Origin of the sequence: uncultured Methanobrevibacter sp. (genome assembly GCF_902784195.1) — an archaeon.
In the GTDB taxonomy this organism is placed as follows: domain Archaea; phylum Methanobacteriota; class Methanobacteria; order Methanobacteriales; family Methanobacteriaceae; genus Methanobrevibacter.
Window position 1 is genome coordinate 173,015 of sequence record NZ_CACZTX010000002.1, and the last position, 105,535, is coordinate 278,549.

114 protein-coding genes, 2 tRNA genes and 1 other RNA gene (1 of these 117 only partly in view) are annotated in these 105,535 nt (G+C 31.7%); 99 read left to right on the plus strand and 18 right to left on the minus strand.

The annotated features are described in order from the left end of the window. From QZU90_RS03130 to xseB, 3 genes are all read left to right on the plus strand, one after another. A protein-coding gene (locus QZU90_RS03130) for a glutamate synthase-related protein (RefSeq protein WP_295604827.1) crosses the window boundary here: on the plus strand, positions 1-198 show its end. It extends 1,284 nt beyond the left edge of the window; the window shows 198 of its 1,482 coding nt (coding positions 1,285-1,482); the start codon falls outside the window, past its left edge; it ends in the stop codon at positions 196-198. Between the two features lie 143 nt (positions 199-341). After that, the gene (gene xseA / locus QZU90_RS03135; protein WP_296855506.1) at positions 342-1,598 is read left to right on the plus strand and encodes an exodeoxyribonuclease VII large subunit; all 1,257 of its coding nucleotides are present in this window, start codon (positions 342-344) and stop codon (positions 1,596-1,598) included. A gap of 40 nt (positions 1,599-1,638) precedes the next feature. After that, positions 1,639-1,872 (plus strand): exodeoxyribonuclease VII small subunit, encoded by a 234-nt coding sequence (gene xseB, locus QZU90_RS03140; RefSeq protein ID WP_296855508.1) that lies wholly within the window; start codon positions 1,639-1,641, stop codon positions 1,870-1,872. A gap of 103 nt (positions 1,873-1,975) precedes the next feature. Here the strand turns inward: xseB and QZU90_RS03145 are convergent, their stop codons facing one another. Then, entirely contained in the window at positions 1,976-2,710 is a 735-nt protein-coding gene (locus QZU90_RS03145) for an archaeosine tRNA-ribosyltransferase (protein WP_296855510.1), read from the minus strand. Between the two features lie 318 nt (positions 2,711-3,028). On the opposite strand from QZU90_RS03145, the gene QZU90_RS03150 reads away from it, so the two are divergent. The 10 genes from QZU90_RS03150 (at position 3,029) to QZU90_RS03195 (ending at position 10,234) form a co-directional block, all read left to right on the plus strand. Continuing rightward, positions 3,029-3,481 (plus strand): MarR family winged helix-turn-helix transcriptional regulator, encoded by a 453-nt coding sequence (locus tag QZU90_RS03150; RefSeq protein ID WP_295604819.1) that lies wholly within the window; start codon positions 3,029-3,031, stop codon positions 3,479-3,481. A gap of 307 nt (positions 3,482-3,788) precedes the next feature. Beyond that, positions 3,789-4,778 (plus strand): CoB--CoM heterodisulfide reductase subunit C, encoded by a 990-nt coding sequence (hdrC, locus tag QZU90_RS03155; RefSeq protein ID WP_295604817.1) that lies wholly within the window; start codon positions 3,789-3,791, stop codon positions 4,776-4,778. A 22-nt stretch (positions 4,779-4,800) separates the two neighbouring features. Beyond that, complete coding sequence (gene hdrB, locus QZU90_RS03160) at positions 4,801-5,685, plus strand: CoB--CoM heterodisulfide reductase subunit B (protein ID WP_295604815.1); 885 nt, start codon at positions 4,801-4,803, stop codon at positions 5,683-5,685. A 363-nt stretch (positions 5,686-6,048) separates the two neighbouring features. Further along, entirely contained in the window at positions 6,049-6,318 is a 270-nt protein-coding gene (locus tag QZU90_RS03165; protein WP_295604813.1) for a DUF749 domain-containing protein, read from the plus strand. Beyond that, on the plus strand, positions 6,315-6,842 hold the full coding sequence (locus QZU90_RS03170) for a DUF2096 domain-containing protein (RefSeq protein ID WP_295604811.1): 528 nt from the start codon (positions 6,315-6,317) through the stop codon (positions 6,840-6,842). Before QZU90_RS03165 ends, QZU90_RS03170 begins: the two co-directional genes overlap by 4 nt. A gap of 117 nt (positions 6,843-6,959) precedes the next feature. Further along, positions 6,960-7,679, plus strand: a complete 720-nt coding sequence (locus tag QZU90_RS03175) for a metallophosphoesterase (RefSeq protein ID WP_296855513.1) — start codon at positions 6,960-6,962, stop codon at positions 7,677-7,679. 399 nt (positions 7,680-8,078) lie between these two features. Continuing rightward, positions 8,079-8,996 carry a 2-phosphoglycerate kinase gene (locus QZU90_RS03180; protein ID WP_296855515.1) on the plus strand — a complete coding sequence of 306 codons (918 nt, stop codon included), beginning with the start codon at positions 8,079-8,081 and terminating at the stop codon, positions 8,994-8,996. After that, on the plus strand, positions 8,974-9,375 hold the full coding sequence (locus QZU90_RS03185; RefSeq protein ID WP_394349919.1) for a CBS domain-containing protein: 402 nt from the start codon (positions 8,974-8,976) through the stop codon (positions 9,373-9,375). Before QZU90_RS03180 ends, QZU90_RS03185 begins: the two co-directional genes overlap by 23 nt. A gap of 317 nt (positions 9,376-9,692) precedes the next feature. Further along, positions 9,693-10,006, plus strand: an RNA gene (ffs, locus tag QZU90_RS03190) — signal recognition particle sRNA. Between the two features lie 144 nt (positions 10,007-10,150). After that, positions 10,151-10,234: transfer RNA gene (locus tag QZU90_RS03195), tRNA-Ser, on the plus strand. 159 nt (positions 10,235-10,393) lie between these two features. Here the strand turns inward: QZU90_RS03195 and QZU90_RS03200 are convergent. After that, complete coding sequence (locus QZU90_RS03200) at positions 10,394-11,998, minus strand: transglutaminase domain-containing protein (RefSeq protein ID WP_296855518.1); 1,605 nt, start codon at positions 11,996-11,998, stop codon at positions 10,394-10,396. Positions 11,999-12,401: 403 nt separating this feature from the next. On the opposite strand from QZU90_RS03200, the gene QZU90_RS03205 reads away from it, so the two are divergent. From QZU90_RS03205 to fwdF, 6 genes are all read left to right on the plus strand, one after another. Continuing rightward, positions 12,402-14,210: a radical SAM protein gene (locus QZU90_RS03205; RefSeq protein ID WP_296855520.1), complete on the plus strand. Its 1,809-nt coding sequence runs from the start codon at positions 12,402-12,404 to the stop codon at positions 14,208-14,210. Positions 14,211-14,392: 182 nt separating this feature from the next. Continuing rightward, positions 14,393-15,508, plus strand: coding sequence for a pyridoxal phosphate-dependent aminotransferase (locus QZU90_RS03210; protein ID WP_296855522.1), 1,116 nt, complete (start codon positions 14,393-14,395; stop codon positions 15,506-15,508). Between the two features lie 228 nt (positions 15,509-15,736). After that, a complete protein-coding gene (locus QZU90_RS03215) occupies positions 15,737-16,645 on the plus strand; it encodes a cation diffusion facilitator family transporter (RefSeq protein WP_296855524.1) in 909 nt (302 codons plus the stop codon). Between the two features lie 956 nt (positions 16,646-17,601). After that, the gene (locus QZU90_RS03220; protein ID WP_296855526.1) at positions 17,602-19,941 is read left to right on the plus strand and encodes a transglutaminase domain-containing protein; all 2,340 of its coding nucleotides are present in this window, start codon (positions 17,602-17,604) and stop codon (positions 19,939-19,941) included. A 277-nt stretch (positions 19,942-20,218) separates the two neighbouring features. Then, positions 20,219-20,674: a phosphopantetheine adenylyltransferase gene (locus tag QZU90_RS03225; protein WP_394350198.1), complete on the plus strand. Its 456-nt coding sequence runs from the start codon at positions 20,219-20,221 to the stop codon at positions 20,672-20,674. Between the two features lie 361 nt (positions 20,675-21,035). After that, positions 21,036-22,004, plus strand: coding sequence for a tungsten-dependent formylmethanofuran dehydrogenase subunit FwdF (fwdF, locus tag QZU90_RS03230; protein WP_296855527.1), 969 nt, complete (start codon positions 21,036-21,038; stop codon positions 22,002-22,004). A gap of 275 nt (positions 22,005-22,279) precedes the next feature. On the opposite strand, the gene QZU90_RS03235 is transcribed toward fwdF, so the two are convergent. Both QZU90_RS03235 and QZU90_RS03240 read right to left on the minus strand, forming a co-directional pair. After that, positions 22,280-22,474 (minus strand): class III signal peptide-containing protein, encoded by a 195-nt coding sequence (locus QZU90_RS03235; protein ID WP_295604791.1) that lies wholly within the window; start codon positions 22,472-22,474, stop codon positions 22,280-22,282. A 43-nt stretch (positions 22,475-22,517) separates the two neighbouring features. After that, a complete protein-coding gene (locus tag QZU90_RS03240; RefSeq protein ID WP_394350199.1) occupies positions 22,518-22,772 on the minus strand; it encodes a class III signal peptide-containing protein in 255 nt (84 codons plus the stop codon). 543 nt (positions 22,773-23,315) lie between these two features. On the opposite strand from QZU90_RS03240, the gene QZU90_RS03245 reads away from it, so the two are divergent. Further along, positions 23,316-25,103, plus strand: a complete 1,788-nt coding sequence (locus tag QZU90_RS03245; protein WP_295604790.1) for a hypothetical protein — start codon at positions 23,316-23,318, stop codon at positions 25,101-25,103. 61 nt (positions 25,104-25,164) lie between these two features. After that, complete coding sequence (locus QZU90_RS03250) at positions 25,165-25,881, plus strand: metal-dependent hydrolase (protein ID WP_295604787.1); 717 nt, start codon at positions 25,165-25,167, stop codon at positions 25,879-25,881. Between the two features lie 180 nt (positions 25,882-26,061). On the opposite strand, the gene rqcH is transcribed toward QZU90_RS03250, so the two are convergent. After that, positions 26,062-28,074, minus strand: a complete 2,013-nt coding sequence (gene rqcH / locus QZU90_RS03255) for a ribosome rescue protein RqcH (RefSeq protein ID WP_296855529.1) — start codon at positions 28,072-28,074, stop codon at positions 26,062-26,064. 261 nt (positions 28,075-28,335) lie between these two features. On the opposite strand from rqcH, the gene QZU90_RS03260 reads away from it, so the two are divergent. Next, positions 28,336-28,608 (plus strand): hypothetical protein, encoded by a 273-nt coding sequence (locus tag QZU90_RS03260; RefSeq protein ID WP_292788054.1) that lies wholly within the window; start codon positions 28,336-28,338, stop codon positions 28,606-28,608. 204 nt (positions 28,609-28,812) lie between these two features. Here QZU90_RS03260 and QZU90_RS03265 read toward each other — a convergent pair whose 3' ends face one another. Next, positions 28,813-28,935: a hypothetical protein gene (locus QZU90_RS03265; protein ID WP_296855531.1), complete on the minus strand. Its 123-nt coding sequence runs from the start codon at positions 28,933-28,935 to the stop codon at positions 28,813-28,815. Between the two features lie 68 nt (positions 28,936-29,003). After that, positions 29,004-30,821: a DUF2070 family protein gene (locus tag QZU90_RS03270; RefSeq protein WP_296855533.1), complete on the minus strand. Its 1,818-nt coding sequence runs from the start codon at positions 30,819-30,821 to the stop codon at positions 29,004-29,006. Positions 30,822-31,142: 321 nt separating this feature from the next. Here QZU90_RS03270 and QZU90_RS03275 point away from each other — a divergent pair, with 321 nt between their 5' ends. The 3 genes from QZU90_RS03275 (at position 31,143) to QZU90_RS03285 (ending at position 33,821) form a co-directional block, all read left to right on the plus strand. Then, a complete protein-coding gene (locus QZU90_RS03275) occupies positions 31,143-31,673 on the plus strand; it encodes a FumA C-terminus/TtdB family hydratase beta subunit (protein WP_296855535.1) in 531 nt (176 codons plus the stop codon). 215 nt (positions 31,674-31,888) lie between these two features. Continuing rightward, a complete protein-coding gene (locus QZU90_RS03280) occupies positions 31,889-32,440 on the plus strand; it encodes a hypothetical protein (protein WP_295604778.1) in 552 nt (183 codons plus the stop codon). Between the two features lie 220 nt (positions 32,441-32,660). Next, the gene (locus tag QZU90_RS03285; RefSeq protein ID WP_296855537.1) at positions 32,661-33,821 is read left to right on the plus strand and encodes a TIGR03576 family pyridoxal phosphate-dependent enzyme; all 1,161 of its coding nucleotides are present in this window, start codon (positions 32,661-32,663) and stop codon (positions 33,819-33,821) included. 167 nt (positions 33,822-33,988) lie between these two features. On the opposite strand, the gene QZU90_RS03290 is transcribed toward QZU90_RS03285, so the two are convergent. Together QZU90_RS03290 and QZU90_RS03295 are read right to left on the minus strand one after the other, a co-directional pair. After that, positions 33,989-34,903 carry a biotin--[acetyl-CoA-carboxylase] ligase gene (locus QZU90_RS03290; protein ID WP_296855539.1) on the minus strand — a complete coding sequence of 305 codons (915 nt, stop codon included), beginning with the start codon at positions 34,901-34,903 and terminating at the stop codon, positions 33,989-33,991. Between the two features lie 102 nt (positions 34,904-35,005). Continuing rightward, a complete protein-coding gene (locus QZU90_RS03295; protein WP_296855541.1) occupies positions 35,006-36,502 on the minus strand; it encodes an acetyl-CoA carboxylase biotin carboxylase subunit in 1,497 nt (498 codons plus the stop codon). Positions 36,503-36,763: 261 nt separating this feature from the next. Here QZU90_RS03295 and QZU90_RS03300 point away from each other — a divergent pair, with 261 nt between their 5' ends. After that, positions 36,764-37,459 (plus strand): hypothetical protein, encoded by a 696-nt coding sequence (locus QZU90_RS03300; protein WP_296855543.1) that lies wholly within the window; start codon positions 36,764-36,766, stop codon positions 37,457-37,459. Between the two features lie 291 nt (positions 37,460-37,750). Here QZU90_RS03300 and QZU90_RS03305 read toward each other — a convergent pair whose 3' ends face one another. Further along, a complete protein-coding gene (locus QZU90_RS03305; RefSeq protein ID WP_296855544.1) occupies positions 37,751-38,383 on the minus strand; it encodes a hypothetical protein in 633 nt (210 codons plus the stop codon). A 142-nt stretch (positions 38,384-38,525) separates the two neighbouring features. Between QZU90_RS03305 and QZU90_RS03310 the strand changes: the two genes are divergently transcribed. The 33 genes from QZU90_RS03310 to QZU90_RS03470 all read left to right on the plus strand — a co-directional run bounded on the left by QZU90_RS03310 (position 38,526) and on the right by QZU90_RS03470 (position 59,644). Continuing rightward, a complete protein-coding gene (locus QZU90_RS03310; protein WP_296855546.1) occupies positions 38,526-39,233 on the plus strand; it encodes an METTL5 family protein in 708 nt (235 codons plus the stop codon). A 441-nt stretch (positions 39,234-39,674) separates the two neighbouring features. Further along, positions 39,675-40,490: a putative RNA uridine N3 methyltransferase gene (locus QZU90_RS03315; protein ID WP_295604764.1), complete on the plus strand. Its 816-nt coding sequence runs from the start codon at positions 39,675-39,677 to the stop codon at positions 40,488-40,490. Positions 40,491-41,129: 639 nt separating this feature from the next. After that, on the plus strand, positions 41,130-42,140 hold the full coding sequence (rpl3p, locus tag QZU90_RS03320) for a 50S ribosomal protein L3 (RefSeq protein WP_295604762.1): 1,011 nt from the start codon (positions 41,130-41,132) through the stop codon (positions 42,138-42,140). A 14-nt stretch (positions 42,141-42,154) separates the two neighbouring features. Further along, the gene (gene rpl4p / locus QZU90_RS03325) at positions 42,155-42,919 is read left to right on the plus strand and encodes a 50S ribosomal protein L4 (RefSeq protein WP_292788489.1); all 765 of its coding nucleotides are present in this window, start codon (positions 42,155-42,157) and stop codon (positions 42,917-42,919) included. A 46-nt stretch (positions 42,920-42,965) separates the two neighbouring features. Then, positions 42,966-43,226, plus strand: coding sequence for a 50S ribosomal protein L23 (locus QZU90_RS03330; protein WP_295604758.1), 261 nt, complete (start codon positions 42,966-42,968; stop codon positions 43,224-43,226). 12 nt (positions 43,227-43,238) lie between these two features. Then, positions 43,239-43,964 (plus strand): 50S ribosomal protein L2, encoded by a 726-nt coding sequence (locus QZU90_RS03335; protein ID WP_295604757.1) that lies wholly within the window; start codon positions 43,239-43,241, stop codon positions 43,962-43,964. A 17-nt stretch (positions 43,965-43,981) separates the two neighbouring features. Next, the gene (gene rpsS / locus QZU90_RS03340; RefSeq protein ID WP_295604755.1) at positions 43,982-44,392 is read left to right on the plus strand and encodes a 30S ribosomal protein S19; all 411 of its coding nucleotides are present in this window, start codon (positions 43,982-43,984) and stop codon (positions 44,390-44,392) included. A 12-nt stretch (positions 44,393-44,404) separates the two neighbouring features. Then, positions 44,405-44,872, plus strand: a complete 468-nt coding sequence (locus QZU90_RS03345) for a 50S ribosomal protein L22 (RefSeq protein ID WP_295604753.1) — start codon at positions 44,405-44,407, stop codon at positions 44,870-44,872. 3 nt (positions 44,873-44,875) lie between these two features. Then, positions 44,876-45,640: a 30S ribosomal protein S3 gene (locus QZU90_RS03350; protein WP_295604751.1), complete on the plus strand. Its 765-nt coding sequence runs from the start codon at positions 44,876-44,878 to the stop codon at positions 45,638-45,640. Positions 45,641-45,659: 19 nt separating this feature from the next. Further along, positions 45,660-45,866, plus strand: coding sequence for a 50S ribosomal protein L29 (gene rpmC / locus QZU90_RS03355; RefSeq protein WP_012955660.1), 207 nt, complete (start codon positions 45,660-45,662; stop codon positions 45,864-45,866). Then, positions 45,867-46,211, plus strand: a complete 345-nt coding sequence (gene yciH / locus QZU90_RS03360) for a stress response translation initiation inhibitor YciH (RefSeq protein ID WP_012955661.1) — start codon at positions 45,867-45,869, stop codon at positions 46,209-46,211. It begins immediately after the preceding gene. Positions 46,212-46,252: 41 nt separating this feature from the next. Next, entirely contained in the window at positions 46,253-46,585 is a 333-nt protein-coding gene (locus QZU90_RS03365) for a ribonuclease P protein component 1 (RefSeq protein WP_296855550.1), read from the plus strand. Between the two features lie 10 nt (positions 46,586-46,595). After that, the gene (locus tag QZU90_RS03370) at positions 46,596-46,916 is read left to right on the plus strand and encodes a 30S ribosomal protein S17 (protein ID WP_295604746.1); all 321 of its coding nucleotides are present in this window, start codon (positions 46,596-46,598) and stop codon (positions 46,914-46,916) included. A 1-nt stretch (position 46,917) separates the two neighbouring features. Beyond that, positions 46,918-47,316 (plus strand): 50S ribosomal protein L14, encoded by a 399-nt coding sequence (locus tag QZU90_RS03375; RefSeq protein ID WP_012955664.1) that lies wholly within the window; start codon positions 46,918-46,920, stop codon positions 47,314-47,316. 15 nt (positions 47,317-47,331) lie between these two features. Continuing rightward, positions 47,332-47,676 (plus strand): 50S ribosomal protein L24, encoded by a 345-nt coding sequence (gene rplX / locus QZU90_RS03380; RefSeq protein ID WP_295604744.1) that lies wholly within the window; start codon positions 47,332-47,334, stop codon positions 47,674-47,676. 1 nt (position 47,677) lies between these two features. Further along, complete coding sequence (locus QZU90_RS03385; protein ID WP_296855553.1) at positions 47,678-48,412, plus strand: 30S ribosomal protein S4e; 735 nt, start codon at positions 47,678-47,680, stop codon at positions 48,410-48,412. Beyond that, the gene (locus QZU90_RS03390; RefSeq protein WP_296855555.1) at positions 48,409-48,933 is read left to right on the plus strand and encodes a 50S ribosomal protein L5; all 525 of its coding nucleotides are present in this window, start codon (positions 48,409-48,411) and stop codon (positions 48,931-48,933) included. The genes QZU90_RS03385 and QZU90_RS03390 overlap by 4 nt, the downstream gene beginning before the upstream one ends. 40 nt (positions 48,934-48,973) lie before the next feature. Further along, positions 48,974-49,126, plus strand: a complete 153-nt coding sequence (locus QZU90_RS03395) for a 30S ribosomal protein S14 (protein WP_295604739.1) — start codon at positions 48,974-48,976, stop codon at positions 49,124-49,126. A gap of 14 nt (positions 49,127-49,140) precedes the next feature. Further along, positions 49,141-49,533 (plus strand): 30S ribosomal protein S8, encoded by a 393-nt coding sequence (locus QZU90_RS03400; protein WP_012955669.1) that lies wholly within the window; start codon positions 49,141-49,143, stop codon positions 49,531-49,533. Between the two features lie 10 nt (positions 49,534-49,543). Then, positions 49,544-50,083 (plus strand): 50S ribosomal protein L6, encoded by a 540-nt coding sequence (locus QZU90_RS03405; protein WP_296855557.1) that lies wholly within the window; start codon positions 49,544-49,546, stop codon positions 50,081-50,083. 17 nt (positions 50,084-50,100) lie between these two features. Beyond that, a complete protein-coding gene (locus QZU90_RS03410) occupies positions 50,101-50,427 on the plus strand; it encodes a 50S ribosomal protein L32e (protein WP_296855559.1) in 327 nt (108 codons plus the stop codon). Positions 50,428-50,913: 486 nt separating this feature from the next. Further along, positions 50,914-51,360, plus strand: coding sequence for a 50S ribosomal protein L19e (locus QZU90_RS03415; protein WP_296855561.1), 447 nt, complete (start codon positions 50,914-50,916; stop codon positions 51,358-51,360). Positions 51,361-51,371: 11 nt separating this feature from the next. After that, the gene (locus QZU90_RS03420) at positions 51,372-51,953 is read left to right on the plus strand and encodes a 50S ribosomal protein L18 (RefSeq protein WP_296855563.1); all 582 of its coding nucleotides are present in this window, start codon (positions 51,372-51,374) and stop codon (positions 51,951-51,953) included. Further along, a complete protein-coding gene (gene rpsE / locus QZU90_RS03425) occupies positions 51,950-52,591 on the plus strand; it encodes a 30S ribosomal protein S5 (protein ID WP_292778384.1) in 642 nt (213 codons plus the stop codon). The genes QZU90_RS03420 and rpsE overlap by 4 nt, the downstream gene beginning before the upstream one ends. A gap of 11 nt (positions 52,592-52,602) precedes the next feature. Continuing rightward, positions 52,603-53,061 (plus strand): 50S ribosomal protein L30, encoded by a 459-nt coding sequence (locus QZU90_RS03430; protein WP_295604727.1) that lies wholly within the window; start codon positions 52,603-52,605, stop codon positions 53,059-53,061. Positions 53,062-53,073: 12 nt separating this feature from the next. Then, entirely contained in the window at positions 53,074-53,511 is a 438-nt protein-coding gene (locus QZU90_RS03435; protein ID WP_295604724.1) for an uL15m family ribosomal protein, read from the plus strand. Positions 53,512-54,033: 522 nt separating this feature from the next. Further along, the gene (gene secY / locus QZU90_RS03440) at positions 54,034-55,398 is read left to right on the plus strand and encodes a preprotein translocase subunit SecY (protein WP_295604722.1); all 1,365 of its coding nucleotides are present in this window, start codon (positions 54,034-54,036) and stop codon (positions 55,396-55,398) included. Between the two features lie 176 nt (positions 55,399-55,574). Beyond that, positions 55,575-56,132, plus strand: a complete 558-nt coding sequence (locus QZU90_RS03445) for an adenylate kinase (RefSeq protein WP_295604720.1) — start codon at positions 55,575-55,577, stop codon at positions 56,130-56,132. A gap of 290 nt (positions 56,133-56,422) precedes the next feature. Next, positions 56,423-57,031 carry a DUF106 domain-containing protein gene (locus QZU90_RS03450; protein ID WP_295604718.1) on the plus strand — a complete coding sequence of 203 codons (609 nt, stop codon included), beginning with the start codon at positions 56,423-56,425 and terminating at the stop codon, positions 57,029-57,031. Positions 57,032-57,855: 824 nt separating this feature from the next. Beyond that, the gene (locus QZU90_RS03455) at positions 57,856-58,122 is read left to right on the plus strand and encodes a 50S ribosomal protein L34e (RefSeq protein ID WP_295604715.1); all 267 of its coding nucleotides are present in this window, start codon (positions 57,856-57,858) and stop codon (positions 58,120-58,122) included. After that, positions 58,122-58,640 (plus strand): (d)CMP kinase, encoded by a 519-nt coding sequence (gene cmk, locus QZU90_RS03460; RefSeq protein WP_295604713.1) that lies wholly within the window; start codon positions 58,122-58,124, stop codon positions 58,638-58,640. Before QZU90_RS03455 ends, cmk begins: the two co-directional genes overlap by 1 nt. Next, the gene (locus tag QZU90_RS03465; protein ID WP_012955682.1) at positions 58,640-58,807 is read left to right on the plus strand and encodes a 50S ribosomal protein L14e; all 168 of its coding nucleotides are present in this window, start codon (positions 58,640-58,642) and stop codon (positions 58,805-58,807) included. Before cmk ends, QZU90_RS03465 begins: the two co-directional genes overlap by 1 nt. A 354-nt stretch (positions 58,808-59,161) precedes the next feature. After that, complete coding sequence (locus QZU90_RS03470) at positions 59,162-59,644, plus strand: hypothetical protein (RefSeq protein ID WP_295604710.1); 483 nt, start codon at positions 59,162-59,164, stop codon at positions 59,642-59,644. 196 nt (positions 59,645-59,840) lie between these two features. Here the strand turns inward: QZU90_RS03470 and QZU90_RS03475 are convergent, their stop codons facing one another. Further along, positions 59,841-60,317, minus strand: a complete 477-nt coding sequence (locus tag QZU90_RS03475; RefSeq protein ID WP_295604708.1) for a dCMP deaminase family protein — start codon at positions 60,315-60,317, stop codon at positions 59,841-59,843. Positions 60,318-60,600: 283 nt separating this feature from the next. Here QZU90_RS03475 and QZU90_RS03480 point away from each other — a divergent pair, with 283 nt between their 5' ends. The 8 genes from QZU90_RS03480 (at position 60,601) to QZU90_RS03515 (ending at position 70,876) form a co-directional block, all read left to right on the plus strand. Continuing rightward, complete coding sequence (locus tag QZU90_RS03480; protein ID WP_295604706.1) at positions 60,601-61,563, plus strand: RNA-guided pseudouridylation complex pseudouridine synthase subunit Cbf5; 963 nt, start codon at positions 60,601-60,603, stop codon at positions 61,561-61,563. Between the two features lie 81 nt (positions 61,564-61,644). Further along, positions 61,645-61,827, plus strand: a complete 183-nt coding sequence (locus tag QZU90_RS03485; RefSeq protein WP_295604705.1) for a MarR family transcriptional regulator — start codon at positions 61,645-61,647, stop codon at positions 61,825-61,827. Positions 61,828-62,298: 471 nt separating this feature from the next. Then, positions 62,299-63,636: a type I glutamate--ammonia ligase gene (gene glnA, locus QZU90_RS03490; RefSeq protein ID WP_295604703.1), complete on the plus strand. Its 1,338-nt coding sequence runs from the start codon at positions 62,299-62,301 to the stop codon at positions 63,634-63,636. Between the two features lie 399 nt (positions 63,637-64,035). Next, positions 64,036-64,953, plus strand: a complete 918-nt coding sequence (locus QZU90_RS03495; protein ID WP_295604701.1) for a glutamine amidotransferase — start codon at positions 64,036-64,038, stop codon at positions 64,951-64,953. A gap of 15 nt (positions 64,954-64,968) precedes the next feature. Next, on the plus strand, positions 64,969-65,622 hold the full coding sequence (locus tag QZU90_RS03500; protein WP_295604699.1) for a tributyrin esterase: 654 nt from the start codon (positions 64,969-64,971) through the stop codon (positions 65,620-65,622). 11 nt (positions 65,623-65,633) lie between these two features. Then, positions 65,634-66,731 (plus strand): Coenzyme F420 hydrogenase/dehydrogenase, beta subunit C-terminal domain, encoded by a 1,098-nt coding sequence (locus tag QZU90_RS03505; protein WP_295604697.1) that lies wholly within the window; start codon positions 65,634-65,636, stop codon positions 66,729-66,731. Then, positions 66,731-68,212: a glutamate synthase-related protein gene (locus QZU90_RS03510; protein WP_295604694.1), complete on the plus strand. Its 1,482-nt coding sequence runs from the start codon at positions 66,731-66,733 to the stop codon at positions 68,210-68,212. Before QZU90_RS03505 ends, QZU90_RS03510 begins: the two co-directional genes overlap by 1 nt. A gap of 21 nt (positions 68,213-68,233) precedes the next feature. Further along, the gene (locus tag QZU90_RS03515; protein WP_295604692.1) at positions 68,234-70,876 is read left to right on the plus strand and encodes a PEP/pyruvate-binding domain-containing protein; all 2,643 of its coding nucleotides are present in this window, start codon (positions 68,234-68,236) and stop codon (positions 70,874-70,876) included. 296 nt (positions 70,877-71,172) lie between these two features. On the opposite strand, the gene QZU90_RS03520 is transcribed toward QZU90_RS03515, so the two are convergent. Beyond that, on the minus strand, positions 71,173-71,730 hold the full coding sequence (locus QZU90_RS03520) for a PsbP-related protein (protein WP_295604690.1): 558 nt from the start codon (positions 71,728-71,730) through the stop codon (positions 71,173-71,175). Positions 71,731-72,052: 322 nt separating this feature from the next. Here QZU90_RS03520 and QZU90_RS03525 point away from each other — a divergent pair, with 322 nt between their 5' ends. The 17 genes from QZU90_RS03525 (at position 72,053) to QZU90_RS03605 (ending at position 83,119) form a co-directional block, all read left to right on the plus strand. Beyond that, positions 72,053-72,565, plus strand: coding sequence for an SHOCT domain-containing protein (locus QZU90_RS03525; protein ID WP_296855570.1), 513 nt, complete (start codon positions 72,053-72,055; stop codon positions 72,563-72,565). A gap of 57 nt (positions 72,566-72,622) precedes the next feature. Continuing rightward, positions 72,623-73,465: a hypothetical protein gene (locus QZU90_RS03530; protein WP_296855572.1), complete on the plus strand. Its 843-nt coding sequence runs from the start codon at positions 72,623-72,625 to the stop codon at positions 73,463-73,465. Positions 73,466-73,792: 327 nt separating this feature from the next. Further along, positions 73,793-73,877: transfer RNA gene (locus tag QZU90_RS03535), tRNA-Ser, on the plus strand. 462 nt (positions 73,878-74,339) lie between these two features. After that, positions 74,340-74,789, plus strand: coding sequence for a 30S ribosomal protein S13 (locus QZU90_RS03540; protein ID WP_295604684.1), 450 nt, complete (start codon positions 74,340-74,342; stop codon positions 74,787-74,789). 95 nt (positions 74,790-74,884) lie between these two features. Next, positions 74,885-75,421, plus strand: a complete 537-nt coding sequence (locus tag QZU90_RS03545) for a 30S ribosomal protein S4 (RefSeq protein ID WP_292778352.1) — start codon at positions 74,885-74,887, stop codon at positions 75,419-75,421. An 11-nt stretch (positions 75,422-75,432) separates the two neighbouring features. Then, positions 75,433-75,825: a 30S ribosomal protein S11 gene (locus tag QZU90_RS03550; protein WP_067145940.1), complete on the plus strand. Its 393-nt coding sequence runs from the start codon at positions 75,433-75,435 to the stop codon at positions 75,823-75,825. 12 nt (positions 75,826-75,837) lie between these two features. Further along, entirely contained in the window at positions 75,838-76,671 is an 834-nt protein-coding gene (locus QZU90_RS03555; protein WP_296855575.1) for a DNA-directed RNA polymerase subunit D, read from the plus strand. A gap of 2 nt (positions 76,672-76,673) precedes the next feature. Beyond that, complete coding sequence (locus tag QZU90_RS03560) at positions 76,674-77,039, plus strand: 50S ribosomal protein L18e (protein WP_295604679.1); 366 nt, start codon at positions 76,674-76,676, stop codon at positions 77,037-77,039. A gap of 23 nt (positions 77,040-77,062) precedes the next feature. Continuing rightward, entirely contained in the window at positions 77,063-77,488 is a 426-nt protein-coding gene (locus QZU90_RS03565) for a 50S ribosomal protein L13 (RefSeq protein WP_295604854.1), read from the plus strand. Between the two features lie 72 nt (positions 77,489-77,560). Next, on the plus strand, positions 77,561-77,959 hold the full coding sequence (locus QZU90_RS03570) for a 30S ribosomal protein S9 (RefSeq protein WP_295604677.1): 399 nt from the start codon (positions 77,561-77,563) through the stop codon (positions 77,957-77,959). A gap of 239 nt (positions 77,960-78,198) precedes the next feature. After that, complete coding sequence (locus QZU90_RS03575) at positions 78,199-78,369, plus strand: DNA-directed RNA polymerase subunit N (protein WP_067145950.1); 171 nt, start codon at positions 78,199-78,201, stop codon at positions 78,367-78,369. Positions 78,370-78,486: 117 nt separating this feature from the next. Next, positions 78,487-78,705, plus strand: a complete 219-nt coding sequence (locus QZU90_RS03580) for a DNA-directed RNA polymerase subunit K (RefSeq protein ID WP_295604674.1) — start codon at positions 78,487-78,489, stop codon at positions 78,703-78,705. 548 nt (positions 78,706-79,253) lie between these two features. Beyond that, entirely contained in the window at positions 79,254-80,501 is a 1,248-nt protein-coding gene (gene eno / locus QZU90_RS03585) for a phosphopyruvate hydratase (protein ID WP_295604672.1), read from the plus strand. Positions 80,502-80,613: 112 nt separating this feature from the next. Continuing rightward, complete coding sequence (locus tag QZU90_RS03590; protein WP_012955717.1) at positions 80,614-80,805, plus strand: 4Fe-4S dicluster domain-containing protein; 192 nt, start codon at positions 80,614-80,616, stop codon at positions 80,803-80,805. Between the two features lie 147 nt (positions 80,806-80,952). Next, positions 80,953-81,549, plus strand: coding sequence for a 30S ribosomal protein S2 (rpsB, locus tag QZU90_RS03595; RefSeq protein WP_292778329.1), 597 nt, complete (start codon positions 80,953-80,955; stop codon positions 81,547-81,549). A 303-nt stretch (positions 81,550-81,852) separates the two neighbouring features. Continuing rightward, the gene (gene amrB, locus QZU90_RS03600) at positions 81,853-82,701 is read left to right on the plus strand and encodes an AmmeMemoRadiSam system protein B (RefSeq protein WP_295604667.1); all 849 of its coding nucleotides are present in this window, start codon (positions 81,853-81,855) and stop codon (positions 82,699-82,701) included. Between the two features lie 100 nt (positions 82,702-82,801). Further along, the gene (locus QZU90_RS03605; protein WP_295604665.1) at positions 82,802-83,119 is read left to right on the plus strand and encodes a TfoX/Sxy family protein; all 318 of its coding nucleotides are present in this window, start codon (positions 82,802-82,804) and stop codon (positions 83,117-83,119) included. A gap of 121 nt (positions 83,120-83,240) precedes the next feature. Here the strand turns inward: QZU90_RS03605 and QZU90_RS03610 are convergent, their stop codons facing one another. Together QZU90_RS03610 and QZU90_RS03615 are read right to left on the minus strand one after the other, a co-directional pair. Beyond that, positions 83,241-83,444, minus strand: coding sequence for a hypothetical protein (locus QZU90_RS03610; protein WP_296855579.1), 204 nt, complete (start codon positions 83,442-83,444; stop codon positions 83,241-83,243). Then, positions 83,441-83,668: a hypothetical protein gene (locus QZU90_RS03615; RefSeq protein WP_296855581.1), complete on the minus strand. Its 228-nt coding sequence runs from the start codon at positions 83,666-83,668 to the stop codon at positions 83,441-83,443. Before QZU90_RS03615 ends, QZU90_RS03610 begins: the two co-directional genes overlap by 4 nt. 177 nt (positions 83,669-83,845) lie before the next feature. Here QZU90_RS03615 and QZU90_RS03620 point away from each other — a divergent pair, with 177 nt between their 5' ends. The 13 genes from QZU90_RS03620 (at position 83,846) to QZU90_RS03680 (ending at position 99,105) form a co-directional block, all read left to right on the plus strand. Continuing rightward, complete coding sequence (locus QZU90_RS03620) at positions 83,846-84,487, plus strand: stage II sporulation protein M (protein WP_296855583.1); 642 nt, start codon at positions 83,846-83,848, stop codon at positions 84,485-84,487. Positions 84,488-84,857: 370 nt separating this feature from the next. After that, positions 84,858-85,841: a mevalonate kinase gene (gene mvk / locus QZU90_RS03625; RefSeq protein ID WP_296855585.1), complete on the plus strand. Its 984-nt coding sequence runs from the start codon at positions 84,858-84,860 to the stop codon at positions 85,839-85,841. A 136-nt stretch (positions 85,842-85,977) separates the two neighbouring features. Beyond that, the gene (locus tag QZU90_RS03630; protein WP_295604653.1) at positions 85,978-86,793 is read left to right on the plus strand and encodes an isopentenyl phosphate kinase; all 816 of its coding nucleotides are present in this window, start codon (positions 85,978-85,980) and stop codon (positions 86,791-86,793) included. Positions 86,794-87,288: 495 nt separating this feature from the next. Then, complete coding sequence (gene fni, locus QZU90_RS03635) at positions 87,289-88,338, plus strand: type 2 isopentenyl-diphosphate Delta-isomerase (protein WP_295604651.1); 1,050 nt, start codon at positions 87,289-87,291, stop codon at positions 88,336-88,338. 152 nt (positions 88,339-88,490) lie between these two features. Further along, positions 88,491-89,837 carry an RNase J family beta-CASP ribonuclease gene (locus QZU90_RS03640; protein ID WP_295604649.1) on the plus strand — a complete coding sequence of 449 codons (1,347 nt, stop codon included), beginning with the start codon at positions 88,491-88,493 and terminating at the stop codon, positions 89,835-89,837. Between the two features lie 111 nt (positions 89,838-89,948). Further along, on the plus strand, positions 89,949-90,944 hold the full coding sequence (idsA, locus tag QZU90_RS03645) for a short chain isoprenyl diphosphate synthase IdsA (RefSeq protein WP_296855588.1): 996 nt from the start codon (positions 89,949-89,951) through the stop codon (positions 90,942-90,944). 303 nt (positions 90,945-91,247) lie between these two features. Next, on the plus strand, positions 91,248-92,006 hold the full coding sequence (locus QZU90_RS03650; protein WP_296855590.1) for a hypothetical protein: 759 nt from the start codon (positions 91,248-91,250) through the stop codon (positions 92,004-92,006). 824 nt (positions 92,007-92,830) lie between these two features. Beyond that, positions 92,831-93,394 carry a restriction endonuclease subunit S gene (locus QZU90_RS03655; RefSeq protein WP_295604643.1) on the plus strand — a complete coding sequence of 188 codons (564 nt, stop codon included), beginning with the start codon at positions 92,831-92,833 and terminating at the stop codon, positions 93,392-93,394. A 44-nt stretch (positions 93,395-93,438) separates the two neighbouring features. Then, on the plus strand, positions 93,439-95,259 hold the full coding sequence (locus QZU90_RS03660; protein WP_296855592.1) for a type I restriction-modification system subunit M: 1,821 nt from the start codon (positions 93,439-93,441) through the stop codon (positions 95,257-95,259). Positions 95,260-96,070: 811 nt separating this feature from the next. Then, a complete protein-coding gene (locus QZU90_RS03665) occupies positions 96,071-96,988 on the plus strand; it encodes a manganese-dependent inorganic pyrophosphatase (RefSeq protein ID WP_296855594.1) in 918 nt (305 codons plus the stop codon). Between the two features lie 110 nt (positions 96,989-97,098). Next, a complete protein-coding gene (locus QZU90_RS03670; RefSeq protein WP_296855596.1) occupies positions 97,099-97,368 on the plus strand; it encodes a zinc-ribbon domain-containing protein in 270 nt (89 codons plus the stop codon). Between the two features lie 12 nt (positions 97,369-97,380). Continuing rightward, a complete protein-coding gene (locus tag QZU90_RS03675; RefSeq protein ID WP_295604635.1) occupies positions 97,381-97,791 on the plus strand; it encodes a hypothetical protein in 411 nt (136 codons plus the stop codon). Between the two features lie 144 nt (positions 97,792-97,935). Next, complete coding sequence (locus QZU90_RS03680; RefSeq protein WP_296855598.1) at positions 97,936-99,105, plus strand: aldo/keto reductase; 1,170 nt, start codon at positions 97,936-97,938, stop codon at positions 99,103-99,105. A gap of 77 nt (positions 99,106-99,182) precedes the next feature. On the opposite strand, the gene QZU90_RS03685 is transcribed toward QZU90_RS03680, so the two are convergent. From QZU90_RS03685 to QZU90_RS03700, 4 genes are read right to left on the minus strand one after another with little or no spacing between them, the layout of a single operon-like run. Further along, on the minus strand, positions 99,183-100,013 hold the full coding sequence (locus QZU90_RS03685) for a class I SAM-dependent methyltransferase (RefSeq protein ID WP_296855601.1): 831 nt from the start codon (positions 100,011-100,013) through the stop codon (positions 99,183-99,185). A 22-nt stretch (positions 100,014-100,035) separates the two neighbouring features. Next, positions 100,036-100,857 carry a class I SAM-dependent methyltransferase gene (locus tag QZU90_RS03690; protein ID WP_296855603.1) on the minus strand — a complete coding sequence of 274 codons (822 nt, stop codon included), beginning with the start codon at positions 100,855-100,857 and terminating at the stop codon, positions 100,036-100,038. Then, on the minus strand, positions 100,854-101,669 hold the full coding sequence (locus tag QZU90_RS03695; RefSeq protein ID WP_296855605.1) for a class I SAM-dependent methyltransferase: 816 nt from the start codon (positions 101,667-101,669) through the stop codon (positions 100,854-100,856). Before QZU90_RS03695 ends, QZU90_RS03690 begins: the two co-directional genes overlap by 4 nt. Before the next feature lie 49 nt (positions 101,670-101,718). Then, the gene (locus QZU90_RS03700) at positions 101,719-102,219 is read right to left on the minus strand and encodes a hypothetical protein (protein ID WP_296855607.1); all 501 of its coding nucleotides are present in this window, start codon (positions 102,217-102,219) and stop codon (positions 101,719-101,721) included. A 578-nt stretch (positions 102,220-102,797) separates the two neighbouring features. Here QZU90_RS03700 and QZU90_RS03705 point away from each other — a divergent pair. After that, the gene (locus tag QZU90_RS03705) at positions 102,798-103,118 is read left to right on the plus strand and encodes a TIGR04076 family protein (RefSeq protein WP_296855609.1); all 321 of its coding nucleotides are present in this window, start codon (positions 102,798-102,800) and stop codon (positions 103,116-103,118) included. Positions 103,119-103,692: 574 nt separating this feature from the next. Beyond that, the coding region (locus QZU90_RS03710) for a Cna B-type domain-containing protein (protein ID WP_296855611.1) at positions 103,693-105,535 on the plus strand (1,843 nt) is incomplete at its 3' end.

The following is a 105,535-nucleotide window of genomic DNA, read 5'->3' on the forward strand; positions in this document are numbered from 1 at the left end:
CAAAATAAGGACTTAAGAAAGAGGCTGGACATTGATTTGGCTTCTAAAAGAGTATATAACTATTTGAATGTTTCATTGGAGGAAATTAAGACATTTGCAAGAATTACTGGGCATGATGATATTCATGATTTGTCCTTGGATAATTTAGCAACATTTAATAGTGAAATATCAAATTTCACTGATATTTCCCATGTTTAATTGCTTTTATTTTTTTATTTTTTTTTTTTTAATCATATTTTGATTTTATAATGATGTGCCATGATTAGGAAAATCTTATAAAATGGCAAAGATTTATAAATGAGCAAATGTATAAATTCTGTATTAAAATATGGGGTTATGTAATGGAAGAGGAATATATTTCAGTGTCTCAGCTTACAGACTATATAAAGAAACTGATCAATTCAGACTCTAGATTGAAGCAAGTCTATGTAAGAGGAGAAATATCTAATTTTAAGCGTTATTCGTCTGGGCATTGCTATTTCAGCCTAAAGGATGAAGGTAGTGTTATTCCGGGGGTCATGTTTTACGGATTTGCCTCTAAACTTAAATTTGAACCTAAAAATGGAATGAAGGTTTTGGTTAGAGGATATGTGGATGTTTATAAATCACGTGGAAACTATCAATTGTACGCTCAAAGGATTACTGAAGATGGATTAGGCGAATTGCATATTGCATTTGAGCAATTAAAGAAGGAACTGGAAAGCAAAGGCTATTTTGATGATGATTTGAAAAAGCCAATACCTAAGTTTCCTAAAAAGGTAGGGGTTGTCACTGCTGCTACTGGAGCAGCCATTAGGGATATTGTAACAACAATAAAGAGAAGATGGCCTTTATGCGAAATCATTTTATTCCCATCTCTTGTTCAAGGAAATTTGGCAGCAAACAATATTGTAAGGCAAATATTTGTTGCTGACAATGAATTTGAGCTGGACACTCTTATTGTAGGGAGAGGTGGAGGAAGCATAGAGGATTTATGGGCATTTAATGAAAGGATTGTTGCAAAGGCAATACTTGTATGTAAAACTCCTGTAATAAGTGCTGTAGGACATGAAATCGATTGGACCATTGCAGACTATGTTGCAGATAAGAGGGCAGCAACTCCAACTGCAGCTGCAGAAATTGCTGTTCCGGACATTAGAGAGATAAGTTCAAAAGTGGATGATTTTAATTCAAGAGCAAACAATGTGATGGCCAAGCAACTAAATGATAATCTTGATAAATTCGAAAGGATAAAAAATAGGCCTTTATTCAAGAATCCATATATGATTCATGAAAGGAAAGTGATGGATTTGGATTTTATTAAAGGTAGATTAGTCTCTTCTTCAAGAGAAATGATTCATTCAAATCAAATGAGATTATCTAAAGTCAAGAATTCTAATGTTTTTAGAGATCCCCAATCAATTTTAGATGAGAAAACCAATACCTTATCCAGGAATATTGATAAATTAAAGGTTTTAAATCCTTTATTGACCATACAAAGAGGATATGCAGTGGCAAGATCTAAAGGAAGGGTAGTGTCACATGCAAAAGACTTAAATAAAGATGATGAAGTGGAATTGCGATTCAAGGATGGCAAAGTGAATACAAGAGTTTTATAATTTTAGAATTGATATTAAAAAAGATTAAATCAAAGGTGATATGATGGTAGAAGAAAAGGAAAATTTTAGCTTTGAGGAAAAATTGGCAGAATTGGAAAAAATCGTGAACAACTTGGAAACAGGTGAAGTTTCTTTAGATGATGCAATAGAGGAGTTTAAGAAAGCAATGGTTTTAGTCAAGGAATGTGACGAAAAACTAAACAGTGCGCAGGAAGCTATTGCAAAAATAGTGAATAATAATAAAGAAGTAGTTGATTTTGAAATAAAAGAATAATTTTTAAAAATAGAAATAAGAAGATATTAATCTTCTTTTTTTAATTTATTTTAACTTTTTTTAATAAACTTAAACGACACCTAATAATATATTTTATAGATTTTTAATAGACTTGAGTATACTCCAATAAATACTCTGAGTAATTCTTATCAAGTATCCTTAATGCAGAGGCATACTGTGGGCTTGTAGCAGACCTTTCCTCTACAAGGTTTCTCAAGCTGCTGTTTTTCATGTGTTCCCTAACTTCCCTTAAGACGAAGTCAATTGTATTCTTGTTGTATGCTTCAAGCTCTTCCCTACTCATTTCATAAAGATTGTAGCTTTCTAAATCATAGTTCTTGGTTGGGCTCATAAGCACATTGATATAACTGTAATACTCTCCTATGTCATCGAAGAAAGCATCCACTCCCATATATGCAAGAAGGGGAATGAATTGGGCTTCAGCAAATGGGAATATCAGATAACTGGATGGTTTCATGTTTTGCCTTAGTGCAACAATCAAGTCAACCAAATCCCTCGGATGGAGAAGGAGATCATCTGCATTGGCTATAATGAATCCATTGTATCCAAGTTCCTCAAGTTCCTTTAGACATTTGATTCTCAAGTCAATGTATTTGCTTCCTTGAATGACAGCTATTTCCTTATCTTCAACTAGCTTTGCTTTTTCAATGGTTTGATTAACGCTCCACTGTGCTATTTCCTTTTCAACATCATAAGCTGAGGATTCATCATCAGCTATGGAAAAGTCATTCTTGTTGATTATTGCTGGAGTTTCCAAATCTCCAAGTTTCCCATATCTTCCAGGTCCGTCATGGCTTTTGATTTCAAATTGTTTCATTTTATCCTTGATTCCTTAATTTATAATGATTCAATTAATTATCTATATCTTTTTATAATTAATGTTTTTGTAAGTTTTTTTTATTCGGATTTTCTGTTTACTATATGTATGATTGAATAATTTTTAATATTTTTATAATATATTTATAAATTGGTTAATAATAATTAAAATTAATTTACATAGTTCATATTCAGTTAACTAAATTTATACTTAATTCAATTAATTTAGTAAACTTTTTATATAGTGAAGAATATATTATCTATAATACATATTATTAATACTAACTACAAATGATTCCCTTAATTAGGGGGGATTTTTATGAATGAAAATGAAACAATTGTTCCAGAACACGTAAATTACTTAATGAGCCTATTGAAAAGCTATGAATTCTTTTTTAAAAAAAACATGGAAAATATTGATATAAACATTGGGGAAATACCAATTCTATTGGAAATTTATGCAAACGAAGGTCTCAATCAAATAGATCTTGTAAGAAGATTCCATGTGACTGAAGCTAACATAAGTAAAACCACTAAAAACCTATTGATTAAAGGTTTAATCACTAAAACTATTGATGCTGAAAACAACACTAAAAAAATATTATTGTTGACAGAAGATGGAAAAGAAGCTTGTCAAATTTTACTTTACATATTTGATCAATGGAAAGAAGCAATAAGGGGAGACCTTACTAGTGATGAGATGATTGCATTTTCCAAAACTTTGAAAAAGCTTTCTGATAATTCAGTTGATTTATTATCTAAAGACAATTAATTTTTTTAATTTTTTCTATTTTTATTTTCTTATTTTTATCTATTTTTTAATTAAACTCTATTATTTAAATTCATTAGTTTCATCTCTTTCATTTTATGAAAATCTATTTTTTTTTAAAATTTTCCTGATTTTTTATCTCTATTTTAATCGATTATTTTTTTAATTTAAGGCTAACCTAAACTTTATCAAATAGTGTAACCTTTTAGGTTACACTTTCAAAATTTTTCAAAACCTTTATATACTATTCTAATATAATTATAATTAAGGACGTGAGGTAAACCTATGATTGTCCTAGGTGTGTTTTTCAATGTCTGTGTTAGATACTCTTAAATCCCTCATCGGTAGGGCAAATAAAGATATAGAAGAGAATTTATCTAAAGAAGCAGAGTCTGTTGAAGAAGCTGCTGACGCTATACAGACATCTTCAGAAGAGGAAATTGAAACCAAATCTGATTCTGAAACTATTTCTGAAGAAGAAGTTGCTGAAGAAGTAGCTGAAACTGAAGAAGAAGTTGCTGAAGAAGTAGCTGAAGCTGAAGAAGTAGCTGAAGCTGAAGAGGCTCCTGTTGAAGAAGAAGCTGTTGAAGAAGCAGTTGAAGAGGTTCCTGAAGAGGAAGTTTCTTTAGATAATGCGGAAGAATCAATTGATGATAAACTTTCAGAAGATGAAGAGTCTTTAGAAGTAGCTATTGAAGAAGTTGCGGAAGAAGAAGCTTCAGAAGAAAATGAAGAGAGCGATAATATGACTTTATTAAAAGAAAATGATATATATTCAATGGATGATATTGATAAAGAATTTACTCAAAAATTCGTTGATGCTGGAATTGAAACTGTAGACCACTGTTTCCAATGTGGTACCTGTGGTGGAGGATGTCCTTCTGGTAGAAGAACTCCTTACAGAGTAAGACAAATTGTAAGAAAATGTTTATTAGGACTCAGAGAAGAAGTAGTATCTGATCCTGCATTATGGATGTGTACCACCTGTTACACCTGTCAAGAAAGATGTCCTAGAAGTGTAAAAATCGTAGACATCATCAAAATGGCACGTAACGAAGCAGCTAAAGCTGGATACATGGCAGATGCACACAAAGCAACTGGTTCATTCGTAATTAAATTTGGTCACGGTGTACCAATCAACGACAAAACCAAAGAGTTAAGAAAAGCTATTGGACTTGACGAATTACCTCCAACAGTACATTCTTTCCCTGAAGCTTTAGAAGAAGTCCAAAAAATCTGTGCAGCATGTGAATTTGATAAATTAATCGGTTTCAACATGGAAACTGGAGAATTAGAATAAACATATTGAAGGAGTTATTATTATGGAGATTGCATATTTCTTAGGTTGTATTATGAACAACCGTTACCCTGGTATCGAAAAAGCAACCAGAATCTTATTCGATAAATTAGACATTGAATTAAAAGACATGGAAGGAGCTTCCTGTTGTCCTGCACCTGGTGTATTCGGATCCTTTGACCAAACCACTTGGGCAACTATTGCAGCACGTAACCTCGCTATTGCAGAAGAAATGGGTGCAGACATCATGACCGAATGTAACGGATGTTTCGGTTCCTTACGTGAATGTGACCACTTATTAAAAGAAAACCCAGCTAAAAAAGACGAAATTAACGCTATCTTAGCTGAAACCACTGACAAACAATACAAAGGTGAAACTAGAGTAAGACACTTTGCAGAAATTTTATACAACGACGTAGGTCTTGACAAATTATCTGAAATGTTCACCAAAGACTTAGGCATTAATGTTGCAGTACACTACGGATGTCACTTCTTAAAACCTACCGCAGAAGTAGGTATTGAAGAATCTGCAGAAAACCCAACTATCTTAGATGAATTAGTAGAAATCACCGGTGCTAAATCTGTACCTTACAAAAACAAAATGATGTGCTGTGGTGCAGGTGGAGGTTTAAGAGCTAGAGATATTGACGTAACCTTAAGTTACACCAAAGAAAAACTCGATGCTATGGCTGAAGCTGGTGTAGATGCTATTGTAGAAGTTTGTCCATTCTGTCACTTACAATTCGATGTAGGTCAAACTGAAGTTAACGCAAAATACGGAACTGACTTCGCATTCCCTGTAATGCACTTAGCTCAATTATACGGATTAGCTATGGGATTAAGCGCAGACGAATTAACTTTCGACGCACAATTAATCGACGCAACTCCAGTTCTCGAAAAATTAGAATAAGTAGTTTAATTACTACTTATCATTTTCTTTTTTTTTAAACAATTTTTTTAGTTCGTATATTTACTAATTATTTTAATTATTTTACTAATTATTCAAACTACTATTTTTTAAATTTTATTTGCACATGTGATCAAAAATAATTAGTATATTACTAAACTGATTTAATAAAATTGAATTATTACATTGTATAAAAATTATTAGTATAATAATAAACTATATTAATTACAATAACTAAAAATATATTCATATAATTTAATAATATAAAAATTATATGAGATTTGGATAATAATTAAACTAGTTTTGCTGGTATGATTACTGGTCTTGCTAGATGATTTTAATAAATTAAGAATTTGGAGAAATAATATGTTTATTGCAATTTTAGGCGGAATATTTAAATTTAAAGACCTTCCTGAAGAATATGGTCCTTATGTACAATTTAAAGCGGCTATTGAAGGTAGAGATGAAATTGATGATAATGATGAAATCGCTATTTTAGACATTACCGGCACTGGTAGTCATCATGTTCTCTTTTTAGACAAATACACTAATCTTAATGAAATCAAAAGAGAGTTAAGAGAAGCAGACGCAAAAGTTAATGTTACTACCTTAAAAATATTGGAAGGACATTTATGAGTACATTGCCTATAGAACAATCCTGGTTAGTTATCGCTAACCTTTCTTCTGAGTTACACAAGAAAGGCATTCCAATTCCAAAGGAATTGAATAAGGACTTAGGTTTGGTAAAATCTCAAATCGGGTTTTATAAGAAAGACCCTTCTCATCCAGATATGATTAATGAGATGGCTAAAGCTGATATGTCCTTAAATGAAATTCAAGGAGTATTGCTCTCTCTTGCAGAAAGTTATGACAAGGACTTTTATGAGGAATGGTTAGATAAGCTTCAAAGAGCAAATAGGGGAGAAGAGATCTTTAAGATTTCAGATACCCAATCTAGATTCATTCAAAATGTTCCTCCAGGATTATCATATGCAAAGATTACTTTAAGAAATCCAATTGCAGAAGATAGAGTACAGGAAATAGCCGAATATTATGGGCTTATAATGGAATTTGACACTGATTCAACAATTGCATTGTATGGTGAAAAGTCAAATATCCAATTGGCTTTAAAGGAAATGGCTCCGTTTTTCGCTGAATAAACATAATGATAAACTGAAAAAATAATAAAAGTTAATCTTTTTTTATAATTATCTTTTTAAAATTATAATTTTTAGTCAATTTTACGTTGAATTTTAAAGTTTTAAGGTCGTTTTAAAATGAAAATTTTAGCAATTAGTGATGTACACGGTAAAAAGAGTGAAAGCTTAATCAATTACTTAAAACAAAATGATGATATTTCTTTAGTATTGATTGCTGGAGATATTACAGATTTCAGCATTACTGAATTTGAACCTTTAAGTTTTGTAAAACCATTCATTGATGAACTCGTTGAAGAATGTGACGTGGATGTATTTGCAATTCCTGGTAATTGTGACCCTGCAGGAATCTGTAATGCAATTAAGGAAAGTGGTCCTGATGAAAAACCTGCTTTCTGTTTGCATAATCAATTGATAGCATATGAGAATGTGGTTATCATGGGTTATGGGGGATCAAATCCAACTCCTTTCAACACTCCTGGAGAAATTGATGATGATAAGATTTATCTCCATGTATATGAGCTTTTAGCTGAGTATGACTATATTGGAAACGATGCAGTTCCTAGAGTAACCATTTTACTTACTCATGCACCTCCTTATGACACTAAAGCAGATACCATTGAAAGTGGTGCTCATGTAGGAAGTCAAGGTGTTAAGAAACCTATTCATGAATTCCAGCCTAACATAAACATCTGTGGTCATGTGCACGAAGCATGCTCCATTGACATGGTGGGAAATACCACAGTTGCAAACCCTGGAAGACTTGAAGATGGACATGCAGTTTTAATCGAAGTGGATGAAAATGCTATGTACACTATAGGAATTGTTTCCTTGGAGTAAATTTACTCCTTTTTCTTTTTTTATTATTTTAAACTTTTTTACTATTTTTTACTATTTTTAAATTATCTTTAATTATTTTTAGACTATTTTTCACTATTTTCACTATTTTTAGATTATATTTAATTTTTGATTATTTTTCACTATTTTTTACTATTTTTAAAATTCAAATTTTTCATACAAAAATCAAATATAAAAATTTATAAAATGTTAATAGTAAATATTATTAATAATTAAAGACATATCTATATTTTCAAAATTTAACTATTTTTGCTTTTATTTAGTATGGGCTTTAAATTAAATGATTTATGGCTTATTTTTCAATTTATTAGTTAATTAATAGTTAAATGGAGAAAAGACAATCTATAATTCTTTGCATTATGTCAATTAAGGTGTGATTTTATGATTCTAGTTCGCAGAGAACTCAAAGGGAAAGTCTATACGGAACCTTTTTCAAAAGGGATTCTATCACGAACACTTATTCGTGCAGAATTAAATCCCAGCAAAGCTTATGAAATAGCTAATAAGATAGAATCAGATTTGATAGAAAATGATATTTCTTCAATTTTCACCGAAGATATAGTTAAAAGAATTGTAGATTTATTGGAGGAAGAAGATCCTTTAATTGCTGAGAATTATCTGAATTGGAGAAAGATACGGAAGACAGATGCTCCACTAATCATTTTAATTGGCGGTGTTTCTGGTGTCGGAACTTCATCCATATCATATGAGATATCCAGGAAACTGGGTATTGAAAGTATGATGAATACTGATATGATTAGGGAAGTAATGCGTAAGATTGTATCTAAGGAATTAAGCCCTGTAATCCATCAATCCTCATTCATTGCTCATGAAGCCTTAAGGGTGGCTCCTCCACCTGAATTCGATTATGTTTTGGCAGGTTTTAAAGATCATGTTGGAACAGTAAGCGTTGGTGTTGAAGCCGTTATTGAAAGGGCATTGACTGAAGGAATAAGCATTATCATTGAGGGAGTGCATATAGTTCCGGGATTTATCCGTAAGGACTTGATGGAAAAGGATAATGTTTTGATGTTTGTATTGTCTCTTGAAGATGAGGAAATGCATAAAAGCAGACTTTATTCACGTTGCAGTGATGGCTGGGCCCATAGGTCCCTTCAGAAGTATTTGGATAACTTCGATGCAATTAGAAAAATCCAAATGTATATTAAAGACCAAGGAAATAAGGAAGGAGTTCCCGTAATTGAAAATATAGACAGAATAACAACTATAGATTTTATAATTAATTCAATCGCTGAAACTTATGGAGGTTTGAATAATGTTAGAAAAGACAAAAGTTAAAGATTTAATGACAAAAGATGTTTTAACAGTTGAATGTGAAGAAGCAACTGTTTTCGCTTTTGAAAAGTTAATGAAGCATAAGATAAGTGCAATGCCTGTTGTTGACAATGGAAAAATGGTTGGTATCGTAACCGCTACAGACTTAGGCCATAACTTGATTTTAGACCATTATCAATATGGTACCAAAGTGAAATCCGCTATGGTTAAGGATGTTGCATGTGTGTCTTCTGAAGATACCATTAAAGATGCAGTTTCTGTAATGTTTGATAAGGCTCCTGGAGATAGCATTATTAACCAATTGCCTGTTGTTGATGATGGTGAGCTTGTAGGTATCATATCTGATGGAGATATTATTAAGATATTAAAAGAATACTTATAAATTTCTTTTTTGTTTATTTCCTTATTTTAATTATATTTCCATTTCTTCTTATCTTTAATTAATTCTATTTTTATAAATTCTATTTTATCAATCCTATTTTATTAATTCTATTTTATCAATCCTATTTTATTAATCATATTTTTATCAATTTCATTATTCTAATTCAATTTTTTTAATCTATTTTTCGCTGTTTTAGTGTCAATTTTATTTTAATTTTTATAAGACTCCCATTATGCTACTGTTTTTTTAAATAAAGCCATTTTAATTGAAATATTTTTTAATTAATAAACTTTATATAAGATTAATATAATATATTATAATTGGCTAGACTGGAGGGTTAGGAGTCCTCTGTAAGCACAAATCTCCTTTGGTGCAGTCGAAATGAAGGAGGCGGCATTTGGAGCCAATCATGGCCTGTGAAGCTGATGTCGAAGCCTCGTCCTGCAGGATCAATGGTGTCAGGGATATTACTGGAGGGTAATATTTAATTGGCTTTATTGTGGGAACGTGTCAGGCCTGGAAAGGAGCAGCTCTACCGCTTACAGCTGATGCTTGTAGAACCGCGGGGTGGAGTTAGTTTTTCAGATAACTATGCTTGATGAAGGATGTCCACTCCTTTATGTGCCACTTAAATGACTTTTTTTAATATTTTTAATCAATTCGACTAAAGATAAAAATATCTAATTCTTAAAAAGAAAAAGTTTATATAATAAGTAAATATAAAATAGTAATGTTGTATTTTATACACAAGTTTATAACTTTTTTTTAATTTATAGTCGGGATGGCCCAGCCTGGTACGGCGTCGGACTGCTAATCCGATGATCAATAGATCGCCGGGGTTCAAATCCCCGTCCCGGCGCTTTTTTAAACTTTTTTTATTTCTATTATTTTAAAAAAACTTTCAATTATTTTAACAGAACTATTTTAAATAAATTTTTATTAAAAAAATAAGAGTTTTAATCAATTATTATGCTTAATAATCAATTAAAACTTAAGATTAATATTTTTAACAGGAGATCTAAAAGTTTATGGAACTGAACTGCCCATATAACTTATAGTTTTTTGTATTCCAATTTTTTATTTTTCCCAAACTGTTCCTATGGCTTGTTGTATCTGCAACCACCCATTTATTGTTTATATACATTTGAGTCCATATGTGGCCGGAAACATAGCCATTGCTAAACTTGCAATTGCCTCCCTTGACATATCTTGCAGGAATTCCTGACGCTCTTGATAATGCAATCAATAAATGGCTTTGGTCAACACAATTGCCTTTTTTTGTTTGTAGAGTCTTTACAGCACCTCTTCGAGTGTTTCGATATTTTTTGTATTGGATGTTGTCACGGACCCAATTGAATAGCTTTTTGCCCTTTTCATAATCTGATTTGAGTTTGGATGTAAGTGTTTTGGCCAAATCCTGAATAGATTTATTCTTCACTTGGCAGTTTTTACTGCTTGAAAGATATTTCATTAAGGATTCAGTAATTGAAGCCTTATTCGAATTCACTGTCTTAGTTTTAGCCTTTGAAACGCTAGATTTTGTTTTATTTGTTTTAGCTTTGCTTGCAGTGGATTTCTTACTTGTTGCCTTTGTTGCATTTTTAGCAGAAACCTTGACATTGACTGTTGATTTTCCATTTATGTCAACATTGATTTTGCTGGTATTTAACTTAAGGTTAGCCTCATCAGATTTGGTCAGATCCAATTGGTATTTGCTGGGATCCAGTCTATAGAGAATATTATTTAAAATATTATTGATGCTATTTAGAGTCCTTTCAACTAAACTGGAATTTTTTGAAGACTTATCATCTTTATTGGGTGCTGTATTTGTTGTTGTGTTCCTTGTTTTATTTGTATTGGTCTTTACAATATTACTTGTGGTTTTATTCACTGTTTTGTTTGCTGTTTGTTTTTTTATTTTTACACTAGCATTTGAGGGGTTTTTGGTTTTATTCCTATTTAATTTAGAATTTATTTTATCCAAATCCAGATCATCAAGCCTTATTGAGTTAGGCAATCTATTGTTCTTATTGAAATAATCTAGACATTTGCTGTATGAAAGAATCAATTGATTGTAAGGAATGTTTCCCTTTGATGATGAAACCCAATTTGGGGCTCTTTTGTTTTTATCGATAAATTTTCTGGTTTTGCTGGCTATCTTGACATACTCTGTCTTGTTCAAAGTTCCTTTTACAGATTTTGAATTTGTATTATTGTATCTTTTAACTAAATTCCTCTTTATTTCAATCTTTGAATTTGAGTTGTTTTCAACAGCCTTCGTCATCAGATACAAGTATTCTGTATTTGAATAATTCTTATTGCTGATTTTCACTTTAGGGAATTTTCCATTCTTTTCCACATGGTTCATAAAGCTTGTAGATGTTTTTGCCAATGTTTTCCTATTAATTGTTGTTGTATTCGCTTTTGTTTTGCTTGTGCTTATTTTATTATTGCTTGTTTTCTTTGTAGAATTTGCTTTGGCTTTTATGCTAATATTCTTATCAGTTGCATTTTTGCTTAAAGAGCATGATTTAAGAATCTTCTCATCCAAATCATCAGAATCATTTACACTTTGAGCGCTGATGCTGCTTATGCTAAAAAATAGCACTACAAGTAAAGCCAAAATAATCATTTTGCTTCTAATGTTAACACCTCATTTTTCTTTATTCTCCTCCTTTTATTCTCTAAACTATCTTTAAAATAACTGTTTTTTATTTTAAGGATTAGTTAATTCTTATTTAACTTTTTTAATTTAAATATATTTTCTAAATGTGATTTTGTGCAATATCACAGTTTTATTTCCATAAAAAAGCTTATATATTACTTATATTCTGATATAAATATGAAAATGAGATTTAAATTTACCTTATGGTTATTAAATTGATTTTATTTCGTAAATTTGATTTAAAAAAAGATAGAAGTTAGATTTTATTCAATGTTCAAAGCCATAGTAAAATTTATTATATTTGTATAAACAAACTTTATATTGATTTTAATAAAAACAAGTATTTTACAAGGATTAAAGCATGTTTAAAGAAAGAAATATAATTATAAAAAATCCACTTAGGGCAGATATACGTTTTGGGTTAGTCTATCCCAATGTCTATAAAACTGCAATGAGTTCCTTAGGCTATCAGATTATTTATAATTATATCAATGAAAGGGAGGATACATACTCTGAAAGAATAATCTATCCTTCTACAAGAAGTTTGGAGACAAACAGTCCATTGGCTGACTTTGACATTGTCTCATTTTCCCTTCAATATGAACAGGACTATTTCCATGTATTGGAAATCTTGAGGGAAGCGGGAATTCCATTCAGAAGGGAAGACAGGACATCTGATGATCCTTTAATCATTGCTGGTGGTCCTTGCGCTAGTGCTAACCCATTGCCATTATCTGACTTTATTGATATTTTTGTTGTTGGAGAGGCTGAAGCTGTTCTGTACGACTTTTTGGATTTGTATTCCTCATTGAACCTGTCTAAAAAGAGTAAAAAGGATAAAAGCAATAAAAGTAATTGGAGCAATAGAACCAATATAAGCAATAAAATCAATAAAAATGATGAATTCATAGATTATGAAAAAATTGATTTGTCTCCCTTTTTAGACATTGAAGGTTTATACATTCCTGAATTCAACAATCAAACAAATATAGTGCTATCAGAGAATATGGAAAGCATATATCATTTAACTTGTCCAATCGTTACAGAAACCGATGATAAGGATTTCATTCCGGCATTTTCAAATTCCATTCTATTGAATGTTTCAAGGGCATGTACAAGGGGATGCAGATTCTGCATGTCCAGCTATTTATACAGGCCTCTTAGGGAAACTGATTTGAATGATCTTTTTTCAATTGCTGAAGAAGCTAGAGAAAATACCGGATTGAATAAGATATCATTGATTGGTGCAGCTGTATCTGATTACTCCAGAATAAATGAATTGACAGAAGGATTGGAGGAAAGGGGCTTTCAGGTATCAACCCCTTCCATGAGAATTGAATCAATCACACATGAGACCTTGACTGCACTTAAGTCAAGTGGGTTGAAGACATTGACAATAGCTCCTGAATCAATTTATTCACTAAGGTGCAGAATCAATAAGGACATCAAGGATGAAGAAGTCCTAAGGGTAATAAGTGATGCTGTTGAACTAGGTTTTAATATTAAATTGTATTTTTTAATCGGTTTGCCCTATGAGTCTGAAGACGATATTAAAGAACTTGCAAACATGATGAAGCAAATTGATTCTATGAAGTATGGAATTGATTCAAATTTATCATCTTCAATTAAATTAAACGACAATTCAATTAAATCAATGTCTAATTCATTATCAGAAAATGATAGTCTTTCAAGCGGATCAAAATCCAAAAAATCCAAGAAAAATGATAAAAGAATCAAGTCTAGAAGAAAACCTAAAGTTTCAATCAGCTTCAGTGTCAATCCTGTCATTCCAAAGCCACATACCCCTCTTCAATGGGAAAGTTATGACATGAAGGAAATCAAGTCAAAGATAAAGTATCTCAAAAAGAATCTAAAGGGATTGGACATTAAGTTTGACAGTGTTAAGATGGGACTCATACAATATGTTCTATCCTGTGGAGACAAGGATATTGGAAACCTGATTGAAAGGTCCTTAAATGAGAAGATAAGTATTCGTGAGTGGGCTCAAAATGCTCCAAGTTATGATTTGGATGATGAATTGCCATGGGATTCAATAGATGTAAGTGTAAGCAAGGAGTTTCTAAAATCAGAATATGAAAAGATAAAGACAAGTGAGCAAACTCCATGGTGTGAAGATGGCCCATGCTACAATTGTGGAGCTTGCAATTAAATTTAAGTAAATTAAATATATAAAATATTAATTCCAATATAATAATGTAAATATAGAATTTATAGTTAATGTAATTATAGAATTTATTTTTCAATTGTTTATTTCATAACAATTCAATATTTGATTCAAAAATTATTTTATATTGCTTATTATCAATTATTTTTATTTTAAAAGGTGTTATTATGTTAAATTCTGCAAAAAGAGTTGAAACTATAGAATTGTCTCTAATTAGAAAAATGTTTGAAGTCACTAATCCTGATGCAGTCAATTTAGGAATTGGGGAACCTGACTTTGATGTTCCTCAAAATATCAAGGATGCAATGAAAGTAGCTATTGATGAAGGATACACTAAGTACACTTCCAATAAGGGCTTGATTGAACTTAGGGAAGCTATTGTAGAAAAGCTTGCTAAAGATAACAATATAAAGACTGATGCCGAAAACGTCATAGTCACTTGTGGTGCAAGTGAATCCTTATACGCTGCTGCACAAGCTTTGTTTGAAAAAGGAGACAATGTGCTTGTTCCAAATCCAGGATTTTTATCATATTACACCTGTGTGCAATTAGCTGAAGCCAATGTTGTTGAAGTTACCACCCCTATGGAAAACGAGTTTAAGATGAAAGTGGAAGATGTTCAGGAAAGGATTGACAAGAACACCAAAGGTCTGATTATTAACTCCCCTTCAAATCCAACTGGTGCAGTGATGGATAAGGAGGATATCAAGGGAATTGCTGACTTGGCAACAGATCATGATTTCTATATCATTTCAGATGAAATCTATGAGAAGATTACCTATGGAACTAAAAACCACTCTCCTGCTGAGTACTGTGACAATTTAGTTACAATCAACGGTTTTTCAAAAACTTATGCTATGACTGGCCTAAGAGTTGGGTATATGGTTGCAAATGATGATGTGACTGAGAATTTGCTTAAAGTGCACCAGTACTGTACTGCAAATGCACCTTCTGTTTCTCAAGTTGGAGCTATTGAAGCTCTTACAGGCCCACAGGATTCAGTTAAAAAAATGGTGGCGGAATTCTCTAGAAGAAGAGATTTAATAGTTTCAAGCTTAAACGATATGGGATATGAAACTGTAGACTGCAAAGGTGCATTTTATGTTTTCCCTAAAGTTGATAGGCCTATGGAATTCGTTAAGGCGGCTGCAGAAGCAGGGGTAATTTCAGTTCCAGGATCTCCATTTGGAAGCTTAGGGCAAGAGCATGTTAGAATGTCCTATGCTAACTCATATGAAAACATTGAAAAGGCAATGGATATCCTAAAGGATTTGGATTATTAAATTTTTTAATGGCTTAGTTTATTTTAAGGATTCTATAATCAAAATCTTTAATTTTTTCATTCTTTTTACTTTTTTTAATAAAAAATATATATTAAAACTGACAGAATAGTATATAGTAATAAGAATATTTATTTTTGTATTACTGATGTTGTATTTTTTAAAAGATTAGTATTATTTTTATGAATAATCAATTATACGTCAAAAACCAATTATTTAACGCATGATAATATGAAAAAGGAAGATAGGGAAAGATTAGGAAAACGAGCTGCTACTGTAGCGATTGCAGGAAACATTTTTCTAACTGTTTTCAACATTGCTGTAGGGATAATGGCTGGAAGTTATGCGCTCATATCTGAAGGGGCTCATACAATCTCTGATATAGTGACTTCAGTTATAGCTTATGTCGGATTTAGGATAGGCAGCAAGCCGGCAGATGAGGAGCACCCATTAGGTCATGGAAGAGCTGAAGCCATTGCAGGTTTAGTGATTGTGGTGTTTTTAGCAATTATTGCTTATGAAATCATTACAGGAGCTATTGAAAGATTGTTCTTTGGAGGCACACCTGCAATTCCAGAACCTATAGCTATTGTTATGGCAATCATTGGTGTTATCGTTAACTTTGCAATGAGCCAGTATATTATAAACTTAGGTGAAAGGGCAAACAGTCCAGCTATTGTTGCTGATGGAAAGCATCAAAGAGTTGACATTCTATCTTCACTTGCAATATTGTTTGGTATTCTGATTGCACAATACGGCTATCCCCGTTTGGACCCATTGATTGCATTGGTAATCGGTTTATTGATTGTTAAAACAGCCTTTGATGTTGCCCGTGAAAATTTAGACAATATTATGGGTAAGGTTCCATCTCCTGAATTGGTTGATAAGATTATAGATGTTTCAAATTCTGTTGACAAGGTTTGCGGCACTCATGATGTAAGGGTGAACTATTTGGGATCTTATGCCACAGTTACTTTGCACATTGAACTTCCTCCCGAAATGAGCTTGGATGAGTCTCATAAGGTTGTTCATCTAGTTCAAAATAAGATTATTGATGAGGTTGATGTTATTCATGGAGTAACTGCACATGCATGTCCATTCGGTTTGGAATATGACCATGATCAACAGCTTGATGAGTGATTAAAAATCTTTTAATCTTTGCATAATGATGGTGCATAATAATGGATTAAAAATTTTTCACATTTTCTTTTTTATTTTTAAAATTTTTCTTGAAAATTTCAACTTTTTTACTTAATTATTAATTATTTCAATTATTTTTCTTTTTTTCGTTAAATAAGGTTTATTTTTCAAATAAACTCAAATAAATTGAGTATAAATAATATAAAGGATTAATATTATTAGTTTTTTTCATTATTTAAATGATTTTAATTGATTTTTATTATAAGTTTATAATATTTGGATTAATTTACTTTTTAAGTATAATAATTGTTCTTTTTAAAGTTAAATAATAAATATTTGTTTATATTTTAATTATTCAATTATTATCCTATTAAATTTTAATAAAATAATTAATTTTAGCCATTTATTTATCTAAATTAGAATTATTAGGCAGTTTTTATTGTTATTTGTTGAGAATCTTTATTTTCAACTCTTTCAATTAATTTTACTTTAAAAACTTTATTATCTGTGTGTAATATCTTTTAAGAGAAAAATAATGCTATTCAGTAAAGTATAAATGATTTAAAGATTAAAAAATCCTTATTTTTTAAAATTTTTATGGGAAAGATTTATAAGGTATTATACCTTAATTATACATAACATTAAAAAAATATTATCTAAAATTAGTTGAATTATCTTTATTTTTAGTATTTCATTGAATAAATTTTCAATAAAATACTATGAGTTTTTATTTCATATAATAAAGATTTTTTAATAAGATTTTTATATTTTAGAAATTTCTAAAATATTGAATTTTTTAGATTTTTATTAAGGAACTCATATTTTTTATTGCATTAGTAAAATAAAAAATAATTTTAAAGATATTTTGATTTTAAGAGTATTTTTTAAACTTTTAAATTTGTATTTTTTTAGTGTATTGAGGTGAAAAAATTTCGTTAGAGAAAAGAGCATTGCTTTTGGCAATATTCTGCTTATTCTTCATTGCAATAGGTGGAGTATCCGCTAGTGATGCCGTCGATATGTCGAATAATCCAGATAACAATAATCTTCTAAGTGATTCTATTGATTCAGAATCTGAAGAGTCAATTGGTAATTATGATGCAAATCAATTATCTAATGAAGCAGATTCCAGTGTAAATCCAAGTACTGGGGATAATAGCCATGAAGCTATTTTTGAGGATACTCAAAATAGCAAAAATGCTAGCAGTAGCCCAACTACTAAAACTACCACTAGCTTAAAGGTATCCGGCACTAAGATATATTCTGGAAATATCATTACCATTACATTAAAAGATAATAATGGTAAACCCTTAAAGGGTAAGAAGATTTCACTTAAAGTACCTAGCAAGGGAAAAGTTTTTACTAAGACAACAGACTCAAATGGGAAAGTAAAATACACTTTCTATGATGTTGGCTCTTTCAAATCCTATGCTAGCTTTAATGGAGATGATTCATTTAAGTCATCAAAATTAAATTTCACATTTAAAGTTTTAAAAAGTGGAACTAGTCTAAAGATTTCAAATAAAACTGTACCTAGATCCACTGCTGTAATTGTGACTTTAAAAAATACAAGGAGTAATAAAACTTTAAGTGATAAAAAAGTTAGATTTATAGTCCCTTATTTGAAAAAAACTTATGTTAAATACACTAATTCTAAAGGTCAAGCTAAAATTTGGTTAAACCCTAAGCATAGTTATCGTATTGTCATTAAGTATGATGGAAACAAGAATTTATATAAATCCAACACTAGTGGCACTATAAAACCTATAGATTGTAAAACAAAATTTGTATATTCAACTAAGAATTTACAATATAACCAAAATTTTGTTGTTACCTTAAGGAAACAATGCAATAATTGGTATGTTGCAAACCAAACTGTTAAAGTGAATATAACCAATAAGAATAAAGTGTATACTAAGAAAACTAATTCAAAAGGTCAAATTAGCATCCCTATGAATTATCTTGGGACCGTAAATATGAAAATTAAATTTGCAGGCAGTGACAAATTTGTAAAATCCTCTGCAAATCCAAAAATAATAGTTACCAAGGCCAAAACTTCATTAAAAGATTCTGGCAGTTCTGTAGGTAAAGGATTTGATTATGTTGTTACCTTAAAGAATTCTGCAGGTAAAGTTTTAGCGAATAAAAAGGTTGTTATTAACTTTAATAATAAAACTTACACTAAAACCACTAATTCAAAAGGTAAAGTTAGTTTACCAATGAACTTTAAAAAAGGATCTTATTCCATTGAAGTTAGTTATGCTGGAAATAAGTATTATAATTCATCCAAATTGAGTAAAACCATTAAAATCGTTGATCCTTCAATTAGCATTTCCAAGATTATTACTGCAGCTAAGGATTTGAAAGTCCGTGTAGAATACATCAATATTCTAAATAATGCTTATAGTGTCAACATTGATGGCAGGAAATATACTGTGGATGAATTTGCATATCTTATGGCTGGTGCTTTAACCAACATAAACAGCGGTTCAAAAGCAAATGTAATAATTAAGGATCTATCAAATAAATACAATTCCTCTGGAAGTAAAATTAGTGGTAAGTTAACTAAAGCGGAATACCTTAAATTAGCGAAAAATGTGACAAGTTATGTCAATTCCTATAATCGTATTCCTAATAACCAGCCTACTAGTTTAGGTAAAATGGAAGCAAACCTTTATATTTATGCGTTTACTTCTGCATTGAATTATTATAGCAATTATAGAAAATTACCTTCTTCTGTTACCGTTAAAACCAGTACTGTTAGAGGAGGATACTCCATTGCACTTAGTCAAAATGGTAAAATCCTGAACTACAGACAGATATTTGATTCAGACGCATTTGCAAAATACTTGAAAACAGGAGGTAAGTCAGCACTTAATGATGCTATTAAAAAGAAAGCTAAAGAATTAACTGCTGGTTTATCTAGTCCAAAGGCTAAAGCGAATGCTATCTTTGAATTTGTAAGAGATGATATTAAATACAGTTTCTATACAAATTCCTTAAAAGGAGCAAAAGGTACTTTAAGTTCCAAAAGCGGTAACTGTTGTGATAAGGCTAACTTGATTGTAGCAATGTGCCGTTCTGTAGGTATTTATGCAAGATATTCCCATGCAAAGAACTGTCACTTCGCTAGTGGATTAAACACTGGACATGTATGGGCTCAAGTTTATGATCCAATATCACAAACTTGGTATACTGCTGATGCAACAAGTCGCAGAAATGAATTAGGTAACATTAAGAATTGGAATACCAAATCTTATAGTGAACCTAAGAACTATGCTCTCATACCATTCTAGATTGATTATTTGATTGGAAAATAGAATAATTCTTTTAAAGTTTTATTCTATAATTTTATTTTTTTTAAATATTTTTTAATTCTATTTTTATTTATTTTAGTTTTTTTAATTCTATTTTTATTTATCTTAATTTATTTTCAATATTGTTCATATGTGGTTATTCTTTAGATTTTTAAATTATTTTCATTAAGTTTATATAACTTTAAATTTAAATTTAAATTGTAGATTAATTGATTTTTTTATTAAAACTGTTTTTAACGAATATTTGTTGATTATTATGGCAAAATATAAACGAGTAGCTGTCGGAGGAACATTTGATAAATTTCATTATGGCCATAGGAGCTTGATTGCCAAGGCTTTTGAAATTGGTGAAAATGTTGAGATAGGTGTCACTTCCAATGTTTTTGCATGTAAAAAGGAGGGGGATGTAGACTCTTGTGATGTCCGTATGGCCAATTTAAACAAATTTTTAGGTACTAAATATAAAAATTTCCACATTTCCCGTTTGGATGATCCCTATGGGCCAACCATTCATGATGAAGATTACGATGCCATTGTTGTCAGTGAAGAAACAGAGCCTAATGCAGTAAAAATCAATGAAATCAGAGTTAGTAAAGGTATGAAGCCTCTTGATATTGTTGTCGTAAGCTTTGTTTTGGCAGATGATGGAATACCTATTTCTTCCACTCGTATACGTCAGGGAAAAATCAATCAAAAAGGGGAATTAATTTAAAAATTCTATTTTTTTATTACTAAACATTTTTTATTTCTTTTATTTTTCAATATCTTTTATTTTTTAGTTTTTTATTACTTTTATGGGTTAAGTAAGCTATTTTTTATTACTAATTTTTTTCGAGTTTTGGCTTTTATTTCTAATTTAACCTATTATTTATTTTTATTTCTTTATTTAAATTGTTTTAATCGAATATTTTTAAAAAATTAAGAGAAATTTCAAAAATTTTTAAGAAGACCTTAAAATTAAATCGTTATGTTTATATATTCATGTCGACATATATGTTATTAAATATATCAAAATTTTTTAGTATAATTTATATTATATAACAATTAGATATTTATTTAAGTGTGGGATTGTTATGATTTTTATTCAAAGAGATGGAAGCGAAACAAGAAAATTATCTTATGATAATAATGTATGCTTAGCATGTGGAATATGTGCTGACTCTTGTCCAACCAGCTCCTTAGCTTTAGGGGATGTTTTAGGTATTGCAAGAGGTCAGATAGAAGGAAACAAGCTTGCAATTGATGAGGATACCTGTGTAATCTGTGGTTTATGTGCATCTGCTTGTCCATTTGGAGCATTAGACTTTGAAATTGATGGAGAAAGTTCCAAAGACTTGGCTAATTACCCAACTTGGACTCATGAATCTGCAATTGATGATGAAGCATGTGAATTCTGTGGAAGATGTACTGTAGCATGTCCTCAAGATGCAATATTGTTTAAAAGAGAATTGCCTGATAGAAATGACTTGTTGAAAGGTGAAATTTCAATAAACGATGAGGAATGTATCTATTGTAGTGCTTGTGCTGAATTATGTCCTGCGGATGCAATCACTGTTGTAAATGATGCTGATGCTTGTTCCATTGAAGTGGATGAGGATAAATGTGTTTACTGTGGAGTATGTAAGAGAGTATGCCCTCAAGAAGCGATCAGAACTGTATGTGTCACTTGTATGCACAGTGATGAAATTGAAAAACCTGAAATCACTGGTGACATATTTATTGGATCCGATTGTATTAACTGTGGATGGTGTAAGGAAATCTGTCCTGTAGACGCAGCAGAAGTCACCAAACCATTTGATGGTGAAATAAAAACTACTGAAGAAGAATGTGTAGGTTGCGGGTCCTGTGTAGACCTTTGTGCATGTAATGCGGTAGTACTTGAAGATAATGTTGCTAAATTCAATCAAGAATACTGTGTTTTATGTGGTGCATGTACTAAAGTATGTCCTCAAGAAAGAATTGTTGTTGAAAGAACTGACATGAAATTAACTAATGTTTCTTCAGCTTCTTGGAAAGCAACTTTAGAAAGATTACTTGATTAGATTTAAAAATTATTTTATTCATTATCTTAAATTTTTTAATTTAATCAATATTTTTTTTAATTTTTTTCAGTATTCATATATATAAAATAATAAATCTCCATTTAACAATTAGTTTGCGGGGGTTTTCTATTTAGTTAGAAAGATTTATTATTTTTACTTTTTTACTTATTAATTCTTTTTTTACTTATTTTATTCTTTAAAACTTTTTTTATTTATTCAAATTTACTATTTTTTTCTATAATAAATTGTTTTTAGGATTTTTACCAGGATGTTATTTAATCTAATTTATTAAATAAAAAAAGTCTTCCTTTAGCAAGCGTTTGATTGAACATGTCATTGATTTCTAAATTGATTTTATAGATATAAGTTCCGCAAATGATTGAAATCACTAAAATTGAACCTATCAACAATATAACTTCAACACTTGTTTGTCCTCGATTGTCCCATTTAAGATATCCCAGTTCTTTCATGATCATTTACCATTTAAAGACTTTTACGAATATTTTCTCCAATTTAGTAAATGCTAGTGACATTGCTTCTAATGGAGCTTATGTCTTGGGTTGCATTCAATCCACTTGCATTATTGCTAAAGTAAGATCTGTAAATCAATAGTCCTGCTAAAGCTATCACTATCACTCCTCCAAATAATAAGATATATTCTGCAGCGCCTTGACCTGAATTATCATTTGAAATGGATTTAAGCTTGTTTTTTATATTTTCTCTAATGTTTAAACTGTTATTTTCATTTTTATGTTTTTCAAAAATCATAATTTCACCTCATTGTTTCTAATTCTTTAATGTTTATTATTTAAATTTTGTCTTTTTTTCTAATTTAAATAATTATTTAAGGTTAATATTCTAAATAAAGTGTAATTTGATGGTTGAATTTAAATTTACTATAAATTTTTAATTTTTTATTCTTTTTAGAATATTAAAATCATTTTGAATTTTTATTTATCGATGATTCATTCAATTGAAATTTTAGAATTTAACGGCATTGAATTCTTGAGGTTTATTATGAAATTTCATCTCTAAAAATATTTCATTAAAATTGCTTATTCTTTCAAATTTTATAGTATTTCGTTTTTATTTATTTTAGACTAAAAAATTATCATATATTTTTTAATTTAATAGATTTTTTATTATAATTTAGTTTTTTTACTAATTTTTAGGCCTTTTTTCATTCATTAAAAACAAAATTATATAAATGATTAATATTATATATAAATATTAATAATGGTTAATTTTTTAATAATAGGCTTAATTAACCAATTAATTGATTTATTTACTTGATATTTAAGGTGGGTATTTGTGGCAGATTCGTTAGATATATTTACTGGTATTTTATTAACAGTCATTGGTTTAGTTCTTGTTTATGGAAGTATCGTTTATCGTCTAATAGATTTAATTCTAATTATAGGCGTTTTAATTACCATTTTTGGTTTATACAAATTGCTTCCAGCATTTATTTTAAGAATTTTGGATTCAAGAAGCTTGAATAGGAATTCAAGACGCAATAGATTGAATCAAAAATCTAAAAATGACACTTTTTCCCGTGTGGTGGAAAGTGCTAAAGAGGTAGAGGATTTAGTTAATTCTAAATTGGATGGCAGTTCCAATTCAAAATCCAAATCAATTCTAAATCGTCATGATGATTCCACTTCCATGACTCTTGATGAATACTTAAATAGCACCCAACAAAAGGAAACTAAATCAAGATTCAGTGAACCAGTCGACCAATCCAAACAGGTTCTCAAAACTAAACCAGCAAATGAAGAAAAGCCTAAGTTCAAACTCCCATCTATAAGAAAGTCTAACAAGCCAGAAAAGAGAAGTTTTGGTTATTTGGAAGATCAAGAGGAATCAAATCCAGATACTGTTTACTTCACACCGAATTATGAGAAACCTATGAAAGTAACTAGAAGGCCAAAAAGAAAATCTAAAGAGACAATTAATTTGGCTAATGCTCCTAAGAGGTCTAGTGAAATTTCAAAGGCTTTAGCTAGTGTAGGTGATGCTGAAACAGTTTATGATAATGAAGTGTCTGATGAAAGCTACAGCCTAATGCCAAAAACCATGGATGAAGAAATCATCATGCCTATTGATGAGATAGATTTAGACCCTCAAGATGTGCCGGTTTACAATTTATCACAATCTGAAAATACCCATTATAATAATGTAATTTATGATGAATTCACTGAAGATGATTTCATTACTCCTATCTATGCAGATGACGGTTATAGGGAGGAACATGGCATAGTTTATGGTGATTATGAAGATGAGACAGTTGATGATAATTTAACAGCGGATGTTGAAGGTGGCGTTGATGATTTAGGATATATCACTCCTGATTTAGCTCTTGATGTTGAAAACTTGCCAAGACCAACATCCATTGCTTCTACTAATCCAATAACTTCTAAAAAGGATACTAACGCTAACTTGTCAAGACCTCATAAGAAATCTTCTAGTCTTGATGCTCCAAAACCTAAAGTTAATCTTGATGAAATTCCAAGGCCTGCTCCAAAAGTTCACACTCCAGATGTGTCTGAAGAGCTTGCTGTGGCACCGGTTTCTTCTATTGCAGGAGGTCATGAAGATACCATTACAATAGATCCTAATAATCCGGAATCCATTCCTATTCCAAAACTATTGAATAGTTATGTCATTTGTGAAAAAGGTATCTTAACTTCTCAAGAGGCGTTTGAAGAAGTTGCAAGTCATTCAAAAGAAGAGATACTATTGGAAGCTCCAACAATTAAGGATATGGGAGATAGGTTCTTGTCAAGTCTTTCAAAAATCAAATCAAGGGTAATAATTGAAGAATTTGATTTGGAAGACATTTCATATGTTCTATTATTAAGTTCTCTTATTAAAAAAGGAGTTGAAATAAAGACTTTGGCTTCTGTAGACTCATTTAACTTAATTGGAGATACATCTCATGCATTATTGATATCCAATAGTTTGGATGAGGAAGATTTCGAATATGGTGCAGTTTATGATGATGAGGATTCTGTTAAAAACATTAAGGTCCTGTTTGAATCTTCTTGGAAATTAGCTAATGATTTGGATATTAATGCACTTCTTGAAAAAAATAATTAAAAAAACTATTAAACTTACTTTTTAACTTTTATGAAATAAGAAATTGAAAAAGGTGAAATTTATGGAAATTAGATGGTTAGGTCATTCTGCATTTGAATTAATCAGTGATGAGGGCGTAAAGATATTGGTTGATCCATTCATTAGCAATAATCCTGCTTGTCCTCTTCCTGTTGAGGAATTGGAAGCAAATATTATTTGCATAACTCATGGACATTCTGACCATTTTGGAGATGCAATGGAAATAGCTAACAATACAAATGCGACTCTTGTTGCAAACCATGAAATTTCTTTATTCCTAGGTGAACAAGGTTTTGACTGTGTCAGCATGAACACTGGTGGTTCTGTTTCCATTCAAGGAGTTAAAATCACTATGTTAGATGCAAAACACTCTTCTTCTATTGATTTCACTGAAGAAATCCGTCCTGCTGGAGACCCTGGAAGTTTCCTATTCACTTTTGAAGATGGAACAAAAGTCTTCCATGCTGGAGACACTGGATTGTTCTCTGATATGGAAAATGTCATAGGAAAAATCTATAAGCCAGATATTGCAATGGTTCCAATCGGAGATAAGTTTACCATGGGTCCATTTGAAGGGGCACTTGCAGCTATGTGGTTAGCTCCAAAGGTTGTAATTCCAATGCATTACAACACTTTCCCTGTAATAGAACAGGATCCTGCTATATTTTCCAATTTTGTAAATCAGCTTCATCCTAATGTTGAAGTTGTCATCATGAATCCATTGGAATATTACAAGCCGGATTTTGTAAAAGAAGAATAATTCAAACTTTTAAAAGTTTGAATATTTTTTGATTTATTTTTATATCTTATTTTTTTATATTTTTTTAATATTCCTATTTTTATATTTTTTTTAATATTTTTTTTATATTTTTATTTAAATATTTTTATTTTTAAGCTATTTTTAGAGTTCTATTTTATAAAAAAAGTATAGAAAATGGATTTAAACAAAATCACATTTTCCACTAGGCAATACTCTTACAACATCATCTAAACTTAATATCTCATCTTCATTAATTCTAGACAATATTTCCTTAGCTATTTTTTCCTTTTTGGTATAACCTGGTTTTATGGTTACAAATTTACTTGCATGATGTTTCATAGCATCAGTTGGACCTGCCATAATACGCTTTTCACCATCATAGTCTACCAGTCCAATTGAGATTTCAAGTTTTGCTCCCCTAATATAGTTTCTATGTCCACGAATGATAAATGCACCCTTAGGCACAAACTCTCCTGAAACCGGGGTTTTTGAAACTTGGTCTGGCTCTACCCAATAGACGTCTTGAGATGTGAAGTTTTTCGACCAAGCACTTGAAAAGGAAGCTGAAAACTCACCTAATTCTTTAAGCAAATTGTCATTTAATGAATCGGATGGAACTTTTGCTACAACTGAAGGAGCACCATGTATATCCGCATGCAAATAAATATCATTTTGTTCCAAATATTTCTTCACAACTGATTCATTGGTACCTGCATCTCTACCGCAGACCACTAAAATTCCATCACTGGATACAAACCATCTCAATTTTTCATACCACTTGAGATTCTTCTTGACTCTTTTCTGTGGAACCATGATATTTGACATTGCCTTTTCCTTTTTGGCTTCCATATCAGCAAGTTGTCTTTTGGTGTTTTCAATTGCTATCAAAGCACCTTTGATCTTTCGCTTAGCTTTTTTTGCCTTTTCATAGTATACTTCAGCATTATCTGGTATGGATTTCTTGGAGTCAAGGGCAATGCTCACATCATCTATTCTCAATGTAATGTTTCCTAATGGGTCCATGGATTCAAATATCTGCGCATCAGCCATTCCGGATTTCTTGGCATCCTTCAATGTCTTGCCTATTTCCTTCCATCCATAGTCCTTTTCCCTTGCACCTTTGATTACATTTAATATGTTATCGACTTGAACGTAATTTGTAAAGAGGAGTTCCCCTTTCCTTTGGGAATCTTCAATGGTTTTTTCAAAGTTATGCAATGTCTCTTCCTGCTTTTCAAGCCTTTTGGAAAATTTGGAAACCTTTTTGTTCCATGCAGCTTCCTGAATGCCTGTTATTTCATTTTTCACTTTGGAAGAGTAGAACTCATCGCATGCTTCATTGAAGCTTTCAAAGCTTTCAACTTCAAATCCTTCATATTGGCTTAAATTGATTGAAAGGACATCCTCTTTTGATTTGTATTTCTTGTCAGGATTTTCCATCTTCAATTTTTCTACTTCTTTTTCATTGTTTACAATCATCGGATTGAACTGCCTTTTTTCCAAAGGTTCAAAAACTGATTTCAATGCATTAAAAATGGTGCTTATCTCTTCAGCACTTAAAGATGAACATGACGCTTTCTTGCTTATTTCAGTATTTGCCATTATCTCTTCAGCATATAGGCTTCCAAGACCGTTTGTAGCGAGAACCCTCACTATCTCCTCATCTTCTCCACCAGTCACAATATCTTTAAATTCTTCGATAGTCAATGTGATTGGATTGATTCCATTTTCAATAGGGAATACATATTCCTTTTTGGAGCTAATGTCCCTATCGCTCCAATGCTTTCTCTTTAGAGGCAATATGATTTCATTGGATTCATTCAAGAGAATTATGTTTCCTTGTGAAAATAGTTCAACAATAAGGGTGTAGGTTTGCTCTTTTTTCATTTTAATTTCCACAACCCTGTCAAAATTATGTTGCTCTACGCTAACTACATTTGCTCCCTTCACTATTTTTCTAAGAAGCATTGGAAAACTTGGTGGGTTTTGAGGATTTGTTAAAGGATATTGGCTTAAATGGATTCTTTTTCCAGCTTGTATAACAAGATCCAATCTTCCTGTTCCTGCCTTATGGAATCTCATTACCACAGTATCCTTAGTAGGCTGGAATGATTTGTCCACTCTTGCTCCAACCAGCAAATCATTTAATTCCTGACATATTGTGTAAATGTCAACATTTGTCATTGATTTCATATTTTATCACTTGAATAATTATTACTAATTTAATTATTTTTTAAAATTATTTTTTAAGCACATTAAAAGATTTTTTTTAATGGATTTTTAATGATTTTTTATATTTTTTATGCAATATTTTATATATTATATCAACTTATATAATTATAGTTATAGTTTTTATATGATTTAATTATATTTAAAACTTTAAAAAACTTTTATTTAAATCAAAATAAAAAATCAAAATTATTATATTTATTTTTATTATTGGAGGAAAAATTAATGGATGTCACTGTTAAAACTGTATCAATTCATATTGTTGCAGCAATTGTTGCAGCTCTCATATCCACCGCATTCACAACTGGAATGTTGGGATTTACAAATCATGTATTTGCATTTGTAGTAGGTTTGGTAATTCTTTATTTCATAGGCCAATTTTGTGAAAAGATGTTTGGTGAAGAAGTTAAAGGGTTTTCAACTTGGTTATGGGATGGAATCCTTCCATTCGGATTCTGTTGGTTCATTTTATGGACTATCTTAACTAATTATCTATAAATAATTAGTTTCTTTTTTTATTTTTTACTATTTTTCAACATGATTTAATTCTATTTTTTTACTATTTTCCCTAATTTTCAAATTCTTGTTCTATGTAATGTCTATTTTTAAAAAGAGCTATTTTTTCTTATTTTGGGAAAAAAGTATTTAATAATCATTTAAAAAGTTTAAAAAAAGAAAAAAAGTTTTTTAAATTAAAAAACTTTAATAATATTCATCGTCATCGAATCCACCTAAATCTGGACTGTCAGAAAGGTCAGATCCGCAGTTTTCACATATTAATGCACCAATGGGATTCAAGTGTCCACATACATTGCAAGTAATCATATTTTCACCTCAATAATATAATGAGAATTGTATTGCTTATTAGTCAATACTATTCTAATAATATTTAATTATAATACAAATATCCAAATGATTACAAAGATAATCGCTACAATAAATGTCAATGGAGCAATGATCTTACTGACTGCTACGATGGAACTGATTGTGGAAATAAGTTCAGTGGAATTATTTGGACCAAATGTTTTAAGATTTAGGATTCTTTCAGTATTTGTTCCAGCTTCTACAGGCTCTAGGTCTTTAATTGCCTCATTGATTGAAAGTTTCACAAACTCTATGATTTTTTCTTTCTCTACAGTTCCAACTGGATTGTATCCTGCAGATAATGTATTTACAGTATGTGTGTCTGTGGTCATAACTTCAATCTCATCAATATCCAAGTCTTTCATAGCATTGAAAATGGTTTCCCTATATCCTAATTCCATATTGTTTGAATCGAACAGTACATAAGCAGTTCTTTGCCCATTCACTTCAACAACCATGGTTTTCAAACCGCTTTCACCAATTCCTTGATGCTTATCGAATCCTCCAAGGTCGGTATAATAACAGCCAACTTTAATGTCATGTTCCAAGTCCTTTGGATTAATTAATTTGATTGTATCGAGTAATTGGAACAATTCAGGGTTTCCTGGTAGAACCCCACCTTTTTCCTCGTTGAATGAATTGTGGCAATCAACTAGGATATTGTTTTCTGTTCCTAACAGCTTTTGGCTTTCTATCATTGCTGCAAGTCCTACAGCATATTCTATGTCATCACTTCCGGATGGAGCAAATGTAGAAAGCATAACGGTTCCATTCTTAAAGAATTGAACTCCAACATTTGCCTTTTCATGTGAATATCTTATGAATTCACTTGCCTTTGGAGAGTATTCCATATTGTCTAAAGCTTTTCTAACTGCATCTTCTATCTTAACGATTTCATCACTTGAAACCGGGTTGAAGTCATGGGTTGATGGACCATGTACAACCATAGTGAATGCATCAAAGCTATTTGCCAATATGGTAGGCATATTGGAACCTCCAATGTCTCCGAGAGGTCCTGGATGGACACAAGGGCTAATGAATAATGCTTTAATACTGCCGTCAAACCTTCTAAAGCTTGCAACACCTACAAGGGTATCAATAGCTTCTCCAGCATTATCAAACAATTGTTCAATTGTATTGGTTCCCTCATTCATATGCAAGATGAAATAACTTAGGATTTCCATTGCACCGAATCCTAAATTCTTTTTCATCGGAGACTCTACAACACTGATGAATGCGTAAATTGCAATTAGGAAGATTACACTTGCTATAATCACTTTAAAGAATGTACTGATATATCCTAATGCAAATATGTCTTCAATATTGTTTAGGAAACTTGTGATAATGAGCATTCCAATCATAAGCAATGGCTGGATAATTGCAATTAAAAATGAATTGAAGAGTTTTATTCTAGTTGTAGCTAAGATAACAAGAATATTGAATCCAAATGCAATAACACAACCGAATAAGATGGAGTTAAAGAATAGATCCATATTGAAAATAAGTCCTACTGCTGTTCCAATTATACTTACAATTCCTGCAAGGGACATTGAGACCAATGCTAAAAACATGGAGTGCTTTGCCTTAAGGTTGATTCCATTAAGGGATTCCACCCATAATTGATCTGTAGATCCGACTATGATTGCAGGCAATCCGAATACAACAAAACCGAATGCCCCTCCGTAGAAGAAGTCTTCCAATCCGTTTCCTACACTAACCGGCTGTAATAAAAATAGGAGAACTCCTGTTATAAAACTTAGTATAATTATCATTAGCACTGAACTTTTAGCATTAGGCAATGTTCTAATCCATTTAGATAATCCTGCTACATTACTCATACTGGACATTAATAATCAACCTTACTCCAATAATTAAAACAAATTAACTTTAATTTAAATTTTTTCATGATTTAAATTATTTTTTTATAATTTTTTATAGATTATTCTATTAAATAATTTTATTAGATTATTTAATTAGATTATTATTATATATCTAAAACTTATTATATTATTTAATTAGATTATTTTTATATATCTAAATAAATAAATTAAATAATATAATATATAATATATGAAATTTTTTATATAAAACTTATTCTATTTGTTTTTGAAATTTTTAAAAATAATGTTTTTATGTTTCAAAATTGATAAAATTTATTTGGTGAATTCATGATCGAATTAAAAACCCCAATTACTGATGAGGATATTAACAAATTAAAAGCTGGAGATGTTATTTCAATCTCCGGTCAAATATTGACTGCAAGAGATCAAGCTCATAAAAGAATCTTGGAAGAAGGGGCTCCAATGGATATTGAAGGAGCGGTTTTATTCCATGCGGGACCTATTATTCAAGAGAAAGATGATTCCAACGGCCCTAAATACAAAATGGTTGCTGTAGGTCCGACAACTTCCATGAGAATGAATCCATATGAAGCGGATGTTTTGGATATGGGTGCTAAGATTATCATTGGTAAAGGTGGAATGGATGATTCTGTAAGGGAAGCCCTCAAGAGAAATAATGCAGTTTATGTTGTAGCGACTGGTGGTTGTGCAGCATTGTATGTTGATAAGGTAAATGAAATAAAAGGAGTAAATTGGCTAGACCTTGGAATGCCTGAAGCCATTTGGGATTTGGATGTAGATTCATTTGGCCCATTGATTGTGGCTATGGACAGTGAAGGAAACAGTCTTTATGATTGATTCTGTTTTATTAAAAGAAATGAATTGTAGTAAATATTTATATACTAATGATTTTAAATATGATAATAATCTAAATTAATCTTAGAAATTAATCTTAGAATTATTGTAAAAAATTATGTTAAAATTATGTTAAATTTGTATTTATAAAATTTAGTATTATAAATTTAGTATTATAAAATTATTTGATTAAAAATCATGATTATTTTGGTGATATCATGGCGGATATTGCAGAAGCATCACAGAAGAAACTCAAAACCAGAATAAGTAAATTTAGAAAATGTAATAAAGATGAGCAAGAAAAAGAAAAGTTCTTTAATAAATTAGGTATTTCTTTCACTATAAACGTCCCTGATGAAGAAACTGAAAAGGAAAAGATGATTAATATTTATTCTAATCCTGATGGAAATATCACATACTCAGAATACATTTATCCTGATGAAGAAAACTTCAGTCAAGAAGGCATTTCAAATGAAGAGTTAGAATCAATCGTTGATGATTTTTCAGATTTCAAATTGAAACTTGATAATGATGGGGAAATAGATGAGGATTCTTTAGATTCCTTCTGTTCTTTCACCATAAATCTATTTAACAAAAATCCTGAGAAGAAGGACGATTTAATCACAATATACACCACTCCTGATGGAAGTGTATTGTTTGCTGAATATGTTTATACTGAAGAGGAAAACTTTAGCCAAATTGACATTACAGAAAAAGATTTAAAAGTAATTGTTGAAGCTTTCTCAGATTATAAATTGAATATGGAATAATTTGATTATTCCTAATTTTTCTTTTTTATTATTTTTATCAGATTTATTTTTCATAAATTTTTTAATTTTTTGTTTGATTTTATTTTTATATTTTAAATAATTTTTAAATAATTCTAAATAATTTTTAAAAATTTATAAATAATATTTTTAATAATATTTAAAAAGATATTTAAATTATATTTTAAATTATTATATATTTTAATCAATTTAAGGTTATACTATGATTGTAAACAATTCATTAGATGAAGTTAAGAAAAGGGAATCCTCCTTGAAGATTATTAAATCCATTATTGAAAATGAGGGAAGAGACTCATTGTATGATGTCACTGGACTTTCCGGTGGATTTATAGCAAGTGATGAGGAATTGAATCTATTGGAAACCTATGTAGGTCCAGCTATTTTTGAAGATGAGCTCCAAATTGTAGGCCACAAGCATCTTGGAGGGGAAAAGGTCTTGGCAGTTAATAGGACAAGTTCCGGAATCTTGGCAAGTATTTTGGCATTGGTTGAAGAAGGTTCTCATGTCAGTCATTTTTTAGCTGAATTTCCAGCCCATCCATCAATTCCAAGGTCATGTGCAATTGTAGGTGCAAGTTATGATGAGTTTATTGACATTGACAAGTTCACTATTCCTGAAAACACTTCACTGGTTGTTGTAACCGGTTCAACAATGGATCATAAGGTCATTGATGAAGAATTGTTTAAGAAAGTCATAGATATGGCTCATGAAAAGGACATTCCAGTGCTTGTTGATGATGCTTCAGGTGCAAGGCTTAGGACTGCTGTCTTCAATCAAGCGAAAGCAACAGAGCTTGGAGCGGATTTGGTTGTTACAAGCACTGATAAATTAATGCCAGGCCCAAGAGGCGGATTGATGGCTGGCAGAAAGGATTTAATTGATGAAATAAAGGTTAAGGCAAATCAATTTGGTCTTGAAGCCCAACCTCCATTGATTTTAGCTATGGTAAATGGTATTAGGAATTACACTGAAGAGAACTTGGTTAAAGCTATGTCTAGAAAAGAGGAATTCTTTGATTTGCTCAGTGAAAAGTATGAAATGTTTGAAAAGACACCAACTGGTGTTATGGTAAGTGAAGATTCCTTAAAAGATCAATGGGATAAACTTAATATTGAAACAGAGCTTTCAAAAAAGGATTGCTGTTTCTTATGGGCTATGGTTTTATTGAAGGACTTTGGCATAATCACAATCCCTGCAGTTGGAATGCCTGGGGCATCCGCTACAATCCGTATTGACTTGTCTACAAAGGATGTGATTGATATGGATTTAAATGAGTTATATGAAAAAGTAGATCAGTCCTTTGAGAAATTCTTGGTTTTATCTCAAGATGTTGAAAAATCAAAAGAATTGATTTTCTATTAAAATTAGTTAAAAAAAGAGTTTTTTTATTTAGATCTTTTTATTTTTTATTTTATTTTTAAAAAAAGAGGTAATAAAATGAAAAATTAATTTCATTTTATTTATTTTTATTAAAGTACTATTTTTGTTTTATTCCAATTAAAATAAATTTGAAATAATGATTTTTAATTTTATTCAACGGTTCTAAGTTCACCAGAGATGATTTTCTCTAAGGTGCCGTCTTGTCTTTCAATGATTAAGCTACCTTCGTTGTTGATTCCAACAACATAACCTTGGGTAATCTTTCCACCGGTTTGGGTAATGTTTACGTATTTTCCAATGGTATCTGCAAGATCTCTCCAATCTTTAAGAATGGTTTCAATCTCACCATCTTTATATAATTCGTAAACCTTTTCAAATTCATTTAGGAAAATTGCAATAAGCTCGTTCTCATTGACTTTAGCAGGCAATTCTTCAGTTAAAGTGGTTGTGCCTATTCTAATGTCTTCAGAGAAGTCCTCTAATTTGAGGTTGCTGTCAATTCCAATACCCACTACAATCCAGTCGATTTCATTGAAAGTTGCATTGACTTCAGTGAGAACTCCGGATATTTTCTTGCCGTGAATCAAGACGTCATTAGGCCATTTGATTCTAGCGTCAACACCTAAAGATCTGATGGATTTAGCTATTGCCACACCTGTTGCCAATGTGATTAAACCAATTCTTGCAGGAGGAACTTGAGGTCTTAAGATTAGAGACATCCATATTCCACCTTCTGGAGCTTCCCATTTCTTGCCTAATCTTCCTCTTGCATTTGTTTGAATTTCAGAAATCAATACAGTGCCTTCTTTAGCATCATGATTAGCTAAAAACTTAGCTATTGAATTAGTGGAGAACACTTTTCTGAAACAAAGGATTTCATTACCTATTTTTTCAGTTTCAAGAGTTTCGCAAATTTTATCTTTTGTAATGTGTTCAGTTTTTCCGAATCCTAATTCCTTGATGGATTCTTCAATAGCTTCATCATTTATTAAGTCTAAACGTTTAGCTTCTTCTTCTGAAATTACATTTTGGCTTAGTAAAAGCTTTATCATTTCTTTTTTCATAATAATCACTTAGATATGAGTTAAATTATAAGTTTAGTTTATGAGTTTAGTTTTTTATTTTTAAATTTTATTTTATTAAAATTTATTTTATTTTTCGCTGTTTTATTTCTGTTTTTTAAGTTGTTTCGCTTGAGCAGCATTGAAGTAAGTTCCCACTGCACCAGATATTGCAGCTATTTTCTTTCCAGGCATAAATGTGGATTTCATACGGTTTACCCTTTCCAAATCTTCTGCAATAACTTTTTCCATTTCAGCGTCAATCCATTTCTTATGCTCATCTACAAAGTGAGTGTGCAAGTCACCTTCAAGGAAGGATTCATTTCTGAGAATTGCCTTATGGAATGGAATGGTTGTTTTTACACCTAAGATAATGTATTCGCTTAATGCTCTTTTCATTCTATTGACTGCATCATTTCTTGTACGGCCGCTTGTGACCAATTTGGAAATCATTGAGTCGTAGAAAGTTGGAATGGTATAATTCATGTACACTCCACTGTCTAAACGTACACCCGGTCCACCAGGGGATCTGTAACCTGTAATCTTACCAGGGTTTGGTGCAAAGTCAGCAAGTGGGTTTTCTGCATTGATACGACATTCAATAGCATGTCCACTTATCTGAATGTCATTTTGCTCGTATTCCAATTCTTCACCGCAAGCGATTTTAATTTGCTCTTTGATTAGATCAGTATTAGTTACAATTTCAGTGATTGGGTGTTCCACTTGAATACGTGTGTTCATTTCAAGGAAGTAGTATTCTCCATTTTCATACAAGAATTCTACAGTCCCTGCGCTGTTGTATCCAATGGATTCAGCAGCTTTAACTGCACTTTCCCCCATTCTTTCTCTCAATTCTTCAGTCATGATTGGGGAAGGAGCCTCTTCCAATAGTTTTTGATGTCTTCTTTGGATGGAACATTCCCTGTCTCCTACATGGATGGTGTTTCCATGCTCATCAGCTAAAACCTGGAATTCAATGTGTCTTGGTTTTTCAAGGTATTTTTCAATGAATACTGTTGCATCTCCAAAGTTTTTCAAAGCTACTGATTGGGTTGCTTCAAGTGCACGTACAAGTTCATCCTCTTCATAAACTGCACGCATACCGATTCCCCCACCACCAGCTGATGCCTTGATGATTACAGGGTATCCGATTGCTTCAGCAATTTCCTTTGCTTCCTCAACATCAGTGATTCCATCAGGAGTACCTTCAATTACAGGAACGCCCGCATCTTTCATTAATTGTTTGGAAGTGATCTTGTCTCCCATTTTTTCAATATGCTCTCCTTTAGGACCAATAAGTTTGATTCCATTCTTTTCACATTGTCTTCCAAGTTCCGGATTTTCCGCTAGGAATCCGTATCCTGGGTGAATTGCATCTGCTCCAGTTTCAATTGCAGCATTAATGATCTTTTCAATGTTTAAATAAGACTGGCTTGGAGAAGGGTTTCCTAAAGGAACGCTTTCATCTGCGTAATTAGTATAAAGAGAAGTTTTATCAGCATCTGAGTATACTGCTACACTTTTCATGTCCAATTCACGGCATGCTCTCATAACACGTATAGCAATTTCTCCTCTATTTGCAATAAGTACTTTTTCAAACATGTTATACCTCTTTTTTTTAATTTAAATTATCTTAAATTTATGATAAAAAATATATGAGTATTATTTATCAATCATTATATTATTATATATGAATAATATTAATATTAAATTTTATCATTATTTTTAAATGTTTTTTGAATCTATAAAAATTATTTATTTTGTATTTTTTATTACTCTCTTAAACAAAATTTTTGAGTAATGAAAAATTGTTTATATGAATAATTCAAAAATATAAATATAAACATATTTTAAGGGGTTAATATGGATAAAACAGAACAAACTATTTTTGATGAAGAATTACGGGAAAAAGAAATTAAAAGATTAACATCTCCTTTAATTTATAAAGAAAGTAGATTATCTAGAAAAGTTTATGATATTGAAGGAAATGAAATTCCTGTGAGCCAAAGATATGACGGTGAGTATATTCTAGAACCTAAACAAGGCATTTTAACTGATGATGAAATTTTGAAATATGCTTACAAATCTAAAGTTGCTGCTGAAATTAGATTAAAAAGAGGAAAAAATGATTTTAACGATAAAAAATTTCTCTATTCTAATGAAATATTTATGTATTGGTTTGGGGTAATTTTATTTGCAGGACCTCTTTTAATTGCATGGGGATTTATTTTCCATTACATATTTATAATAATTTGTATAATTCTTGTAGCTATTTTAATTTTTTACACTGCATATGTTTTTGTCTTAAAAGATTACACTTCAGAAGAATATAAAACTAAACTTCCAATTAGTAATGAAGATTTAAAACCGAAAGTTAGTATTGAAAAAGAAGAGGAAATAGAATTAACTCCAATAACAAATAGTCCAACACTTAAAAGATACGAAAGTCAAGTGAATGATCTAAAGCAATTATATGAGGTTAAAGAAAAAGTAGCTATTGACATGATTGAAAAGCGCTTTTCACCAATCTATTTTATGAACAAGCAGAATCCACATTAAACATCATCAACTTCTCAACAGATAATTCTCCAAAAGTGGAATATGAAATAAAAAATAGAATAGATGTCTTAAAATTGATTATTGAAAAAGTAGATGAATTAACTAATGAATTAGTACTCAATATGAGTTCTTTAGATAGTGATTCTGATGAAATAAGATATCTGGTTGAAGATATGGAAAAACTTATAAAATCAGTTAAAGACTATAAGTAAATGAATAGTTAAAAAAGAAGAGAATAGTCATAAATTTATGACTATATAAATATTTTCAAAAATTTTTTAGTGTATATATTTAGTAATTATTGCTATAATATCCGAATAAATACCAATACATATTGTCATTTTGTGCTTGTCGTTCAAGATTTTTCTGATTTTCAAATTGCTGAAGATCATTTGAAACCCATTCGATGTCATCTAAATATTTAGCATATCTCATTTGTAACTTATAGAATTCTGCATAAAATTCTTGAGAAGTCAGATTTTGTTTGGGGCTTGTTCTAATAATTTCTTTTACATTTTCATTTAGTTCATCTCCCTCTTGGGAAATGTAATATGTGGAATTTCCACACATAAAATAAATATCTAATGAATATTTGCCTTCAAAACAACTTAAAAACATAAGTACGTCATGACTTTCAATCTTATCCATTTTGACATCCTCTAAATATTTTGATGTGTAATCTTCTCCAAACCTATATAATAAATGATAGTCTGTTTTATAAGAGCGGATATATAATTTTGAATTTTTATCATAATAACTATCATTATCTAACTCGCCCCCTTCATATTCAGGAGGTATTTTAAAATTTTCTCCTTCAATAGATACTATTTTCCATTTTGAACTATCAACTGCACTAACATTAGTCAATCCAACGAATAAAATTAGAATAATAAAAATTGCAAATAATAAATGAATTCTTTTCATAAAATTAGTTTATATCTAATATATTATAACTCTTTTCAAATTATAATTTTCATTGCAGATATAAAAATAACATTTTTTTGGTAATCTATAAAAAATAATAAAATTATAATATATATTATATATTTTTTATTCTTGTGATTTTATGAAAATTTCAAAAAAGAAACATCTTGAAATGATTTTGGAAAAAGTTCCGAATCATCCAAATCCAAAAGTTGGACTTGAACAGTATTCCACTCCTGCAACAATAGCTGCAGATTTAGTGTGGAATGCATATGGTTTAGGTGACATATACAACATGAGTGTTTTGGATCTTGGAAGTGGAACTGGAATCTTTGCAATTGCATCTTCACTTATGGGTGCAAGCTGTTCATTAGGTGTTGACATTGACGGCGAATCAATAGCTTTAGCAAAAATCACTCAAAATAGCATATCTGAACAATATGATGTAGATGTCAGTAATACAAATTTCATAGTTGGAGACATTAATTCATTTAATTCAATAAGTGATTTATTAAATGAAAGCAATCTTAGCAAAATTGATAATGGTGAAAGTTTATTAAATAGATTTGACACTTTGATTCAAAACCCACCTTTTGGATCTCAAGAGAAGGGAAAAAGGCATGCTGATAGAAAATTTATGGAATTTGCAGTTGGCAGTGCTGATGTCATTTACTCATTTCATATGAAAAATACTGAAGAGTTTGTAATTGACTACTATAGGGATCTTGGTGCAGAAGTCACTCACAAATTGGTTTACAAATTTCCAATTCCAAAGATTTATGATTTTCATAATGAAGAATCTCGTGAAGTAAAAGTTATTGTATTGAGAGTTGAGAATTTTGAATCTTAAGACAATAAAAATAATCCATAAATTTGAAATAATAAAATAATTATATAATTATAATGTATATGATTTTAATTAATTTCCAAAAATACTTTTTTTAGCAAAACCTTTATATACTATAAATAACTTAAATATTACTAATCTATATGTCTACATTATGTAATTTATAAGAAATTTTTAAATTTTTTATTTAATTTTCATGATTTATTGGTATTAAACATCTGTCTAATGTTAAATATCAGTGTAAAGAATCAATTTTCATAGGTTTTTTGATGGTTTAGCTTGGGCTATGTTTTGTAGCTATTTAAATCGTGTTAATCATGAATATTTATTTTTTCTTATTTTTACGGATTTTAGATTTAATCGGTATTTTAGCTCTTTTTGACTAAATGCTTTATTAAATGTTCAATCATGTTGCATATGGATTAAAAATTAAAATTTGATAATATGCAAAACAATAAAGTATCAGTCTTTATACCGAATTCATTCTTGGCAGAAACTAAAGACTTGAAATTAAAAACATCAAAAGTGGGTTTAATTGGTAGGGCTTTAGCTTTGTTTGAAGTTGATGAAGTCGTTGTTTATAAAGATCTTTCAATTCCAGACAGTGAACAGACAGAGGATGGAGATTTCATAGCTGAAATTCTCAATTATATGGATACTCCACAATACCTTAGAAAAAAGGCAATTCCTATAAAGCCTGAATTAAGGCATGTTGGTATTTTGCCTCCTTTAAGAGTGCCTCATCATCCTGTAGGTCAGCCTGAATTAGGCGATTACAGACAAGGATACACTGTAAAAAGGAACAAGAAGGGTACCTTTGTAGATATAGGTATGGATAAGTTGGCGTTTTGCAAAGAGCAACTTACTGTGAATAAAATATTTTCATTTAAAATCACTAAGTTTGCTAAAGAGGTAATAGTCACACCTGATGAACCAGATGACATTTACTGGGGATTTAAGACATTATCTACTAATAAAGGTCTTAAAAATAGCTTAAAATTAGTTAATCCCGACTTTGTGGTGGAAACTACAAAGTATGCAGATACAATCGATACTATTTTTGACGAATTGAAATCTAAAGTAGAAAGTTCAAATCATATAGCTATCGTGTTCGGAGGACCATATTCTTCTATTTCAGAAAATGTGGAAAGTTCCAAGTGGGAAACTATAAAGTTAAATACAATTCCAAATCAAGGAACCGAGACCGTAAGAACCGAAGAAGCTGTAATTTCAACTTTAGCTATTTTCAACATACTTTAAGTTAATAGTTCATTATTAACTTCCGCATTTACGTAGCGTTAATACGTAATATTATAAATACATTAAAAAAACATATAGATCGAAGCTTTAGCTATTGTCAGCTTTAGCTTTCAAGGATTTGCTTTATAATTAGACACTATAAAGTTTGCTCCGCAATGGAGATATTCCATAAAGACATGGGATAAGTTATGAAGTCTAGACAACTTTATAATAAATCTTTGAGAAGTACATAAACAAGTTTGAGCTTGTTTTTCACGTTTATCTAGCTTTATTTAGCTTATATGCTGTTTAATTTTTGCCTCTACAGTCTTAATCTAGATATTTTTATTTAAAGGTAGACTGTATGCCCTATCTAGATATGATTTAGGAGACTGTATGCTAAATTATTAACTATAAACTGAATAATCAAGTTTAAACAGTGTAGAATTTTAGCGATTTGACTAAAAGAGCAAATATGGCTATTTATTCTGAGATTTATTGATTAAGAATTTAATTAAGATTAGACAACTTAAAGCGATGATTGGATCAATGAATCAAAATTTGTAAAAAATCTATTTTAATAGATTAATAGAAATTAAAATATTTTAATAGATTAGACTGATTAATTATAGGAAAAAATTATAGAAACGGAGGAAAAGAATGGTAAGACATCACCAACCAAGAAAAGGTTCTGTGGCATTTAGCCCTCGTAAAAGAGTAGCTAAAGAAACTCCAAGAATCAAAGCTTGGCCAAGTAATGAAGAACCAAAACTTTTAGGTCTTGCAGGTTACAAAGCAGGTATGACTCATGCTATGGTTGTAGACAATGATAAGAACTCTCCATCTCACGGCATGACTGTTTTCACTCCTGTAACTGTTTTGGAAGTACCACCCCTTGTAATTATGGGGATAAGATCATACGAAAAAACTGCTCATGGACTTAAAGCTATCACCGAAGTTATTGCAGATAATTTGGATGAAGAGCTCTCTAGGAAAATTACCCTTCCTAAAGACTATGATAAATCTGAAGCTATTGCAAAAATACAAGACGCTTTAGACAAAACTGAAGATGTTAGAGTTTTAGTACACACTAACCCTAAGATGGCTAGCGTACCTAAGAAAAAACCTGAAATCTTTGAATGTGCATTAGGTGGAAATTCCGCTGAAGAAAAATTAAACTATGCACTTAACTTATTAGGCGAAGAAGTCAGAGCAAGCGATATCTTTAATGAAGGACAATATGTAGACGCTATTGCAACCACCAAAGGAAAAGGAGTCCAAGGGGTTGTAAAGAGATGGAATATTAGAATTCAATACGGTAAAGCTATGAGAAGTGGAAAAGGAAGACACGTAGGTTCCATTGGTCCTTGGTCTCCTGAAAGAACTATGTGGACTGTTGCACAAGCAGGTCAAATGGGATACCACAAAAGAACTGAATTTAACAAGAAAGTCTTAAAAATCGGAGATGTATCCGAAGTGGATGCAGTCAACCCTGATGGTGGATTTATTAGATACGGTTTAGTTAAAAACGACTATGTATTAGTTAAAGGTTCAGTCCCTGGCCCTACTAAAAGATTAGTAATTCTTAGACAAGCTATCAGACCTAAGAAAGCTGATGAAGCAGCTCCTCAAATTGAATTTATTAGTACTGCTTCCAAGCAAGGTGTATAAGAGGGGAGAGTCAAATGAAAGTTAATGTTTATTCAATTCAAGGGGAAGTAAAAGAGGAAATCGAACTTCCTGCTATTTTTAGTGAAGAATACAGACCTGACCTTATTAAAAGAGCAGTTCTTTCTGCTCAATCTGCTAGAATCCAACCTTGGGGTAATGACCCTATGGCAGGTAAGAGAACTTCTGCAGAATCCTGGGGATCCGGTAGAGGTGCAGCTATGGTACCTAGAATCAAAAGCGGTGCTAGAGCAGCATTCGTTCCACAAGCTAAAGGTGGAAGAAAAGCTCACCCTGTAAGAGCTGAAAAGAATCATCACGAAAAAGTAAACAATAAGGAAAGAAGATTTGCAATCAGATCTGCTGTTGCAGCTACTACCAATGAAGAGTTAGTCGCTGGCAGAGGTCACAAAATTGAAAATCTTGAACAAGTTCCTATTATTGTTGAAGATGATTTGGAAACTGTTAAGACTGCTAGTGAAACTCGTGAAATCTTCAAAGCATTAGGAGTTTACGATGATATCATTAAAGCTAAAAACAGTAAACATATAAGAGCAGGTAGAGGAAAAACAAGAGGACGTAAATACAAATCCAGCAAAGGGCCTTTAGTGGTTGTAGCTGAAGACAAAGGCATTGGCTTAGGTGCAAGAAACCACGCTGGTGTCGAAGTTGTCACCGCAGAAAACTTAAATGCTGAATTATTAGCACCTGGTACTCATGCTGGTAGGTTAACTGTTTATACTAAGTCCGCTGTTGAAAAATTAGGAGGATTATTCCAATAAATTCGTTTTAGAATTTATTAGGTATAGTTTAAGAAGGTGGATATTTATGGATCCTTATAAAATTATTGTTAAACCTCATGTGACTGAGAAAACTATGAATTTAATTGATCAAAACAACGAACTTGCTTTTGTTGTTAGAAGAACATCTACAAAAGCCCAAATCAAAAAGGCTTTTGAACAGCTATATGACCAAGAAGTAGCAAGAGTCAACACTCACATTACTCCAAAAGGTATTAAATTAGCTTATGTCAAACTCACTGAAGAAGGCGAAGCTGAAGATGTAGCTGTTAAAATGGGAGTATTCTAAGGAGGACTGATTATGGGAAAACGATTAATACACCAACGTAGAGGAAGAGGAACTCCTGCTCATCGTGTTGCTTCTCACAGATTCAAAGATAAAATCCAATACAGAGCATACGATGATTTAGAAAAAGAAGGTAGTTTAAAAGGTAAAGTTGTAGAAATCATTCACGACCCTGCAAGAACTGCTCCTATTGCTTTAGTTAAATTCGAAAATGGTGAAAAAAGACATATTTTAGCTCCTGAAACCATTCAAGTTGATGATGATATCGAATGCGGTATTTCAGCACCAATCAGTTTCGGTAACACTTTACCATTAGCTGAAATCCCTGAAGGTACTCCAATTTACAATATTGAAAACACTCCAGGAGACGGAGGTCGTTTTGTAAGATCTTCTGGAACTTATGCTTCTTTAATTACCCATGATGCAACTCAAGCTGTTGTAGAATTACCATCTGGTGAATTAAAATCTTTCCATCCTCAATGCCGTGCAAGTATCGGTGTTGTAGCTGGTGGAGGAAGAAAAGAAAAACCTTTCTTAAAAGCAGGTGTCAGATGGCATGCTTATAAAGCTAAAGGTAAGAAGTTTATGACTGTTAGAGGAGTAGCAATGAACGCTGTTGACCACCCTCACGGAGGAGGTAACAGACAACACCCAGGTCGTCCAACTACTATTTCAAGACACGCACCACCTGGAAGAAAAGTTGGTTCAATTGCAGCTAAACGTACTGGAAAAAGAAGATAATTTAAGGAGATGTGTCATTGGCTAGAAAAATATTTAAATACAGAGGATATACTATTGAAGAATTAAAAGAAATGTCCTTGGAAGAATTTATTGAACTTTTACCAGCAAGACAAAGAAGATCCTTAAAAAGAGGATTCTTACCAAGACAACAGTCTGTGTTGGATAAAATGAGAAAATTACAAAAACAAGATAAGAAAGGTGGAAAACCTGTAGTAGTTAGAACCCACTGTAGAGATATGATTGTTATTCCTGAAATGGTAGGAACCACTTTCGGTATCTACAATGGTAGAGACTTTGTTGAAGTAACTTTCACCCCTGAAATGTTAGGATGCTTCTTTGGTGAATTTGCACCAACTAGAGCTAGAGTTCAACATGGTGACCCAGGTATGGGAGCTACTAGATCATCTATGTTTGTACCACTTAAATAAGGAGATTAAAACATGGCTAAAAATAAATACGCTTATAACAATAAAGATGCTGATGAATCCAAAACAGCACGTGCTATGGCAAGATCCCTTAAAGTTTCCCCTAAACATTGTGTGGAAATTTGTAGTGCAATTAGAGGCATGGATGTTGCTAAAGCAAAAGCATACTTAAATGATGTAATTGAAATGAAAAAAGCTGTTCCTTTCAAAAGACACAACAGAGATGTTGGTCACAGAAAAGGTATGAAAGGTTGGGCTGCTGGAAGATACCCTGTAAAAGCTTCTAAAGCAATTTTAAATGTTATTGAAAATGCAGAAGCAAATGCAGAATACAAAGGTATGGATGTAGAAAACCTTAAGATTGAACATATCTCTTCCCACAGAGGTATGGTCATTAGAGGAGCTAGACCAAGAGCATTTGGTAGAGTAACTCCATTCAACACTCCAACTACCCATATTCAAATAGTTTTAGTGGAGGCTTAAATAATGATAGAAAAAGATTTCGTTACAGAAGGTCTCAGAAGAACCAAAATTGATGAATATTTAGAAAAAGAACTCGAAAGAGCAGGTTACGGAGGAATGGAAATCCAAGTTACTCCTTTAGGAACTATGGTTATCGTTTATGCTGAAAGACCTGGTATGGTAATTGGTAGAGGTGGAAAAACCGTAAGAGCTATTACCCAAAGTCTTAAAACCAAATTTGACTTGGACAACCCACAAGTGGAAGTTAAAGAAGTTGATGTTCCTGAATTAAATGCTAGAATCATGGCTTCTAAAATAGCAAATATGCTCCAAAGAGGTATGCACTTCAGAAGAGTAGCATATTCCACTATCCGCAGAATCATGGGTGCTGGAGCTCAAGGTGTAGAAGTAACTATATCCGGTAAGATTAGAGGTTCCAGATCTGCTGTAGCTAAATTCACTGAAGGTTACATTAAGAAATGTGGTGAACCTGCAACTAGATTTGTAGAAGAAGGTTTTGCTACCGCACCTTTAAAACCTGGTGTTTTAGGTATTGTTGTTAGAATCATGCCTCCTGAAGCAGTTTTGCCTGATAAAGTTGATATTCTTGCTCCTATTGCAGAACCTGTAGAAGAAATTGTTGAAGAAGAAGTGGCTGAAGAGGAAGTTGAAGAAGTAGTCGAAGCTGAAGAAGACCTTGAAAACTTAGAAGAAATTGAAGAAGTAGTCGAAGCTGAAGAAGACCTCGAAGAACTTGAAGCAGCTACCGAAGATTCCGAAGAGGAATAATCTTTAAGGAGTTGAGAAAATGGCAATTTTAAGAAGTAAAGAAATTTGGGAAATGGAAATTGAGGACATCGAAGAAAAATTGGTGGAACTCAAAGCAGAACTCGCTAAAAACGTTTCCAAAAGTGCTGCTGCAGGTGTTAATGAAAACCCTGGTAAAATTAGAGAACTCAAAAGGACTATTGCTCGTGTTCTTACAATTATGAACCAAAAACAGAAGGAGAATTAAATGTCAAAAATCTGTGATGTATGTGGTCTTCCTGAAGAACTTTGTGTTTGTGAGGAAATTGCAAGAGAAGTTCAATCTGTAAAAGTGTTTACAGTCAGAAGAAGATTTGGAAAACTTATGACTATTGTCGAAGGTATAGATGAACATGATATAGATATTAAGGAACTTACTAAAACTCTTAAAGCTAAATGCGCTTGTGGAGGGACTGCTAAAAAAGGTCAAATTGAACTCCAAGGAGATCATAAGGCAAGAGTTAAAGAGGTTTTATCTGAAATGGGATTCTCTTCCGATACTATTGAAATCAGAGATTCTGATAAGAAATACAATAAGAGAAGAAGACATTAATGTCATAAATCATATCCTAAATTCACATACTGAGGCTTAGAATGATAAGCTCAAAAAATATATTCTATCATGAATTAATTGGGTTAGAACTTAAAGTTGTTGACAGTTCCAATCCCTCTTTGATAGGGCTTCAGGGAACAGTCATTGATGAAACCAAAAAGACCTTAAGGATTGAAGTGAAGGAAAAGGTTCAAGATGAAGACTTAAGTTCTAATCAGAATGATTTTAATTTTATTTATAAAGAGAAATTAATTCAGAAAGATGTTTCTGTATTTCAATTTAAGGTTCCGGATGGAACCATAGTTGAAATTGATGGTAAAATATTGTTGAATCGTCCTGAAGATAGGATAAAAAGAAGATATAAAAAAATTTAATGGTGATAAAATGGTTGGTCTTAATGTTAAGGAACCAGAAACTAAATGTGATGATCCTAACTGCCCTTTCCATGGTAATTTATCTGTTAGAGGACAAGTCCTTGAAGGAGTTGTTACTACAAATAAAGCAGAAAGGACTATTACTGTAGAACGCAGTTTCTACAAGTTCATTAGAAAATACGAAAGATACGAAAAAAGAAAATCAAGAATTAACGTTCACAAACCTGATTGTCTTGATGTAAAAATTGGTGACGCTGTAAAAATTGCAGAATGTAGACCATTAAGTAAAACTAAACACTTTGTATTAGTTGAAGTAAAAGGTGATGATTAGAATGAAACCTACTACATCCAGTGTAACTAAAGCTTTACCAATTGGTGCAAGACTTCAATGTGTTGACAATACTGGTGCTCGTGAAATCGAAATTATTTCCGTAAAAGGATTTAAAGGTGTTCGTAGAAGACTCGACGTAGCTGGTGTCGGTGATATGGTAGTTGCTTCTGTTAAAAAAGGAACTGCTGATATGAGAAGAGAAGTTGTCAACGCAGTTGTTGTAAGACAGAAAAAAGAATACAGACGTGCTGACGGTCTTCGTGTAAAATTCGAAGACAATGCTGCAGTAATCATTACTCCTGAAGGAGTATTGAAAGGTTCTGAAATCAGAGGACCTGTTGCTAAAGAAGCAGCTGACAAATGGCCTAGTGTAGGCAGTGCAGCAAGCATATTAATTTAAGTTTATGGTGATTAAATGTCAATTCAACCTAGAAAACAAAGAAAAGCTCTCTACACTGCTCCTTTACACATTCGTCGTAAAATCATGAGTGCTAATTTAAGCAAAGATTTAAGAGCAGACATTGGTAAAAGATCTTTACCAATAAGAGTTGGAGACAAAGTTCAAGTTGTTCGTGGTGACTTTAAAGGTCATGAAGGAAAAGTTGAATCTATTGATGCAAAAAGATACAAAGTTACCGTTGAAGGAGTTACCTTAAGTAAACCTGACGGAAATGCTGTATTACTTCCAATTCACCCATCCAACTTGATGATTATTGAAGCTGATTTAAAAGATGAAAGAAGATTAAATATGGAGGAATAAGATGGCAAAAATGGGATCTAGAAAGCATCTTAAAAGGTATAAAGCACCTAAAAGCTGGCCTATCCATCCAAAAGAAGACACCTGGACTGTAAAACCTGCTCCTGGTTCACACGCTATTGACGATTCTTTACCTTTACTCGTTATTATCAGAGACATTTTAGGTCTTGCTGATAACTCCAGAGAAGCAAAAAGAATTATCAATACAGGTAATGTTTTAATTGATGGAAGAGCTGTAAAAGATTATAAATTCCCTGTCGGTTTTATGGATGTCTTAACTATTCCTAAAACTGAAGAAAATTACAGAATCCTTTTAGATACTAAAGGAAGATTAACTTTACACCCAATTTCTGCAGAAGATGCAAGTTACAAATTAGCTAAAGTCGTTAACAAATCTACTATTAAAGGCGGAAAAACCCAATTGAACCTTCACGATGGTAGAAACGTTTTAGTTGATGAAGATGTATATGCAGGTCAAGATGTTATTTGCATCGGTATACCTGAACAGGAAATCAAGGAAAACTTCAAATTTGAAGATGGTGTAGTTGTACTTGTTACTGGTGGTAAACACACTGGTGAACTCGGTAAAATCCAAGAAGTTATTGTAGACGAATCTTCCAAACCAAATACTGCAATTATCGAAAAGGCAAATGGTGATTCTTTCTTAACCTTAAAAGAATATGCATTTGTAATCGGTAAAGATGAACCAGCTATTGACTTATTGGAGGTTAATCAATGAACCCAATGAATGAAGTTATCATTTCCAAAGCTACCATCAACATTGGTGTTGGTGAAGCTGGTGAAAAATTATCAAGAGCTATGACTCTTATTGAAAACATGACTGGTCAAACCCCTGTTAAAACCTATTCAAAAGTAACTAACCCAGAATGGGGTATCAGAAAAAGACAACCTATTGCATGTAAAGTAACTCTCCGTGGAGAAAGAGCTGAAGATGCAATCAAAATGGTTTTAGAAGGTATTAACAATAAATTAAGACCAAGTCAATTTGATGCACAAGGTAATGTTTCTTTCGGTATTAGAGAACATATTGATATTCCTGGAATGAGATATGATCCAGATATTGGTATTTTTGGTATGAATCTTTCTATCACCTTTGAAAAACCAGGTTATAGAATTAAAAGAAGAAAAATCCAACAGAAATCTATTCCAAAAAGACATAGAATCACTCCTGAAGAAACTATGAAATTTATGGAAGAAAAATTCAATGTTACCATTGCAGAGGAAGAAGATTACGAATAATCCTGCAAACAGGTAATTTGATATTAAATGATATGTTAAGGTGATTATATTGCCAAGAAAATACGGAAAAGCAGCAAAAAAATGTAGCCGTTGTGGAGACCACTCTGCTATTGTAAGTAGATACGGACTCAACTTATGCAGGCAATGTTTTAGAGAAATTGCTCCTAAAATAGGATTTAAAAAATATAATTAAGAAAGGTGTTTATTATGACTCTTATGGACCCTCTTGCTGATGCTTTAACAAACATTAGAAATAACGAACGTCAAGTAAATGACCACTGTACTATTTCTCCAGCATCCAAATTAATTGGACGCGTGTTAAGCACTATGCAAAAAGAGAATTATATAGGTGAATTTGAATTTATAGATGACAACAAAGCTGGAAAATTCGAAGTAGAATTGGAAGGTAACATCAACCAATGTGGTGTAATTAAACCTCGTCATGCTGTAAAGAAAGATGAATTTGAGAAATTCGAAAAAAGATATTTACCAGCAAAGAACTTCGGTATCTTAATAGTAACTACTCCTGAAGGTATTATGACTCACAGAGAAGCTAAAGAAAGAGGTATCGGCGGACGTTTGTTGGCTTACATGTATTAGGTGATTAAATATGGTATTAGCTGCAGCTATAAGGGAAGAAATTGAAATTCCTGAAGGCGTTGAAGTTATAATTGAAGATGAAGTTACTGTAAAAGGACCAAATGGTGAAACTTCCAGAAAATTTTCTTATCCTAATGTAACTATTGCAAAAGAAGATAATCTTGTTGTTCTTGAAACCGCTTTCCCTAAAAAGAAAGACAAATCAATGATTGGAACTACTAGAGCTCACATCAACAATATGATTACTGGTGTAACTGACGGTTTCACTTATCATATGAAAATTGTATTTGCTCACTTTCCAATGGCTGTGAAAGTTCAAGACAAAGAAAAAACTGTTACTATCGAGAACTTTATTGGAGAAAGACATCCTAGATCTTCAAAAATCGTTGGAGATGCTAAAGTTCAAGTTAAAGGTGATGAAGTAATCATTACTGGTGTTAACAAGGAAGATGTCGGTCAAACTATGGCTAACTTAGAACAAGCTACTAAAATTAGAGGTAAAGATCCTAGAGTATTCCAGGATGGTATCTATTTAACTAGTAGAGAATAGTTATAATGGTGATTTGAATGAGTAAAGATTTTAAAAGACAAGAATATGCTCGTTATAAAAAATTAGGAACCAAATGGAGACGTCCTAGAGGAAAAACTAGTAAAATGAGAAGATACGAAGCAGGTAAACCTGCAATGCCATCTATTGGTTATCGTACTCCTAGAGCTACTAGAGGATTACATCCTTCTGGTTACAAAGATGTTCTTGTTAATAACATGAAAGAATTAGAAGCAATTGACGGCGAAACTGAAGCTGCAAGAATCAGTGCTACTATTGGTAAACGTAAAAAAGAATTGATGTTAGAAAAAGCATCAGAATTAGGTATAAAAGTTTTAAATAAATAAATGCAAAGAAAGAAAAATTTAAATTTTTCTCATGATAGATGATAAAATTAAGTTTTTTCATTTCCTAAAATTGTTAAGCGATTTAATTAAAGTAAATTTTTAAAATTATAAATTTATAAAGCTTACTTATAAGAAAAATAGGGGCGTTGTATAAGGTTGGTAAGGGATTATTGAATACGTCTTTAACCTCATACCACAACATATATGACAATGATTCTAATCAATTAATTGATTCGGGGATTTAATATACTAAATTTCTGGATAAAGGTGAAATAATTAATTGTGTGTAATTTAATGAGTAAATTTATGGAAAATTTATTTTTTAAATATATTGGCCAAAAGTCAAGCAAAAGAATCTTTTTTCTTATTAAAAGCTAACAATTAAATTAAAACAACTAAATTAAATGAATTTTAATTTATTTGAATAAAGGGAAACTTGAAGAAATTTTATTCAAGTTTATCAGCTAACTATATGGAGGATTATTAATGAATCTTACTACACAAAAAAGATTAGCTGCTAGTATACTTAAAGTTGGAGTAAACCGTGTATGGATAGATCCTGATAAAATTGAAGAAGTTTCTAGAGCTATTACAAGAGACGGTATCAAACAACTTATAGATCAAGGTATTATCAAAGCTAAACCAAAAACTGGTATTAGTAGCTACAGATCTAAAAAAATCAAAGAGCAAAAGAAAAAAGGTAAACGTAAAGGAAGAGGTAGTATCAAAGGAGCTAAAAACGCTCGTACTCCTAAAAAACAAGTTTGGATGAAAACCATCCGTGCTTTAAGAACTGACTTAAAAGACATGAGAGACGCTGGTGAAATTGACCGTACTACCTACCGTAAATTATACAAAATGGCAAAAGGTGGAGCTTTCAGAAGTAAATCTTACATGAAAACTTACGCTAGAGACCATGATTTAATCAAATAGGAGGAATGGACTTGGCAAGCGGATCAAATTATAAAGTAGCTTTCAGAAGAAGAAGAGAAGGTAAAACTGATTATGCTACTAGAGCGAAATTAGTTGGTGTAGATAAATCCAGATTAGTTGTAAGAATTTCCAATGCTAACTGTATTGTTCAAGTGATCAATGTTGGTAAAGACGGTGATGAAACTGTTGTATCAGCTCACAGTAAAGAATTAAACAAATTAGGATGGTTAGCAGGAAACAAAAACACTAGTGCTGTTTATTTAACTGCATACTTATGTGGTAAAAAAGCTGTTGCAGCAGGTATTGAATATGCTGTTGCTGATATTGGTTTAAAATCTCCTATTAGAGGATCAAAAGTATTTGCTGCTGTTAAAGGTGCTGCAGATGCTGGTTTAAATGTACCATACGGTGAATCTATTATCCCTACTGAAGACAGAATTAATGGTGAACACATTGCAGAATATGCAGAAAGCTTAGATGAAGAAGAATTAAACAAAAAATTCTCCCAATACTTAGCTAAAGGTCTTCAACCTACTGATTTACCTGAACACTTTGAAGAAATTAAAGATAAAATTGACGAGGCTGAATTATGAGCTTTAATATGGATGACTGGGAACCTAAAACCAATTTAGGTAAAGAAGTAAAAGCAGGAAATATCACCGATATTGACGAAATCTTCGAAAAAGGTCTCCCTATAATGGAATTAGAAATTGTAGATGCATTACTTCCTGATTTAGAAGAAGAAGTAATGGATGTAAATTTAGTTCAAAGAATGCACAAATCTGGTAGAAAAGTAAACTTTAGAGTAATCGTTGCAGTAGGTAACAAAAATGGTTATGTAGGTTTAGGACAAGGTAAAGCTAGAGAAGTAGGTCCTGCTATCAGAAAAGCTGTAGATAATGCTAAATATAACATTATCAAAGTAAGAAGAGGTTGTGGAGACTGGGGTTGTGTTTGTGGAAGACAACACACTGTACCTTTCAAAGTAACCGGTAAAGCAAGTAGTGTAAACGTAACCTTAAGACCTGCTCCTGCAGGTGTAGGTTTAGCTATTGGTGATGTTGGTAAAACCATCCTCTCCCTTGCTGGTATCAAAGACGTATGGTCTCAAGCAAGTGGACAAACCCAAACTACTGTAAACTTTGCTAATGCTGTATTCGAAGCTTTAAAAGAAGCAAGCAGAATGAAAGCTTCAGAACAAGACCTTAAAAATATGGGAGTAATCCAATAAACGGTGGTATCATGTATTTAGTAATTAGAATTAGAGGTACTACTGGTGTTAAACAAGGCATTGCTAGTACTTTAGAAATGTTAAGACTTAACAGAATTAGTCATGCTGTATTAGTTGATGAAAACCCAAGTTACAAAGGTATGCTCCAAAAAGCAAAAGACTACATCACTTGGGGAGAAGTTGATTTAGAAACTCTCACTGAACTTGTTGAAAAAAGAGGAAGATTAGTTGGTGGAGCTCGTCTCTCTGAAGAATACTTAAGCGAAAACACTGATTACTCTACCTTTGAAGAATTAGCTAATGCATTACTCAATGGAGAACTCAAAGCTCAAGATATTGATATGAAACCTGTATTCCGTTTACATCCTCCAAGAAAAGGATACAAAGGAATTAGACATTCTGTAAACGAAGGAGGATCCTTAGGTTACAGAGGCGAAGATATTAATAATCTTGCAAAAAGAATGGCTTAAGGGTGGATTATTATGATTAGAAAAGGTAAAAAGATTAATAAGATGAGAGGTTCCAGATCTAACGGTGGAGGCTCTGTCAAAAGGAGAAGAGGAGCAGGTAACAAAGGTGGTAAAGGTAAAGCTGGAGCTGGAAAACACCACTGGTCCACTACCGTAATTGAAAACAGATATTACTTCGGTAAACACGGTTTCAAAAGACCTCAAAAAACTATCCACAAATCTTATCCTGTCAACTTAAACTTCTTGAATGACAAAGCTGAAGAGTTTGTAGAACAAGGAATTGCAACTAAAGAAGACGATGTTATTGTAATTGATGTAACTGAATTAGGTTACAACAAAGTTTTAGCAACCGGATCTCTTGACATTCCTTTAGTAGTTAAATCTCCTGCATTCTCTGAAAGCGCAATCGAAAAAATAGAAGAAGCTGGCGGAGAAGCTGTAGAACTTTAGACCCACCTTTTACTGGCCTTCGGCCAGCAAAAGCTGGACCAAAATTCTTTTCACTAGTTTGGGAGTGTCATGCTCTTTAACTAGTTTTAATTTTTTATTTTTTTTTAAATTATTCTAAATATTTTTTCTGTACTTTTTTAATATTTTTTTTAAATTTTTTAAATCATTTTTTAATTATTATTCTTTATTCTTATTTTAAAATTTTTATAAATTCATTAAAATTCAATATTAATTTAGTTAATTTTTGTATTATTTATCGAATAGTTTATATTATATAAAAATTATATTTATTATTAATCTAAAATATTATAATATTATATATAATATATAAGGCAAATTTAGATGATTTTTAATCGCTAATCTTGATCACTTTTTGTGATTTATTTCTAATATTTTGGATTTACATTAAAAGAATATTAAAAATTTATAAATTAATAAATTCAAAGTTGGAATTTAATTTATTCTTATTGTAAATAATTAAAATCTGATTTGAATTAATAGATAATAATTAACGGGGAAAAAATGATTTTAGAGAATTTTAAGCCTATATTTAAGTTACTTCCTGAGGTCAAGACTCCTATTCATAGGCAAGACTTTAGTGAAAAGCTTAAATGGACCGCTATAGTTTTAGTTATATATTATTTCTTAGCTCAAATTCCGTTATATGGTTTGAGTCCAGCTGCAGTTGACCAATTTGCCCAATTAAGAGCTGTTATGGCAGGTAGTTTTGGGTCAATACTTACTTTAGGTATAGGGCCTATTGTAACTGCATCCATTGTATTGCAACTATTGGTCGGTGCAAAAATATTAAATCTAGACTTATCTCAACATGAACATAAGGCTATGTTTCAAAGTACTCAAAAATTATTAGCTATTTTATTCACAATATTCGAAGCGGCAGTTTTAGTGCTTACTGGAAGTTTAGTGCCTATTGATAATTCTTTTTATGGTATAATGATTCTCCAATTGGTTATTGGAGCAATTTTAATCTTATATCTTGATGAAGTAGTATCCAAATGGGGATTCGGTAGTGGTGTAGGATTGTTCATTGCTGCTGGTGTAGCACAAACCATTATCACTGGAACATTTAACTTCTTGCCAGCTACTGCGGCATCTACAACTGCTTCAGGTATTCTTCCTGGATTTATCCAATCCATTATCGGAGGAGCTCCTAACTTCGCTATATTGATTCCATTGATTGCAACTATCATTGTATTCCTTATGGCTGTATACGGTGAAAGTATGAGAATAGAAATTCCTATTTCTCACGGTCAAGTAAGAGGACATGGTAGAATTAGAGGAGCTGTAGGTAAATATCCTTTAAAATTCATTTATGCAAGTAACATGCCGGTTATTTTAACAAGTGCACTTCTTGTAAACATTTCACTTTTCGCGAGTGTGTTCCAAAAACTTGGTTTCCCTATATTAGGTCAAGTTTCCGGTGGTAGGCCAATCAGTGGTCTTGCATTATGGTTAACCACTCCAAATAGTTTAAGTGTATTGTTTACAAATCCATTGAGAGTAATATTCTATGGTATTTTCTTCTTAGCTTGTTGTGTGCTTTTCTCCTGGCTATGGGTGGAAATCAGTGGTTCCTTAAATGCGAAGGAAGTTTCCAAGCAACTTTATAATTCAGGTATACAAATTCCTGGTTTCAGAAGCAGTAAAAGACAACTTTATATGATTATGAAAAAGTATATTCCAGCTCTTACAATTCTCGGTGGTTTGTTTGTAGGTATATTGGCATTTATTGCTGATTTGACTGGTGCTCTTGGTGGAGGTACTGGTGTATTGCTTACTGTAGGTATTGTATACAAGCTTTACGAAGAAATTGCTCAAGAGCAACTTATGGAAATGCACCCAATGTTAAGAAAAGTATTTGAATAATTTTGATTGAAAATTGATAATTGATTTTATCAATGGCATTGATCAATTATTCAGATGCATATAATTAGAAGAATTTTGGAAATGATTAATCAATCATTCCTTTATTTTTTTTCTTTTGTGATTATTATTAGTTAATTAAAATTAAAATTTTAATGTTTAATGTGAGAGGGATTTAAATGAAATTAGTAGTTTTAACTGGAATTCCAGGTTCTGGAAGTACAACTATACTTAAAAAGACATTAGAAGAAGTGGATTATCTTCATTTAAACTATGGAGATATCATGACTGAAATCGCTGTAGAAAAAGGTCTTGTTGAAAATAGGGATGAGTTAAGAAAATTACCTGCAGACACTCAAAAGGAGATTCAAAAAGAAGCAGGTCTCAGAATTAAGGAAAAATCTGAATCTGAAAATGTTATTGTTGACACTCATTGTACTATTAGCACACCTGCTGGTTTCTTGCCAGGCCTTCCTAAATGGGTTTTAGAAGGATTAAATCCAGACACTTTCATTTTAGTCGAAGCTCATCCTGATGAGATCATGGTTAGAAGAATGAGTGATGAAACCAGACAAAGAGATGCTGAAAAGGCAAAGGATATCCAGTTACATCAAGAAATGAACAGAGCTGCAGCTATGGCTTATGCTACTTTAACTGGTGCAACTGTAAAAATTATTAATAATCATGATAATCATTTGCCATCAACCGTTAGAAAAATGGTTGAACTTTTAAAATAATCATGCATATGATTGACTTGTAATGAAAATTTTATAATAATTAGATTTTTTCTAATTATTTTAAATTTTTATCATGTTATTAATCATTTTGATATTAAATTAGCTTATGCTTTAAATTATTAATTTATAAATTTGTAAAAAATTTATAAATTAATAGTTTATTGTATTTTTAAAGAATTTATGAAATTATGAATCGCGCATAATTATTTAAATTATGCAATGTTTAAAATTTGTAAAGAAAATAAAATTATAATTTACTATTAAAAATTATTAAACATGTGAGGAATGAAATGGCGTATCAAGGTAGTTTTTTATTAGGTATTTCCTGGCTTCAACCAGTGTTTGATGCTATGAATGCTGTTCTTAATCCATTAGTTCAAATGGATCCTACCCCTAATAATCCAGTGCTTACTGTATTTGTGATATCATTTATCATATCCCTTTTGACAGTAACTGCTCAAAAATTATTAGTGGACCAGGATAAGATGAATGAAATGCAAGCTAAATCAAAAGCTTTGCAAAAAGAGTTGAGAGAAGCTCAAGCTAGTGGAGACTCTAAACAAATGGCAAAGGTTCAAGCTAAACAAATGGATATGATGTCAGACCAATCTGAAATTATGAAAATGTCATTTAGACCAATGATTGTTACTATGATTCCAATATTGTTAATCTTTGCTTGGATGTGGCAATCTTCAATAAAAGATATTATTGTTGTATTTCCTCCAGCTGTTTATTATTGTACTTTAACTCCGATTTTCCACTCATTAGGGCAAATGCTTTATGGTGGTAACATAACTACCATTCCTTATGGAGTTGGATGGTTATGGTGGTACTTCATTTGTACATTTGGAATGTCACAAATCATTAGGAAATTTATGGGATTCAAAAACGGTTTCTAAATTTTGAAAAATTTATGAAATTTGATTTTGAAATTTTTCTGCATGAAAAATTCATTAAAATTTCATTTTTTGGAGTGAAAATTTAGCAAATCTTTTTCTTATTATTTAATAAGAATAAAATTCTATTAAATTGAAAGTTTTCTATAACTATTCAATTTAATTAATCGTAAAATTAATTTAATTATACTTAGTTGCTACTATTTATTTAATGATTTGTTGATGATATATAACTTTCTGAATATTCATCAATCTAAGTTATTTTTAGATATTTTATCTAAAATTATTTTCTAGTTTCAATTAAAAAATTAAAATTTTAATAAAATTTGAATTAAAATCATAATCCCAAAAAGTACGATATATGTAATACTGAATTTTGGTGAATTTTTAATGATTGGCATGTTAAGTGGGATAGCCTACTTAATTTGGGTTGTTGGAAATTGCCAGGATTTTAAAATTTAATTTCTGTAATTTTTCTTACTTGGGATTAAGCTTTGAAAGATTGATCTTTTGAGAAGTTTAATTCTAAAGAAAAAGTATAGAAAACAGTAAAGTATATATTAGTTAAATATCATATTAAATAGTGTTAATCATTTAACTAAATGAATTTTAATTATTTTTTAAATTCATTCTAATTTTATGATACTTTTTTCATGATATTTTCAAAATATCTTTTATTCAAAATTTTAGATTTTAAGATATTAAGATATTTTAATATTATTATGTATTTTACTTCAAATCTACAGATTAAGACAATTTGATATTATTTGGCTTATTAAAAAGTAATATTTGTAGATATTTTTAAAAAAAACAAATTAGGTGAGAACATGCCTGCAAATAGATTTAGATCAAGATCATATAAAAGAGTAAACACAAAAACTCCTGGTGGAGTTAATGTTTTAAGATATAAAAAGAAAAAACCATCTAAGCATGTATGTGCTGAATGTGGTGCTGTATTACATGGTGTTCCAAGAGGACGTCCTTATGAGATTGGCAAATTAGCAAAATCTCAAAAAAGACCTAACCGTCCATTTGGTGGATACTTATGTCCAAAATGTGCTCGTAAACATTTCAAAGATGAGGCAAGAAAATAATGATAATAACAATCGGTGGGACAGCAGGTAGTGGAACTACAACTGCTGCAAAGGTATTATCTGAAAGATTAGAGATTCCATTCGTTTCTGCTGGTGCAATATTCAGAGAAATGGCTGCAGAGAGAGGAATGACTCCTGTTGAATTCGGCAAATTTGCTGAAAATAATACTGACATCGATAAAGAGATTGATAATAGACAAGCTAAACTTGCAGAGGAAGCTCAAGATCTTATTGTTGAAGGAAGACTTTCTGCATACTTCATTGATGCGGATTTAAAAGTTTGCTTCACTGCACCTTTAGAAGTTAGAGCTAAAAGGGTATGTGAAAGAGAAGACAAATCAATTGAGCTTGCAAAAGAGGAAATTCTTTCCCGTGAAGAAAGTGAAGCTTTAAGATATATGGATATTCATAATATAGATATTAGAAATATGGATATTTATGATTTAATTATAAATACTGACAGCTTTGATCCTGACAGTATTGCGGAAATTATTTTAACAACATTAAAGGTGATATAATGGCAGCTATAGAAGTTGGTAGAAAATGTATTAAAACTGCTGGAAGAGAAGCAGGTAAAGAATGTGAAATTGTTGCAATCATTGATGAAAACTTCGTAGAAGTTAAAGGAGACGAAGTTAAAAACAGACGTTGTAACATCAACCATTTAGAACCTATCATGGAATAAGTTTGTTATTCCATCAATTCTAAATTCAGTTAGTTTACATTTACTTTTTTAACTTTTTATATATTAATTAAAGCACATTTTTGTGTATTAGATAGGAATTCATCATCCAAACTTTTAAAAAAAGTTGGTTCAAAATCTTTTTCGAAGTTTTTTGTGATGAGTTCTAAATTTTTTCTTTTTTAAATTCTTTTTTTATTTATTTTACTATTTTTATTATTGTTATTAGCTATTTTTTTAGTTTTTTAGTTATTTTTATAAATTATTAAAATTAAAATAATATTATAAATATTCGTAAAAATTTTAATCTAATTGTCTAATTTTTTAAAATATATTAAACTTATTTTGAGGAGTATTATGTCAAGAAGGTTTGCAGTTATAGACACGGAAACAAATTGGAAAGATGAAGTGATGTCCATAGGTGTTTTAATTGCAAAATCCAAGAATTTTGAAAGAATTGATTCTCGCTATTATATCTTGCCTCGAGCTGAAAAGATAGGTGGAATGTATTCAAATTCAATGAGATTGACAAAACATGAAATCCTTATAAAACATAGGCCCGATGCTATTGATGACTTAAAGGATTTGCTTAATTCAAATGGTGTTAAGGATTTGCTTGCCTACAATGCATCTTTTGATAAACGTCATTTGCCTGAACTTCATGATGGATTTTCTTGGAGAGACATAATGAAAGTTGCTGCTTATAAACAGCATAATCCACATATTCCAAATCACATGCCTTGTTGTGGAACTGGTAGATTAAGAAGAGGGTATGGTGTTGAGCAAATGCTTAGAATATTGGGAAAAAAGATTATTCTGAAACTCATAATGCAATTGTAGATGCAAGAGATGAGTTAATGATTATGAAAAAATTAGGCTATGATATAGATTACTATCCTGAAATTTAACATTCAAATTTATATAAAAATTTGTAAAAATAGCTATAATGAACTCTTTTTTGAAAAATAAAAAAATAAAAAAGTAAAATAAACTATCTTATAAAAATAAAAAATAGGCAATAGGATTAAAAATTCATTTATTGAAGTGGATAGCGAAGCTTCAAAATTCCTTTTTTACTTACTATCTTATCAATTCCTGAGTTCTTTATCATTCTAAAGCATATTGGGCAAGGTTCTGCATCTTCTATTTCTACCCAATCACCATCAACAGACATTTCACCAGCAAGATAAATGCTTGCTCCAAGCATGTCTTTCCTTCTTGCAGAGATCATGGCATTCTGTTCTGCATGTACTGAAAAGCAGTCATTGTAGTTTCCAGAATTGGATGGAAGATTCATTCTTTGGCAAGTTCCTCTGTCACAACAGTTTTCCTCTCCTCTTGGATTTCCATTGTAACCTGTACTGATTATTTCATCGTTATTCACTATTACAGCACCATAGCGTCTTTTTAAACAAGTGCTTCTTTTTGATACAGCAAGTGCAATTGCAAGATAATATTCAGTTTTACTCATACGATTTGATTTGTTTTCAATTTGGGATTTTTCATCTGCCATAATATTTCTCCAGTTTTATCCATTTCTTTAACTATTCTTATTATTTATAATCGTTTATTATTATAGTTTTTTATAGAATGATTTTTTAAAATTTCAATTTAATTTTCAATTAAGTTTTCAATTAAGTTTTCAATCATGCTTTCAATTTTATTTTAATGGAATTTTTAATCATTAATTAAATTTATTTATAATAAAAATCTTAATTATATTATAAATTAATTTTATTTATGAAAATGAAATATTAAAATTCTATTTTTAACTTTTAGCTATTGGAGAAATGATTATGGAAGATTACTTAATTAAATCAAACGTTGAAACCAACCCTGAATATGGGTGCAATCCATATGAAAGGCCTATAGATGAACACATAGCTAAAGGTATAATCAATTTGGATAAACCTTCAGGGCCAACATCTCATGAAGTGGACTCTTGGGTAAAGAGAATACTTGGATGCAAGAAAACAGGTCATGGAGGAACACTTGACCCTAAAGTAACTGGAGTATTGCCTATTGGCATTGACAATGCAACAAGAGTCAGTCAACTTCTCCTTCCAGCAGGTAAGGAATATGTATGTCTCATGACTCTGCACAAAGAAATTCCAGAGGATCAAATAAAAGAGATATTCGATGAATTTACCGGCAAGATATACCAAACACCACCGGTTAAATCAGCCGTCAAACGTGAATTAAGGGTAAGAAATATTTATTACTCTACCATCTATGAAATTGAAGGCAAGGATGTCCTATTTAGAATAGGTTGTGAGGCAGGAACATATGTCAGAACCTATTGTCATGATATTGGTGAAGCATTAGGCTGTGGAGCGCATATGGCTGAGCTTAGAAGAACAAGAGTTGGCCCATTTGATGAGCGAAACAATGACCTTGTAAACCTTCACGACCTTACAGATGCTTATCATTTCTACATTGAAGATGGTGATGAATCATACATAAGGAAAGCCATTCAACCAATGGAAGTTGCAAGCTCTCACCTTCCGCAGATATTCATCAAGGATTCTGCTGTTGAGGCCATTTGCCAAGGTGCAAAGCTTGGTGCAGGAGGAATAGCTAAATTATCCAAGGACATTCAAAAGGGAAATCTTGTTGCCATAAAATCTTTAAAAGGAGAATTAGTGGCTGCAGGAACTTCATTATTCTCCTCTCAAGAAATAATGAATGCAGATTCTGGACTTGTTGTTGATACAAATAAGGTCTTTATGGATACTGGAATTTATCCAAAAGGATGGTAAAAATTAGCTATTTTAGAATTAGATTTATTTATAATTTTTTTAATAATAAATTAAATTATTCAAAAATTAAATGGTGATAAAATGTCTGATAAAGATAAAGTTATTGAAGCATTTAAAAATTCAGAAGAACCTTTAAACGCTAAAAAAGTAAGTGAACTTTCTGGTGTTGAAAAGAAAGAAGTTGATAAAATCATGAAAGAATTAAAAAAAGATGAAACCATTGTCTCTCCAAAAAGATGTTATTGGACTCTTGCAGATAAATAGTTTCATTTTTCAATCTTTGATTTTTATTTTTTCTTAATTATTTTTTTATTCTATTTTTTTTATTTTCCGACTACTCGATTTTTTTTTAAAATTTATTTTTTTTATTTTCCGACTACCCTATTTTTTTTAAAAAATACCCTATTATTTTAAATTTTTCTTTAATCAATATATTTTAGTAAATTTTACTTCTTTTTATTTTTAACTCACTTAATTCTATTTAATTAATTTAATTTTAAATATTTAGCTATTTTTATAAATATTAAGCAATAATTACTTGAATATCGTAAAAATATAAGTATTATTCTCTTTTTATTGTTCAATTTTTATTCAAAATGTTTATATATTAATAGTGATAAATTATAGTAGGAAGGAAGTTTCCTTCCGACTATGAATTCATAAAATTCTTAAGTTGAAAGGGGTTCCCAATTCCATTATCAGAATGGATGATATCTCAAAAAAGGAAGTGAAAAGATGTCAGTTAAAGACGAAAAATTAGACCAGATAATTAAAACTGTTGAAGAAAATGATATCAAATTTTTAAAATTGCAACTATCAGATATACACGGATTGCCAAAAAGCATGGCAGTTCCTCTTAAGAAAGCTGATGACATTGAAGATATAGTTAATGATGGATTATTATTCGATGGTTCATCAGTAGCAGGATTAGCTTCAATCAATGACAGTGACTTACTTGCAAAACCAGATATCAACACCTTCTCAACAATTCCATGGAGACCTGAATCAAAAGGAACCAGTAGATTCATATGTGATATCTTCACTACAGAAGGAAAACCATATGATGGTGATCCAAGAGGAGTGCTTAAAAAAGCATTGGAAAAAGCAGAAAAAAGAGGATATCAATTCAATATGGGTCCTGAACCAGAATTCTTCATTATCAAAGAGGATGAAAACGGAAATTACATCCCTGCGGATGAAGCTGAATATTTTGATGTAGAGCCATTGGACCAAGGTACTGACATTAGAAGAGAAATCGTATTTGGTTTAGAGCAATTAGGTTTTGATGTCGAAGTAAGCCACCACGAAGTGGCAGCAGGACAGCATGAAGTGGACTTCAAATATGCTGATGCTTTAAAAACAGCTGATGCTGTAATTACATTTAAGGAAGCTGTAAAAGCAGTAGTTCACAACTTAGGATTTAAAGCAACATTCATGCCAAAACCATTCTTGGGAATCAATGGTAGTGGAATGCATTGTAACCAAAGCCTATTCAAAGACGGCAAAAACATTTTCTATGACCCAAACACTGAAAACCAAATCTCACAGGAAGCATTATACTTCATTGGAGGATTATTGAAACATGCACAGGCTTTATCAGCAATCCTATCCCCAACAGTTAACTCTTACAAACGTTTAGTTCCAGGTTATGAGGCACCATGCTACATAGCTTACGGATTTAAAAACAGATCAACTTTACTAAGAATTCCTGCATCCCGTGGATTAGGTACAAGAATCGAATGCAGGTCACCTGACCCTTCATGTAACCCATACTTAGCATTTGCAGTATTGCTTGAAGCAGGTTTAGATGGTTTGGACAATAAGATGGATCCTGGTGAACCAACAGAAGAAAACTTGTTTGCATTAACTGAAGATGAGATTGTCCAAAGAGGCATCAGTAACTTGCCAACAAGTTTATGGGAAGCATACCATGCATTGGAACAGGATGATGTAGTTAAAAATGCTCTTGGAGAAAAAGTGTTTGATCAATTCTACACCATCAAAAGAGCTGAATGGGATGCTTACAGAATACAAGTATTCGATTATGAAAGAGATCAATACTTAGACGTTTAGACTATTCCTTTTTTGAATATTGGTGGCCAATCTAAAGATTTTTCTTTAGATAAAGATTTTTCTTTAGATAAAGATTTTTCTTTAGATAAAGATTTTCTTTAGTTTGACTACCTATCAATTAAAGTTAAATGGTTTTTGAAATTCAGATTATTTTTTTAGGGCATATTGTAATTTTATGATAATTATTTAAAGGAAGGATACACTTTAGAATAATTATTTAAAGGCATATTGTAATTTTAGAATTATTTTTTTAAGGCATATGTAATTTTAGAATTACTTTTTTTAACATATTCAGATTAAAACATTCTGATTTAAACATTTAGATAACATATTCAGATGATTAGTATATATTAGGCATATGTACGTGTATTCACCGATTATTTTATTGGAGGTATAAAAATGTGCGGAATAGCAGGTGTAATATACAAAGATAAAAAAACTCACCCTGTAGGAGAAGCATTGACATCAATGCTTGAATCATTACAGCATAGGGGTCCAGATTCTGCAGGTTATGCAATCTACGGCAGTTTGGATTTTCCTGAAAATTATTATCAATTAAACATTGAAGTAAAAAGAAGAAGAGGAGCATTAGACAATTTAAAATCATTATTAAATCAAATTAGTCCAATATTTGAAGAGCAATTGATCGAGTCTGTAGGAGACTCAGATGTATATAAATGTAAAATAGCATTGGATGAATTTTCCCTTTTAAAACCATGCATAAACGAGATAGATGACTTGGAAAATGTAAGGGTTATCAACGGTTCACATTCATTTGAAATGATTAAGGATACAGGAAAAGTTAAGGACATTGCAGAACGTTTTGATGTTGCCAGCAGAATGGGAACACATGGAATAGGCCATACTCGTTTTGCAACAGAAAGTGGTGTGGACCGCTATCATGCACACCCATATCAAAGCTACATCATACCTGACATAACTGTGGTTCATAATGGGCAGATCACCAATTACTGGAAAATTAGAGACCCATTGGAAAGGAAAGGACACACTTTCGAATCATTTAATGACACTGAGTGCATTGTTCATTATATGGCAGATAAACTTAACCAAGGCTATAAATTGGAAGAGGCTTTAGATCAAGCGGTAATTGATTTGGATGGTCCATTTTCCATATTGGTTGGAACACCTAACGGCATAGGCATTGCAAAGGACAAGCTCGGCCTTAGACCTGGTGTGATGGTGGAAACCGATGAGATCTTTGCAGTGGCTTCAGAAGAGATGGCATTACACGATGTCACAGATTCAGATGAAATTGAACAGATAGCTCCAGGGGAAACAAGAGCTTACACCATATGATAAGGGGTTTTTTCTATGGAAGAATATGTAATTGATGCAAATGGTATGGAAGAGAAAGAATTGAACCGCACCATAAAGGAACAAGCTAAATATCATGATAAGCTCATTATTGATAATCCTGATTCCAAACACAATATCTGTGCTGGATTAACTGAAGACGTGGAGATAGAAATCAAGGGTTCTGCAGGCTATTTTGTTGGAACAATGGCTCATGGACCAAGAATACACATCACTGGAAATGCTGGCTGGTTTGCTGGAGACAATATGACAGAAGGTGAATTGGTCATTGAAGGTACAGCTGGTGACGGTGCAGGCCAAGGAATCTATGGCGGAACTGTAATCGTTAAAGGAAATGTCGGTTCAAGAACTGGAGAAATCATGAAAGGAGGAACCGTAATCATTGGAGGAAACAGCGGTTTCATGACTGGTCTTCTTATGATGGGAGGAAAGCTCATAATACTTGGTGATGTAACTGAGGATGTTGGGGAATCCATCATGAGAGGAACTATTTTTGTTCTTGGAAATGTTAAAAGCTTAGGAAAAAATGCAGTTATGGAAGAAACCACCTCTGAAGACCAAAATGAACTTCAGGAAATCTTGACAGAATATGGTTTCAAACTGGCTGATAAGGATTATGCAAACTTTAAGAAAATTGTTAACATGCAATAGGAGCTGAAAAAATGAGCGAACATAGAATAGCTATGGTGGGAACACCATGTGAAATTATGGCTGCATCCAAAATTCAACATTATACCGATAGCCCTATTGATGTTAAATTGGGCTTATTCTGTATGGAGAATTTTTCATATAAGTACTTTGTAAATCTCTTGAAAGAGTATGACTTGAAAATGGATGACATTGAAAAATTCCAAATTGAGAAAGGATTTGTATTTTTACTTTTAAAAACTAAAGAAATAGTGAAAATACCTCTTTCAGTAGCTAAAAGGATTATTAGGAAAAACTGTAACATATGTGTTGAACTGACATCAGAAACCTCTGATATTTCAATCGGTTCAATTGGATCTGAAGATGGTTGGTCAACACTCATAATAAGGACTGAAAAAGGTGAGGAGATAGTTAAGGGGGCAATAGAACAGAAATTCATTGAAGCAAAAGGCTTTACAGATTCACAATTAGGATTATTGAATAAGATTGCACATACCAAAATAAGCAAAAATCTGGAAACTATAGAAAGAAGGGAATTTTTGGCAAGACCTGTATTATACCAAAGGGAAAAATCAGATGATTCCATCAATAAGGAGTTCTCAGAAGCATCATTCCTGGATTTAAGGTCAAATGTCATTGATGTTGGAGCATGTGTGCTTTGTGGAGCATGTGAATATGCATGTCCACACAATTTGATAACAATTGATGATACCAAACCAAGGATGAAAGGGGAATGCCCAGAGGATTGTCATGCATGCTTTGCAGTCTGTCCAAGAACATTTATCCCTGCTGATTTAAGAAATGACAATTCAAAACCGATAGGTGACTTTAAAAAAGTCTTGACAGTCAAATCATTAAAGCATACACAAGGTCAGGATGGGTCAATTGTAACAACATTAATCGACTATCTATTGTCAAATGAGATAGTTACTGAAGCTCTTATTGTTGATAAGGAGGATCATTTGGCTTGGAAACCTTATGCAAAGTTAACTAATGCGATTGATGAGGTTGTTAAATCTGGAGGAACAAAATATTCTGTCTGTCCTGTGTTCAAACCATTAGGGGATTTGAAAGAGGAACAAGTCCAAAATATTGATGAGGGGGTAAACTAATGTCATTCACTGTAGAAAGAAAATTGGAAATTTGCAAACAGAGCAATGATAGGCCTGGATGCTGTTGGTATTTATGTGACAATCCCCACAAATCATCATGTAAAAACTGTTACAGTTGCTATTCAAATTGTCCTCATGGAGTATATGAGGTAATCAATGATGAACCATTGCCAATACATCAGGAAAATTGTGTAGGATGTAAAATCTGTGAGGAGATGTGCCCAACACATGCAATATATGTCAGACCTCTTGTTGATGAAGGCAGAGGTGTATGGTCAAATTCAACAATGGTTGAAATCAAACGTAAAAGTCAAACAGGAGCATATAAGGTTAGAGGTTGTGGGCTCACTAGAAGAATCCCAACATTCGATGACTTAAGCATATTGCCTGCACAGGTTTCAAGGCCACCAATAGACTCCTATAGGGAAACATGCAAGACTTCAGTGGTTCTTGGAGACAGGTTTGCAGAAAATCCAATCGAAATAGACACTCCTATTATGATTGGGGCAATGTCTTTTGGCGCATTAAGCAAGGAAGCGAAAATAGCATTGGCAATTGGAAGCAGCAAGGTAGGCACAATCACAAATACTGGTGAAGGGGGAATGCTTCCTGAAGAAAGGCATTATGCAGACAAATTGATTGCTCAATATGCATCAGGCCGTTTTGGAGTTTCAGCAAGTTATCTCAACAATGCAGAAGCTGTTGAAATAAAAATAGGGCAAGGTGCAAAATCAGGTATGGGAGGACATTTGCTTTCCCATAAGGTAACTGCAGAAGTTGCTAGAGTCAGAAATATTCCAGAGGGAACCTCTGCATTAAGTCCTGCAAGACATATGGACATTGTAGGGCCTGAGGATTTAGGTATGAAAATCAACCAATTAAGGGAAATCACTGACTGGAAAGTGCCTATCATTGTGAAATTTGCATCCGGTAGAGTGGAACAGGATGTAAAGATTGCAGCAAAGGCAGGTGCAGATATAATTGTAGTTGATGGTATGCAAGGGGGAACAGGTGCGGGCCCTGAAGTGGTTACAGAACATGCAGGTATTCCTACAATAGAAGCTATTGTAAAGGCGGATGATGCTCTTAAGGACATTAATTTAAGAAGTGAAGTAAGCCTTGTCGCTGCTGGTGGAATAAGATCAGGTGCTGATGTTGCAAAAGCCATTGCTTTAGGGGCAGATGCGGTTTATATAGCTACCTCTGCATTGATTTCCATAGGTTGTAAGGTTTGCCAATCCTGTTCTGAGGGCATTTGCCCTAAAGGAATTGCAACACAGGATAGGGTGCTTAGAAGAAGATTAGATCCTATTAGAAAAGGTCAGCAAGTGGCAAATTATATTGAAGCAATGACTCAGGAAGTAACTTCCTTGACTCAACAGGCAGGAAATACAGATATTGAAAACCTTGAACGTCAGGACTTGGTTGCATTGACTATGGAGGCTTCACAATTAACAGGAGTGCCAATGGTGAGAAATTAAATTTAATAAGGAGAAATTATTATGGCTGCATTCGAAAGAATAAAATCAGGGATTCTGGGGCTTGATGAAGCTTTAGACAATATTCGTTTGGGAGATAATGTAGTTTGGAATGTTACAAATCTAAATGAATTCTCTTATTTTGTTGATCCTTATGTCAAACAGGCGAAAGAGGATAAGAGGAACTTGATATACATTAGGTTTGCTAATCACCCTCCATTGATTGAAATGACAGAAGATGATTTTAACCTGCTTGAAATAGAAGAGAATAATCCTGAAACTGAGTTTTGCATGATTGAACGAGATGGAATCAAGATATATAAGGTAAATCCATATAACCAATTTGAGACATTTACATTGGAAGTTCATAGAATTATTGAAAAGGAAGGGTTTGACGCATTCTATGTATTTGACTGCTTAAGTGACCTTCAAGCTGTTTGGTCTACCGATTTGATGATGGGAAATTTCTTTAAGGTTACTTGCCCATTCCTGTTCCAATTGGATACTGTAGCATACTTCCCAATCATTCGGGGAAGGCATTCATTTGATGCAATAGCTAAAATCCGTGAAACCACACAGCTATTCCTGAATGTACATTCAAATTCTCCTGAAGAGGTTTATGTTTCTCCACTTAAAGTATGGAACAGATATTCTCAAACAATGTTTTTGGGACATAAGTTTAACCCAAGAACAGGTTTTGTCAAGGTTTTGCAGGATGGTCAGGAAGTTAGCAAATATTATAAGACCATCAATGATTCTGATAAGCATCAAAGCGGGCAAATCCTGGACAGTTGGGAAAGATATATGCTTCAGGTTAGAATGAAGTATGAAGAAGGCAAGAATATCGATGATGAGTGCGATAAGATTTGTGAGCTGATGATGACAAAAGATGAGAAGATGCTTTCCAAAATAAAGGAATACTTTACTTTTGAGGATTATATCACAATCTACGATCGTCGTGTAGGAAGTGGTTTGGTAGGTGGTAAGTCCTGCGGTATGCTTCTTGCAAGAAAGATAATCGAAAAGGAGCGTCCAGACATATACAGTAATCTTGAACCGGATGATTCATTTTATATTGGCTCAGATTTATTTTACACATACATCGTTTCAAATGACCTATGGGACCTTAGAGTAAAGCAAAGAACCCCTGAAGGTTATTATAAGTATGGGAAAGAGTTGGAGGAAGCTCTTAAAAAGGGTACTTTCTCAGATGAAATCAAGAAGGGATTCATACAGATATTGGATTATTTTGGACAGAACCCGATTATTGTAAGGTCAAGCAGTTTCCTTGAAGATGGATATGGAAATGCTTTTGCAGGAAAATATGAATCTGTATTCTGTGTAAATAGGGGCAGTCTTGAAGAACGTTTGGCAGCATTTGAAGAAGCGGTAAAGGTGGTATATTCAAGTACCATGAACATTTCCGCTTTGGAATATAGAAAAATAAACGATTTGGATGATACCGATGAGCAAATGGCTCTTTTGGTTCAGAGAGTTTCAGGTTCCTATCATGGTGACTATTTCTTCCCAACTGCTGCAGGTGTAGGATTTTCATACAGCCCATATTCACCGCTGCCTGATATGGATAACAGCAAAGGAATGCTAAGGTTGGTAATGGGTCTTGGTACAAAAGCTGTTGACAGGACTAAAAAGGATTATCCTAGAATAATCAATCTTGACAAGCCTGAAGTTACTATGGTGAAGGACATTAGGGAAAAGCACAGATATTCTCAACACTATCTGGATGTAATTGATTTAAAAGATATCAGCTTGCATGACATTCCTGTTAGTGAGGGGTTGGATGTTATTCCAAGATATGCAAAGAAAGTCCTGGTTGAACATGATCGTGAAGCTGAAAGAATGTTCCGTGACAGGGGGGAACGCCGTGAAATAGTGTTTGTAAATTGTGAGGGGCTTGTAAAAAATCAGGAATTCATCGATGAGATGAAGGAAATCATGAATACATTGGAAACCGCTTATGATTATCCTGTGGACATAGAATATACAGTCAATGTTGGAGAGGATAATTCATTCAATGTGAACCTATTGCAATGCAGACCTCTGCAGGTTTCAATAAACAATGAAGCCATTGAAATGCCTGAGGATAAGAACGTCTTCTTCCATATCAAGGAATCTTCAATGGGTATGTCACGTATGAATGAAATAGATGTAATCTGTTATGTCGATCCCCATAGGTATTATGAATATCCATATGCTCAGAAAAGTTCCATCTCCCATGTAATCAATGATGTGAATGCCTATTGCAAGGAAAATGGCAAGACTGCAATTCTGATTGTTCCAGGAAGAATTGGCACATCTTCTCCGGAGTTAGGAATTCCAGTGGTCTTTGCTGACATCAGCTATTTCTCTGCAATTCTGGAGGAATCATACAGTGAAGTTGGATATATGCCTGAATTATCCTTCGGAAGCCATATGTTCCAGGACTTGGTGGAAGCAGAGATATACTATGGTGCATTGTTTGAAAATGAGAAAAAATTGGAATTCAATAAGGATATGATTTATGATCATCAAAACATCCTAAAGGAGATAAATCCTAATCTAAGCGAGGAGATTTATGATATGATACATGTCATAGACTTTGGTGATGACAAGGCGGAATTCTATCATGACATGAATAAGGATGAAACCTTGTGCATTTTCAATTAAAAATTGGGAATGCAAATAAAATTCATATTTGAAAACATTAATTGTTTTCGGGCAGGTGGGAGGGACATATGCCTTTTTATTTGCAATAGTTCTTTTTGCACAAAAAAAGATTTGTAAAATAAAATCAAAACATAGGACAAAATGTGATTAGTGGCCCTATCTGGATTTTTAGAGTTTATTTTTTCAGGTAGGGTTATTTTTCACATTTTTTTTAAAAAATTAGCTTCATCTATTTTTTATCCTAATAATTATTATCAGAGGGCAGTTTTTTTATTTCAATTAAAAAAAGTTAGGGATTAAATTCTTTCGTAGGAATCCCCATCTACTTTGTAAACTGGTTTTAAGATTTTAAATGTTTGAATTACATCAACAAAAGACTTTACAGCTACTTGATCCCTATTGTTTTTGGTGTACAATTCAAGGGAGTATAGGTTGTTGTCCTTTAAGATAGCGTATTGCTCTATTTCCAATCCTTCTTTAGTGAGATATATGACATCCCAAATTCCATAATTGTCAAAGTTTTCCATTCCAGATTGTTGGATTTCACATTCCTTTGATTTCAAGTCTGTTTCTACAAGTTCCTTTAACTCTTCAACAGTGTTTGCCAAACAAGGTTGTGTGGATATTTTTACAATTGCATTGTTGGTTTTATTCAATAATACAAGATGGGTGAATTCATCTTCTTCCTCACTTTTCATCTCTTGCCATAAGAATGGGTATTCCAAGTAGAAGTATCCGTTGTTATATCCTTTTTTCATTTGTCTTAAGGTCTCTTCAGCACTAAGTGTCTTTGGCTCTCCCTTTTCATCATTTCCTAATTCAAGTACAAATCTATCCTTATTTCCTTTTACCATTTAAATCACAATCATTATTTTTAATCTAATATTTTTATAATAAATTTTTTTATTTTTTAAGTAAATTAATTTTATAATTATATTATACTTCTTCTAATATAATTTATCAATTTATCATTAATTAATTTATTGTAATTCTTAAACTTCATTGAATTTTTAAATTCCATTGAATTTTTAAACTTCATTGTAATTCTTAACCTTCTTTAAGATAAATTTATATGTTTTTAAAATGTTATATTGTATTAATAAGATAACGTTTAAGATAATCTTTTAAGATAATGTTTGATAATGTTTTTTTAAAATATTTTAGGTTTTTGATACTATGGGAAGATTAGGTTTTTTATTCAATCCGGACGGAAACATGCCTAAAGGTGAGATTAAATCAAGAGATGTGGAATTTGATTTCTTAGGATTATTGACTGAAAGCATTGGTGGAAATGATAATAAATCCAATGGGGCAATCAAGTTGGATGAGGATTCCATTTACATAGAATTGAGAAGCAGATTTAACGGAAAGGTCAAGGATGCATTTGAAATATCTTATGATGATTTGAATGCAGATGACATTGATAGGGTAGCTGACAATAAGGTTCAATTGAATTTAGAGGATAAGACTATTCAACTTAAGACATTGGATCATGATATGTTAAGTAATTTTGAAACCAAGTTGAAGAACAAGTTAAACACAGGATCATTTGTACCTGAAGAGGAAAAAATAAGGCATGTAATTGCTGATATTCCTGCAGAGATAAGGAAATATCATGATCTATTGAAGGATGGAATAATAACTGCAGAGGAATTTGAAAAGAAGAAAAAGGAATTATTGAATAACTGATTCCATATTTTTATAAGTGATTCCCTATTTTTATTTACCTCAATCTTTGGTGATACTATGGAAATAAAGTCTATACCTGAAATAATCAAGGAAATGAATTATTTGGTTAAAGAAGAGAAATATGATGAAGCCTATCAGTTTGCAAAGGAAAACATAAATTTGAATAAGGACTATGTTGAAGGCGAATACATATTCAAAAATCTTCTTGAAGAGCTTTTATTCCAAATCACTATCAAAAAAGAGATTAAAAGAAAATATCCTTTAATGCTTGACTATTCCACATTGTACTCCAATTATGGGGATGTATTATTGCATTTCAATGAGTATGAAAATGCCCTAAAATCTTTTAAATTATCTTATAATTACAATCCTGTAAATGTAAAGGCTATTTTTGGATTGTGTGAACTTTATAGAATTGAAAAGAATTGGGATGAGTTTTATAATCTCACTATTCAATCCTTCAAATATGATTACTCTCTAGATGATCTTTCCAAAGCATTTGAAAACCTGTCTTTATATTACTTGAATGAGTTTAAAGAGTCTAACGATAATGAAAATCTTAAATTAGCTGTTTATTTGGAGAGATTAGCTGAATATCATGGTGGTTCTATCGATTTCAATGAAAAAACAGCTATTGAATTTGATGATGATGCTTTGAGTGAATATGATCAAAGCATAGATGAGATAAAGGAGTATCTCAAATCAAAAGGATTGCCATATGGCCCTAGCATTGAAGTTATTACAATATGCAAGAACCTTGGATTCCAATTGGATGAGGATAAAAAAGTGGTTCCTGCATTGTTCTATTTTAATATAGCATATGATTTAACCAATGATCCTGCAATTAAGGATGTCATTGATGATTTGAATGCAAAAGTAGAGCGAAGATTGGATGAATAACTGTATGTTATAACTGTAATGTTCAAAATTTATCATTTTTTTCATTTTTCATTCGGTCAAAATGATTTTTTATAGAAATTTTTTCCTTTTCAATATTAAAAAAATACAATTTTAAGTTCTCATATATAAAGTTTACTATAAATTCTTAAAAAATCTTTAAATATCATTAAATCTAATATTATTTTGTGGCTATGATTTGGAGTTCAAGTCTATTTTTTTACAAATTGTGGTCTAATAATACAAAGCTTTATATACTATTAATTACTTATATTTTTATATCAGTGAATTATATATTAGACAGTACTATGTCTGATATGTTACTAGATTGCCGAGATAGTCTAGCCTGGTAAGGCGCGGGACTGGAAATCCCGTGAGGGTTCACCTCGCCTGGGTTCAAATCCCAGTCTCGGCGTTTATTAGTGTATAGCAATTTAATATAATTCTATTTAATAGGATTATTATTAATGATAATATCACTTTTATCAAATTATCATTAAGGTAAATCCGATTCAAATAAGCTTTACGAATTGGATTTATTTAGTTTGCTTTTTTTTAATTAGTTAAATTATAATCTAGCTATGGCTTTAAAAGTTTATTAGTAATTTATTGAGTATTAAGTTACTCTATCTTTTAGTAAGCTGAGCGTAGTTATTATTTAATTAGAATTATTAAATGTGCTTGAAACTGATATGAACTCTTGGTTAGCATTGGTGAAATGGCTTGAATAATTTTAAGTCAATTGGACTATTGCTAGACTAAGTTTTACATTGTTGAAAAAACTGTGCTTTAAAATAAAGCATTCGAATCCGCTAAATTTTTTAATTAACGTCTCGTGGGTTCGCTCCAAAAAAAAAATAATATGGAGGTTACTTTAATGGAAGACGACTTTAAGCACTTAGTGCGTATATCCAGAAAGGACGTAGATGGTAACAAAACTATCCAACATGCTTTAACTGAAATTAAAGGTATTGGATTATCCTTATCTAGATCTATCTGTCTTACCTTAGGTTTAAATACTGATGACCAAATCGGTTACATCTCTGAAGAAGATGTTTCTAAAATTGAAGCACTCTTAGAAAATCCACAAGAATACAATATTCCTGATTGGATGTTAAACAGACGTAACGATTACGCTACTGGTGACGACCTTCATTTGATTGAATCTGACCTTGACATGACTTTAAGAGATGATTTAAACAGAATGAAAAAGACCAGAAGCTACAAAGGTAGAAGACACGAAGTTGGTTTACCAGTTAGAGGACAAAGAACTAAATCTACTTTCAGACACAGTTCTACTGTCGGTGTAAGTCGTAGAAGAAGATAATTTCATCTTTTATTGCACTTAGGTAAACTTGATAGATTATTACGAAATTTTATAATAAATTTATGATTATTATATGAAGATAAGGAGATGTGATTATGGGACATCCAAGAAAAGCAAGGAAAAAGTATGATACACCACCTCATCCTTGGAATGCAGAAAGAATTAAAACTGAAAATAAATTAATGTCTAAATACGGCTTAAAAAACAAAAAGGAAATTTGGAAAGCTGATACTTTAGTTAGAAAATACAGTAGGGAAGCAAGATACTTACTCGGTTTCTCTCAAGATCAAGTAAAAGTTGAAACTGAAGAATTATTAGGACACTTGAAAAGATCAGGAATCCTTGATGAAAACGCTCACTTAGAAAACATTCTTGATTTAACTGTTGAAGATATTTTAAGAAGAAGATTACAAACTATAGTTTTCCAAAAAGGTTTAGCTCGTACTGCTAAAGAAGCAAGAATGTTTGTAGTACACGGACACATTGCTTTAAACGGTAAGAAATTAAATTCTCCAAGTTATGTAGTTAAAAGAGGAGAAGAAGAAGCAGTTGGTTTCTACCACTCTTCCCCAGTAGCTAAACAGATTGAAGAATACAACAAAGCAGCAACTCAAGCTGGAGAAAATCAATAAGGTGTGTAATTATGGCAAAAGACGAAAAATGGGGAATAGCTAATATTTATTCATCCTTTAATAATACTATCTTAACTGTAACTGATATTACCGGAGCAGAAACTATCTGTCAATGGTCTGGTGGTAAAGTAGTTCGTGCAGACAGACAACAATCCTCTCCTTTTGCAGCTATGGAAGCAGCAAACAGAGCAGCTGAAGATGCAAAAGAAAAAGGTTTTGTCGGATTACATATTAGAGTAAGAGCTCCTGGTGGAAATGGTCCTAGAAGTCCAGGTCCTGGTGCACAAGCAACCATTCGTGCATTAGCAAGAGCTGGAATCAAAATTGGTAAAATTGAAGATATCACTCCTATACCTCATGATGGTACTGGAAGACCAGGCGGTAAAAGAGGAAGAAGAGTATAAGAAGGGTTTAATATGAAAATTGATGTCAAAGAGCAAGATGAAAATTCAATGACTTTTATAGTCAGAGATGCAGAAGTTCCTTTTGTTAATGCTATTAGAAGAATTGCTATGATGAAAGTACCTAAATTAGCTATTGAAGATGTATTCATAGTTAAAAATGATTCTGCAATGTTTGATGAAGTATTAGCTCACAGATTAGGTTTAACTCCTTTAGTTTCTGATGCAGAATCTATTGAAGGTTTAGTACTTCCAGAAGATTGTGATTGTGATAGTGAAAAAGGAGAATACTGTCCAAGATGTAGTGTTTCTTTCTCATTAAGGGAAACAGGACCTAAAACTGTATACTCTAAAGATTTAAAATCTTGTGGTGACTCAAAAATTAAACCAGTATACGATACCATCCCTCTCTTGAAATTAAAAGAGAATCAGGAAGTTGATTTAGAAGCTGTAGCAAAATTAGGAATTGGTAAAGACCATGCAAAATGGGTGCCAACCACTGTTTGTGCTTATAAACAATATCCGGAAATTGAAACTGAAGAAAAAGTTGACAGCACTGTTGCTACTGCGGTTGTTGAAGCATGCCCTAGAGGAGTGCTCGATTTTGACAGCGATGAAGGAAAGATTGAAGTTGTCGATATTGAAAACTGCTCCCTTTGTAAAGCTTGTGTAAGGGCAGCAAAAGCAGCAGAATCTAAATGTATCACTGTTGGGTATCGTGAAAATGATTTTATTTTTAAAATTGAAACTGATGGATCAATGCCTCCTAAAGAGGTTTTATTAAAAGCTTGTGATGTTTTAGATGCTAAAACAGATGAGTTTATCACATTTAGTGAAGGAGGAAGCTAATAATGGCTAGAGAAATTAAGAAAACTAATCCTAACCTTATTGACCTTATTTACAATCTTAGAAAACAGTCTTATGAGGAAGAAGTGGGTATCTGGAAAGAAGTAGCTATCAAGCTCGAAAAACCTTGCAGAAACCAAGCTGAAGTAAGCCTTTCTCATATTAACAAACACACTGTTGAAGGAGAAACTGTGGTTATTCCAGGTAAAGTATTATCTGACGGTAAATTAGATCACAAAGTTACTATAGCAGCATTAGGATTTACTAAAAACGCTGAAGCAAAAATAGAAAAATTTGGCAGTGAAGCTCTTTCTATTGCAGAACTTGCAGAAGCAAATCCTAAAGGTAGCAATGTAAAAATTATGTTATAAGCTAAAGGATTGGTGTAAAAATGATGATTATTAACGGTGAAGGACATATTTTAGGAAGACTTGCTAGTGTAGTCAGCAAGCAACTTCTTGAAGGCGAAGAGATTGTAGTTCTCAACGCTGAAAAAATAATGTTAACTGGTAATAAAGATTGGGCTTACGCTAAGTACAAACAAAGAGTAGACAGAGCATCTATCTCTAACCCTCGTGACTTAGGTCCTAAATACCCAAGAAGACCAGAAGATATATTCAGAAGAACCGTAAGAGGTATGTTACCTATGAAAAAAGCAAAAGGTAAAACTGCTTTCAAAGGATTCAAAGCATTTGTAGGTGTACCTGAAGAGTATGCTGATGCTGAACTTATAACCATGCCTGAAGCTGAATATAATGACATTAAAAAAGGAATGGAATTAGGAGAAATCTCTAAACTTTTAGGTGCTAAATTCGAATAGATTTAGTGGAAGTTTGATTTGTTCTGATTAAGGATTATTATACGAATTATATTAAATGATGGAGTAATTGTTATGAAAGTTGTTCATACAAGCGGTAAGCGTAAAACAGCTATTGCAAGAGGTACTGTAAGAGAAGGTACTGGTAAAGTAAGAATTAATAAAGTTCCTTTAGAACTTTATTCTCCAGAACTTGCACGTTTAAAATTAACCGAACCATTAGAATTAGCTGGAGATGTTGCTGATCAAGTAGACATTTCCATCAGAGTTAATGGTGGAGGAGTTATGGGCCAAGCTGAAGCTGCACGTATGGTAATTGCAAAAGGTTTAGTACAATGGACTCAAGACATGGACTTAAAAGAGATTTACACTCAATATGACAGAACCATGTTAGTAGGTGACCCAAGACGTTCTGAACCTAAAAAATACGGCGGTCCTGGTGCTAGAGCTCGTAAACAAAAAAGTTACAGATAATTTTTATACATACTGTATTTAACATACACTCTGTATTCAATATAAATTTTACATTCTATCCTATTCTTGATTCATTTTTGGGAATAGTTAGAAATTGTAAAATTTATAAAATTTCTGTAAGTATTTTCTAATCTTTTTAATTTTTCATTTATGGTTAGAAAAAGTTGTAAAATTTAATTTATTATTTCATATTCTTTAATTATGAAGTATGTTTTATTTAAAAAGGAAATGATGATTATATGATACCTATACGATGTATAAGTTGTGGAAAACCCGTTTCTGCATATTTTGATGAATACAACCGCAGATTAGCTGATGGTGAAGAATCAAAAGATATTTTGGATGATATGGGTATTACAAGATATTGTTGTAGAAGAATGTTAATTTCTCATGTTGAAACTTGGGAATAATCTTTATCCTTTTTTATTTTTTATTTTAGGCTTAAATGATTATTTTTCAATTTGGGAATTAATTAGCTATTAATAGTTTATACTATTGATTATTGTTTAATAATTAGGAGTTAAATAATGGCTGCAAATGAAGACAATACAAAAAAATTAACAAGATTCGAAAAGGCTAGGGTTTTAGGTGCAAGAGCTATTCAGCTTTCCATGGGTGCTAAACCTATGAAACATAAGGAAATCGAAAAATTCCTAAAAAGTTCCAAATCTCTTGATCCTATTGATATAGCTACTAAGGAACTTGAATTAGGCATTTTGCCTTTAAACGTTAGACACAAAGAATAAATCATTTATTCTTTTATCTATTCTTTTTTATTTTTAAAAAGGAATTTAAAAATCGTAATTGTTCTTTTTATTTAAAAAAGAATTCTATATTTAATGATTAAGTATTTAAGTGATTAATTACTTAATAATATTATAAATAAATTATTAAAATTATTTAACTTAGATTTTAAATCATATAATTTATTTAAATTTATTTATTTCTTTAAATTAAGAATATCATATGCAATCTATAAATCAACCTTCTAGTTTTTTTATGATTTCAAATCCATTATAGATTTTATGGTAAGACGAATTGAAAAAGGATTCTTTTGAATCTCATTGGTAAATTGATTATTGATTAATTGTTTGATAATGAATTATTGATTATTTAATGATCATTAGTTGATTAGAACTTTATAGTCAATATTAGGTTTATTCAGTCCGTTGTTATAGGAAAACTAGCTATTGCATACTTAAAATTGCATATTTAATTATCTGAAATTTAGGAATAGTTAAATTTCATTTATAATATTAATTTAAATATTCTTTATAACCTATGAGGTGTTATTTTGGATAGTGTAATTGAAGATGTTCGTGTTAGAAAGATTTTAGACAGCAGGGGAAATCCTACTGTTGAAGTGGACATAATTACTTGGAACGGATTTGGAAGAGCTGCTGCTCCTAGTGGTGCAAGCACTGGTTCTAGAGAAGTCGTTTCTTTCCCAGAAGGCGGAGTTAGTCAAGTAATCACTGAGGTTGAAGATTTAATCTCCTCCGAACTTATTGGTATGGCTGCTGAAGACATCGAGGACATTGATGAAATCCTTAAGGAAATTGATGGAACCGATAATTTGTCTGCAATTGGTGGAAATACTACTGTAGCTGTTTCCATGGCTGCAGCTAAAGCGGCTGCAATGAGTTATAATTTGCCTCTTTACAATTTCTTGGGAGGCAATTTCATTAAGGAAATTCCTTATCCATTAGGGAATATGATGAATGGAGGGGCTCATGCAGGTCCTAATGCACCTGACATTCAAGAGTTCCTGGTTGTTCCTGTTGGAGCAAGTGACATTACAGAAGCGGTTTTTGCTAATGTCGAAGTTCATAAGAGATTGAAGGAACTCATAAGCAAAAAAGACCCTAGTTTCACTGGTGGAAAAGGTGATGAAGGAGGATGGATTCCAAACATCACTAATGACCAAGCTTTGGAGATTCAAGCTCAAGCTTGTGAAGAGGTTGGTGATGAACTTGGTTTTATCATAAAGCCTGGTTTGGATATGGCTTCATCTGAATTCTGGAGCGAGGAAGAAGGTAAGTATGTCTATGGTCAAGACGGTCTTAAAAGAGACAGCGGTGACCAAGTTGATTATGTAAAAGACTTGATTGATACTTATCATATGTTCTATGTTGAAGATCCTTTTGATGAGAAAGATTTTGAAGGATTTGCAGAACTCACTGCAAAGGTAGGCAATAACTGCCGCATTTGCGGGGATGATCTATTCGTAACCAATAGCGAATTGTTGGCTAAAGGTATTGAAATGAATGCTGCAAATGCAATCATCATCAAGCCAAATCAAATAGGCACTTTAACAGATACTTATGAAACTGTAAGATTAGCTAAAGAGAATGGCGTTATGCCTGTTGTTTCCCACAGATCAGGTGAGACCTGTGATGAAACCATTGCTCACTTGGCAATTGCATTCGGTGCTCCAATGATCAAAACCGGTGCAATAGGCGGGGAAAGAATAGCTAAATTAAATGAACTCATTAGAATTGAAGAGGAAATGTCCAATCCTAGAATGGCAAATTTATATTAAATCTCTTTTCAATTCAGTTCAAATCATGATTATAGTAAATTTTTGAGCGAGATTTACTTTAATAAGTAGTTAAATTTTAACTAATAAAAAATTAGAAGAAAATGGTGTAAAAATGTCAACTGTTATTATTGATGCAAGCAAATGTGAAAATGCAGATTGTGGTGAATGTGTAGATATGTGTCCTATGGAAATCTTTTCCTTAGACGGAGACAAAATCGTAACTGATCATGAAGATGAATGTACTTTATGTGAAGTATGTGTCGACATGTGTCCTAACGACTGCATTACTATCAAAGATGAATAGATTTGTTGATTTAAAGACAAGAGTTCATTTAAAGTCCTTTGGATTTTATTGAATTCTTTTCTTATTTTTTAATTATTTTTTCAATAATTAAATTAAATTCAATAAAAAATTTCTATAAAATTATGTTTTATATTATATGGTGATAAAGTGTCAGATTTATTAATCCCTTTAGAAAAGTATTTGGCTGCTGGGTTACACATTGGTACCCAACAAAAAACTAGTGACATGGAAAAATACATTTTCCGTGTAAGATCCGATGGTTTATATGTCTTAGACGTTCGTAAAACTGATGAAAGAATCAGAGCTGTTGCTAAATTCTTAGCAAAATACGACCCAGATGACATTTTAGTAGTAGCTACCCGTCAATACGGTCAAGCTCCTGTTAAAAAATTCGGTGAAATCACTGGCTGTAAAACCATTCCTGGTAGATTCATCCCAGGTACCTTAACCAACCCACAATACGCTAAATTCATTGAACCTAAAGTTATTGTTGTAACTGACCCAAGATCCGACTCTCAAGCAATTTTAGAATCCAAACAAAACGGTATTCCTGTAGTAGGTTTATGCGATTCTGAAAACTTACTTGCTAACGTAGATATTTGTGTTCCATCTAACAACAAAGGTAGAAAAGCTATTGCTTTAATCTACTGGTTACTTGCAAGACAAATCTTAAGAGAAAGAGGAATTCTTGGTGAAGATGAAGATTTAGACATTGAATCTTCTGACTTTGAATTAAAGTTCTAAACAAGCTTTTCTGGGCCTTCGGCCCGAAAACCTTGACTAAAATTCTTCCCAGTTTTCCGCTCCTTCGGAGCGCAAAACCTGAACCAAAATCTTTTCCACTTGTTGGGAGGAATTTTCTTTAATTATTATTACTTTTTTTAAACTTTTTAAATTCTATTTTTATCTTATTACCCTATTTTTATAATTTAATTTATACTCTAACTATTTTTAAAAAAATTAAACAAATTTTTTATATTAAGTAAATTAAATTATTAATTAATTCTAAAACTTTATATTGAAAATAATTTAAAAATGGGTGAAAATATGATTAGAGAACCTGCAGTTGCTGGAGCGTTTTATGAAAGTAATGTAAAATACTTAAGAGAATCAATAGAAGACTGTTTTAAACATAGGTTAGGTCCAAAAGAATTGCCTAAATTATCCAGAATCAATAAGGAAAAGCAAGTTAATGCAATTATGGTTCCTCATGCAGGTTATGTATATTCTGGTCCTACTGCAGCTCATGCATACTCAAAACTGGTTAAAGACGGTTATCCTGAAACCTTTGTAATCCTTTGCCCTAATCATACAGGTTATGGAGCAGATGTTTCAGTATACAATGAAGGGTCATGGGTTGTTCCAAATGGAGTCTGTGATGTAGACAATGAACTTGCAGATGAAATCATCAAGAACTCCAATTTCGCTAAGGCTGATTTCAAGGCACATCTTCAAGAACATAGCTGTGAAGTTCAGCTACCATTCCTAAAGTACTTTGACAGCAACTTCAAGATAGTTCCAATCTGCATGATGGATCAATCCGTTGAAACCTCTAAAGATTTGGCAAATTCAATCTATGAATCTAGCCAAAACTTGGGAAGAAAAATCACTTTGATTGATAGTACTGATTTATCTCATTTTAAGTCTCAGGAAAAGACCATTGAACATGACAACCTTGTGTTTAATGAAGTGTTTAATGCAAATACTGAAGGTCTCTATCAAGTTGTGAAAAAAGAACAAATTAGTATATGTGGATACGGTCCAACTATGGCAAGTATGGAATTTTCTAAAAAATTAGGTCAGAAAAACTTTGAACTCCTACAGCATTCAACAAGTGGTGACATCACTTTGGATTATGCATCTGTAGTTGGATATGGATCTGGAGTATGGTATTAAATTTAAAAAAACTTTTTTAATTTTTATTTATTTTAATTTTATCTTAATTTATTTTTAATTTTTTTATTTTAATCTACTTTATTATTTTGAGTGATCGCTTATGTCATCAAGTAAGGAATATTTAGAATACATATTGGAGCAACTTTCAGATTTGGAGGAAATATCCTATCGGGCAATGATGGGTGAATACATTATCTACTATCGTGGCAAGATTATTGGTGGAATCTATGATGACCGTTTCCTCGTAAAACCTGTAAAAGCAGCTATTGAGATGATGCCAAAAGCAGATATGGAATTTCCTTATGATGGTGCAAAGGAAATGGTGCTTGTGGATGATGTGGATGATAGAGAATTTTTAAAAGAGTTATTGGAAGCGATGTATGTTGAACTTCCAGCTCCTAAGAAAAAGCGTAAATAACTTTTTTCATCGATTATTTTTATTTTAAATCTTACATTCCAATGATTAAACCTACCATGTTTTCAGCACCTATGGTCATGGATAGCAAGGTCATTACTGCAGCTATTGCGAATACAACAAACTAAATCAAGACGTTCCATTTCATCACTTTAATTCCATCCAATGTTGCAAAAGGCAATAGGTTAAATGCTGCCAAATAGCTGTTTACAGAGTACCCTACAGTACAGATTAAATATATTAAATGAACTATTTGTGAGTGGATTGAAAAAGGATATATCAAGGCAGCAATAATTATGAACACTAATGTAAGTCCCATATTGGTCATTGGCCCTGCAATTGCAATTCTGCCCAGTAACCGTATTTCATTGATACGAACTTGTGTCCAATCTCATGCAATAGGAATCCTGCACCAACACCAATCATAACTATTGGCAAGATTGAAGCTATTCCAAATGGATCTGTTCCAACATTGCATATTGCAAAAGAAATTGAGAGCACTGCAAATGCAATCAGCAAGTCTCTTATTTCATTTCTTGTAAATTCATACATATGATCAAATATTTACTTTACCATATAAAGTTTTTTCTAAATATTTTGCTGTTTCCTTATATTTTTTGATAGTGTCTAATTCAGATTTAATGCTTAGAATTTTCTAATAGGTTCTTAATAAATTTAAACATTTTAAAAATAGTAAAATTGATATATATTTAAACCATATATAAAATTATGGATATTATTACAAAATTTAAAGATTTATTGATAGATTCATTAAAAGAAAATAAAAAGATGATTTTGGTATTTTATGCTATTTTTTTCATCTCATTTATTTTATCTGCTGCCTTAGTTGGTGGTCATATGGAAAATGTAATAGATGATACACCAGATTCCGCTGGTGGCAGTAAAGATGGAAATGTAACTGCAACAGAACTTTTTTTACATAATGAGCTTGGTGGAATAGAAGTTTATATAGCGTCTATATTATTCGGTATCCCTGCAATAATTGCAATTATATATAATGGAGTCAGTTTAGGATTAACTGGGGCATTATTAAGTCATTTCATGCCAAAAGGATGGATTCAGTATATAATATATCTAATTCCTCATGGAATATTTGAGTTTACAGCAATGGTTATCCAATCAGTTGCAGGAATCCTGTTATTCCTATTCATAGTAGACTTTTTAAAGGGATTAATTAGAAGTGAAAAGAATGGATTTAAGGAAAAAGTCATCTTTTCATATGAAGAAAACAATAAAAGATTTATTCAAAGTCTGGTATTGATGATTTTTTGTACAATATTATTGCTTATAGCAGCTCCAATTGAAGCATATGTCTCTATTCCATTATCTAATTTTATATTAGGAGTTTAATTTAATAGGATTTGAGATAAAATAATTCAATTTTTTAATTTTTATTCTTATATTACTCAATTTCCTATTTTTTTAACCTTTTTTTATTATAATTTCTACTATTTTTTATCTTTTTTTACCCAGTTTTCACAACTGTCATCCTGTTTAATCAGTTTTTTATGATAATTGCAAAAGAATTGGGTGCATAAATCCAAATCAAATTCTAAATATTTGCAATTATAACATTCTTTCTCTTCTCTTTTTTCCATATCTATAGTATAGTTTTTATACTATTTAAGATAAATTTATAAATATATTAAATTTTATACAATTAAAAAGAATTTCAAAATCAAATATTGGATTAATTTAAAAAAATTAGGGAGAATTATAGATGAGACATATATCAGTGGCTTCTGCACCGGGAAAGACAATTCTTTTCGGTGAGCATTCAGTAGTTTATGATGAACCGGCTATTGCAGGTGCAGTCAATAAAAGGGCTACAGTAAGCATTCGCAAATCAAATAACAATTACTCTACATTAAAGTCCAATGATTTAGGTTTTGAAGTGAAGATGGATACTCGTAGAGGAACTTATACATTAGTTAGAGGAAAGCCTGGCATTATTCGCTATATCTTAAATGCTATGGGAAAGTTCCATGATCACAGTAACATTGACATGAGCTTGTCCCTTAATTTGCCTATAGGTTCAGGTTTAGGTTCTTCTGCTGCTGTAACTGTCGCTACAATTGCTGCATTGCATCATTTTCATGGTGTTGAATTCAATAAGGAAACTTTGGCGCATGAAGCTCATGGAGTGGAAGAGGATGTTCAAGGTATAGCAAGTCCATTGGATACATTGATAAGTACATATGGCGGATTAATCTACTTGTCTCGTGAAAAGAGGATAGTCCATTTTGACAGTCATTTGGATGCTCCATTTGTTGTGGGATTCACAAATAAGTATGGAAACACTGCTAAAATGGTTAAGAACGTAAAGACATTAAAGGAAACCTATCCTGAATTGGTCAATCCTATAATCTCTACAATGGGCAAGATTGCTAATGAGGCAAGAGTTGCAATCATAAAGAATGATGTGGAAAGGATAGCTGAACTCATGAATTTGAATCAGGGATTGCTTGACTCTTTAGGTGTAAACACTTATGAATTGTCCAGAATGATTTATACTGCTCGTGACAATGGAGCGCTAGCATCCAAAATCACTGGTTCTGGTGGTGGGGGAAGTATAATTTCCCTATGTAGGGAAGACAATGTGGATGAAGTTGCAGAGGCAATAAATGTTGAAGATAAGACAATTAAAGTCAAGTTCTCAAAGGATGGTGTTTTAGTAAATAGGAGAGCTCCTCCTTTGCCTTAGATTTGTGATTGCAATGAAAACTGTTTATAATTATTTTTCATTTTTCTAAATTTATTTTAAATATTATTTATAATATTTTTTTAAATATTATTTTAAATATTATTTTAAAAATTATTTTTAATTATAGTGTGATTTTATGATTATTTTAAAGATTGGCGGAAGCATATTAACTGAAAAGGACTCAGCGGAACCTAAAGTGGATTATGAAAACTTGAATCGTATTGCAGAGGAAATCAGAGAGTCTTTATATGCTGAAGAAATCAGCAATGACTTGATAGATGGTCTTGTAATTGTTCATGGTGCAGGCTCATTTGGTCACCCACCTGCTAAAAAGTATCAAATTGGCCAACCTTTTGAAATGAAGGATTACCTTGAAAAGAGGATAGGATTTGCTGAAGTTCAAAATGAGGTCAAGAAATTGAATTCAATCATCTGTGAATCCTTGATTGAACATGGCATTCCAGTTATTGCCATACCTCCATCTTCCTTTATAACTTCACACAATAAAAGGATTTATGATTTTGACTTGAACTTAATAAAGACATATCTTAGGGAAGGTTTCGTGCCTGTTCTCTTTGGAGATGTCGTTATTGATGATGAAGTTAAGATTGCAGTTATATCTGGAGACCAAGTGCTTCAATACATTGCTAAGTTCCTAAAGTCTGATAGGATTGTTCTTGGAACTGATGTTGCGGGGGTTTATACTAAAAACCCTAAAACTCATGATGATGCAGTTCATATTGATGAAGTGAACTCCATTGAAGACATCAAGTTCTTGGAATCCACTACCAATGTTGATGTAACCGGAGGGATGGTTGGAAAGGTAAAAGAGCTTTTAGACCTTGCAGATTATGGAATAAGTTCTGAAATCATCAATGCAAATGAGGAAGGGGCCATTGCAAAGGCATTGCAGGGCATGAAAGTGAATGGAACTAAAATCTGCAGAAAATAATTTTAGTTCTTCATTGCTCTTTTTTACTTTTATTTATTCTTTTTTAGTATTATTTAACCTTTTTTTAAAGAATTTTTTCTTAAAATACTCTATTTTTACCCAATATTTAAATATAATGAAAATAAAAAATTATAAATAGTTAAAATATATGCAATTTTCACATATTTTGAATTTAAAAAATTAGAATTAATATTAAGTCGGATTTTAATCTTTTTAAATTCATTCGGGACCTAATTAAACACGTAAGAATATTTTATTTAATTTAACTTTTATTTATAAGGGCTTTTTTAAATTTAATTTTTCTATTTATAAGAATTTTACATTGATTAGTTTATTTTAGATATTTAAACTACTTTTAAAGGTTTACTATTTAAAAAATAGTTGATTATCTAGAGTTTATTTAATTGCTTTTTTTAGGTTCTAATGATTTAATAGTGCTTAGTATTAATTTAAACATATTATACTTACATTTTATTAATAATTAAAGAGGAAACAATGATTTCAGATAGAAAATTAGAACATCTATTGATTTGTAAGAATTATGATGTTAATTATAAGGATAAGACTACAGGCTTTGAGGATATTGAATTGATCCATAGGGCATTGCCTGAAGTTCATAAAGAGGAAATTGATATTTCAACAGAAGTTTTCGGCAAGAAATTGGAATCCCCTTTATTCATTACAGCAATCACTGGAGGACATCCTGCTGCTAAGGACATAAATAAGGAATTGGCTACTGTTGCAGAAGATAAGCAAATAGGTTTAGGTTTAGGTAGTCAAAGGGCAGCTATTGTAAATCCAGAACTTAGAGACACTTATGATGTTGTAAGGGAATATGCTCCAAATGCACTTGTTTTAGGAAATATTGGAGCACCTCAATCTGATTTGGCAGAGGAAGCTGTTGAAATATTGGACAGTGATATCTTAGCAATCCATTTGAACCCTTTACAGGAAGCTATTCAACCTGAAGGAGATGTTGATGCAAGAGGATACATAGATTCAATAGCTGAGATTTGCAAATCAGTTAAGGTTCCTGTCATGGCAAAGGAAACCGGTACTGGAATTAGTGCTGAAGATGCAAAGACTCTTGAAAATGCAGGAGTAAGCTTTATTGATATAGAAGGTGCTGGCGGAACCAGTTGGGCTGCTGTTGAAACCTATCGTGCAGATGACAGATATTTGGGAGAATTGTTTTGGGATTGGGGAATCCCTACTGCTGTAAGCACTGCAGAGGTAGTGAATTCTGTTGATATTCCTGTTGTCTCTTCTGGTGGTATCAGATCAGGTTTGGATGCTGCAAAAGCCATTGCACTTGGTGCGGATGCTGTTGGTATGGCACTTCCTGCACTTAAAGGAGCTTATGAAGGGCAAGACGCTTTAGTCCAAATGGTGGAAAGGTTCAATGAATCATTAAGAATTGCAATGTTTTTAGTTGGGGCTTCAAATATCGAGGAGCTTAAGAATTCAAGTCTCATCATCAAAGGAGAAACTAAAAACTGGTTAGAAGCAAGAGGCTTTGATACAAAAGCATATGCTAGAAGATAATTCATAAGAGAATTATCTTGAAAAATTCTATTTTTTAATTTAAGAGTTTTAACTCTTATTTTTATATTATTTAGAATGTATTGTACTTTATAATTTGAAAATAAATATCATACTAATTATTTTACGGAAAAAAAACAAAAAGGAGGCAATAAATGACTGTAGAAGTTATTGCAATAGGTGGATATGAAGAAGTAGGAAAGAACATGACTGCAGTAAAAGTCGGTGAAGATGTAATCATCTTTGATATGGGTATCCACTTAGACAGAATAAGCATTCACGAAGATACAGATATTGATAGAATGCACAGTTTGGATTTAATAGAAAGAGGAGTAATTCCAGACGATACAATCATGAAGGATGTAGACGGTAAAGTTAAGGGAATAGTATTCTCACACGGTCACTTGGACCACATTGGTGCTGTTGCCAAATTGGCTCACAGATACGATGCACCAATCATTGGAACCCCTTATACCACTGCATTAATTGAAAAGCAAATTAAAGGAGAACGTAAATTCAAGGTAAACAATCCAATCAGACCATTAAACCCTGGAAGCAAGATCAAGTTATCTAAGGACATTACATTGGAGTTTGTACAGTCCACTCACAGTATTCCTCAAGCTGTGTTCCCTGTATTGCACACCAATGAAGGAATAATCGTTTATGCATTGGACTTTAAGTTTGACAACCATCAAAAGGTTTCCCCACCACCTGATTACAATAGGCTTAGGGAATTAGGTAGAAAAGGAGTATTGGCTCTTATTGTAGAGACTACCAATGCAATCAACTACACTGAAACCAGAACTTACTCAGAAAAGGTTGCAAGGATAATCCTTGAAGACTTGATGAGAGAACCTTTAAAGGCAAAAGAAGGTATGATTGTAACTACCTTTTCATCTCATATCGAAAGGATTCAAACCATTGCAGACATTGCAAAGGACAGCGATAGGGAAATTCTATTCTTAGGACGTTCTATGGAAAGGTTCTGTGGAATAGCTCAGAACTTGGGAATCTTGAAATTGCCTGCAAACGCTTATGTTTATGGATCTCCTAAAGCAGTCAATAAGGCCCTTATGAAAGCTGAGGATGATAGGGACAAGTTCTTGCTTGTAACAACTGGTCACCAAGGTGAACCTGATGCATTGCTTCCAAGAATTGCTAGTGGAAGAACTCCATTCAATGTAAAGAAAGGAGACAATGTCATATTTTCAGCACCTATCATTCCAAATCCAACCAATGCTGCAAACAGACATATTCTTGAATCCAAACTAAAGGCAAATGGTGCAAGAATCTATGCAAACGCTCACGTTTCAGGACACGCTGGTCGTGAAGACCACAGGGATTTCTTGAGAATGCTTAAGCCTAAACACATCATTCCTGCTCACGGTGAGCTTGAAATGTTAGTGGCTTACGGAGAGCTTGCAGAGGAAGAGGGATACAGAATTGGAAATAATATTCATATTTTAAGAAATGCACAAGCTCAAGTCTTTAATGGCCATTAGTTAATTTAATTAATTTTTTTGAGCTCATTTCATCAAATTTTCATTATTATTAGCAAATTTTAATTAAGTATTTAATTAAGTATCAATAAATATTATTCTAGAGGGAGAATTATGTCTGATGTTACTGATGTCTTAAAACAATATTCCAAAGATGTTGTAAAAACAATTGAAGAGAATCTTAGTGTTATTGAACCACAGGATTTACAGGATGCTTGTCTTTACTTAACTAAAGCTGGCGGTAAAATGCTTAGGCCAGCTCTTACTTTAATCTCTGCAGAAGCAGTTGGAGGAAAAAAGGAAGATGCACTTAAAACTGCTGCTGCTTTAGAGCTTATTCATACTTTTTCACTTATCCATGACGATATCATGGATGATGATGACATGAGAAGAGGAATGCCTTCCGTACATAAGGTATGGGATGAACCTGTAGCTATTTTAGCAGGAGATACCTTGTTCTCAAAAGCATTTGAAATGGTAATTGATTCCAAAGAGGAAAATGCAAACCCTGCAAATGTTGCAAATGCATTAGCTACTGTTGCAGATGCTTGTGTAAAAATCTGTGAAGGTCAAGCTTCCGATATGAGCTTTGAAGGAAACTTTGATGTAAAAGAAGCGGAATATTCTGAAATGATCTTTAAGAAAACAGGCGCATTGATTGCTGCAGCTACCAAAGCAGGAGCAATCATGGGTGGAGCAGATGACGAAACCGTCAAAGCATTATACGAATACGGTCGTATGATTGGTACTGCTTTCCAAATCCAAGACGATTATTTGGATGTAATCAGTGATGAAAAGGACCTTGGAAAACCTGTTGGAAGTGACATTGCTAAAGGTAAGATGACTCTTATGGTTGTTAAGGCATTAGCTGAATCTGAAGGCGAAGATCATGAAAGATTGCTTGAAATCTTAAAAGAAGAAAATTCTTCACAAGAAAACATTCATGAAGCTATTGATTTATTCAATAAATATGGCTCCATTGAATATGCTCACAATCTCGCTTTAGAAAACGTTGATGGTGCTAAGAAAGTACTCGAAATATTGCCTGACTCTGAAGCTAAAGCAATGCTTATCGCTTTAGCAGATTTTGTTATAGACAGGTCTTCTTAATTTAAGTATTTTCTTTTTTTATTATTTTTTTAATTATTTTATTTTTTACTTTTTTTAGATTTTTTATTATTTTTTAATCATTTTCATTATTAATTATTCTTAAAATTTGTATTAATTTTAACTTATTTTCATTTTCTTACTTTTTTTTTAAATTTTTTCATTGATTTTTACTTTTTAAATCTATTTTACCCCCATTTTATAAGTTTTTTAAGTTAAGTTTATAAATAATTTAATTTAAATTAATAATTATAATAATCTATTTTATTACTAGTTTTTAAAAAATTAGTTAATGGGGAGGTTTATGTGGATTTAAGACGTTTATTAGTGGTATTGTTAGTGATTGCTGTGGTTTTGGTTAGCTCTTTCTTTTTATTGAATTATGATGAGACTGTAAAATATAATAGAGTTAGCCTTACAAACACTTCCAGCATAGAAATGCCAATAAGTGATCAATCTACAACTGCTGTGGTTCATAATGGAATTTACCTTATTAATGACACTAAGCATGATTTAACAGTGATGTATTTCAATAGCGCACAAGGCAATCAGGTTGCTGCGATTGAATTGGAGTATACCCGTAATGATTTTATATCAAATTCCGTTCAGGAAACATTAGGAAATCAAACCATTTGGCATAATGAAGAAAATGGAACCTATATGGCTTTCATTGGAAATCATGTAACCCATGACAACATTTTGATTATATGTAAAGATCCTGAAATGTTGGAGCATATGATTACTTCTGTAAAATATCAATACTTCAATGAAGAGACAAACAGTACAGAAACCATAACCGGAGATAATGCAAGTGCTGTTGATAATGCAAGTGCTGCTGTCGACAGTACTAAGTCTGCTTCCAATCAATCTTCATCAAGCAATGTGCCTGCAGGTTATTATTGGTCTGGTCAGGATGCAGATTATATTAGAGAATATGATGATGCTAACGGTGTTCATCATATAGACCGTCTGCATGGTCCTAATGAAGCTATTGACACAGTAAACAATAAGCATTATACAAATGGTGTAGAAGATACAGAGGCCTATAATAAAGATTTTAATTAATTTTAATTATTTTCTCTTTCTTCTTTTCTTTTTTAATTTATTTTGATTATTATCTCTTCTTTATATTGTTTTTTCCATAAATATTATATGTCATATGATTTTAGAGTAGTGTCATTAAATTTAAGAACGAAACCTTTATATACTAGTTTGTGTATAATACTTATTGTGATTAGAAAAAACTTAAGTAAAATTAAGTCTTGCTTATTTTTTTCAATCATTAAAAGTTTCATTAAAATTTAGAAACTAAAAAATGTTTCCAAATAGTGAATTGGTGCAGATTCAACCTCTCTAAAATGTTTGACTTTAACACCTTTTGCTTTGATTCGTTATTCATATGTATGCACTAAATTTTAATGGTTGAAAAAATAAGATCTAATCCAAATCAATATCCAAATTAATATCAAATAAATTATAAAAAAAATGGTTAATTAAAAAGCTGAAATCAATCTTATGTTATTCATAAGCTAAGGAATATAAACTGGGGGTGAATTATATTCCTTCTTGTTTGAATAGGAATTGGGGGTGATTCTTATTCAATCATGTGCTTATGAAACTTTGATTATTTCGATTGATGTCCATGGAATATAATTTGGGGGTGAATTATATTCTTTACGTTTGGGATAGGAATTGGGGGTGATTCTTATCCTCAGGAAAAAAGGTAATGGGGGTGTTATCTTTTTTCCCTTAATCTTTAATCATTTTATTTTTTCATTTCCATAATCTCTTTTTTTATAAATTATGCCCTTAACTTTAAGAACAAGTAATTATATAATAATATATAGAAATATTGTTATGTTTTTATTTTAATCCAATTAGGTGAGTATATGATTAAAAAATATAAGTTTGATGAGATTGCAGACATTTTCACTGGAATTAGGGTCAAACGTTATCAAAAAGGAATTACAGTAGAGCAGAAAGTGTTGAAGAAGACATATGAAGACAGCTCAAAAATTGAAACTGATATTGAACTTGTTTCTGAGGATATAAATCCTAAGTTTTACTCCAGGAAAGATGACATTGTGATCTTGCTTGCAGGATCTACTGTAAGCAAGCTTGAAGAGGAGGGAATAATCATCCCTATGTATTATGCTGTTGTAAGGGTTAGGGAAGGATTTGATGTGGATTTCATCTACCATCTTCTTAAAAGTGACATTTTTCCAAGGGAATTGCATAAAATCGTGGAAGGAACTACCTTAAAAATCATTAAAACCACTCACCTAAAAGAAATTACTTTACCTATACCTGATTATGAAACTCAAGTGAAATATGGAAGATTATTTAAATTGATGGACAAAAGAATCAATCTAAACCAGGAATTAATTGAATTGGAAAGACAGAATGAGAAATTGATCATGAAGAACTTATTGGAGAGATTAGGGGATAAGTGACCTTTAAGTTGATGATTATAATTATTTAAATTTGGGGTTATGATATGGAGAATGTTTTAGGACGTCAATTATGGTCCATTTATGAAGATTTGAAAAGGGAAAAGAAGATTGGTTTCTTAACTGATGATGAGTTTCAAAAGTATTTCCTAGGTTTCATTTCCTATAAGTATCTATCTGAAAAACTAGAGGCTTACATTAAAAACAGATTAAAAGCGAAAAACATTAATTTTGAAGAAGCCTATAATCTTAAAGCTTATAAAAAATCCTTAAGAGAAAAGTCCATTAAAGATATAGGGTACTTTTTAAGACCTAATCTCTTATATAGAAACATTGTCTCTTCAAAGAATTATGGAAATATTATTATAGAGGAATTGGATAAGGCATTCACAGAAATCAGCGATTCTTCAGTGGGAAGAGAAAGTCAAGAGGATTTCCAGAACCTATTTGAAGGAGTGGACTTATATGCATCTCAATTGGGGAAGACAATAGATGATAAGAATCGTGTTGTATTCAATATATTGGATGCATTGGGGCCAGTTAATTTTGATTTGGATAAGGAAAGCAGGAACAACACTCTTTTAAGCAAATCAATTCTTGACAATAGAAAATTCAATAGATCTGATTATTCATATTCAAGGGATAAGCGTTACAGAAAAATGAATAACATTAAGGCGGATTTCGACTCTTTAAATTTCTTAGTTGATAAAAAAATGGAACGTGATTTAATAGAGCCTAATTATTCTATAGAAGAGAATAGCTTAGATCATGAAATTTCAGAGGAATACAGTTTAAAAAAGGATAGCTATCACAAAGATGAAACTTATGAAAAGTATATCGATGATTTGATTGGAAACAGTTTTGAATATCTATTGAGTGAGTTTTCCTTGAATTCATCAAATTCCTCAGATTACTATACTCCTAATGAGGTTTCCACTTTAATAGCAAAATTGATTTCTTCCCAGAAATCAAAGCTTGAATCCGTTTACGATCCATGTTGCGGTTCAGCTTCCTTGCTTTTAGAGATAAATAAGGAATTGCCTTGTGATTTTATCTGTGGTCAGGAACTTAACGCATCATTCTATAATATTGCAAGGGAAAACATGATTCTGCATAATATCCATTATAAGGACTTTGACATAAAGCAAGGGGATAGTTTGGAGCAGCCACAGCATTTGGATTATACATTTGATGCTGTAGTGTCTCAGATTCCATTTAACTCCAGATGGACCGCTGACAGGAGTTTTCTTGATGATGTAAGGTTTTTGGAATATAATATTCTTCCTCCACATTCAAAAGCGGATTATGCATTCATTCAGCATATGCTTTATCACTTGAATAAAGATGGAATAATGATTGTCGTTGCTCCTCATGGAGTTCTATTCAGGTCTGCAGCTGAAGGAAAAATAAGAAAGATGATTGTTAGAAGATTCAATTATCTTGATGCAGTCATTGGACTACCTGCAAACATGTTCTACAGCACAAATAATCCTGCTTGTATGATGATCTTTAAGAAAAACAGGAAATCTGATGATGTTCTCTTTATTGATGCTTCCAAAGGATTTGATAGAACCAAATTAATCAACTATTTGCAGGAAGAGGATATTTCTAAAATCGTAAGCACTTATAGGAATAGGGAAGAAATAGAAGGTTATTCCCACAGAGCAAGCTTAAATGATATCAAAGAAAATGATTTCAATTTAAACATTCCTCGTTATGTTGATACTTACGAAGATGAAGGTGAAGACATCGACTATGATGAGTTGGTATCAAGACATAAATCTGTAAGTGATGAGATTAATATGGTTACAAGAGAGATTGAAGAGACCTATAGGGAGTTAAACATTGAAAATGACTTATTTAGGTAGTTTTTGACATTCTCTTTTTATATTCTTATTAAATTATTATTTCAAATAATCTTTTTTTATTTTATTCATTTTAATTTATTTTTTTCATTTTAATTTATTTTTTTCATTTTAATTTATTTTATTTTATTTTATTTATTTTCAAATGCTCTTGGAACAAGGGTTTATATTTATTTAAATAATATTATAATCAAGGAACGTGTATTTTTTGGTGAAACAATCTTATTGTCTTAAGATAAATTCATTGGATTATACAGTTTCTTCTTATCGGAAAATACTTAAAACTACGAGTTTAATCAAGGATTTATTAAGATTTATTATTCATAATATTTCTTTGATGAAATTCTTTTGATTATTCTAAATAATACTTTAAAAAAATCATTACATTCGTCTTATCTCTATTTGGAATAATCAAATTTTTTTATAAATAAAATAGATTAATATTTTACTTTTTTTAATTATATTTTACTTTTTTTAAATTTATTTGATATTTTTAAGATTAATTAGCTAGTTTTTTCTAATATTAATAGCAAACTATTTATATATTAAATAAATAAATTATATTCATAGAATTATTAACTATACTTTTAGAATATTCTTTTAACATATCACCCCCTTTACATTAGTTTCTAGTTTTCTTTTTTTGGTATAGTTATTAATTCAGGTTTAGAGCTTAGATTTTTTATCTAAGTTCTAAACATTAATCCTTTTTAATTAACTTTTTTTAAATTTTCATAAATATTTAATAATGTGAAAAGTCAAAATTATAATTGTTATTTTTATAAAAATTTATCCAATTTTGATAGGTGAAAAAATGAGTAAAACTTATATTTTTGGTCATAAAAGTCCAGACACTGATTCAATTACCTCTAGCCTTGTTATGGCTGATTTGGAAAGCAAATTAGGTAATGATGTCGTTGCATGTAGATTAGGAAGTCTTAACAAAGAAACTGAATACGTATTGAATTACTTTGATATTGAAGCTCCAGAATTAATTGAAAAAGTTGAAGATGGTGCAGAAGTTATTCTTGTAGATCATAACAGCCCAAGCGAATCTGTTGACAATATAGAAAATGCAAAGATTTTAAAGCTTGTAGACCATCATAAAATAGCTTTTGAAACTTCTTACCCATTATTTATCAGAACAGAACCTGTAGGATGTACTGAAACTGTTTTGTTAAAGTTATATAAGGAAAACGGATTCACTCCAGATAAAACCATTGCATCCTTAATGTTATCTGCAATTATTTCTGACACCTTGCTTTTAAAATCTCCAACTACCACTGAAGATGATAAGGAAGCAGTAAAAGAGCTTGCAGAAATCGCTGAAATTGATTATGAATCTTATGGATTGGAAATGTTAAAGGCTGGAACTGACTTGTCCAGTTTCTCTATTCCTGAAATCTTAAGCTTAGATGCAAAGCAAATTGACTTTAAAGATGTAAAATCCATTGTAAATCAAGTGAACACTGCAGATATTGCTGATGTAATGCAAATGAAAGGTGATTTGGAAGCAGGCATGGAAAAGATTATTGAAGATGAGGATTTAGACTTATTCATGCTTTTAATCACTGATATTGTAAACAGCAATTCTCAAGTGATTGCTCTTGGTAAGGATGCTGCACTTGTAGAAAAGGCTTATGGTGTAAAATTAGAGGATAACGCTGTCTTATTGGAAGGGGTTGTTTCCCGTAAGAAACAAGTGGTTCCTATAATGACTGAAAATGCTTAAATAGCATTTTTCCTTTTAATTTTTTATTATTTAATTTAATTTTTAACTTGGGTATTGTTGAATGAAATTTTAAGTTTTAAAAATTATTTGTTTATTTAAGGGGGTAAAAAATGTCAAAGTTTTGTCCAAATTGTGGTCATGAGAATAAGGATATTGCTACATTCTGTGGAAATTGCGGAAGTAAACTGGTTTCTTCAAATATCAACAGCAACTTAAGAGATACTGGGTCTTCCACTAATGGATCTACAACCACTACAACTACAACCACAAGCAGTGCAAAATCTAGCAGTGCTTCTAAGGGGTCTGATGACTGGGGTTCTGTATGTTGTGGAGTGCTTATAGTTTTATTTATAATAATTCTTATAATGTCAATTGGATAATTTAGGGATAAAATGGATTTCAATCAATTTGGGAACAATTTAGAGGATTCCACTAATTTCTTAATAGAAAAATTAAAGGAAGTGCATCCTTGGGATGATGAATGGAAATACAATATTGCTGTTAAATTAGTTCCCATATATGAAGATGAAATTAGCCAATTCAAGGAATATTTGGAATCTATTGGCTTGGATTTCACAGAAGAGAATTTCAACAATATCATTAAGTTCTCCTCCATTTTGACTAAAGATCAAGTTAAGATTCTGTTTATGGGTGATTTAGCTGAGATTCCATTGATTTATGATGGCAGATATTTAAGTGATGATGAAAGGATTGACTTATTGGTTGAATACAAGACACGCTTAAGGAAAGTTGAGCCTAACTTATATCTCTTCTTCAATCATGTGGAAAATTACTTGGATTAACTCTCTCATGCTTAAAATTTTTTGAATCTCTTTTCTCATTTTTTATATTTTTATACTTTTTAACTATTTTTAACTTTTTTAGCTATTTTTATATATTTTATTAAACATATTATTAGATAATTAAAACTTGTTTTAGGTGACACAATGTTTTATAGAAAATTAGGAAAAACTGATTTAGAAGTATCTAATTTAGGTTTTGGATGTATGCGTTTACCTCATAAGGAGCATTTTTATGAGATTGATGAGGTGGAAGCTGCAAAGATGTTCGATTATGCAATCGAGCATGGAGTGAATTATTTTGATACTGCTTATTCTTTTCATAGTAAAAACAGGAACTTAGGAGGAAACGCTGAGCCATTTTTAGGCAAGTACCTTGCTGAGAGGGGCATTCGTGATGATGTTGTCATACAGACAAAATTGCCTGGATGGCTAGTGAATAAAAGGGAGGATATGGATAAGTTCCTTGATTTGCAACTCGAAAGATTGCAGACTGATTATATTGACATTTACATGTTACATTCCTTAAAGATAGACTTCTGGAACAAATTATATGGTATGGATGTATTGGAATTCTTAGACTCAATCCTCGAGGATGGAAGAGCTAAATATGTAGGTTTCTCATTCCACGATGATTTGGATGTTTTCTTCAATATTATGGATTCCTATGATAAATGGGATGTAATATTGACTCAAGTTAACTATCTTGATGAGGATTATAAAAGCGGTCTTGGCGGTTTGGAGTTTGTAGGAATGGCTGGCCTTGGAAATGTTATTATGGAACCTCTTAGAGGAGGAAGCCTAATCAATAATATTCCGGATGAGGTCCAAGCCCTTTGGGATACCGCTGATAAGAAAAGGACTCCTGTTGAATGGGCATTTGAGTATTTATGGGATAAGCCTCTTGTAACTTCCGTTTTCAGTGGTATGAGCAATATGGATCAAGTGAAGCAGAATGTTGCAATTGCAGAAAGCTGTGATGTAGATTCCATGAGCGAGCATGATAGGCAAATCCTGAAGGATGTCACTCAAGTCTATAAGTCAAGGGAAGAGATTCCATGTACTGGTTGCAGATATTGTATGCCTTGCCATAATAGGGTGGACATTCCACATTGTTTCAAGCAGTATAATATTGCAAAAAGTCTAGATTATATTGATAAGACAGCAGCCCCTTATTTCTGGTTAGTTAATAAGGATGAACGTGCAGACAGCTGCACATTCTGTGGTGAGTGCAATATTCAATGTCCACAAGGAATTGATATCCCTGCAGAAATGGAAAAGGTGTTTGATTTCTTCCATGATGAAGAATATGTATAAACTTTTTCAGTTTATTTTTTTTATTTTTTTTTAACTTTTTAAAAAATAGTGTTAATTTTTATTTTATTTATTTAATTTTATTTCTCTTCTTCTTTTTTCCACCAAATTAACACTAAATCTGTTTTATCTTTAGGATTAACCCAGTTTCCCCTATCATTTTTAACAAATGTTTCTTTGAAGTAATTCTCTAAAGCAATTTTGTTTTCCTCTTCCAAGTCTCCAAGTCTCCATATGGATCTTTCTATCGCTTCATCTATTGTATGGTATTCCTTTAGGTTTTTACATTCCAATTGAAGAACATTTGCTTCAATTCCAAGACTTCTTAAAATCATAACTAAAACCATATGGTCTGTACCTGCCTTAAATGGTTTTCCTGCTATTTCTGCCTTTTCTTTTTTGTATTTATGGATGGATGATCCAAAAACAGTTATGTAGACATATTCATTGGCTATTTTATTAAGAGTTAAAAGAGTATTTTTTATATTGAATATTCCATTCAAGCATCTGGATGCAAGTACAATATCATAATCCCCAATTTCATCATAATCAAGGTCATTTATGTCCTTTTGAATGGTGTGGATATTGACTATATTCTCATCTTCGGCTTTCTTATTCAGTTCTTCAAGCATCAATTCGGATTTATCGATTCCAGTAACTGATTTTGCTTTTTTAGCTATTTTTCTAGTTATGGTGCCTTCACCGCAACCTATATCAAGAACTGTGTCATTAGAAGATATTCTCATTTCATTGAGCAAAACGTCCGGATAATCATCATTTTCAAGCCATTTACCGTATTCTGTTGCTATCTTATCCCAATCCTTTTCTTTTTTAAATCCTTTTTTGAGCGATTTTTGCCAAATGTATTCCCAATCGAGTTCTAAAGGATTTATTTCATCTTCTATTCTCATGATAACCCCAAATATAATTAGATTATTTTTTCCACCAAATTAATACCCAATCAGGCTTGTCATTAGGATTGGTTAATAAGCCATCTTCATCTTCCTCTAAAATGGAATCTAAGTACTTTGGCAATAATTCCTGTTCTTCCTGTGTGAATTTAGCCAAATTCCATTTACCATTGTCAATAGCTTCTTCAATAGAATGATATGTTCTGACGGGACCGACATCCAAATTTATCACATTAGGGTAAATGTCCATTTCTGCAAGAAGATTTAAGAGAATTGTGTAAGAGGGAGCCCCGCCATATTCGCTATTAATGTATTTGAAGAAGTCCTTTTCAAGTTTCCAGTTGTTTGGTCCAAACAGTGTAATGAATACATATTTATTTGCTATTTCATTGAAGTTGGAAAATACTTTTTTAGGGCTTTTAATTCCATTTATCACTCTGGATGCTAAAACAATATCATGATTGCCGTATTTTTTCAATGTAACATCATTTACGTCATCTTTAATGGTTTTAATATTATCTATTGATTCTTCCTGTATTTTTTCATTAAGTATTTCAAGCATCTTATCGGTTGCATCGATAGCTGTAACACTAGCAACTTCTTTGGATAATGGAATTGTAACGCTTCCTTCACCGCAGCCGACATCTAAAACTGTATCTTCTTTTGTTAATATCATTTTTGAGATTAATTGTTCTGTGTAATTGTCCTTGCTGGCACGTTCACTATATTTTACAGCTGCTTTGGTCCAATCTTTGCCTCTGTCTCCTTTTTTATCCATTTTTCTAGTCCAGAGTTCTTCCCAGTCAATTTGATTTTCATCTTCTATAATGATTTTTTCTTTCATTTCTTCCACCAGTATAATACCCAGTCTGCCTTATCATTTGGGTTAGAAAGCTTTCCATTTTCACCTTTCTTAAGTATATCTTCAAGGTATTCATATAACTGCTCTTTCTCCCTATCATTTAAAGTATCCAATCTCCATTTTCCGTTTTCTAAAGCCTCTTCAATGCTTTCATATTCCCTTTCACGACCTATGTTTAGACTTTCCACATTTGGATAGATTCCCATATCTACAAGTATGTTGAAAAAGTATCTATGAGATGGAAACTCAACATATTCCTTATTGATGGAATCATAAAATTCCTTTTCAATTTTCCAGTTGTTTGGTCCAAAAAGGGTTATGTAAACATAATTTTCAGCGATTTCATTAATATTTGCAATGGTTTCCTTTATATTTAGAATTCCATTCAATGATCTTGAAGCTACAACAATATCATGTTTTCCCACATTATCAATTGTTATTTTACTTAAATCCTCTTCAATTGTTTTGATATTGCCATTATTCTCTTTTTGAGCTTTTTCATTCAATATTTCAAGCATTTTATAAGCAGAATCAACTCCCGTGACACTTTTTGCTCTTTTTGCAAGGGGAATTGTTATAGTTCCGTCACCGCAACCTAAATCAAGAAGAGTGTCATCTTTGGTTATATCAATCCTTTCAATCAATTTGGTGTGATAGTCGTCTCTTTTGGCAGACTTTCCAAAATTCGGTGCTGCCTTATTCCAATCTTTGCTTCTATCCTTTTTTGCTTCAAGCTTCTTTGCCCAGAAGTAAGCCCAATCTATCTCTTCAGGATCATTTATTTGGAAAGCCATCTTATCACCAATTTTTAATCATTTATAAAAAAAAGTCGTTTTTAAATGTTTAAGACTTGTTTTCCTCTTTCATTTGCTTTTGAACTTCATAAACATCAGAGACTGCTAATGTTCTTTTAAAGTCAAAACGGAAGTTTTCAATGATTGCACCAAGTTCTCTCATTGTTGAATCGAACTTTTCAGTCTTTACAGGAATATCACATAAGCTGTCAATGCTTTGTCCAAGCTCATCAATGTACTTTGGAAATGTTTCATTTGCATGATTGAAGAAAACGTCGTATTCCTCTGGATTTTCGATATTGTCATTTCTGATGTTCTCTTTCATCTTCTCATAAAAGTCATTGTAGTAGGAATAGCTTTCCCTGAAGGAATCAAGCAATTCAGCTATTCTCTCAGACATCTTATCCACACAATTCTCTTTAGTTTCTTGGGTAGCATCTGTTGCAAGAAGTGGCATATTTGCTCTAAAGAGCAATCCTACATCACTTAAATTTTTATTTAAACCATTAATTGCCTTTTCAAAAGAATCTATATCTAATCTTCCATCCATTTTAAATTCCACCTATTGTATTTTAGTATTTGTAAATTATTTTCTTGTTCATAGAGAATTTTCATTTCATTTTCAAGATATACAATAGATAATTTTTAACAAGTTTTCCTTTATATATTGATGATTTTTATCATTGAATGTCTGTCTTGAAAAAATTGATCTATCTCTTCATCATATAATTTTATTAATTGCCTAATATTTATAATTAGTTTATTTTTTTACAGTTCTTTATAAAGAAAATTCATTATTTGACAAAAATTTTCATATATTAGAGAGAGGTGTATTTCTACTGTAAAATTTTTGAAATTTTGTTTGGTAAAAACATTATTTCGATTTCGAAATTTCTAAATTGAAAAATCACCATTTTTTACATAGTTTCATATAGTAAATTTTTCAAAAAATTTTTCCTTCATTTTAATTAAAAAGATGATTGATTAAATCATATTTAATTATCAATACTTATAAAATTATTAATTGCTTTTTCATTTATATTAATTCATATCAAAAATCTCATTTATTTAGTGCAACTTATCTACCTATCATTAATTATAATTACTAAAAACAACTAATTTCTAATTATGAAGAAAGTTAAGATTACAATTTTAAAAACTACATTTCAAGAGGATCTTGCTAAGGAGTATGGTGTCGAAGGATTATCCATCTGTCCCTTAATGAAAGAGGGTGAAGTGTATTATGCAGACTATGCAAAACCTGAAGGATTTTGTGATGAAGCATGGAAGGCGATTTATCAATATGTATTTGCATTAGCGCATGGTGCAAGTGAAATATGGTATTATGAGGACTGGATTAAAACTCCAGGAGTAGCTATTGTATCCTGCAATGATGGACTAAGGCCAGTTATAATGAAGCTTGAAGCTACAGACATCGAATCCAATTAGAAAATTGATTTAATCAGATATATTTAGGCATAACTAAATAATTTTTCCTTATTTCTCTAAAGGGACATTTATATCAAATAATTTAAATATTAAAATGCTTAAAAATTATATTGTCTGATAAATATTGTTGCTAAACCTATTTATTAGATTTGCCTATCTAATATGTTTGTAATTTTATTACATTCATATTAGATTTATACCTAAATTTAATAAACTTTTTTTTAAAAATTATTCATTTTCACATATCTATTTTTTTAAACATTATCTAACTAATGTAATTAATTAAACAAAAGTTAAATAGTTGGTCTATTTGCTGTTTTTTCATTAATCATTATTAAATAAAACATGATTATACAAGTTAAGTATTTATAATAAAAGGACCATATATTGTATATGAAAATGGTGATTTTCTAGGGGGATATCTAATTTTTTTTTGAATGAATAAAATTCTTATTCATTTAAAGAATTATTTATTTTAAAAAATTTTTTAGAGATTTTTTTAATTCTGGATTTATTGCTATTTTTTGATGCAAAAACAAAATTTTTAAATTTCTGTTTTTTGGATGTGAAATTTATGAGATTTAAAAATAATATTGGTTTCATGCTTGTTATGGCTTTTATACTGCTATTAACTGTGAGCTTAGTTTCAGCATCTGAAGTTGATAGTGATGTTGGAGTCATAAACAATGACAATGAATTACTTGCATCTAACGTTGGTTATGTGGAAAATGGAGAACCATCTGACTTGAATTTAAAATCAACCCAAAATGTTGAAATGGATGATTCTGGCAAAATAAGTTCAAATCAAGCAGACTCTCTTGGTGAAGATGGAGTTGATGATGAACCGATTGATTACCATGATGCCAATGGCATGGAATTAATTCCATCAGAAAACCCTATTGTTTCTGAAGAAAATTATAGTGTAATTTTTGATTGGGTTGAAGATGGTTATTACAATGATTATGCTCCTGAGGCATATTATGAAAATCCTTGGCTAATGAATGATACTACATGGGCTTATTGTATTGAACCTGGTCCTTCAGGTCCTGACGGATATTTTTATGGTGAACCGGGAGTATACAAAAGAATCACTTTAACTGATGAACAGTTAATTCATCCAAGAACTGGTGAGGATGTATTGCCTTATATCAGGACATTTTTATACTATCATTACAATGATACTGAAAACTTCACTACAGTAAGCAGTGGAAAGGTATCATTCCCTAATGTACTATGGGCTTTTACTGATAGCCAAGATTATAATAATCCTAATAGTCATTTTAATAGAGAACCATATAGCAATCCTTCATGGACTTATGTAAAGGAAACTATTGATATGGTCAAATCTGGCAATGGGATCCCTAACAGTGGAACTTTCCATGACACTGGTTTAACATATCAATTCTATTTGTATTCTTCCATCAATGGACGACATTATCAAAATATTCTTGGTTTTAATCTATTCACTAATCTTAGTGTGATTAAAGAATGGGATGATTATGATAATATAGCTAATTTAAGGCCTGAAAACATTAGTGTTGATTTATATTCTGATGGTGAACCTTTTATAAGAGGAGTTACTTTAGATAGTGACCATAATTGGGAATATACTTTTAACAATTTGCCTCTTTATTCAATATCAAACTTGACTGCTCCAATCAATGCAGATGATTATAAAATAGAAACTGTATTGGAAGATGACTTTGACGTAACTATTACAAAAGTATGGCCTGATGATTACTCCAATAGACCATCCCGTATATATGTGAACATATATGCTGATGGTAAAAATCTTGGACGTGTATCTTTGTATAAGAGTAATGATTATACAACAACCATACCAAATTTCAATAAGTATGATGCTGAAGACGGTCATGAAATTAATTATGAATTCGTTGACTCAACTTATCCTGGATCATTGGATATTTCCAGATCTGAAATTTATCAGGTAAAACACATTAAAGTAAGTTTAACCAATGATGAATTGAAACAAGCAGGAAAATCAATTGAGTTAGTTTCCGATGGATTAATTTATGGAGGAGCAATTTTAGAAGAGGCAAATGATTGGACTTATACCTTCTTAAATCTGGATAAGGATAGCAATGTTGATATACGTGAAAGATTGGATTCAAATGGGGTTGTGCATTTAGCAAATTACACCATTAAAGAGTCTGAAGTTCGTTATTACTTATCTTCTGTATCTAGTAATTCCACTAGCATAAATCCATTAATGCCATCTGAAACAAAATTCTTTGATGACACTGAAGAAAAAATTACATCAAGTATAAAAATTACAAATAAACTTGAATTGATTAATCTTACTGTGAATAAGGTTTGGGTGGACGATGATAATCGTGATGGTCTTAGGCCTGATAGCGTTACTTTCGTTTTAACCGGTACTGATGGTAAGACCTATT

Coding starts and splice junctions, on each gene's coding strand:
- xseA (WP_296855506.1), top strand. CDS start 342: ATGGAAGAGGAATATATTTCAGTGTCTCAGCTTACAGACTATATAAAG.
- xseB (WP_296855508.1), top strand. CDS start 1,639: ATGATGGTAGAAGAAAAGGAAAATTTTAGCTTTGAGGAAAAATTGGCA.
- QZU90_RS03145 (WP_296855510.1), bottom strand. CDS start 2,710: ATGAAACAATTTGAAATCAAAAGCCATGACGGACCTGGAAGATATGGG.
- QZU90_RS03150 (WP_295604819.1), top strand. CDS start 3,029: ATGAATGAAAATGAAACAATTGTTCCAGAACACGTAAATTACTTAATG.
- hdrC (WP_295604817.1), top strand. CDS start 3,789: ATGTCTGTGTTAGATACTCTTAAATCCCTCATCGGTAGGGCAAATAAA.
- hdrB (WP_295604815.1), top strand. CDS start 4,801: ATGGAGATTGCATATTTCTTAGGTTGTATTATGAACAACCGTTACCCT.
- QZU90_RS03165 (WP_295604813.1), top strand. CDS start 6,049: ATGTTTATTGCAATTTTAGGCGGAATATTTAAATTTAAAGACCTTCCT.
- QZU90_RS03170 (WP_295604811.1), top strand. CDS start 6,315: ATGAGTACATTGCCTATAGAACAATCCTGGTTAGTTATCGCTAACCTT.
- QZU90_RS03175 (WP_296855513.1), top strand. CDS start 6,960: ATGAAAATTTTAGCAATTAGTGATGTACACGGTAAAAAGAGTGAAAGC.
- QZU90_RS03180 (WP_296855515.1), top strand. CDS start 8,079: ATGATTCTAGTTCGCAGAGAACTCAAAGGGAAAGTCTATACGGAACCT.
- QZU90_RS03185 (WP_394349919.1), top strand. CDS start 8,974: ATGTTAGAAAAGACAAAAGTTAAAGATTTAATGACAAAAGATGTTTTA.
- QZU90_RS03205 (WP_296855520.1), top strand. CDS start 12,402: ATGTTTAAAGAAAGAAATATAATTATAAAAAATCCACTTAGGGCAGAT.
- QZU90_RS03210 (WP_296855522.1), top strand. CDS start 14,393: ATGTTAAATTCTGCAAAAAGAGTTGAAACTATAGAATTGTCTCTAATT.
- QZU90_RS03215 (WP_296855524.1), top strand. CDS start 15,737: ATGAAAAAGGAAGATAGGGAAAGATTAGGAAAACGAGCTGCTACTGTA.
- QZU90_RS03225 (WP_394350198.1), top strand. CDS start 20,219: ATGGCAAAATATAAACGAGTAGCTGTCGGAGGAACATTTGATAAATTT.
- fwdF (WP_296855527.1), top strand. CDS start 21,036: ATGATTTTTATTCAAAGAGATGGAAGCGAAACAAGAAAATTATCTTAT.
- QZU90_RS03235 (WP_295604791.1), bottom strand. CDS start 22,474: ATGAAAGAACTGGGATATCTTAAATGGGACAATCGAGGACAAACAAGT.
- QZU90_RS03240 (WP_394350199.1), bottom strand. CDS start 22,772: ATGATTTTTGAAAAACATAAAAATGAAAATAACAGTTTAAACATTAGA.
- QZU90_RS03250 (WP_295604787.1), top strand. CDS start 25,165: ATGGAAATTAGATGGTTAGGTCATTCTGCATTTGAATTAATCAGTGAT.
- rqcH (WP_296855529.1), bottom strand. CDS start 28,074: ATGAAATCAATGACAAATGTTGACATTTACACAATATGTCAGGAATTA.
- QZU90_RS03260 (WP_292788054.1), top strand. CDS start 28,336: ATGGATGTCACTGTTAAAACTGTATCAATTCATATTGTTGCAGCAATT.
- QZU90_RS03265 (WP_296855531.1), bottom strand. CDS start 28,935: ATGATTACTTGCAATGTATGTGGACACTTGAATCCCATTGGTGCATTA.
- QZU90_RS03270 (WP_296855533.1), bottom strand. CDS start 30,821: ATGTCCAGTATGAGTAATGTAGCAGGATTATCTAAATGGATTAGAACA.
- QZU90_RS03275 (WP_296855535.1), top strand. CDS start 31,143: ATGATCGAATTAAAAACCCCAATTACTGATGAGGATATTAACAAATTA.
- QZU90_RS03280 (WP_295604778.1), top strand. CDS start 31,889: ATGGCGGATATTGCAGAAGCATCACAGAAGAAACTCAAAACCAGAATA.
- QZU90_RS03285 (WP_296855537.1), top strand. CDS start 32,661: ATGATTGTAAACAATTCATTAGATGAAGTTAAGAAAAGGGAATCCTCC.
- QZU90_RS03290 (WP_296855539.1), bottom strand. CDS start 34,903: ATGAAAAAAGAAATGATAAAGCTTTTACTAAGCCAAAATGTAATTTCA.
- QZU90_RS03295 (WP_296855541.1), bottom strand. CDS start 36,502: ATGTTTGAAAAAGTACTTATTGCAAATAGAGGAGAAATTGCTATACGT.
- QZU90_RS03300 (WP_296855543.1), top strand. CDS start 36,764: ATGGATAAAACAGAACAAACTATTTTTGATGAAGAATTACGGGAAAAA.
- QZU90_RS03305 (WP_296855544.1), bottom strand. CDS start 38,383: ATGAAAAGAATTCATTTATTATTTGCAATTTTTATTATTCTAATTTTA.
- QZU90_RS03310 (WP_296855546.1), top strand. CDS start 38,526: ATGAAAATTTCAAAAAAGAAACATCTTGAAATGATTTTGGAAAAAGTT.
- QZU90_RS03315 (WP_295604764.1), top strand. CDS start 39,675: ATGCAAAACAATAAAGTATCAGTCTTTATACCGAATTCATTCTTGGCA.
- rpl3p (WP_295604762.1), top strand. CDS start 41,130: ATGGTAAGACATCACCAACCAAGAAAAGGTTCTGTGGCATTTAGCCCT.
- rpl4p (WP_292788489.1), top strand. CDS start 42,155: ATGAAAGTTAATGTTTATTCAATTCAAGGGGAAGTAAAAGAGGAAATC.
- QZU90_RS03330 (WP_295604758.1), top strand. CDS start 42,966: ATGGATCCTTATAAAATTATTGTTAAACCTCATGTGACTGAGAAAACT.
- QZU90_RS03335 (WP_295604757.1), top strand. CDS start 43,239: ATGGGAAAACGATTAATACACCAACGTAGAGGAAGAGGAACTCCTGCT.
- QZU90_RS03345 (WP_295604753.1), top strand. CDS start 44,405: ATGGCTAAAAATAAATACGCTTATAACAATAAAGATGCTGATGAATCC.
- QZU90_RS03350 (WP_295604751.1), top strand. CDS start 44,876: ATGATAGAAAAAGATTTCGTTACAGAAGGTCTCAGAAGAACCAAAATT.
- rpmC (WP_012955660.1), top strand. CDS start 45,660: ATGGCAATTTTAAGAAGTAAAGAAATTTGGGAAATGGAAATTGAGGAC.
- yciH (WP_012955661.1), top strand. CDS start 45,867: ATGTCAAAAATCTGTGATGTATGTGGTCTTCCTGAAGAACTTTGTGTT.
- QZU90_RS03365 (WP_296855550.1), top strand. CDS start 46,253: ATGATAAGCTCAAAAAATATATTCTATCATGAATTAATTGGGTTAGAA.
- QZU90_RS03370 (WP_295604746.1), top strand. CDS start 46,596: ATGGTTGGTCTTAATGTTAAGGAACCAGAAACTAAATGTGATGATCCT.
- QZU90_RS03375 (WP_012955664.1), top strand. CDS start 46,918: ATGAAACCTACTACATCCAGTGTAACTAAAGCTTTACCAATTGGTGCA.
- rplX (WP_295604744.1), top strand. CDS start 47,332: ATGTCAATTCAACCTAGAAAACAAAGAAAAGCTCTCTACACTGCTCCT.
- QZU90_RS03385 (WP_296855553.1), top strand. CDS start 47,678: ATGGCAAAAATGGGATCTAGAAAGCATCTTAAAAGGTATAAAGCACCT.
- QZU90_RS03390 (WP_296855555.1), top strand. CDS start 48,409: ATGAACCCAATGAATGAAGTTATCATTTCCAAAGCTACCATCAACATT.
- QZU90_RS03400 (WP_012955669.1), top strand. CDS start 49,141: ATGACTCTTATGGACCCTCTTGCTGATGCTTTAACAAACATTAGAAAT.
- QZU90_RS03405 (WP_296855557.1), top strand. CDS start 49,544: ATGGTATTAGCTGCAGCTATAAGGGAAGAAATTGAAATTCCTGAAGGC.
- QZU90_RS03410 (WP_296855559.1), top strand. CDS start 50,101: ATGAGTAAAGATTTTAAAAGACAAGAATATGCTCGTTATAAAAAATTA.
- QZU90_RS03415 (WP_296855561.1), top strand. CDS start 50,914: ATGAATCTTACTACACAAAAAAGATTAGCTGCTAGTATACTTAAAGTT.
- rpsE (WP_292778384.1), top strand. CDS start 51,950: ATGAGCTTTAATATGGATGACTGGGAACCTAAAACCAATTTAGGTAAA.
- QZU90_RS03430 (WP_295604727.1), top strand. CDS start 52,603: ATGTATTTAGTAATTAGAATTAGAGGTACTACTGGTGTTAAACAAGGC.
- QZU90_RS03435 (WP_295604724.1), top strand. CDS start 53,074: ATGATTAGAAAAGGTAAAAAGATTAATAAGATGAGAGGTTCCAGATCT.
- secY (WP_295604722.1), top strand. CDS start 54,034: ATGATTTTAGAGAATTTTAAGCCTATATTTAAGTTACTTCCTGAGGTC.
- QZU90_RS03445 (WP_295604720.1), top strand. CDS start 55,575: ATGAAATTAGTAGTTTTAACTGGAATTCCAGGTTCTGGAAGTACAACT.
- QZU90_RS03450 (WP_295604718.1), top strand. CDS start 56,423: ATGGCGTATCAAGGTAGTTTTTTATTAGGTATTTCCTGGCTTCAACCA.
- QZU90_RS03455 (WP_295604715.1), top strand. CDS start 57,856: ATGCCTGCAAATAGATTTAGATCAAGATCATATAAAAGAGTAAACACA.
- cmk (WP_295604713.1), top strand. CDS start 58,122: ATGATAATAACAATCGGTGGGACAGCAGGTAGTGGAACTACAACTGCT.
- QZU90_RS03465 (WP_012955682.1), top strand. CDS start 58,640: ATGGCAGCTATAGAAGTTGGTAGAAAATGTATTAAAACTGCTGGAAGA.
- QZU90_RS03470 (WP_295604710.1), top strand. CDS start 59,162: ATGTCAAGAAGGTTTGCAGTTATAGACACGGAAACAAATTGGAAAGAT.
- QZU90_RS03475 (WP_295604708.1), bottom strand. CDS start 60,317: ATGGCAGATGAAAAATCCCAAATTGAAAACAAATCAAATCGTATGAGT.
- QZU90_RS03480 (WP_295604706.1), top strand. CDS start 60,601: ATGGAAGATTACTTAATTAAATCAAACGTTGAAACCAACCCTGAATAT.
- QZU90_RS03485 (WP_295604705.1), top strand. CDS start 61,645: ATGTCTGATAAAGATAAAGTTATTGAAGCATTTAAAAATTCAGAAGAA.
- glnA (WP_295604703.1), top strand. CDS start 62,299: ATGTCAGTTAAAGACGAAAAATTAGACCAGATAATTAAAACTGTTGAA.
- QZU90_RS03495 (WP_295604701.1), top strand. CDS start 64,036: ATGTGCGGAATAGCAGGTGTAATATACAAAGATAAAAAAACTCACCCT.
- QZU90_RS03500 (WP_295604699.1), top strand. CDS start 64,969: ATGGAAGAATATGTAATTGATGCAAATGGTATGGAAGAGAAAGAATTG.
- QZU90_RS03505 (WP_295604697.1), top strand. CDS start 65,634: ATGAGCGAACATAGAATAGCTATGGTGGGAACACCATGTGAAATTATG.
- QZU90_RS03510 (WP_295604694.1), top strand. CDS start 66,731: ATGTCATTCACTGTAGAAAGAAAATTGGAAATTTGCAAACAGAGCAAT.
- QZU90_RS03515 (WP_295604692.1), top strand. CDS start 68,234: ATGGCTGCATTCGAAAGAATAAAATCAGGGATTCTGGGGCTTGATGAA.
- QZU90_RS03520 (WP_295604690.1), bottom strand. CDS start 71,730: ATGGTAAAAGGAAATAAGGATAGATTTGTACTTGAATTAGGAAATGAT.
- QZU90_RS03525 (WP_296855570.1), top strand. CDS start 72,053: ATGGGAAGATTAGGTTTTTTATTCAATCCGGACGGAAACATGCCTAAA.
- QZU90_RS03530 (WP_296855572.1), top strand. CDS start 72,623: ATGGAAATAAAGTCTATACCTGAAATAATCAAGGAAATGAATTATTTG.
- QZU90_RS03540 (WP_295604684.1), top strand. CDS start 74,340: ATGGAAGACGACTTTAAGCACTTAGTGCGTATATCCAGAAAGGACGTA.
- QZU90_RS03545 (WP_292778352.1), top strand. CDS start 74,885: ATGGGACATCCAAGAAAAGCAAGGAAAAAGTATGATACACCACCTCAT.
- QZU90_RS03550 (WP_067145940.1), top strand. CDS start 75,433: ATGGCAAAAGACGAAAAATGGGGAATAGCTAATATTTATTCATCCTTT.
- QZU90_RS03555 (WP_296855575.1), top strand. CDS start 75,838: ATGAAAATTGATGTCAAAGAGCAAGATGAAAATTCAATGACTTTTATA.
- QZU90_RS03560 (WP_295604679.1), top strand. CDS start 76,674: ATGGCTAGAGAAATTAAGAAAACTAATCCTAACCTTATTGACCTTATT.
- QZU90_RS03565 (WP_295604854.1), top strand. CDS start 77,063: ATGATTATTAACGGTGAAGGACATATTTTAGGAAGACTTGCTAGTGTA.
- QZU90_RS03570 (WP_295604677.1), top strand. CDS start 77,561: ATGAAAGTTGTTCATACAAGCGGTAAGCGTAAAACAGCTATTGCAAGA.
- QZU90_RS03575 (WP_067145950.1), top strand. CDS start 78,199: ATGATACCTATACGATGTATAAGTTGTGGAAAACCCGTTTCTGCATAT.
- QZU90_RS03580 (WP_295604674.1), top strand. CDS start 78,487: ATGGCTGCAAATGAAGACAATACAAAAAAATTAACAAGATTCGAAAAG.
- QZU90_RS03590 (WP_012955717.1), top strand. CDS start 80,614: ATGTCAACTGTTATTATTGATGCAAGCAAATGTGAAAATGCAGATTGT.
- amrB (WP_295604667.1), top strand. CDS start 81,853: ATGATTAGAGAACCTGCAGTTGCTGGAGCGTTTTATGAAAGTAATGTA.
- QZU90_RS03605 (WP_295604665.1), top strand. CDS start 82,802: ATGTCATCAAGTAAGGAATATTTAGAATACATATTGGAGCAACTTTCA.
- QZU90_RS03610 (WP_296855579.1), bottom strand. CDS start 83,444: ATGACCAATATGGGACTTACATTAGTGTTCATAATTATTGCTGCCTTG.
- QZU90_RS03615 (WP_296855581.1), bottom strand. CDS start 83,668: ATGTATGAATTTACAAGAAATGAAATAAGAGACTTGCTGATTGCATTT.
- QZU90_RS03620 (WP_296855583.1), top strand. CDS start 83,846: ATGGATATTATTACAAAATTTAAAGATTTATTGATAGATTCATTAAAA.
- mvk (WP_296855585.1), top strand. CDS start 84,858: ATGAGACATATATCAGTGGCTTCTGCACCGGGAAAGACAATTCTTTTC.
- QZU90_RS03630 (WP_295604653.1), top strand. CDS start 85,978: ATGATTATTTTAAAGATTGGCGGAAGCATATTAACTGAAAAGGACTCA.
- fni (WP_295604651.1), top strand. CDS start 87,289: ATGATTTCAGATAGAAAATTAGAACATCTATTGATTTGTAAGAATTAT.
- QZU90_RS03640 (WP_295604649.1), top strand. CDS start 88,491: ATGACTGTAGAAGTTATTGCAATAGGTGGATATGAAGAAGTAGGAAAG.
- idsA (WP_296855588.1), top strand. CDS start 89,949: ATGTCTGATGTTACTGATGTCTTAAAACAATATTCCAAAGATGTTGTA.
- QZU90_RS03655 (WP_295604643.1), top strand. CDS start 92,831: ATGATTAAAAAATATAAGTTTGATGAGATTGCAGACATTTTCACTGGA.
- QZU90_RS03660 (WP_296855592.1), top strand. CDS start 93,439: ATGGAGAATGTTTTAGGACGTCAATTATGGTCCATTTATGAAGATTTG.
- QZU90_RS03665 (WP_296855594.1), top strand. CDS start 96,071: ATGAGTAAAACTTATATTTTTGGTCATAAAAGTCCAGACACTGATTCA.
- QZU90_RS03670 (WP_296855596.1), top strand. CDS start 97,099: ATGTCAAAGTTTTGTCCAAATTGTGGTCATGAGAATAAGGATATTGCT.
- QZU90_RS03675 (WP_295604635.1), top strand. CDS start 97,381: ATGGATTTCAATCAATTTGGGAACAATTTAGAGGATTCCACTAATTTC.
- QZU90_RS03680 (WP_296855598.1), top strand. CDS start 97,936: ATGTTTTATAGAAAATTAGGAAAAACTGATTTAGAAGTATCTAATTTA.
- QZU90_RS03685 (WP_296855601.1), bottom strand. CDS start 100,013: ATGAGAATAGAAGATGAAATAAATCCTTTAGAACTCGATTGGGAATAC.
- QZU90_RS03690 (WP_296855603.1), bottom strand. CDS start 100,857: ATGAAAGAAAAAATCATTATAGAAGATGAAAATCAAATTGACTGGGAA.
- QZU90_RS03695 (WP_296855605.1), bottom strand. CDS start 101,669: ATGGCTTTCCAAATAAATGATCCTGAAGAGATAGATTGGGCTTACTTC.
- QZU90_RS03700 (WP_296855607.1), bottom strand. CDS start 102,219: ATGGATGGAAGATTAGATATAGATTCTTTTGAAAAGGCAATTAATGGT.
- QZU90_RS03705 (WP_296855609.1), top strand. CDS start 102,798: ATGAAGAAAGTTAAGATTACAATTTTAAAAACTACATTTCAAGAGGAT.